General features: G+C 73.5%; 115 protein-coding genes, 2 tRNA genes and 1 riboswitch (2 of these 118 running past the window's edge). Of the genes, 76 read left to right on the forward strand and 41 right to left on the reverse strand.

Features of this window, described 5'->3' with window-relative positions; genetic code table 11:
• Nucleotides 1–541: the 3' end of a radical SAM family heme chaperone HemW gene (gene hemW / locus ACQUFX_RS00260; RefSeq protein WP_428964017.1), read on the forward strand. It extends 689 nt beyond the left edge of the window; the window shows 541 of its 1230 coding nt (coding positions 690–1230); the start codon falls outside the window, past its left edge; its stop codon occupies nt 539–541.
• Between the two features lie 18 nt (nt 542–559).
• Here hemW and ACQUFX_RS00265 read toward each other — a convergent pair whose 3' ends face one another.
• Nucleotides 560–1285 (reverse strand): DUF4870 domain-containing protein, encoded by a 726-nt coding sequence (locus tag ACQUFX_RS00265; RefSeq protein WP_428964018.1) that lies wholly within the window; start codon nt 1283–1285, stop codon nt 560–562.
• A gap of 277 nt (nt 1286–1562) precedes the next feature.
• Here ACQUFX_RS00265 and hrcA point away from each other — a divergent pair, with 277 nt between their 5' ends.
• Genes hrcA through ACQUFX_RS00280 form a run of 3 tightly spaced genes read left to right on the forward strand, consistent with a single transcriptional unit; the run spans nt 1563 to nt 4516 of the window.
• Complete coding sequence (hrcA, locus tag ACQUFX_RS00270) at nt 1563–2585, forward strand: heat-inducible transcriptional repressor HrcA (RefSeq protein WP_067359724.1); 1023 nt, start codon at nt 1563–1565, stop codon at nt 2583–2585.
• Nucleotides 2586–2640: 55 nt separating this feature from the next.
• A complete protein-coding gene (dnaJ, locus tag ACQUFX_RS00275; RefSeq protein WP_428966809.1) occupies nt 2641–3780 on the forward strand; it encodes a molecular chaperone DnaJ in 1140 nt (379 codons plus the stop codon).
• Between the two features lies 1 nt (nt 3781).
• The gene (locus tag ACQUFX_RS00280) at nt 3782–4516 is read left to right on the forward strand and encodes a 16S rRNA (uracil(1498)-N(3))-methyltransferase (RefSeq protein WP_428964019.1); all 735 of its coding nucleotides are present in this window, start codon (nt 3782–3784) and stop codon (nt 4514–4516) included.
• Nucleotides 4517–4591: 75 nt separating this feature from the next.
• On the opposite strand, the gene ppk2 is transcribed toward ACQUFX_RS00280, so the two are convergent.
• A complete protein-coding gene (ppk2, locus tag ACQUFX_RS00285) occupies nt 4592–5503 on the reverse strand; it encodes a polyphosphate kinase 2 (protein WP_428964020.1) in 912 nt (303 codons plus the stop codon).
• 153 nt (nt 5504–5656) lie between these two features.
• Nucleotides 5657–6418, reverse strand: a complete 762-nt coding sequence (locus tag ACQUFX_RS00290; RefSeq protein WP_428964021.1) for an SDR family NAD(P)-dependent oxidoreductase — start codon at nt 6416–6418, stop codon at nt 5657–5659.
• A gap of 103 nt (nt 6419–6521) precedes the next feature.
• On the opposite strand from ACQUFX_RS00290, the gene ACQUFX_RS00295 reads away from it, so the two are divergent.
• The 11 genes from ACQUFX_RS00295 (at nt 6522) to ACQUFX_RS00345 (ending at nt 16119) form a co-directional block, all read left to right on the forward strand.
• The gene (locus ACQUFX_RS00295) at nt 6522–6872 is read left to right on the forward strand and encodes a histidine triad nucleotide-binding protein (protein WP_067359719.1); all 351 of its coding nucleotides are present in this window, start codon (nt 6522–6524) and stop codon (nt 6870–6872) included.
• Nucleotides 6873–6889: 17 nt separating this feature from the next.
• Entirely contained in the window at nt 6890–8266 is a 1377-nt protein-coding gene (locus ACQUFX_RS00300; protein WP_428964022.1) for a serine hydrolase domain-containing protein, read from the forward strand.
• 192 nt (nt 8267–8458) lie between these two features.
• Nucleotides 8459–9517: a PhoH family protein gene (locus tag ACQUFX_RS00305; protein ID WP_428964023.1), complete on the forward strand. Its 1059-nt coding sequence runs from the start codon at nt 8459–8461 to the stop codon at nt 9515–9517.
• A gap of 14 nt (nt 9518–9531) precedes the next feature.
• On the forward strand, nt 9532–10005 hold the full coding sequence (gene ybeY, locus ACQUFX_RS00310; RefSeq protein WP_067359716.1) for an rRNA maturation RNase YbeY: 474 nt from the start codon (nt 9532–9534) through the stop codon (nt 10003–10005).
• On the forward strand, nt 9981–11396 hold the full coding sequence (locus ACQUFX_RS00315) for a hemolysin family protein (protein WP_428966810.1): 1416 nt from the start codon (nt 9981–9983) through the stop codon (nt 11394–11396). The genes ybeY and ACQUFX_RS00315 overlap by 25 nt, the downstream gene beginning before the upstream one ends.
• Nucleotides 11389–11775, forward strand: a complete 387-nt coding sequence (locus ACQUFX_RS00320; RefSeq protein WP_428964024.1) for a cytidine deaminase — start codon at nt 11389–11391, stop codon at nt 11773–11775. The genes ACQUFX_RS00315 and ACQUFX_RS00320 overlap by 8 nt, the downstream gene beginning before the upstream one ends.
• A gap of 37 nt (nt 11776–11812) precedes the next feature.
• Complete coding sequence (gene era / locus ACQUFX_RS00325) at nt 11813–12712, forward strand: GTPase Era (RefSeq protein WP_067359713.1); 900 nt, start codon at nt 11813–11815, stop codon at nt 12710–12712.
• Nucleotides 12713–12894: 182 nt separating this feature from the next.
• Nucleotides 12895–14097, forward strand: coding sequence for an acyltransferase family protein (locus tag ACQUFX_RS00330; RefSeq protein WP_428964025.1), 1203 nt, complete (start codon nt 12895–12897; stop codon nt 14095–14097).
• Between the two features lie 34 nt (nt 14098–14131).
• Nucleotides 14132–15004 (forward strand): DNA repair protein RecO, encoded by an 873-nt coding sequence (gene recO, locus ACQUFX_RS00335; protein WP_428964026.1) that lies wholly within the window; start codon nt 14132–14134, stop codon nt 15002–15004.
• A 32-nt stretch (nt 15005–15036) separates the two neighbouring features.
• Nucleotides 15037–15813, forward strand: coding sequence for an isoprenyl transferase (locus tag ACQUFX_RS00340; RefSeq protein WP_428966811.1), 777 nt, complete (start codon nt 15037–15039; stop codon nt 15811–15813).
• A gap of 120 nt (nt 15814–15933) precedes the next feature.
• Nucleotides 15934–16119 carry a hypothetical protein gene (locus ACQUFX_RS00345; RefSeq protein ID WP_067359709.1) on the forward strand — a complete coding sequence of 62 codons (186 nt, stop codon included), beginning with the start codon at nt 15934–15936 and terminating at the stop codon, nt 16117–16119.
• 195 nt (nt 16120–16314) lie between these two features.
• Here the strand turns inward: ACQUFX_RS00345 and gndA are convergent, their stop codons facing one another.
• Nucleotides 16315–17757, reverse strand: a complete 1443-nt coding sequence (gndA, locus tag ACQUFX_RS00350) for an NADP-dependent phosphogluconate dehydrogenase (protein ID WP_428964027.1) — start codon at nt 17755–17757, stop codon at nt 16315–16317.
• Nucleotides 17758–18196: 439 nt separating this feature from the next.
• Here gndA and ACQUFX_RS00355 point away from each other — a divergent pair, with 439 nt between their 5' ends.
• The gene (locus ACQUFX_RS00355) at nt 18197–18607 is read left to right on the forward strand and encodes a hypothetical protein (RefSeq protein ID WP_428964028.1); all 411 of its coding nucleotides are present in this window, start codon (nt 18197–18199) and stop codon (nt 18605–18607) included.
• Nucleotides 18608–18623: 16 nt separating this feature from the next.
• On the opposite strand, the gene ACQUFX_RS00360 is transcribed toward ACQUFX_RS00355, so the two are convergent.
• From ACQUFX_RS00360 to ACQUFX_RS00370, 3 genes are all read right to left on the reverse strand, one after another.
• Nucleotides 18624–19424: an energy-coupling factor transporter transmembrane component T family protein gene (locus ACQUFX_RS00360; RefSeq protein WP_067359706.1), complete on the reverse strand. Its 801-nt coding sequence runs from the start codon at nt 19422–19424 to the stop codon at nt 18624–18626.
• Nucleotides 19411–20886: an ABC transporter ATP-binding protein gene (locus ACQUFX_RS00365; RefSeq protein ID WP_428964029.1), complete on the reverse strand. Its 1476-nt coding sequence runs from the start codon at nt 20884–20886 to the stop codon at nt 19411–19413. The genes ACQUFX_RS00360 and ACQUFX_RS00365 overlap by 14 nt, the downstream gene beginning before the upstream one ends.
• 167 nt (nt 20887–21053) lie before the next feature.
• On the reverse strand, nt 21054–21644 hold the full coding sequence (locus tag ACQUFX_RS00370) for an ECF transporter S component (protein WP_428964030.1): 591 nt from the start codon (nt 21642–21644) through the stop codon (nt 21054–21056).
• Nucleotides 21645–21717: 73 nt separating this feature from the next.
• Nucleotides 21718–21824, reverse strand: a riboswitch (TPP riboswitch).
• A gap of 509 nt (nt 21825–22333) precedes the next feature.
• Here ACQUFX_RS00370 and ACQUFX_RS00375 point away from each other — a divergent pair.
• The 6 genes from ACQUFX_RS00375 to ACQUFX_RS00400 all read left to right on the forward strand — a co-directional run bounded on the left by ACQUFX_RS00375 (nt 22334) and on the right by ACQUFX_RS00400 (nt 28621).
• Nucleotides 22334–23323, forward strand: a complete 990-nt coding sequence (locus ACQUFX_RS00375; RefSeq protein WP_428964031.1) for a permease — start codon at nt 22334–22336, stop codon at nt 23321–23323.
• Complete coding sequence (locus ACQUFX_RS00380; RefSeq protein ID WP_428964032.1) at nt 23320–24081, forward strand: TIGR03943 family putative permease subunit; 762 nt, start codon at nt 23320–23322, stop codon at nt 24079–24081. Before ACQUFX_RS00375 ends, ACQUFX_RS00380 begins: the two co-directional genes overlap by 4 nt.
• Before the next feature lie 29 nt (nt 24082–24110).
• Entirely contained in the window at nt 24111–24941 is an 831-nt protein-coding gene (locus tag ACQUFX_RS00385) for an alpha/beta fold hydrolase (protein WP_428964033.1), read from the forward strand.
• 20 nt (nt 24942–24961) lie between these two features.
• The gene (locus ACQUFX_RS00390) at nt 24962–25711 is read left to right on the forward strand and encodes a sugar isomerase domain-containing protein (protein ID WP_428964034.1); all 750 of its coding nucleotides are present in this window, start codon (nt 24962–24964) and stop codon (nt 25709–25711) included.
• A gap of 135 nt (nt 25712–25846) precedes the next feature.
• A complete protein-coding gene (locus tag ACQUFX_RS00395; protein WP_428964035.1) occupies nt 25847–26335 on the forward strand; it encodes a DUF6328 family protein in 489 nt (162 codons plus the stop codon).
• A 234-nt stretch (nt 26336–26569) separates the two neighbouring features.
• Nucleotides 26570–28621, forward strand: coding sequence for an acyl-CoA dehydrogenase family protein (locus ACQUFX_RS00400; RefSeq protein WP_428966812.1), 2052 nt, complete (start codon nt 26570–26572; stop codon nt 28619–28621).
• Nucleotides 28622–28747: 126 nt separating this feature from the next.
• On the opposite strand, the gene ACQUFX_RS00405 is transcribed toward ACQUFX_RS00400, so the two are convergent.
• The 7 genes from ACQUFX_RS00405 to ACQUFX_RS00435 all read right to left on the reverse strand — a co-directional run bounded on the left by ACQUFX_RS00405 (nt 28748) and on the right by ACQUFX_RS00435 (nt 33221).
• Nucleotides 28748–29350 carry a hypothetical protein gene (locus ACQUFX_RS00405; protein ID WP_428964036.1) on the reverse strand — a complete coding sequence of 201 codons (603 nt, stop codon included), beginning with the start codon at nt 29348–29350 and terminating at the stop codon, nt 28748–28750.
• An 89-nt stretch (nt 29351–29439) separates the two neighbouring features.
• Complete coding sequence (locus ACQUFX_RS00410; protein ID WP_428964037.1) at nt 29440–29841, reverse strand: Fur family transcriptional regulator; 402 nt, start codon at nt 29839–29841, stop codon at nt 29440–29442.
• Nucleotides 29838–30137, reverse strand: a complete 300-nt coding sequence (locus ACQUFX_RS00415) for an ArsR/SmtB family transcription factor (protein ID WP_067359697.1) — start codon at nt 30135–30137, stop codon at nt 29838–29840. The genes ACQUFX_RS00410 and ACQUFX_RS00415 overlap by 4 nt, the downstream gene beginning before the upstream one ends.
• 43 nt (nt 30138–30180) lie before the next feature.
• Nucleotides 30181–31047 (reverse strand): metal ABC transporter permease, encoded by an 867-nt coding sequence (locus ACQUFX_RS00420; protein ID WP_428966813.1) that lies wholly within the window; start codon nt 31045–31047, stop codon nt 30181–30183.
• Nucleotides 31048–31049: 2 nt separating this feature from the next.
• Nucleotides 31050–31811: a metal ABC transporter ATP-binding protein gene (locus tag ACQUFX_RS00425; RefSeq protein WP_428964038.1), complete on the reverse strand. Its 762-nt coding sequence runs from the start codon at nt 31809–31811 to the stop codon at nt 31050–31052.
• Nucleotides 31808–32848, reverse strand: a complete 1041-nt coding sequence (locus ACQUFX_RS00430; protein ID WP_428964039.1) for a metal ABC transporter substrate-binding protein — start codon at nt 32846–32848, stop codon at nt 31808–31810. The genes ACQUFX_RS00425 and ACQUFX_RS00430 overlap by 4 nt, the downstream gene beginning before the upstream one ends.
• A gap of 115 nt (nt 32849–32963) precedes the next feature.
• A complete protein-coding gene (locus ACQUFX_RS00435) occupies nt 32964–33221 on the reverse strand; it encodes a DUF6703 family protein (RefSeq protein WP_428964040.1) in 258 nt (85 codons plus the stop codon).
• Between the two features lie 27 nt (nt 33222–33248).
• Here ACQUFX_RS00435 and ACQUFX_RS00440 point away from each other — a divergent pair, with 27 nt between their 5' ends.
• The 3 genes from ACQUFX_RS00440 to ACQUFX_RS00450 all read left to right on the forward strand — a co-directional run bounded on the left by ACQUFX_RS00440 (nt 33249) and on the right by ACQUFX_RS00450 (nt 35651).
• Nucleotides 33249–33590: an antibiotic biosynthesis monooxygenase family protein gene (locus ACQUFX_RS00440; RefSeq protein ID WP_067359693.1), complete on the forward strand. Its 342-nt coding sequence runs from the start codon at nt 33249–33251 to the stop codon at nt 33588–33590.
• A 23-nt stretch (nt 33591–33613) separates the two neighbouring features.
• Nucleotides 33614–34159: an Rv0361 family membrane protein gene (locus tag ACQUFX_RS00445; protein WP_428964041.1), complete on the forward strand. Its 546-nt coding sequence runs from the start codon at nt 33614–33616 to the stop codon at nt 34157–34159.
• Nucleotides 34160–34271: 112 nt separating this feature from the next.
• Nucleotides 34272–35651: a glycine--tRNA ligase gene (locus ACQUFX_RS00450; protein WP_428964042.1), complete on the forward strand. Its 1380-nt coding sequence runs from the start codon at nt 34272–34274 to the stop codon at nt 35649–35651.
• A gap of 53 nt (nt 35652–35704) precedes the next feature.
• Here ACQUFX_RS00450 and ACQUFX_RS00455 read toward each other — a convergent pair whose 3' ends face one another.
• Nucleotides 35705–36712, reverse strand: coding sequence for a type IV toxin-antitoxin system AbiEi family antitoxin domain-containing protein (locus tag ACQUFX_RS00455; protein ID WP_428964043.1), 1008 nt, complete (start codon nt 36710–36712; stop codon nt 35705–35707).
• Between the two features lie 215 nt (nt 36713–36927).
• Between ACQUFX_RS00455 and dusB the strand changes: the two genes are divergently transcribed.
• Both dusB and ACQUFX_RS00465 read left to right on the forward strand, forming a co-directional pair.
• On the forward strand, nt 36928–38082 hold the full coding sequence (gene dusB, locus ACQUFX_RS00460; protein ID WP_428964044.1) for a tRNA dihydrouridine synthase DusB: 1155 nt from the start codon (nt 36928–36930) through the stop codon (nt 38080–38082).
• A gap of 116 nt (nt 38083–38198) precedes the next feature.
• A complete protein-coding gene (locus ACQUFX_RS00465) occupies nt 38199–38762 on the forward strand; it encodes a GNAT family N-acetyltransferase (RefSeq protein ID WP_428964045.1) in 564 nt (187 codons plus the stop codon).
• Nucleotides 38763–38854: 92 nt separating this feature from the next.
• On the opposite strand, the gene ACQUFX_RS00470 is transcribed toward ACQUFX_RS00465, so the two are convergent.
• Nucleotides 38855–40636 carry a family 20 glycosylhydrolase gene (locus tag ACQUFX_RS00470; RefSeq protein WP_428966814.1) on the reverse strand — a complete coding sequence of 594 codons (1782 nt, stop codon included), beginning with the start codon at nt 40634–40636 and terminating at the stop codon, nt 38855–38857.
• A gap of 406 nt (nt 40637–41042) precedes the next feature.
• Between ACQUFX_RS00470 and ppdK the strand changes: the two genes are divergently transcribed.
• Complete coding sequence (gene ppdK, locus ACQUFX_RS00475; protein ID WP_428964046.1) at nt 41043–43871, forward strand: pyruvate, phosphate dikinase; 2829 nt, start codon at nt 41043–41045, stop codon at nt 43869–43871.
• Between the two features lie 35 nt (nt 43872–43906).
• Here the strand turns inward: ppdK and ACQUFX_RS00480 are convergent, their stop codons facing one another.
• Nucleotides 43907–44404, reverse strand: a complete 498-nt coding sequence (locus ACQUFX_RS00480) for a roadblock/LC7 domain-containing protein (protein WP_428964047.1) — start codon at nt 44402–44404, stop codon at nt 43907–43909.
• Between the two features lie 308 nt (nt 44405–44712).
• Here ACQUFX_RS00480 and ACQUFX_RS00485 point away from each other — a divergent pair, with 308 nt between their 5' ends.
• The 34 genes from ACQUFX_RS00485 (at nt 44713) to ACQUFX_RS00650 (ending at nt 87316) form a co-directional block, all read left to right on the forward strand.
• Nucleotides 44713–45063, forward strand: a complete 351-nt coding sequence (locus tag ACQUFX_RS00485; RefSeq protein ID WP_428964048.1) for a VOC family protein — start codon at nt 44713–44715, stop codon at nt 45061–45063.
• A gap of 786 nt (nt 45064–45849) precedes the next feature.
• Nucleotides 45850–46533, forward strand: coding sequence for a GntR family transcriptional regulator (locus tag ACQUFX_RS00490; RefSeq protein ID WP_428964049.1), 684 nt, complete (start codon nt 45850–45852; stop codon nt 46531–46533).
• On the forward strand, nt 46530–47495 hold the full coding sequence (locus tag ACQUFX_RS00495) for a tripartite tricarboxylate transporter substrate binding protein (RefSeq protein WP_428964050.1): 966 nt from the start codon (nt 46530–46532) through the stop codon (nt 47493–47495). The genes ACQUFX_RS00490 and ACQUFX_RS00495 overlap by 4 nt, the downstream gene beginning before the upstream one ends.
• On the forward strand, nt 47495–47989 hold the full coding sequence (locus ACQUFX_RS00500; protein WP_428964051.1) for a tripartite tricarboxylate transporter TctB family protein: 495 nt from the start codon (nt 47495–47497) through the stop codon (nt 47987–47989). Before ACQUFX_RS00495 ends, ACQUFX_RS00500 begins: the two co-directional genes overlap by 1 nt.
• Nucleotides 47986–49518: a tripartite tricarboxylate transporter permease gene (locus ACQUFX_RS00505; protein ID WP_428964052.1), complete on the forward strand. Its 1533-nt coding sequence runs from the start codon at nt 47986–47988 to the stop codon at nt 49516–49518. Before ACQUFX_RS00500 ends, ACQUFX_RS00505 begins: the two co-directional genes overlap by 4 nt.
• Nucleotides 49515–50531, forward strand: coding sequence for an exo-alpha-sialidase (locus ACQUFX_RS00510; RefSeq protein WP_428964053.1), 1017 nt, complete (start codon nt 49515–49517; stop codon nt 50529–50531). The genes ACQUFX_RS00505 and ACQUFX_RS00510 overlap by 4 nt, the downstream gene beginning before the upstream one ends.
• Entirely contained in the window at nt 50528–51406 is an 879-nt protein-coding gene (locus ACQUFX_RS00515; protein ID WP_428964054.1) for a dihydrodipicolinate synthase family protein, read from the forward strand. The genes ACQUFX_RS00510 and ACQUFX_RS00515 overlap by 4 nt, the downstream gene beginning before the upstream one ends.
• 31 nt (nt 51407–51437) lie before the next feature.
• Nucleotides 51438–53072 carry a fucose isomerase gene (locus ACQUFX_RS00520; RefSeq protein WP_428964055.1) on the forward strand — a complete coding sequence of 545 codons (1635 nt, stop codon included), beginning with the start codon at nt 51438–51440 and terminating at the stop codon, nt 53070–53072.
• Nucleotides 53072–54571, forward strand: coding sequence for an FGGY-family carbohydrate kinase (locus tag ACQUFX_RS00525; RefSeq protein WP_428964056.1), 1500 nt, complete (start codon nt 53072–53074; stop codon nt 54569–54571). Before ACQUFX_RS00520 ends, ACQUFX_RS00525 begins: the two co-directional genes overlap by 1 nt.
• 566 nt (nt 54572–55137) lie before the next feature.
• A complete protein-coding gene (locus ACQUFX_RS00530) occupies nt 55138–56415 on the forward strand; it encodes a deoxyguanosinetriphosphate triphosphohydrolase (protein WP_428966815.1) in 1278 nt (425 codons plus the stop codon).
• A 14-nt stretch (nt 56416–56429) separates the two neighbouring features.
• Nucleotides 56430–57263: a siderophore-interacting protein gene (locus ACQUFX_RS00535; protein WP_428964057.1), complete on the forward strand. Its 834-nt coding sequence runs from the start codon at nt 56430–56432 to the stop codon at nt 57261–57263.
• 101 nt (nt 57264–57364) lie between these two features.
• Nucleotides 57365–59029 carry a BCCT family transporter gene (locus tag ACQUFX_RS00540; RefSeq protein WP_428964058.1) on the forward strand — a complete coding sequence of 555 codons (1665 nt, stop codon included), beginning with the start codon at nt 57365–57367 and terminating at the stop codon, nt 59027–59029.
• A gap of 102 nt (nt 59030–59131) precedes the next feature.
• Nucleotides 59132–61036 (forward strand): DNA primase, encoded by a 1905-nt coding sequence (gene dnaG, locus ACQUFX_RS00545; protein WP_428964059.1) that lies wholly within the window; start codon nt 59132–59134, stop codon nt 61034–61036.
• A complete protein-coding gene (locus ACQUFX_RS00550) occupies nt 61036–61572 on the forward strand; it encodes a hypothetical protein (RefSeq protein ID WP_428964060.1) in 537 nt (178 codons plus the stop codon). Before dnaG ends, ACQUFX_RS00550 begins: the two co-directional genes overlap by 1 nt.
• A gap of 69 nt (nt 61573–61641) precedes the next feature.
• Nucleotides 61642–62574, forward strand: a complete 933-nt coding sequence (locus tag ACQUFX_RS00555) for an ABC transporter ATP-binding protein (protein ID WP_428964061.1) — start codon at nt 61642–61644, stop codon at nt 62572–62574.
• Between the two features lie 14 nt (nt 62575–62588).
• Nucleotides 62589–63389, forward strand: a complete 801-nt coding sequence (locus ACQUFX_RS00560) for an ABC transporter permease (protein WP_428964062.1) — start codon at nt 62589–62591, stop codon at nt 63387–63389.
• Nucleotides 63390–63398: 9 nt separating this feature from the next.
• Complete coding sequence (locus ACQUFX_RS00565) at nt 63399–64208, forward strand: ABC transporter permease (protein ID WP_428964063.1); 810 nt, start codon at nt 63399–63401, stop codon at nt 64206–64208.
• A gap of 64 nt (nt 64209–64272) precedes the next feature.
• Nucleotides 64273–65367, forward strand: a complete 1095-nt coding sequence (locus ACQUFX_RS00570; RefSeq protein ID WP_428964064.1) for a YihY/virulence factor BrkB family protein — start codon at nt 64273–64275, stop codon at nt 65365–65367.
• A 399-nt stretch (nt 65368–65766) separates the two neighbouring features.
• Nucleotides 65767–66945, forward strand: coding sequence for an ROK family protein (locus ACQUFX_RS00575; protein ID WP_428964065.1), 1179 nt, complete (start codon nt 65767–65769; stop codon nt 66943–66945).
• Complete coding sequence (locus ACQUFX_RS00580; RefSeq protein ID WP_428964066.1) at nt 66942–68510, forward strand: sugar ABC transporter ATP-binding protein; 1569 nt, start codon at nt 66942–66944, stop codon at nt 68508–68510. Before ACQUFX_RS00575 ends, ACQUFX_RS00580 begins: the two co-directional genes overlap by 4 nt.
• Nucleotides 68507–69631, forward strand: a complete 1125-nt coding sequence (locus ACQUFX_RS00585; RefSeq protein ID WP_428964067.1) for an ABC transporter permease — start codon at nt 68507–68509, stop codon at nt 69629–69631. Before ACQUFX_RS00580 ends, ACQUFX_RS00585 begins: the two co-directional genes overlap by 4 nt.
• Before the next feature lie 129 nt (nt 69632–69760).
• Nucleotides 69761–70804 (forward strand): substrate-binding domain-containing protein, encoded by a 1044-nt coding sequence (locus tag ACQUFX_RS00590; protein ID WP_428964068.1) that lies wholly within the window; start codon nt 69761–69763, stop codon nt 70802–70804.
• A 54-nt stretch (nt 70805–70858) separates the two neighbouring features.
• A complete protein-coding gene (locus ACQUFX_RS00595) occupies nt 70859–72034 on the forward strand; it encodes a Gfo/Idh/MocA family protein (protein ID WP_428966816.1) in 1176 nt (391 codons plus the stop codon).
• A 419-nt stretch (nt 72035–72453) separates the two neighbouring features.
• Nucleotides 72454–73620, forward strand: a complete 1167-nt coding sequence (locus ACQUFX_RS00600) for an inositol-3-phosphate synthase (RefSeq protein ID WP_428964069.1) — start codon at nt 72454–72456, stop codon at nt 73618–73620.
• Nucleotides 73604–74560, forward strand: coding sequence for an SCO3242 family prenyltransferase (locus tag ACQUFX_RS00605; protein ID WP_428964070.1), 957 nt, complete (start codon nt 73604–73606; stop codon nt 74558–74560). Before ACQUFX_RS00600 ends, ACQUFX_RS00605 begins: the two co-directional genes overlap by 17 nt.
• Nucleotides 74557–75483, forward strand: a complete 927-nt coding sequence (locus ACQUFX_RS00610; protein WP_428964071.1) for a sugar phosphate isomerase/epimerase family protein — start codon at nt 74557–74559, stop codon at nt 75481–75483. The genes ACQUFX_RS00605 and ACQUFX_RS00610 overlap by 4 nt, the downstream gene beginning before the upstream one ends.
• A 72-nt stretch (nt 75484–75555) precedes the next feature.
• On the forward strand, nt 75556–76155 hold the full coding sequence (locus tag ACQUFX_RS00615; RefSeq protein WP_428964072.1) for an EboA domain-containing protein: 600 nt from the start codon (nt 75556–75558) through the stop codon (nt 76153–76155).
• Nucleotides 76155–77006: a TatD family hydrolase gene (locus tag ACQUFX_RS00620; RefSeq protein ID WP_428964073.1), complete on the forward strand. Its 852-nt coding sequence runs from the start codon at nt 76155–76157 to the stop codon at nt 77004–77006. The genes ACQUFX_RS00615 and ACQUFX_RS00620 overlap by 1 nt, the downstream gene beginning before the upstream one ends.
• Entirely contained in the window at nt 77006–78193 is a 1188-nt protein-coding gene (gene eboE / locus ACQUFX_RS00625) for a metabolite traffic protein EboE (RefSeq protein ID WP_428964074.1), read from the forward strand. Before ACQUFX_RS00620 ends, eboE begins: the two co-directional genes overlap by 1 nt.
• Nucleotides 78190–79599, forward strand: coding sequence for an alkaline phosphatase family protein (locus ACQUFX_RS00630; protein WP_428964075.1), 1410 nt, complete (start codon nt 78190–78192; stop codon nt 79597–79599). Before eboE ends, ACQUFX_RS00630 begins: the two co-directional genes overlap by 4 nt.
• Entirely contained in the window at nt 79596–80666 is a 1071-nt protein-coding gene (locus ACQUFX_RS00635; protein ID WP_428964076.1) for a polyprenyl synthetase family protein, read from the forward strand. The genes ACQUFX_RS00630 and ACQUFX_RS00635 overlap by 4 nt, the downstream gene beginning before the upstream one ends.
• Nucleotides 80667–81013: 347 nt before the next feature.
• Nucleotides 81014–83884 (forward strand): PQQ-dependent sugar dehydrogenase, encoded by a 2871-nt coding sequence (locus ACQUFX_RS00640; RefSeq protein ID WP_428964077.1) that lies wholly within the window; start codon nt 81014–81016, stop codon nt 83882–83884.
• Between the two features lie 66 nt (nt 83885–83950).
• Nucleotides 83951–86068, forward strand: coding sequence for a ThuA domain-containing protein (locus tag ACQUFX_RS00645; RefSeq protein WP_428964078.1), 2118 nt, complete (start codon nt 83951–83953; stop codon nt 86066–86068).
• A gap of 237 nt (nt 86069–86305) precedes the next feature.
• Nucleotides 86306–87316, forward strand: a complete 1011-nt coding sequence (locus ACQUFX_RS00650) for a sugar phosphate isomerase/epimerase family protein (RefSeq protein WP_067367408.1) — start codon at nt 86306–86308, stop codon at nt 87314–87316.
• Between the two features lie 70 nt (nt 87317–87386).
• On the opposite strand, the gene ACQUFX_RS00655 is transcribed toward ACQUFX_RS00650, so the two are convergent.
• On the reverse strand, nt 87387–87791 hold the full coding sequence (locus ACQUFX_RS00655; RefSeq protein WP_428964079.1) for a hypothetical protein: 405 nt from the start codon (nt 87789–87791) through the stop codon (nt 87387–87389).
• Nucleotides 87792–88119: 328 nt separating this feature from the next.
• On the opposite strand from ACQUFX_RS00655, the gene ACQUFX_RS00660 reads away from it, so the two are divergent.
• From ACQUFX_RS00660 to ACQUFX_RS00670, 3 genes are all read left to right on the forward strand, one after another.
• Nucleotides 88120–88195, forward strand: a tRNA-Asn gene (locus ACQUFX_RS00660).
• 299 nt (nt 88196–88494) lie between these two features.
• Nucleotides 88495–89733, forward strand: coding sequence for an NAD(P)/FAD-dependent oxidoreductase (locus tag ACQUFX_RS00665; protein WP_428964080.1), 1239 nt, complete (start codon nt 88495–88497; stop codon nt 89731–89733).
• A 205-nt stretch (nt 89734–89938) separates the two neighbouring features.
• Nucleotides 89939–90012 (forward strand) — tRNA-Ile (locus tag ACQUFX_RS00670).
• An 89-nt stretch (nt 90013–90101) separates the two neighbouring features.
• Here ACQUFX_RS00670 and ACQUFX_RS00675 read toward each other — a convergent pair.
• Together ACQUFX_RS00675 and ACQUFX_RS00680 are read right to left on the reverse strand one after the other, a co-directional pair.
• Nucleotides 90102–90341 (reverse strand): hypothetical protein, encoded by a 240-nt coding sequence (locus ACQUFX_RS00675; RefSeq protein ID WP_428964081.1) that lies wholly within the window; start codon nt 90339–90341, stop codon nt 90102–90104.
• A gap of 450 nt (nt 90342–90791) precedes the next feature.
• Entirely contained in the window at nt 90792–91145 is a 354-nt protein-coding gene (locus tag ACQUFX_RS00680; RefSeq protein WP_428964082.1) for a GntR family transcriptional regulator, read from the reverse strand.
• Between the two features lie 150 nt (nt 91146–91295).
• On the opposite strand from ACQUFX_RS00680, the gene ACQUFX_RS00685 reads away from it, so the two are divergent.
• On the forward strand, nt 91296–91493 hold the full coding sequence (locus ACQUFX_RS00685) for a hypothetical protein (protein ID WP_428964083.1): 198 nt from the start codon (nt 91296–91298) through the stop codon (nt 91491–91493).
• Nucleotides 91490–91645 carry a hypothetical protein gene (locus ACQUFX_RS00690; protein WP_428964084.1) on the forward strand — a complete coding sequence of 52 codons (156 nt, stop codon included), beginning with the start codon at nt 91490–91492 and terminating at the stop codon, nt 91643–91645. The genes ACQUFX_RS00685 and ACQUFX_RS00690 overlap by 4 nt, the downstream gene beginning before the upstream one ends.
• A gap of 55 nt (nt 91646–91700) precedes the next feature.
• On the opposite strand, the gene ACQUFX_RS00695 is transcribed toward ACQUFX_RS00690, so the two are convergent.
• Entirely contained in the window at nt 91701–91916 is a 216-nt protein-coding gene (locus tag ACQUFX_RS00695; RefSeq protein ID WP_428964085.1) for a hypothetical protein, read from the reverse strand.
• A 132-nt stretch (nt 91917–92048) separates the two neighbouring features.
• Between ACQUFX_RS00695 and ACQUFX_RS00700 the strand changes: the two genes are divergently transcribed.
• The 6 genes from ACQUFX_RS00700 (at nt 92049) to ACQUFX_RS00725 (ending at nt 96334) form a co-directional block, all read left to right on the forward strand.
• On the forward strand, nt 92049–93224 hold the full coding sequence (locus tag ACQUFX_RS00700) for a helix-turn-helix domain-containing protein (protein ID WP_428964086.1): 1176 nt from the start codon (nt 92049–92051) through the stop codon (nt 93222–93224).
• A 14-nt stretch (nt 93225–93238) separates the two neighbouring features.
• Nucleotides 93239–93400, forward strand: coding sequence for a hypothetical protein (locus ACQUFX_RS00705; protein ID WP_428964087.1), 162 nt, complete (start codon nt 93239–93241; stop codon nt 93398–93400).
• 11 nt (nt 93401–93411) lie between these two features.
• Nucleotides 93412–93573, forward strand: a complete 162-nt coding sequence (locus ACQUFX_RS00710; protein ID WP_428964088.1) for a hypothetical protein — start codon at nt 93412–93414, stop codon at nt 93571–93573.
• 74 nt (nt 93574–93647) lie between these two features.
• On the forward strand, nt 93648–94019 hold the full coding sequence (locus ACQUFX_RS00715; RefSeq protein ID WP_428964089.1) for a hypothetical protein: 372 nt from the start codon (nt 93648–93650) through the stop codon (nt 94017–94019).
• Nucleotides 94020–94032: 13 nt separating this feature from the next.
• A complete protein-coding gene (locus ACQUFX_RS00720; RefSeq protein ID WP_428964090.1) occupies nt 94033–95967 on the forward strand; it encodes an FtsK/SpoIIIE domain-containing protein in 1935 nt (644 codons plus the stop codon).
• A gap of 148 nt (nt 95968–96115) precedes the next feature.
• A complete protein-coding gene (locus ACQUFX_RS00725) occupies nt 96116–96334 on the forward strand; it encodes a hypothetical protein (protein ID WP_428964091.1) in 219 nt (72 codons plus the stop codon).
• 66 nt (nt 96335–96400) lie between these two features.
• On the opposite strand, the gene ACQUFX_RS00730 is transcribed toward ACQUFX_RS00725, so the two are convergent.
• On the reverse strand, nt 96401–96598 hold the full coding sequence (locus tag ACQUFX_RS00730; RefSeq protein ID WP_428964092.1) for a hypothetical protein: 198 nt from the start codon (nt 96596–96598) through the stop codon (nt 96401–96403).
• A 124-nt stretch (nt 96599–96722) separates the two neighbouring features.
• Between ACQUFX_RS00730 and ACQUFX_RS00735 the strand changes: the two genes are divergently transcribed.
• Complete coding sequence (locus ACQUFX_RS00735) at nt 96723–96974, forward strand: hypothetical protein (protein WP_428964093.1); 252 nt, start codon at nt 96723–96725, stop codon at nt 96972–96974.
• A gap of 336 nt (nt 96975–97310) precedes the next feature.
• Nucleotides 97311–97523 (forward strand): hypothetical protein, encoded by a 213-nt coding sequence (locus ACQUFX_RS00740; RefSeq protein WP_428964094.1) that lies wholly within the window; start codon nt 97311–97313, stop codon nt 97521–97523.
• Nucleotides 97524–97596: 73 nt separating this feature from the next.
• On the opposite strand, the gene ACQUFX_RS00745 is transcribed toward ACQUFX_RS00740, so the two are convergent.
• Nucleotides 97597–97851, reverse strand: coding sequence for a hypothetical protein (locus ACQUFX_RS00745; RefSeq protein WP_428964095.1), 255 nt, complete (start codon nt 97849–97851; stop codon nt 97597–97599).
• A 23-nt stretch (nt 97852–97874) separates the two neighbouring features.
• On the opposite strand from ACQUFX_RS00745, the gene ACQUFX_RS00750 reads away from it, so the two are divergent.
• Complete coding sequence (locus tag ACQUFX_RS00750) at nt 97875–98063, forward strand: hypothetical protein (protein ID WP_428964096.1); 189 nt, start codon at nt 97875–97877, stop codon at nt 98061–98063.
• Nucleotides 98064–98127: 64 nt separating this feature from the next.
• Here the strand turns inward: ACQUFX_RS00750 and ACQUFX_RS00755 are convergent, their stop codons facing one another.
• The 18 genes from ACQUFX_RS00755 to ACQUFX_RS00840 form a co-directional block, all read right to left on the reverse strand.
• A complete protein-coding gene (locus tag ACQUFX_RS00755) occupies nt 98128–99201 on the reverse strand; it encodes a peptidoglycan recognition protein family protein (protein ID WP_428964097.1) in 1074 nt (357 codons plus the stop codon).
• A complete protein-coding gene (locus ACQUFX_RS00760; RefSeq protein ID WP_428964098.1) occupies nt 99198–99521 on the reverse strand; it encodes a hypothetical protein in 324 nt (107 codons plus the stop codon). The genes ACQUFX_RS00755 and ACQUFX_RS00760 overlap by 4 nt, the downstream gene beginning before the upstream one ends.
• A gap of 13 nt (nt 99522–99534) precedes the next feature.
• Nucleotides 99535–99888, reverse strand: a complete 354-nt coding sequence (locus ACQUFX_RS00765; RefSeq protein WP_428964099.1) for a hypothetical protein — start codon at nt 99886–99888, stop codon at nt 99535–99537.
• Nucleotides 99889–99944: 56 nt separating this feature from the next.
• Nucleotides 99945–102698, reverse strand: a complete 2754-nt coding sequence (locus ACQUFX_RS00770; RefSeq protein ID WP_428964100.1) for a hypothetical protein — start codon at nt 102696–102698, stop codon at nt 99945–99947.
• Nucleotides 102695–105910: a phage tail tape measure protein gene (locus ACQUFX_RS00775; RefSeq protein WP_428964101.1), complete on the reverse strand. Its 3216-nt coding sequence runs from the start codon at nt 105908–105910 to the stop codon at nt 102695–102697. The genes ACQUFX_RS00770 and ACQUFX_RS00775 overlap by 4 nt, the downstream gene beginning before the upstream one ends.
• A gap of 4 nt (nt 105911–105914) precedes the next feature.
• The gene (locus ACQUFX_RS00780; protein WP_428964102.1) at nt 105915–106181 is read right to left on the reverse strand and encodes a hypothetical protein; all 267 of its coding nucleotides are present in this window, start codon (nt 106179–106181) and stop codon (nt 105915–105917) included.
• Nucleotides 106182–106285: 104 nt separating this feature from the next.
• Nucleotides 106286–106870 (reverse strand): hypothetical protein, encoded by a 585-nt coding sequence (locus ACQUFX_RS00785; RefSeq protein ID WP_428964103.1) that lies wholly within the window; start codon nt 106868–106870, stop codon nt 106286–106288.
• 87 nt (nt 106871–106957) lie between these two features.
• A complete protein-coding gene (locus ACQUFX_RS00790) occupies nt 106958–107440 on the reverse strand; it encodes a phage tail tube protein (RefSeq protein WP_428964104.1) in 483 nt (160 codons plus the stop codon).
• Entirely contained in the window at nt 107433–107774 is a 342-nt protein-coding gene (locus ACQUFX_RS00795) for a hypothetical protein (protein WP_428964105.1), read from the reverse strand. The genes ACQUFX_RS00790 and ACQUFX_RS00795 overlap by 8 nt, the downstream gene beginning before the upstream one ends.
• A gap of 14 nt (nt 107775–107788) precedes the next feature.
• The gene (locus ACQUFX_RS00800; RefSeq protein ID WP_428964106.1) at nt 107789–108127 is read right to left on the reverse strand and encodes a hypothetical protein; all 339 of its coding nucleotides are present in this window, start codon (nt 108125–108127) and stop codon (nt 107789–107791) included.
• A gap of 185 nt (nt 108128–108312) precedes the next feature.
• Nucleotides 108313–108714: a tail completion protein gp17 gene (gene gp17, locus ACQUFX_RS00805; protein WP_428964107.1), complete on the reverse strand. Its 402-nt coding sequence runs from the start codon at nt 108712–108714 to the stop codon at nt 108313–108315.
• Entirely contained in the window at nt 108711–109121 is a 411-nt protein-coding gene (locus ACQUFX_RS00810; protein WP_428964108.1) for a hypothetical protein, read from the reverse strand. The genes gp17 and ACQUFX_RS00810 overlap by 4 nt, the downstream gene beginning before the upstream one ends.
• Entirely contained in the window at nt 109121–109528 is a 408-nt protein-coding gene (locus ACQUFX_RS00815) for a DUF6093 family protein (protein ID WP_428964109.1), read from the reverse strand. Before ACQUFX_RS00815 ends, ACQUFX_RS00810 begins: the two co-directional genes overlap by 1 nt.
• Before the next feature lie 16 nt (nt 109529–109544).
• Nucleotides 109545–109928: a hypothetical protein gene (locus ACQUFX_RS00820; RefSeq protein WP_428964110.1), complete on the reverse strand. Its 384-nt coding sequence runs from the start codon at nt 109926–109928 to the stop codon at nt 109545–109547.
• A gap of 3 nt (nt 109929–109931) precedes the next feature.
• On the reverse strand, nt 109932–110237 hold the full coding sequence (locus tag ACQUFX_RS00825; RefSeq protein ID WP_428964111.1) for a hypothetical protein: 306 nt from the start codon (nt 110235–110237) through the stop codon (nt 109932–109934).
• A complete protein-coding gene (locus tag ACQUFX_RS00830; protein WP_428964112.1) occupies nt 110237–111163 on the reverse strand; it encodes a phage major capsid protein in 927 nt (308 codons plus the stop codon). Before ACQUFX_RS00830 ends, ACQUFX_RS00825 begins: the two co-directional genes overlap by 1 nt.
• 21 nt (nt 111164–111184) lie before the next feature.
• Nucleotides 111185–111574, reverse strand: coding sequence for a capsid cement protein (locus tag ACQUFX_RS00835; protein ID WP_428964113.1), 390 nt, complete (start codon nt 111572–111574; stop codon nt 111185–111187).
• 2 nt (nt 111575–111576) lie between these two features.
• Nucleotides 111577–112186, reverse strand: partial view of a head maturation protease, ClpP-related gene (locus ACQUFX_RS00840; protein ID WP_428964114.1) — the final stretch only. 632 nt of this gene lie beyond the right edge of the window; the window shows 610 of its 1242 coding nt (coding positions 633–1242); the start codon falls outside the window, past its right edge; its stop codon occupies nt 111577–111579.

Here is a 112186-nt window from a genome sequence, read left to right on the forward strand (position 1 = left end):
GGACGGCACCCGGCTGGCCGCGCGGATGCGCCGGGGCGAGTTGCCGTACCCCTCCGACGACGTCGCGGCGGACCGTTACCTGGCCGCGGAGGCCGCCCTCGGCGCGGCCGGCTTCTCCTGGTACGAGGTCTCCAACTGGGCGCGGACGCCGGCCGCCCGGTGCCGGCACAACCTGCTCTACTGGACCGGCGGGGACTGGTGGGGCCTCGGCCCGGGGGCGCACAGCCACGTCGGTGGGGTGCGCTGGTGGAACGTCAAACACCCCACGGCGTACGCGGGCAGGCTGGCGCAGGGACGGTCCCCGGGGCAGGCCCGGGAGGTGCTCACCGCCGCCGAGGCGCACATGGAGGACGTGATGCTGCGGCTCCGGCTCGCCGAGGGGCTGCCGCTGGCGGTGCTCGACGAGCCGGGGCGGGCCGGTGCCGAGCAGGCCCTGGCCGCCGGGCTGCTCGATCCGGCCCGGTACGCCGACGGCTGGGCCGTGCTCACCCTCCGGGGCCGGCTGCTCGCCGACGCCGTGGTCCGCGACCTGCTGCCCTGAGCCCGCCCGGCGGCCGGCTCACTTCACGAAGTGGTACGTCATCGGGTAGCGGTACAGCACGCCCTCGTTGGCCTTGACACCACCGACGATGCCGAAGATCAACGGGACCAGGCCGACGAGGAACGGCACGAAGGCCAGGAGGCCGCAGGTGATGATGCCCAGCACGATGCTGGCGGCGAGCGCGATCACCCAGGTGAGCTGGAAGTTGAGCGCGGCGACCGCGTGTGCCCGCGCGGTGGGCGACTGCGGCCCCTTGACCGTCAGCGCGATCAGCGGCGCCACCCAGCCCAGCAGGCCGCCGCCGACGATCACGCCGAGCGCCCCGCCGAAGTGGGAGACGAGCGCCCAGGTCTTGTCGTCGGCGGTGGGGTACCCCGGCGGAGGCGGCCCGTACGGCCCGCCGCCGTATCCGCCGCCGCCCGGTCCCGCGCCGTACTGGCCGCCGTCCGGAGCCGCGCCGTAGCCGCCGCCGGTCGGGTACCCGACGCCCGGCGGGGGATATCCACCGGCCGGGGGATAGTTGCCGGGCGGGGGAGCGTCCGACGGGGGGTGGGCCCCGCCCGACACCGGCTGCTCCGGTGGCGGATATCCACCGGGTGGGGGGTAGCCGCCCGGGGTGGGCGTCCCGGACAGTGGGGCCGTGGGCGGTTCGTAGCCGGACGGGCCGGCGGGGGGCAGCGGCGAGGTCGGGTCCGGCGGGATGCCGGGGTCGCCCGATCCGGGTGGGCGAGGCGGTTCAGTCATGGAGGTCACGGTAGGTGCAGCCGGCAAGGCGGCACCAGAGCGACACCGGCTCGATCGGCCGGCACGATCGGCCGTCGTCACTCGCAGACATCGACGTGCGCGTGGTCCGTCACTGATCATCGCGCCGGTGGGGGCAGCCGACGTAGACTGGCACTCGCTACAGTCGAGTGCCAGGGCGCGGCCTCGACCCCGGCCGGCACGGCCGGGGCGGGTCGGTCCGGCCGTGCCGGCCCACGGGCGGGTGCGGCGTGGCCGACGTGCGACAGGAGGTGGGGAGATGGGTCTCGACGACCGCAAACTCGCCGTGCTGCGCGCGATCGTCGAGGACTACGTCGCCACCCAGGAGCCGGTCGGCAGCAAGGCGCTGGTCGAGCGGCACCAGCTCGGGGTCTCCCCGGCGACGGTCCGCAACGACATGGCGGTGCTGGAGGAGGAGGGCTACATCCGGCAGCCGCACACCAGCGCCGGCCGGGTGCCCACCGACCGGGGCTACCGCCTCTTCGTCGACCGGCTGTCCCGGGTGAAGCCGCTCAGCCCGGCCGAGCGCCGGGCCATCGAGCGGTTCCTGGTGGGGGCGGTCGACCTCGACGACGTGGTGCACCGCACGGTCCGGCTGCTGGCCCAACTCACCCGGCAGGTGGCCGTGGTGCAGTACCCCAGCCTGGCCCGGTCCTCGGTCCGCCACCTGGAGCTGGTGCCGATCTCCACCACCCGGCTGATGCTGGTCATGATCGCCGACACCGGTCGGGTCGAGCAGCGGCTGGTCGAGCTGCCCGCCCCGATCTGCGCCGACGACGTCACCGACCTGCGTCGGCTGATGAACGAGAAGCTCGTCGGTACCCGGCTGTCGGAGACCCCACCGCTGGTGCAGGCGCTGGTGGAGGAGGCCCCGGCGCAGGTGCGGCCGGCCATGACCACGCTCTCCACCGTGCTGCTGGAGACGCTTGTCGAACGGCACGAGGAGCGGATCGCGCTGGCCGGCACCGCCAACCTGACCCGGGGCGGCCTGCTCGACTTCCAGGGTTCGCTGCGGCCGATCCTGGAGGCGCTGGAGGAGGAGGTCGTGCTGCTCAAGCTGATCGGCGAGGCCGAGCCGAGCACGACCCGGGTGCTGATCGGCGACGAGAACGAGATCGACAACCTCCGGGCCGCGTCGGTGGTCAGCACCGGCTACGGCCCGGGTGCCACCATCGTGGGTGGCCTGGGTGTGCTGGGGCCGACCCGGATGGACTACCCCGGCACCATCGCCACGGTGCGAGCCGTGGCACGCTACGTGGGCGAGCTGCTGGCCCAGAACTGATCAGTCGGGCCGACGACCGGCGCAGAGCGAGACGAACATGAGGACACGGGACGCAGTGGCCAGGGACTACTATGGCATTCTCGGCGTGAGCCGGGAAGCCTCCGATGACGAGATCAAGCGCGCCTACCGCAAGCTGGCGCGGCAGTTCCATCCGGACGTGAATCCGGACCCGGAGGCCCAGGAGAAGTTCAAGGACATCAACGCCGCGTACGAGGTCCTCTCGGACGACCGGAAACGGCAGATCGTCGACCTGGGCGGGGACCCGCTGGCCCCCGGTGGCGGGGCGGCCGGTCCGGGCGGGCCGGGTGCGGGGCCGTTCGCCGGCTTCCAGGACATCATGGACGCGTTCTTCGGTGGTGCCGCCGGTGCCACCCGGGGGCCCCGTCCACGGACCCGCCCCGGGGCCGACGCGATCCTGCGGCTGGAGCTGGACCTGAACGAGACGGCGTTCGGGGTGGAGGCGCCGATCACCGTCGACACCGCCGTGCTCTGCACCACCTGTTCCGGGGCGGGCACCGCCGCCGGCACCCACCTGGCCACCTGCGAGGCGTGCCAGGGGCGGGGCGAGGTGCAGTCGGTGCAGCGCACCTTCCTCGGCCAGGTGGTCTCCGCCCGGCCCTGCACGGTCTGCCAGGGGTACGGCACCACGATCCCGCACCCCTGCCCGACCTGCGCCGGTGACGGCCGGGTCCGGACCCGCCGCTCGCTGACCGTCAAGATCCCCGCCGGGGTGGAGGACGGGATGCGGATCCGGCTGGCCCAGCAGGGCGAGGTGGGCCCGGGCGGCGGCACCCCCGGCGACCTGTACGTCGAGATCCACGAGCGCCCGCACGACGTCTACTCGCGCAAGGGCGACGACCTGCACTGCCGGGTCACCGTGCCGATGACCGCCGCCGCGCTGGGCACCCGGCTGACCATCAAGACGCTGGACAGCGAGGAGTCCGTCGACGTCAAGCCCGGCACCCAGCCGGGCAGCACGCTGCGGCTGCGCGCCCGGGGCGTACCGCACCTGCGCGGCACCGGCCGGGGTGACCTCTACGTCCACCTGGACGTGCGGACCCCGACCAAGCTCGACGCCGACCAGGAGCGGATGCTGCGCGACTTCGCCAAGACCCGGGGCGAGGAGGTCGCCGAGTTGAGCAAGCAGGGCGGCTTCTTCTCCCGGATGCGGGACGCCTTCAACGGGCACGCCTGAGGTGTCGGCGCCGCTGTTCCTGGTCGAGTCGCTGCCGACCGGGGACCAGCTCACCCTCGACGGCCCGGAGGGCCACCACGCGGCCACCGTGCAACGCCTGCGGGTCGGCGAGGAACTGCTCCTCGCCGACGGCCGGGGCGGCACCGCCGCCGCCGTGGTCACCGCCGTCGGCCGGGGCAACCTGGAGATCGAGGTCACCTCCCGGGGGTACGTCGACGCGTCCGTCCCCCGGCTGGTGGTGGTGCAGGGCATCGCCAAGGGCGACCGGGGCGAACTGGCCGTGCAGGCGATGACCGAGGTCGGGGTGGACGAGATCGTGCCCTGGGCGGCGTCCCGCTCGGTCGTGCAGTGGCGCGGTGACCGGGGCGTACGGGCCCGGCAGAAGTGGACGGCCACCGCCCGGGAGGCGGCCAAGCAGGCCCGGCGGGCGTGGCTGCCGGTGGTGGCCGGCGCACCGGACGAGCCGACCCCGACCGTGGCCCGCCGGCTCGCCGGGGCCGCCGCCGCGTTCGTGCTGCACGAGGGGGCGCGGGAGCGGCTGAGTACCGTCGAGCTGCCGACGGCCGGGGAGATCGTCCTGGTGGTCGGCCCGGAGGGCGGCGTCAGCGAGGCGGAGGTGGCGACCTTCACCGAGGCCGGTGCCCGCCCGGTCCGGCTCGGCCCGACGGTGCTGCGTACCTCCACCGCCGGGGTGGCCGCGCTCGCCGTCCTCGCCACCCGCCTCGCCCGCTGGTGAGTGTGTAAGGAAGGGCCCCCTGTTAACGCATCCGGTAGAGCAGGGGCCCCTTCTTAACGCCTTCGGGCGGCTCGCTCACAGCCGGGGGAAGATGTGCACCGGCTGGTCGTCGGGGCGCAGGTCCAGCCCGGCCGGCCCGACGATCAGCGGGTCCGGCGTCCCGACCACCTCGCGGTCGGCGTCGGCGTACCCGAAGCGGTTGAGCACGTGGCGCATGGCCTCCAGCCGGGCGCGCTTCTTGTCGTTGCTCTTCACCACGGTCCACGGCGCGTCCGCCGTGTCGGTGTAGAAGAACATCGCCTCCTTGGCCTCGGTGTACTCGTCCCACCTGTCGAGTGAGGCGATGTCCATCGGCGACAGCTTCCACTGCCGTACCGGGTCGACCTGCCGGACGGCGAACCGGGTGCGCTGCTCGTTGCGCGACACCGAGAACCAGAACTTGACCAGCCGGATGCCCGAGCGGGTCAGCATCCGTTCCAGCTCGGGGGCCTGGCGGAGGAACTCCAGGTACTCCTTGCGGGTGCAGAACCCCATCACCCGTTCCACCCCGGCCCGGTTGTACCAGGACCGGTCGAAGAGCACGATCTCCCCGGCCGCCGGCAGGTGGTTGATCCACCGCTGGAAGTACCACTGGGTGGACTCCCGCTCGTTCGGCTTCGTCAACGCCACCACCTTCGCCCCGCGCGGGTTCAGGTGTTCCATGAAGCGCTTGATCGTGCCGCCCTTGCCGGCCGCGTCCCGGCCCTCGAACATGATCACCAAACGCTCGCCGGACTCCTTGATCCAATCCTGGAGTTTGAGCAGTTCGATCTGGAGCAGCCGCTTCTGCCGGTCGTACTCGTCGCGCTCCATCCGGTGGTCGTACGGGTAGTCCTCGCGCCAGGTGTCCACCGGGCTGCCGTCGGGGCGGAGCAGGACGGGGTCGTCGTCGTGGCCGTCGGCCACCCGGTAGTCGTCGGCGAGGTCCAGCAGCGGGGTGTCGGCCATGTCGGTCTTCCTTACCCCGTGACGGCGCCAGCCATCCTGCCCGGCGCGATGCTGCGCGGCCGCTCCGGCACTCCGCGCTGCCTCGGTCGGAGAGGTGTTAAGAAGGGGCCCTTCCTCTACCGGAAGCGTTAACAGGGGGCCCTTCCTTGCAGCTCAGGAGCGGAGGTAGGAGGCGCCGTTGAGGTCGACGATGGTGCCGGAGGCCCACTGCGCCGCCGGAGAGGCCAGCCAGTGCACGGCGGCGGCGATCTCGGCCGGCTCGGCCACCCGGTTGAACGGGCTCTGCGCCCGCACCGCCGCGCCGCGCGGCGCCTTCAGGTGCTCGTTGGTCATGTCGGTGGCCACGAACCCGGGCGCGACCGTGGCCACCGCGATCCCGTACGGGGCCAGCGCCACCGCCAGGGACTGGCCCATGCTGTTCAGCCCCGCCTTGCTCGCCCCGTACGCCGGGTTGGTCGGCTCGCCCCGGAAGGCGCCCCGGGAGGAGACGTTGACGATCCGCCCGCCCCGGTCGCGCATGTGCTGGGCGGCGCACCAGGCCGCGTTGGCCGCGCCGAGCAGGTTGGTGTCGACGATCTCGCGCCACCGCTGCCGCCACTGGTCGTAGCCGGTCTCGAAGACCGGGTGCGGCGGGTCGGCCGGGCCGAACACCCCGGCGTTGTTGACCAGGACGTCGAGCCCACCGAGCAGGTCGGCGGCCCGGTCCACCATCGCCCGGACCGCGTCCGGGTCGGCCAGGTCGGCCTGCACCACCACGTGCCCGTCGCCGGGCAGCTCGGCGCGGAGCCGCTCGGCGAGGTCGGCCGAGTCGCGGTGGTGCACCGCCACCCGGTCGCCCCCGGCCGCGAACACCTCGGCCACCGCCCGGCCGATGCCGCGCGACGCCCCCGTCACCAGTACCGCTCGTGAAGTCACGCCGACATCATGCCGGCGCGTCCGCGACCAGGTCGGACCGCCCCCGTGGTGGCGACGCCCGGGAGGCGTACGGCGGGCCGGGCGGACCGCTTAGCATGCCCGGATGGAGAGCGACTGCCTGTTCTGCCGGATCGTGGCCGGCGAGATCCCCGCCACCATCGTCCGGGAGACCGACAAGACCCTGGCCTTCCGCGACATCACGCCCAAGGCGCCGGTGCACGTGCTGGTCATCCCGAAGGAGCACTACGCCGACGTGGCGACGCTCGGGCAGGGTGACCCGGCGCTGGCCGGCGAGGTGCTGGCCACGGCCGCCACGGTGGCCGAGGAGGAGGGGCTGCTCGGCGACGGCTTCCGGCTGATGTTCAACACCGGGGCGTACGGCGGCCAGGAGGTCTTCCACGTCCACGCGCACCTGCTCGGCGGCGCCCCGCTCGGCCCGATGCTGGCCCGCTGAGCGGCGGGGTACGCACGGTGACGGCGTCGAACGACCGCCTGGCGCGGCTGGTCCGGCAGGTGCAGGCGCGGGCCCGGGTGCCGGCGGTGGCGGCGGCGCTGCACCGGGCGGACCGCCCGGCGTGGAGCTGCACGGTCGGCGACCCGGGGGACGGTGTGGGGCTCGGCCCGGCGACCCGGTTCCGGATCGGCTCGGTGACCAAGACGTTCACCGCCGTCCTGGTGCTCCAGTGCCGCGACGACGGCCTGCTCGACCTCGACGACCGGGTGGGCCGCCACCTGGACCTGCCCGCGCACGGCGGGGCGACCGTCCGCCGGCTGCTGTCGCACACCGCCGGCCTGCAACGCGAGCCGTTCGGCGACGTCTGGGACACGCTGCGGACGCCGGACGTCGCGGGGCTCGTCGCCGACCTGGCCCGCGCCGAGCGGGTGCTGCCCCCGGCCCGCCGGTTCCACTACTCGAACCTGGGGTTGGCCGTCCTCGGTGAGCTGGTCGCCCGGCTGCGCGGCGGCACCTGGGACGAGGTGCTCGCGGAGCGGGTGCTGACGCCGCTCGGGTTGACCGCCACCGGACCGCAGCCGGGGCCGACGGCGGCCACCGGGTACCTGGTCGACGCGTACTCCGACGAGGCGCACCCGGAGCCCCCGACCGACCTCGGCGCGCTCGCCCCGGCGGCGCAGCTCTGGAGCACCGCCGCCGACATGGCCCGCTGGGCGGCGTTCCTCGCCGACCCGGCCACGGTCGACCCGACCGGCGCGGTGCTGGCCCCGGCCACCCTCGACGAGATGCGCTGGCCGGTGACCACCACCGACGAGGCCCACTGGGCGGCCGGGTTCGGGCTCGGGCTGATCCTGGTGCCGCAGCCGGACCGGGTGGTGCACGTCGGGCACGACGGGGCGATGCCCGGCTTCCTGGCCGGGGTGTACGGCCGCCGGGGCGGCGACGGCACCCCGGCCGCGATGGGGTGCGCGGTGCTGGGCTCCTCCGGTACCGCCGCCGAGCTGCTGGACCTGCCGCACCGGCTGCTCGCCGCCGCGGTCGAGGACGACCCGGCCGACGTCGAGCCGTGGCGACCCGGCCCGCCCGCGCCACCGCACCTGCGCGGCCTGCTCGGCCGCTGGTGGGGGGAGGGCTTCGAGTACGTCTTCTCCTGGCACGACGGCACCCTGCGGGCCCGGGGCGCGGACGACCCGGCCGGGAAGCCGCCGGCCGTCTTCGAGCCGGTGCCGCAGCGCCCGGACGTGTTCCGGACGGTCTCCGGCCGGGAGGTCGGGGAGCTGCTCCGGCTGACCCGGGACGAGCGGGGCGCGGTGGTCCGGATGCACTGGGCCACGTACCGCTTCACCCGGGGCCAGGAGGCCTTCGACCGGTACGACTTCCGCGCCGGGGACTGAACCCGCTCCCGCCGTCTCGGCCGGGTCGGCCGCCGGGGGCGGCGGGTCCCGGCCGGGGCCGCACCCGGCCGAAATGGGCGAGGTGCGGTCCCGGCGGACCCGATACCATGGAAGCAACGTTCGTACGCCGCGCGTCAGCAGGGCTGGCGCAGAGATCGAGAGCAGGTGGCGCAGGGCCCCTCGGCCCGACCTATGACCGGCACCCCACCTCCCGGCCCGCCCCGGGTGCAGACCAGGATCACGGTTCCCGACTCCAAGATCATGGTCAACCTGCTCGGCGCGCGGGACGAGATCCTGCGGCTCGTCGAGCGTTCGGTCGTCAGCGACGTGCACGTACGCGGCAACGAGATCACCATCACCGGTTCGCCGGCGGACAACGCCCTCGCCGAGCGGCTCTTCGGTGAGCTGCTCGAACTCATCGAGAAAGGCGAGACCCTGACCACTGACGCCGTCCGGCGTACCGTCGGCATGCTCGAGCAGGGCACCGCCGAGCGGCCCGCCGAGGTCCTGACGCTCAACATCCTCTCCCGGCGCGGTCGCACCATCCGTCCCAAGACCCTCGGGCAGAAGCGCTACGTCGACGCCATCGACGCGCACACGATCGTCTTCGGCATCGGCCCCGCCGGCACCGGCAAGACCTACCTGGCCATGGCGAAGGCCGTCCAGGCGCTCCAGGCCAAGCAGGTCAACCGGATCATCCTGACCCGCCCGGCGGTCGAGGCCGGCGAGCGGCTGGGGTTCCTGCCCGGCACGCTCAACGAGAAGATCGACCCGTACCTGCGGCCGCTCTACGACGCGCTGCACGACATGCTCGACCCCGAGTCGATCCCGAAGCTGATGGCCGCCGGCACCATCGAGGTCGCCCCGCTGGCATACATGCGCGGCAGGACGTTGAACGATGCGTTCATCATCCTGGACGAGGCGCAGAACACCACGCCCGAGCAGATGAAGATGTTCCTCACCCGGCTCGGCTTCGGTTCCAAGATCGTGGTCACCGGTGACGTCACCCAGGTCGACCTGCCCGGTGGGACGAAGAGCGGGCTGCGGGTCGTCCGGGAGATCCTGGAGGGCGTGGAGGACGTGCACTTCGCCCAGTTGTCCAGCGCCGACGTGGTACGGCACCGGCTGGTCGGTGAGATCGTGGACGCCTACGCCCGCTGGGACGCCGAGCAGGAGAACGAGCAGGCACAGAACGTGCGCGCGGTGCCCGGTCGGGCCGCCCAGGGTGGCCGGGCCGGCCGGCGTCGCTAGAGCAGGAGAGTCAGTTGTCCATCGAGATCGCGAACGAGTCCGGCGCCGAGGTCGACACCGACGCCGTCCTCGCCGTCGCCCGGCACGCCCTCGACGAGATGGGGGTCAACCCCCTCGCCGAGCTCTCCGTGCTGTTGATCGACATCGAGTACATGTCCGAGCTGAACCACCGCTGGATGGGCGGCGACGGGCCGACCGACGTGCTGGCGTTCCCGATGGACGAGGGGAGCGTCGACCACGGCCCGGGGGAGGCCAACGGCCCCGGCGGCGAGCCGGCGCTGCTCGGTGACATCGTGCTCTGCCCGGAGGTGGCGGCCAAGCAGGCGGCGACCGCCGGCCACACCCCCGCCGACGAGCTGCACCTGCTCACCGTGCACGGGGTGTTGCACCTGCTCGGCTACGACCACGCCGAGCCGGAGGAGGAGCGGGAGATGTTCGCCCTCCAGGCCCGGCTGCTGTCGAGCTGGCGGTCGACCCGGTCCCGGTGATGGACACCCCGACCCTCGCGGCAGCGACCGCCGCCGGCCTGCCCGACCTGCAACTGATCTTCTTCGCGGCGGGTCTGGTGGTGCTCGCCGGCCTGATCGCGATGACCGAGGCGGCGCTGACCGCGGTCTCCCCGGCCCGCGCCGCCGAGCTGGCCCGCGACGGGGCGCGCGGCGCGCGGACCCTCCAGGTGGTCGCCGGTGACGTGGTCCGGCACCTCAACCTGCTGCTCCTGCTCCGGCTGCTCGCCGAGCTGACCGCGACCACGCTGGTGGCGCTGGTCGCGGTGGACACCTTCGGGGCCGGCTGGCGGGCGGCGCTGATCACCGCCGGGGCGATGACCGTGGTCAGCTTCGTGGTGGTGGGCGTCGGCCCGCGTACCCTCGGCCGGCAGCACGCGTACCCGGTGGGTCGCGCGGCGGCGCCGCTGGTCCGCTGGCTGGGGCGGGTGCTGAACCCGCTCGCCTCGCTGCTGATCCTGATCGGCAACGCGGTGACCCCGGGGCGCGGCTTCCGCGAGGGGCCGTTCGCCACCCAGCTCGAACTGCGGGAGATGGTCGACCTGGCCGAGCAGCGCGGGGTGGTCGAGCACGGCGAGCGGCAGATGATCCAGTCGGTCTTCGCGCTCGGCGACACGATCGCCCGCGAGGTGATGGTGCCGCGCACCGAGATGGTCTGGATCGAGCAGGGCAAGACGCTCTCCCAGGCGCTGGCGCTCTTCCTGCGCTCCGGTTTCTCCCGGATCCCGGTGATCGGCGAGAACGTGGACGACGTGCTCGGCGTGCTCTACCTCAAGGACCTGGTCCGGCGCACCCAGGGTGGCGCCCCCGAGGACCTGCGCTGCCGGGTCTCCGAGCTGATGCGCCCGGCGACCTTCGTGCCGGAGTCCAAGCCGGTCGACGACCTGCTGTCGGAGATGCAGGCCGCCCGCAACCACCTGGTGATCGTCGTCGACGAGTACGGCGGCACCGGTGGGCTGGTCACCATCGAGGACATCCTGGAGGAGATCGTCGGGGAGATCACCGACGAGTACGATGTCGAACGTCCGCCGGTCGAGCACCTCGACGACGGGTCGGTCCGGGTCACCGCCCGGCTCCCGGTCGAGGATCTCGGCGAGCTGTTCGACACCGAACTGCCCACCGACGAGGTGGAGACGGTGGGTGGCCTGCTGGCCCAGGCCCTGGGCCGGGTTCCGATCCCCGGTGCCGAGGCCGAGGTGGCCGGGCTCCGGCTGGTCGCCGAGGGCACCACGGGCCGGCGGAACCGGATCGACACCCTGCTGGTCAGCCGGGTCGCGTCGACCGGTACGCAGGACGAGTCGGGGCAGGGCGCGCAGGCCGAGCCCCGGGACAACGAGAACCGATCCGAGGAGAGGCAACCCGCTGATGCCTGAGTCTTCCGCCGTACCCGCCAGCCGACCCACCCCGGCCGAAGCGGCCGAACTGGGCGCCGAGGACGCCAAGCTGGTCGTGCTGGCCCGGGGCGCGCGGGGCCGGGTGGGCGCGGTCGAGGGCGCGGCGGTCCGGGACCAGGACGGCCGGACGTACGCGGCGGCGAGCGTCTCGCTGCCCTCGCTGACCGTCACCGCCCTCCAGCTCGCCGTCGCCTCGGCGGTCGCCGCCGGTGCGACCCGGCTGGAGGCGGCGGTGGTGGTGACCGAGGCCTCGACCCTGGACGGCGCCGGGCACGCGGCGGTCCGTGACCTCGCCACCGACGCCCCGATCCACGTGGCCGCCCCGGACGGCTCGCTGCTCGGCACGGTGACCGGGTGACCGGGCGGGGCGACCGGCCGACCGGGCGGGGTGCGGCATGAGCGACGCGACGGCGCAGCGGCCGTACCGGGCCGGGTTCGCCTGCTTCGTGGGGCGGCCGAACGCGGGCAAGTCCACCCTGACCAACGCGATCGTCGGCCAGAAGATCGCGATCACCTCGAACAAGCCGCAGACCACCCGGCACGTCATCCGGGCCGTGCTGCACCGGCCGGACTCACAGCTCGTCCTGGTCGACACGCCCGGTCTGCACCGTCCCCGGACGCTGCTCGGCGAGCGCCTCAACGACCTGGTCCGCACCACCTGGAGCGAGGTGGACGTGATCGGCCTGTGCATCCCGGCGGACGAGCCGGTGGGGCGCGGCGACCGGTTCATCAGTGGTGAGCTGGCGGCGCTGAAGGCGACCGTGCTGGCGGTGGTGACCAAGACCGACCTGGTCGACAAGAAGCGGCTGGCCGAGCAGTTGCTGGCGGTCAGCGAGCTGGGCGAGTTCGCGGCCGTGGTGCCGGTCAGCGCGGTCTCCGGGCACCAGGTGGACACCCTGGTCGACGTGATGACCGGTTACCTCCCCCCGTCGCCGCAGCTCTATCCGGACGACATGCTCACCGACGACCCGGAGCAGGTGCTGGTCGCCGAGCTGATCCGGGAGGCCGCCCTGGAGGGGGTCCGCGACGAGCTGCCGCACTCCATCGCGGTGGTCGTCGAGGAGATGATCCCCGAGGGCCAGCTCATGAAGATCTACGCCGACGTGTACGTGGAGCGGTCCAGCCAGAAGGCGATCGTGATCGGTCACCGGGCCAGCCGCCTCAAGGAGGTGGGCACCACCGCCCGCCGGCAGATCGAGGAGCTGCTCGGTACCCGGGTCTATCTCGACCTGCACGTCCGGGTGGCGAAGGACTGGCAGCGGGACCCGAAGCAGCTCCGCAAGCTGGGCTTCTGAGCGGCATCCCGGCGTCACTTTCGGTGGTCGGACGATGTCCGTAGGTCACCGTCGTGGCCCGGCCGGTGGTCTTCGACTATGGGATGTCTCACGATTCGTCGGGTCGCGGCCGGTTTGCCGGGACGAGGGCGGAGGGTAGGGGACTGTCGTTCCCCGCCTCCCCCGGAGATAGACACAGGCTGATGCGAAACAGATACCTGGACCTGCTCCGATTCCTGGCCATCATCCGTGTGGTGGTGTATCACGTCACCGGGTGGGCGAGCCTGACCCTGATCTTCCCGGCGATGTCGGTCATGTTCGCCCTCGCCGGCTCGCTGATGGCGGCCTCGCTGACCCGGACCGGCCCGTCGGCGGTGGTCCGCCGGCTGCGCCGGTTGCTGCCGTCGCTGTGGGTGGTGGCGCTGATCTTCGTACCCGCCATGCTCTTCACCGGCCTGGAACCGACCTGGCGGGTGGTGCTCTGGCTCTTCCCGGTCGCCGACCCGCCGGCCAACCACTGGGGTGCGCTCGCGCTGAGCGTGATCTGGTACCTGCGGGACTACCTCTGGTTCGTGCTGGCCTCCCCGATCGCGCTCTGGCTGTTCCGCCGCGCGCCGCTGCCCACGCTCCTCGCCCCGTACCTGCTGCTGCTGGCGATCCAGGTGGGGGTGCTCGCCGACCCGTCCCTGGTGCTGCGCGAGTTCGGGCTCTACTTCGGAGCCTGGCTGCTGGGCTTCGCCCACCACGATGGACTGCTGCGCCGGCTCACCAACCGGGTGCTGGTCCCGACCGTGCTGGTCGTCGGGGGCACCGGTGCGGCGTGGGTCCTCACCCACCCCGGCAACCGGGGGTACGACCTCAACGACATCCCACTGGGCAACGCGCTCTGGTCGGCGGCGTTCATCCTGGTGGCGCTGGGCCGCGCGCCGGCCGGGGCGGCCTGGGTGGACCGCAACGCGGTGTTCGGCCGCGCGGTGACGGTGCTGAACCGGCGGGCGCTCACCGTCTACCTCTGGCACATGCCGTTCGTGGTCGCGCTCACCCCGCTGGTCGACGTCGTCGGCTGGTCCCACCAGGACCCGGTGGGCCTGGCCATCCGGGTGTTCCTGGTCTTCGCCCTGGTCGGGCTGGTGACGATGCTGGTCGGCTGGGTGGAGGACGTGGCCGCCGGACGCCCACCGGAGATGCTGCCCGGCGGGCGGCGCCCGGCCCCGGCCGGCGGGCCGCCGGCCGCGCCGGGTCACCCCGGGGGCGTCGACCCGCCGGGTCGTTCCGGGGCCGCCGGGTCGGCCTGGCGGCCGGCGGAAGCCGGGGCGGACGGGCCGGCGCGACGCCGGGCGCCGGTCCCGGGGGCCCGGGTCGCGGACGACGACGAGGAGGAGACCGTCCAGAGCCCCGCCCGGTGACCGGCGGCCCGGGGGTACGGGGGAGAATGCCCTGATGGCCGGGTACCGTCGACAGCTCTACCGCGACGACGCGGTGGTGCTGCGTGTGCAGAAACTCGGCGAGTCCGACCGGATCATCACCCTGCTGACCCGTCGGCACGGCCGGCTGCGCGCGGTCGCCCGGGGGGTCCGCCGCACCACCAGCAAGTTCGGCGCTCGGCTGGAGCCGTTCGGGCACATCGACCTGCAACTGGCCGGTGACCCGAAGGGCGAGCAGGGCAGCTCCCTGCACAGCGTCAGCCAGGTCGAGGGGATCGACCTGTACGGCAAGCGGTTCCTCGGCGACTACCCCCGGTACACGGCGGCCAGCGCGATCGCCGAGACCGCCGAACGGCTCACCCCGGTCGAGCGGGAGCCGTCGCTGCGGCTGTTCCAGCTCACCCTCGGCGCGCTGCGTGCGCTGGCGGTGGGGGAGCACGCCACCACCCTGGTGCTCGACGCGTACCTGCTGCGGGCGATGAGCCTCGCCGGCTGGGCCCCGGCGCTGACCGCCTGCGCCGTCTGCGGCACGCCCGGCCGGCACCGAGCGTTCTCGGTGCCCGCCGGGGGGAGCGTCTGCCCGGACTGCCGGCCACCCGGCGCGGCCCACCCGGCCCCGGCCACCGTCGACCTGATGTCCGCGCTGACCACCGGTGACTGGCGGATCGCCGACGCCACCGAGACCGGGGTACGCCGGGAGTGCAGCGGCCTGGTCGCGGCGCACCTGCAGTGGCACCTGGAGCGCGCGTTACGCTCGCTGCCGCTGGTCGACCGGGGCACCTCGGCGACCGGCCCGGCCCCGGCCCCGCGCGGTGGTGTGGCCGACCCGGTCCCGCCGCCCGGCGTCGGGGCCGGCGCGGAGGGCATGACCAGGGAGATGACCGAGTGATCCGATCGACGAGGACCGGCCGGCGCGAGCCGGTGCCGCCGACCCCGCACCCGTCCGGTGCCCGGCCCCCGGCGCTGCCGGCCGGGGCACTGCCGAAGCACGTGGCCATCGTGATGGACGGCAACGGCCGCTGGGCCAAGGAGCGTGGCCTGCCCCGCACCAAGGGTCACGAGCAGGGCGAGTACAGCCTCTTCGACACCGTCGAGGGCGCCATCGAGCTGGGCATCCCGTACCTGTCGGCGTACGCGTTCTCCACCGAGAACTGGCGGCGCTCGCCGGACGAGGTCCGGTTCCTGATGGGCTTCAACCGGGACGTCATCCGTCGCCGCCGGGACCAGCTCGTCGAGCTGGGCGTCCGGGTGGTCTGGTCGGGGCGGGCCGGGCGGCTGTGGAAGAGCGTCATCTCCGAGTTGCAGACCGCCGAGGAGATGTCGAGGGACAACAGCACCCTGACCCTCCAGTTCTGCGTCAACTACGGCGGGCAGGCGGAGATCGCCGACGCCGCCGCCCGGATCGCCGCCGAGGCCGCCGCCGGCCGGCTGGACCCGGCGAAGGTCACCGAGAAGACCGTGGCGAAGTACCTGTACCACCCCGAGGTGCCCGAGGTGGACCTCTTCCTGCGCCCCTCCGGGGAGCAGCGGATCTCCAACTTCCTGCTCTGGCAGACCGCCTACGCGGAGATGGTCTACCTGGACACCCTCTGGCCGGACTTCGACCGCCGGCACCTCTGGTACGCCTGCGAGCTGTACGCCCAGCGGGACCGCCGCTTCGGCGGCGCGCTGCCCAACCCGGTCGCCCCGCCGGTCTGAGGCCCGGTCACCCGGCTCAGGCGGCCGGAGGCCCGGTCAACGGCTCCGGCGGCCGGAGGCTTACCGGCGGACCCGGTTGGGTATCACCAGGTCAGGAGCGACTGACGGAGGTGAACCGAGATGATGCGCAAGCGGATCGGCCAGTACGCGGTGATGGCCGTGGCGGTGCCGCTGGCGGCGGCCGGTGCCCGCCGACTCAGCCACACCCTGGAGGCCCGGCGCGGCCCGACCGGGGTGAGCCGGCTGCTGACCAGGGGCGCCGACATGTTGCGCCCGCAGCGGGCCAGGCGCCGCCGGTTCTGGTGACCGTCGGCCGACGGAACGAGGGGATCGAGGGATGTGCGGGTGCCGCCCCGGCGGGGTGACCGGGGTGGCACCCGCGCGGGGACACCGGGTACGGCACGGGGCCGTCCGCTCCGACGCTCACCGCGTCGGAGCGGACGGCCCCGTCGTGTCGAGCCGTGCCGAGGGCCGGCGGTCACCGCCGGCCCGTGGCGACCGTCAGCCGGCGACCTCGGCGCGGCCGGCGGCCCAGAGGGTGTGGAAGCTGCCCTCGCGGTCCACCCGCTGGTAGGTGTGCGCCCCGAAGTTGTCCCGCAGGCCCTGGATCAGCGCGGCCGGCAGCCGGTCCGCCCGCAGCGCGTCGAAGTAGGACAGCGACGAGCCGAAGGCGGGCGCCGGGACGCCGGCCCGGGCCGCGTCGGCCACCACCCGTCGCCAGCTCGGCACACCGGCCGCCACCGCCTCGGCGAAGTACGGCGCCACCAGCAGGCTCGGCAGGTCCGGCTGCTGGTCGTACGCCTGCTTGATCCGGTCCAGGAAGCGGGCCCGGATGATGCAGCCGCCCCGCCAGATGGTGGCGGTGCTGCCCAGGTCGATGTTCCAGTCGTACTCGCTGCTGCCGGCCCGGATGTGGTCGAAGCCCTGCGCGTACGCGACGATCTTCGAGGCGAGCAGCGCCCGGCGGACGTCCTCGACGAACGCCTCCCGGTCACTGACCTGCCACTTCTCGCCCGCGTCCGGGAACGCCCGGCGGGCCGCCTCGCGTTGGCCGGCGTGCCCGGACAGCGACCGGGCGAAGGTCGCCTCGGCGATGCCGGTGATCGGGATGCCGAGGTCGAGCGCGCTCTGCACCGTCCACCGGCCGGTGCCTTTCTGCTCGGCCCGGTCCTGTACCACGTCGACGAAGGGCTTGCCGGTGTCGGCGTCGGTGTGCGCCAGCACGTCCGCGGTGATCTCGATGAGGAAGGACTCCAGCTCACCGGTGTTCCACTCGCGGAAGATCTCCGCGATCTCGGCGGGCGTCGCGTCCAGGCCGGCCCGCAGCAGGTCGTACGCCTCCGCGATGAGCTGCATGTCGGCGTACTCGATGCCGTTGTGCACCATCTTCACGAAGTGCCCGGCGCCGTCCGGCCCGACGTGGACGCAGCACGGGGTGCCCTCCACCTGGGCGGCGATCTTCTCGAAGATCGGGCCGAGCTTGGCGTACGACTCGGCGGAGCCGCCGGGCATGATGCTCGGGCCGAGCAGCGCGCCCTCCTCGCCACCGGAGACCCCGGTGCCGACGAAGTGCAGCCCGTGGGTGCGCAGCGCCTCCTCCCGGCGGCGGGTGTCGGCGAAGTGCGCGTTGCCGCAGTCGATGACGATGTCGCCCGCCTCCAGCAGGGGGATCAGCTCGTCGATGACCGCGTCGGTGGGCGCGCCGGCCTTGACCATGATGATGACCGCGCGTGGCCGCTCCAGTGCGGCCACGAAGTCGGCCAGGGACTCGGCGGGGACGAACGTGCCCTCGTCGCCGTGCTCGGCCACCAGCTTGCGGGTCCGCTCCGGGGACCGGTTGTGCACCGCCACCGTGAACCCGTTCCGGGCGAGGTTGCGGGCCAGGTTCCGGCCCATCACCGCCAGCCCGGTCACGCCGATCTGCGCCGTCGCCTGTTCAGTCATCCGTTCCGCCACCTTCCAGTCGGCCTGCTGATGCAGACGGTATCGCGGCCGGTCGCGGACCCGGCGGGGAGACCGAGACGGTGTCACCAGGTGGTCGCGCCGGCACCACCCGCAGGTGCGTCCGCGTGTCGCCACCTCCGGTCGCGGCGCACGGATCGGCCGGGCCCGGCGGGCCGTCGACGGTGGCCGGTAATTCGGGTGCGGGTCGGCGGGCGGGTCGGATACCGTCCGGTCATGCGCAACTGACGCCCCTGCCGAGCCCCGGGACCACCGCCGTCGCCGTGGTCCCCTGTGCCTGCGGGCGTCCGCATCCCGTCCACCGCCACGTGCGCTGTCGACGTCGGGCCGACCCCGGGGGCACCCCTTCTCCCCGCTCGCCCGACCGTGCCCGGCCGGCCCGGCCGGCCCGGACGGTCCCGTTCCCACGAGGAGCCACCAGATGCCTGCTGCCCGCAACCCGAAGAAGTCCCGTACCCCGTCGCCCGCACCGTCCCCGGTGGACGCGCCGCCGGCGACCCCGCCGGCCAGCCTGGTCCCGCCGGCCAGCCTGGTCCCGCCGGCTGGCCCGGTCCCGCCGGCTGGCCTGGTCCCGCCGGCGGGCGTGCCGGCCCGGCCCGCCGACCTGCCGGCCCGGCCCGCCGACCTGCCGGCCCGGCCCGCCGACCTGCCGGCCCGGCCCGCAGGGCTGGTGCCGTCGGCGTCGTCGGTCGAACCGGTGGTCCGGCCGGGCGGACCCGCCCCGTCGGCGACGCCGACGGCGGGACCGCGGCAGGACGGCCGGCGCGGGGCGATCTCCGGCCGTGGCCGCTCCGCCGGTCAGACCCGCCGGTACGCCTTCCGGCGGAGCTGAGCACCGCCGGGGAGGGTCAGCCGATCAGGGGGCGGAAGGTGCCGAGGGCGACGCTGACCGCCAGCGCGGCCCCGGCCAGCGCCGCCGCCCCGGCGACCAGCAGCCCGTCGGCGACGGTGAACCGTTGCCGGCGGGCGACGGTGCGCGGGGTGCCCGCGTCGAAGCCCCGGGCGTCCATCGCCACCGCCAGCCGGGTACCCCGGCGGATCGCGCCGACCAGCAGGGCGAACGCGGTCGAGGCGAACAGGCGCAGCCGGGCCACCGGGTTGCGCCCGGCGTCCACCCCGCGCGCCCGGCGGGCCATGCTGATCATCTGCCACTCCTCGGCGAGCAGCGGCACCAGCCGGAACGCGGCCAGCGCGCCGATGGCGAACCGGGCCGGCGCCCTCGCGTTCTGGATCAGCGCGTCGGCCAGGTCCGTCGGGTCGGTGGTGGCGAAGACGATCACCCCGGGCAGCGCCACCGCGAACATCCGCAGCACCAGCCCGAGCGCGGTCACCAGGACCCCCGAGGTGACCAGCACCGGACCCGCCGCGACCAGCGTCGTACCGGACCGGTCGGCGGCGAAGAGCACCAGCGTGACCAGGATGCCCACCGCGCCCACCAGCAGTGGTGCCGCCCGCCGGGCCAGCACCCGGTAGCGGACCCCGAACAGCGGGAGCAGCGCCAGTTCGACGGCGATGGCGATCGCCGGGGCCACCGGGTCCAGGGTGGCGATCAGCAGTACCGAGAAGACCAGCGCCGCCGCCAGCTTCGCCACCGGGTTGCGCCGGGCCAGCGGCGCGCCCGGCACGGCGACCGGCTCAACCTGGAGCATCGTCGCCCCCGACGGTCCGGTCGGCCGGGGCCGGGCCGGTGCCCCCGTCGGCCCGGGACAGGACGACGGTCCGGTCAGCGAGCGCGGCGACGAAGTCCGGGTCGTGGGTGACCGTGACGACGCCGTGCCCGGCGTCGCGCAGGTCGGCGAAGAGGTCCAGCAGCTCCAGCCAGGTCCGCCGGTCCTGCCCGAAGGTGGGCTCGTCGCAGATCAGCAGGCGGGGCGCGGTGGCCAGGGCGGTCGCCACGCTCAGCCGTCGCGCCTCGCCACCCGAGAGGGTGTACGGGTTGGCCCCGGCCAGCCGGGTCAGCCGCAGCCGCTCCAGCAGTTCGTCCACGGTGGCCCGGACCGCCTCCTCCGGTCGACCGGTACGGCGCGGGCCGAGGGCGAGTTCGTCGCGGACGGTGGCGGTGACGAACTGGTGCTCCGGGTCCTGGAACACCGACCCGATCCGGCGGGCCAGCGCCGGCGCCCGCCACCGGTGCGGGGGAGTACGGGCGTCCCGGCCGGCCAGGTCGGCCCCGGCGGTCACCCGGCCGGTGCCGGGGCGCAGCAGTCCACCGAGGAGCAGGGCCAGGGTGGACTTGCCGGCGCCGTTCGGCCCCCGCACGGCGAGCGCCTCCCCGGCCCGTACGGTCAGGTCGGTGGCGGCCAGCCGGGGCGGCAGGCCGAGCCGGTCGGCGGTGAGCAACGGGGCACCGGCCGGGGTGCGGGCGCGGCGCGACGGCACCGGCCGGCCCGGCACCCAGACCCCCTCGGCCGCCAGGGCGTCCCCGTGCGCGGCGAAGACGGTCTCCGGTGGCCCGTCCGCGCGCACCCCGCCGCCCGGTTCCAGCACCACCACCCGGTCGACCAGGGGCAGCGCCTCGGCGACCCGGTGCTCGACCAGGACCAGGGTGGTGTCCTCGTCGAGCGCGCCGGCGATCGCCGCGCGGACCAGGTCCGCCCCGGCCGGGTCGAGGTTCGCGGTCGGCTCGTCGAGCAGCAGCAGGCCGGGGCGCAGGGCGAGCGTCCCGGCCAGGGCGAGCCGCTGCTGCTCGCCGCCGGAGAGCGCGGCGGTGGGCCGGTCCCGGTGGTACGGGAAGCCGACCCGGCGCAGCGCCGCGTCGACCCGGGGCCAGATCTCGTCCGCCGGCACCCCCCGGTTCTCCAGGCCGAACGCGACGTCGTCGCCGCTGCGGGCCATCACGAGCTGGGTCTGCGGATCCTGGAAGACGATGCCGACCCGTTCCCGGTCCTTGCGCGGGTCGACCCCGTCGACCTCGACGCTGCCCTCCTGCTCACCGGAGTCCTCGGGCAACAGCCCGGCCAGCGCCGCCAGCAGGGTGCTCTTACCGGCCCCCGACGGCCCGAGCAGCAGCACCCGCTCGCCGCGCTCGACACGCAGGTCCACCCCGCGCACGGCCCACCGCCTCCGCCCCGCGTGCCGCCACCCGAACCCCCGCACCCACACCCCGCTCACGCCCCGCCCCCTCCCTGCCCCGTCGCCCCGCCCCCTTCCGGCCCGTCGCCCCGCCCCCTTCCGGCCCGTCGCCCCGCCCCTCCCCGGCCCGTCGATCATGGAGTTGACCGGCCGGCACGTCGTGTCGCGGGACGTCAACTCCATGATCGACACAGTGGGCGGCCGGGTCAGACCGGGGTGCGGTCGCGGGCGGCGGGGAAACGGTCGAGGACGCCGGTGCCGGCGAGGGCCCGGGTCAGGTAGTGCCCGCCGACCCCCGCGATCAGGGTCGCGCTCACCACGGTCAGCGCCGCGTAGGGCAGGCGGTAGGTGACGAGGTCGTACTCGGCGTTCCAGACGACGAAGTCGAACAGGGCGGCGCCGAGGCCGGTGAGCGCGCCGGCGAGCGCCGCGACCGGCAGCCGGAACGAGCGGTACCGGAAGGCGGCGAAGGCCAGTTCGGCGCCGAGCCCCTGGATCAGGCCCTGGACGATGGTGATCCCGCCCCACTCCGAGCCGAGCAGCGCCGAGATGGTGGCGGCCACCGCCTCGCAGAAGAGGGCGGCGCCGGGCTTGCGGATCACCAGCCCGCCGAGGACGGCCGGCACCAGCCAGACGCCGTACATGATGGCCTGGGTCGCCGGGGCGGCGGCGAAGGCCGGGTCGGCGGCCCGCCAGACCAGGCCCCAGGCCCAGAAGATCACGCCGAAGGAGACGGCGATCACGGCGGCGACCACGATGTCGATCGTCCGCCAGCGGTGCGTGTCGGTGCGGTTCACGTGATTGCTCCCAGTCCGGACTGCGAACCAGGAGAAGACGCACGCCGCGTCCGGTTGGCCGGACGACGGCGCGGCTGGAGGTCGACCGAACTCCCTGCGCTGGCATTACCCAGATCAGGTTCGAGGGTCTGCGGGCCCCGGCCCGCACTCTCAGCGCTGTGCGCTCCCCTGTCGGAGGTGAAGTTGTCTCATCGACGCTAACACCTCGGAAGATCGCCGGGCAAAGTGATCTTTTCGCTGCTCACCGCAGCGGGCGGAGTCGCCCAGGCGCGCTCCTGCCGGTGTCGCGGCGCGCTTGTCCCGATGGCTCGACGGGCTTCTCCCGGCGTCGCGACCCGCTACTTCAGGTGTCCCGACGCGGTGCGATGCGCCGATCCGGCGGCTTTTCCACAGGCCGCGTGGCACGCATCGACGCGGTCCCGTCGCGGGCAGTACTCTCAGGCGGCCGTCAGGGCCCCGGCGGCGGGGCGGGACGGCGTGACGATCGACGAGGCGGGCGGGTGTCACGGGTGGACGGCGGATCTGTCGAGGGCGGCGAGCGGGCCGCGACCGGGCAACCCGGTCGACTGGCCGCGCCGGCCCCGCCACCGGGCGCTCCCGACTCCCCACCAGATGCTTCCACCCCGCGCCCGGGCGCTTCCGACCCGTCGTCGCCGGGTGGGCCCACCGCGCCGCCGACGGGCGGGCCGGTGGGGGGCGGGAGGCCGGACGGGGGCCGCCGGCTGCTCGGCGACCGGATCGGGTCGGTGGAGGTGCTCGCCGCCCTGCTGGTCCTGCTGGTGATCTTCCGCGAGCCGGTGGCGGGGCTGCTCTCCACGCCCCGGTTGCAGACCTGGACCACCGTCTTCGTCTCGATCATGGTGCAGGCCGTGCCGTTCCTGGTCTTCGGGGTGCTGCTCTCGGCGGTGATCGCGGTCTACGTGCCCCGCTCGTTCTGGGCCCGGGCGCTGCCCCGGCGACCGGCGCTGGCCGTGCCGGTGGCCAGCGCGGCGGGGGTGGTGCTGCCCGGCTGCGAGTGCGGCGCGGTGCCGATCGCCGGGTCGCTGATGCGCCGGGGCGTCACCCCGGCCGCCGCGCTGGCCTTCCTGCTCGCCGCCCCGGCGATCAACCCGATCGTGCTGACCGCCACGGCGGTCGCCTTCCCCGGCAACCCGGAGATGGTCCTCGCCCGGGGCCTGGCCAGCCTGGTCGTGGCGATGATCATGGGATGGCTCTGGCTGCGGCTGGGCCGGACCGACTGGATCCGGCTCCCGCACCGCCCCGACCTGGACGGGCTCTCCCGCGGGGCGGCGTTCTGGTCGGCGGTCCGGCACGACGTGGTGCACGCCGGTGGCTTCCTGGTCCTCGGCGCGATGGCGGCGGCCAGCATCAACGTCCTGGTGCCGGAGCGCTGGTTGCAGACCCTCGCCGACAACCCGGTGCTCTCCGTGCTCGTCCTGGCCCTGCTCGCCGTGCTGCTCTCGCTCTGCTCCGAGGCGGACGCCTTCGTGGCGGCGTCGCTGTCCCAGTTCTCCCTCACGTCCCGGCTGGTCTTCCTGGTGGTGGGTCCGATGGTCGACCTCAAGCTCGTCGCGATGCAGTCCGGGGTCTTCGGCCGCCGGTTCGCGTACCGTTTCGCGCCGGCGACCTTCGTGGTCGCGGTGACGGTGGCGGTGGCCGTCGGGGCGGTGCTGCTGTGAACCGGCAGGCACAGGCGGTCGTCCTGCTCCTGCTCGGCGGGGCCGTGGTCCGGGCCAGCGTCACCGACCTCTACCTGCGGTACGTCAAGGAGGGGCTGCGCCCGTTCCTCGTCGCCGCCGGGATCGCGCTGATCGCCGCCGCGGTGATGACCCTCTGGTACGAGTTGCGCCCGCTCCTGCCCGGCCGGGGCGGCACGCCGAGCGGCCAGGGCGACCACGCCGAGCCCGGCGAGCCCGGCGACCACGGCGGGCACGGCCACCACGAGCCCCGGGTCGGGTGGCTGCTCCTGCTGCCGGTGCTCGGGCTGCTGCTGGTCGCCCCGCCCGCGCTCGGTTCGTACGCGGTCAGCCAGGCCGGCACCACGATCCCCGGTGACGGGTTGCCCGACTATCCCGCCCTGCCCGACGAGGATCCGGCGCGGATCACCGTGCTGGACTACGCCTCCCGGGCGCTGTTCGACGCGGGGGCGTCGCTCGGGGACCGCCGGGTCCACCTCACCGGCTTCATCGCCACCGGCCCGGACAAAAGGCCGATCCTGGCCCGGATGGTGCTCTCCTGCTGCGCCGCCGACGGGCGTCCGGTCAAGCTCGGCCTGACCGGTCAGGCGCCGGTCGGGCTGCCCGACGACACCTGGGTGGAGGTGGTCGGCCGCTACAGCGACCGGGTCGGCCGTGACCCGGTCAACGACGCGGAGATCCCCTACCTGGACGTGGAGACCTGGCGGGAGGTGCCCGCCCCGAAACGCCCGTACGAGTAGGACGCCCCGGAGTGGGTAGGCTCCCGATCATGCGGATCGACGCGCGCGGGCTCACCTTCGAGGTACGTTCCGGCGGGCCGGCGACGGGTGAGCCGGTGCTCCTGCTGCACGGCTTCCCTCAGCACGGCGGCGAGTTCGACGACGTGCTCCCGGCGCTGCACGCCGCCGGGCTGCGCACGTACGCGCCGGACCAGCGGGGCTACTCACCCGACGCCCGGCCACCCGAGGTCGCCGACTACCGGATCACCGAGTGCGTCGCCGACGCGCTCGCCCTGCTCGACGCCCTCGAAGCGCCCCGGGTGCACCTGGTCGGGCACGACTGGGGCGCGCTGGTCGCCTGGCACCTGGCCGCCGGGCACGCCGACCGGGTCCGCACGCTCACCGCCGTCTCCGTCCCGCACCCGGCCGCGATGGCGTACGCCCTGGGCACCGACCCGGAACAGCGGGACCGCTCGGCGTACATCGGGTTGTTCCGGCAGCCGGGGAAGGCGGAGGACGTCCTGCTCGCCGACGACGCGACGGCGCTGCGGGCGCTGCTCACCGGGGTCGGCGACGCCGACCGGGTGGACCGGTACGCCGCGCCGATGCGCGAGCCCGGGGCGCTCACCGCCGCGCTGAACTGGTACCGGGCGATGTCCCCGACCGACCTGGCCGAGGTCGCCCCGGCCCGGGTGCCGACGACGTTCGTCTGGAGCGACCAGGACCCGGCCGTCGGCCGGACCGCCGCCGAGGCGTGCGCCGCCCAGGTGACGGGGGAGTACCGCCTCGTCGAACTGACCGGGGTGAGCCACTGGATTCCCGACGAGGCCCCCGCCGCGCTCGCCGAGGCGATCCTGGCCCGGGTCGGTACGGCCCGGTGACCCCGACGGACGGAGGACGCATGACGGTGAGCGCGGACGCGTACCTGGCGGCGGTGACCGAGGCGATCGGGCGGGTCTCCGCCGGCCAGCGGGAGGCGGTGACCCGCGCGGCGGACCTGATCGCCGACGCGGTCCGCGCCGACGGGGTGGTGCACGCCTTCGGCACCGGTCACTCCGAGGCCCTGGCCATGGAGATCGCCGGCCGGGCCGGCGGGCTGGTGCCGACCAACCGGATCGCGCTGCGGGACGTGGTGCTGCGCGGCGGCGAGTCGCCGGACCTGCTCGGGCCGATGCTGGAACGCGATCCGGCGGTGGCGCACCGGCTGCTCGACCTCACCCCGGTCAGCCCGTCGGACGTCTTCGTGCTCGCCTCCAACTCCGGGGTCAACGGCGCGATGGTGGAGTTCGCCGCGCTGGTCAGGGAGCGCGGGCACGGCCTGGTCGTGATCACCTCCGCCGCGCACTCGGCGCGGATGACCTCCCGGCACCCCTCCGGGCGCAAGGTGGCCGACTTCGCCGACGTGGTGCTGGACAACGGCGCCCCGTACGGCGACGCGACCCTGCCGTTACCCGGCGGCGGTGCGGTGGGCGCGGTCTCCTCGATCACCGCCGCGTTGCTGGCGCAGCAGATCGTGGTCGAGGTGGTGGCCCGGCTGCTCGACGTCGGTGTGCCCGCGCCGGTGTACCTGTCGGCGAACATTCCCGACGGGGACGCGCACAACGCCGCCCTGGAGGCCCGGTACGCAGGGCGGATCCGCCGGGGGTCGTGACCCGCCGGTCGCCCCGGCCGACACCGGCCGCAGCGACGGACATGAGTTGGTTTCGTGGTGCCCGGTGCCGGGCACAGGCGTTGTCGCCAACCGGGGGTGGACCCCGTGGGCGGTACGTCTTCACGGAGGTTGCGCGTGTCGAAGGAAACCGAGAAGCAGCGCTGGCAGCGCAACTTCGCCGACCTGCTCCAGGAGTTGCGGGTCGCGCAGACCGGCGTGCAGATCCTCTTCGCCTTCCTGCTCACCCTGCCGTTCAGCGCCGGCTTCAGCGAGACCACGAACTTCCAACGGGACGTCTACATCGTCGCGCTGCTGGCCGCTGCCGCCGCCACCGCGATGATCATCTCGCCGGTCGCCTTCCACCGGGCGTTGTTCCGGCAGGGTCGCAAGCCGGAACTGGTCCGCTTCGCGCACCGGATGGCCAGCGGTGGTCTCGCCTTCATGCTGGTCGCGATGGTCAGCGCGGTCCTGCTGGTCACCGACTTCGTGTTGCCCTTCTGGGTGGCGCTGCTGCTCACCGGGTGCACCGGGGTCTGGTTCCTGACCTTCTGGGCGGCGCTGCCGTTCGCTCGACGCAACTGGGGCGAGGACGACCTCGACGACGACGAGGACACCCCGGCCTGACCCCTGGTCGCCGCCGATCCGCCCGGCCGGCTCGGACCGTTCGCCCACCTGGGCACAACGGTGACGGAACCGAGGGGCGCAACGGTGACGGAACCGACGCCGGGGCCCAGTGAGGGCCGGGCAGGTCCGAATAGAGGCGTACCGGACGCTACTCCTGGGTAACTACCCGGGAGTAGCGCTCGTTCGGAGCCACCGACCGTGCAGCCGGACCCGAGGAGGCAGCCCGTGACCACCATGCGCAACGACCGAACCGGGGCCGACGCGGACCCCGCGCCGGCCCCGGCGACGACGACCGAGCACCCCGTGCCGGCTCCGGCGGCTGGGCACGCCGCGTCGCCCGAGTCGGCCGGACCCGGTGACGGGGCGGGGCCGCTGCCCGGCGAGGCGGGGCAGGTCAGCGAGAAGGAGGCTCGGCAGGTCGCCGAGGCGGCCCGCGAGGCGGCCTGGGACCGGCCCAGCTTCGGCAAGGAACTCTTCCTCGGCCGGCTCCGCCTGGACCTGATCGACCCCTGGCCGCGCCCCGACCCGGCCGACAGCGCCCGCGCCGAGGAGTTCCTCGGGCGGCTGCGCGCGTACGTAACCAGCGAGGTGGACGGCGCGGCGATCGAACGGGACGCCCGCATCCCCGACGAGGTGTTCCACGGCCTGGCCGACCTCGGCGCGTTCGGCATGAAGATCGACCGAGAGTACGGCGGCCTCGGCCTGACCAACCTGCACTACTGCCGGGCGCTGATGCTGGCCGGGTCGGTCAGCCCGGCGATCGGCGCGCTGCTCTCGGCGCACCAGTCGATCGGGGTGCCGCAGCCGTTGAAGATGTTCGGCAGCGCCGAGCAGAAGCAGCGCTTCCTGCCCCGGCTCGCCGCCGGTGAGGTCTCCGCGTTCCTGCTCACCGAGCCGGACGTCGGCTCCGACCCGGCCCGGCTCGGCACCACCGCCGAGCCCACCGCCGACGGTACCGGGTACCGGCTCAACGGGGTGAAGCTCTGGGCGACCAACGGTACCGTCGCGACCCTGCTGGTGGTGATGGCGCGGGTGCCGGCCACCGAGGGGCGGCGCGGCGGGATCACCGCCTTCGTCGTCGAGGGGGACGCCGAGGGCATCACCGTCGAGCGACGCAACTCCTTCGTCGGGCTGCGCGGCCTGGAGAACAGCCTCACCCGCTTCCACGACGTCTTCGTCCCCAAGGAGAACGTCATCGGCGGCGAGGGCAAGGGGTTGAAGATCGCCCTCACCACGCTGAACACCGGCCGGCTGTCGCTGCCCGCGATGTGCGTCGGAGCCGGCAAGTGGTCGCTGAACGTGGCCCGGGAGTGGGCCGCCGACCGGGTCCAGTGGGGCCGGCCGGTCGGCGAGCACGAGGCGGTCGCCCAGAAGCTGGCCTTCATCGCCGCGACCACGTACGGCATGGAGACCATGCTCGACCTGTGCTGCCTGCTCGCCGACGACGACCGCAACGACATCCGGATCGAGGCGGCGCTGGTCAAGCTCTACGCCAGCGAGATGGCCTGGACCATCGCCGACGAGCTGGTCCAGATCCGGGGTGGTCGCGGGTACGAGACCGCCGACTCGCTCGCCGCCCGGGGCGAACGGCCGGCCGCCGTCGAGCAGATCCTGCGGGACCTGCGGATCAACCGGATCTTCGAGGGCTCCACCGAGATCATGCACCTGCTCATCGCCCGGGAGGCGGTCGACGCCCACCTCTCCGTCGCCGGGGACATCATCGACCCGGACGCCGGTCTCGGCCGCAAGGCGAAGGCCGGGGCGCGCGCCGGGGCGTTCTACGCGAAGTGGCTGCCCACCCTGGCCGTCGGCCGGGGCCAGTCGCCGACCGCGTACGCCGGGTTCGGCCCGCTCGCCGGGCACCTGCGCCAGGTCGAGCGGTACAGCCGCAAGCTGGCCCGGTCGACGTTCTACGCGATGTCCCGCTGGCAGGGCAAGATGGAGCGCAAGCAGGCGTTCCTCGGCCGGGTGGTGGACATCGGCGCGGAGCTGTTCGCGATGAGCGCGGTCTGCGTACGGGCGCACGCCGAGCGCGACGCCCACCCGGAGAACCTGGAACTGGCCGACCTGTTCTGCCGGCAGGCCCAGCTCCGCATCGACCAGCTCTTCACCGCACTGTGGTCGAACACCGACCGGGTCGACGTGGCCGCGGCGAAGCGGATCCTCGCCGGTCGGTACGCGGCGCTGGAGGAGGGGGTGGTGACGCCCCCCACCGACCAGCCCTGGGTGGCCCCCTGGACGCCCGGCCCCAGCACCACCGAGGACGTCCGCCGCCGCCTCCGCTGAGGCGCGCTGAGGTGTAAGGAAGGGCCCCCTGTTAACGCATACGGTAGAGAAGGGAACCCTTCTCACCCGCCACGTGTTAATAAGGGGCCCTTCCTTGCACCCCGGCACGGGCGGGGCGGGGGTGGGTCAGCGGCGGCGGACGCCGAGGCGGCGGAGTTCCAGCTCGGCCAGGGCGTCCACGGTGGCGTCGTCGCCGCGCCGCCACGCCTCGGCGACGTCGGGGGTGATCCGGGTCAGCCGCCGTACCGGCTGGTTGGCCAGGGCGCGCAGGGCCAGCAGGTCCCGGCCGGCGGGGACGCCGGCCAGCGCCGCCGCCGCGCCGGCCCGGCGCATCCAGCGCACCCGCAGCGGCAGCCAGCCGACCAGCACCAGCCCGAGCGGGAAGATCAGGACGGCCACCGCGAGGGCCAGGGCGAGCTGGTCGATCAGTTCCTGCTGGTCGCGGCCGGCCTCGGCCAGCGCCCGCGCGGCCCCGGCGGCCCGTTCGAAGGGCGCGGTCAGCTCGTCGCCGACCAGCGGTACCCGGCCGACCTTGCCGCCCGCGTCGGCCAGGTTGTCGGCCAGGCCACCGCCGGCCCCCTCCATCTTCTGCCCGGGTACGGCGAGCTTCTGCACCAGGTCGTGCAGCCACAGCGCGCCCCGGATCGAGGCGTACACCCAGGCGACGACGAGCAGGTCGGTGAGGAGCTGACGGAGGGCGACGGGGGAGCGGTCAGCGTAGATTTTCACGCCGGACAGCGTGTCACGCCCCCGCCCACCCGTCGATGCCCCGACCACCGGCCGGGGGACGCCGCGCAGGGCGCGGGCAGCGGGCGGGGTCAGGGCGCGCAGGCCGGGCAGGTGCCGAAGATCTCCAGCGTGTGGCTGACGTCGGAGTACCCGTGTTGCGCGGCGACCCGGTCGGCCCAGGACTCCACGGCCGGGCCGGCCACCTCGACGGTCCGCCCGCAGGAGCGGCAGACCAGGTGGTGGTGGTGCCCCTCGCTGCACCGGCGGTAGAGGTGCTCGCCGCCCGGCGGGCGCATGACGTCGATCTCGCCCGCGTCGGCGAGCCCCTGCAACGTCCGGTAGACCGTGGTCAGGCCGACCCGTTCGCCCCGCTCCCGCAGCATCGCGTGCAGATCCTGGGCGCTGTGGAAGCCCTCGACCTCGCCGAGCAGGGCGCTGACCGCGCTGCGCTGGCGGGTGTTGCGGACGGTGGTGCCGCTCTCCTCGGTCACGATCCCTCCCCGGCGTGATCGACCGCGTCGGCCACGATGTGCGCGACGTGCTCGTCGACCAGGGCGTAGGCGATCTCCCGGCCGCGCCGCGAGCCGCGTACCACCCCGGCACCGCGCAGCACCCGCAGGTGCTGGGAGACCAGCGGCTGGGTCGCGCCGAGCTTCTCCACCAGCTCGTGCACGCAGCGTTCGCCCTCGGCCAGTTCGCTGACGATGGCCAGCCGGATCGGTGCCGAGAGCGCCCGCAGCAACTCGCTCGCACCCTCGTACGAGTCGTAGCCGTTCGCGCTGGTCACCCTGCAACGGTAACCGTTACCAGCCGGCGGCCGGAAACCAGGATCAGCGCAGCACCACCTCGTGCGGCTCCGGGGCGGGCGCGGCGACCGGGGCCCGGCGGCGGCGCAGCACCCGCCAGGCCGCCCCGGCGACCGCCACGACCAGGAACGACGCGATCGCCAGCAGCACCACCGAGGCTCCCGGCGCGGTGTCGACGTTGGCGGCGACGAAGACCCCGCCCCCGGCGGCGAAGAGCCCGAGCGCCATCGCTGCCGTCATGGTGCTGCGGAATCCCCGGGTGACCTGCTGCGCGGTGGCCACCGGCACCACCATCAGCGCGCTGATCAGCAGCACCCCGACGGCCCGCATGGCGATCGTGACGGTCACCGCCGTGGTGACCGCGATCAGCAGGTTGAGGGTACGCACCGGCAGGCCGGAGACCCGGGCGTACTCCTCGTCGTGGCAGACCGCGAAGAGCGCCGGGCGCAGCGCCAGCATGACCACCGTGATCGCCGCGCCGAGCACCGCGATGGCGGTCAGGTCGGTCGACGAGATGGTGGTCAGCGAGCCGAACAGGTACGCGTTGAGGTTGGCGTTGGTGCTGTCGGAGAGCCCGACCAGCATCACGCCACCGGCTATGCCGCCGTAGAAGAGCAGCGCCAGGGCGAGGTCCCCGCTGGTCCGCCCCCGGGCCCGGACCAGTTCGATGGCGACCGCCCCGATGATCGCCGCGACCACCGCCACCAGCACCGGGGACCGGTTGAGCAGCAGCCCGGCGCCGACCCCGGTCAGCGCCACGTGCCCCACCCCGTCGCCGATCAGCGCCAGCCGGCGCTGCACCAGGTAGATGCCGAGCGCCGGTGCGGCCAGGCCGATCACCAGGGCGCCGATCAGGGCCCGCTGCATGTACGGGTACTGGAAGAGTTCGATGCTCATCTGCTCCACAGCCCCACGGGCTCGTCGGGACCGTGCGGGTGCACGTGGTCGTGGTCGGGCTCGGCGTGGTGCCCGGCCGGCTCCGGCACCGCGCCGTCGTGGGCGATGCCGCCCTGGTGCACCACCAGCGCCCGGCTGGTCACCGGACGCAGCGGGCCCAGCTCGTGGGCGACCAGGAGCACCGTCCCGCCGCCGACGACGAAGCCGCGCAGCGCCGTGGCGAAGGCCTCCTGGCTGGCCGCGTCGACCCCGGCGGTGGGCTCGTCGAGGACCAGCAGGTCCGGCTGCCCGGCCAGGGCCCGCGCGATCAGGGTGCGTTGCTGCTGGCCGCCGGAGAGGGTGGCGACCGGGTCGCGGGCCCGGTCGGCGAGGCCGACGGCCTCCAGCGCGGCGGCCACGGCGGCCCGGTCGGCGGCACCGGGGGGCCGCAGCACCCCCCGGCGGGCCAGCCGGCCGGAGGCGACGACCTCCCGGACGGTGGCCGGTACGCCGCTGCCGGCACCGAGGCGCTGCGGGACGTACCCGATCCGGTGCCACCGCCGGAACCGGCGCTGCGGGGTGCCGAACAGCTCGACGGAGCCGGCGGTGAGCGGGACCAGCCCGAGCACCGCGCGGATCAGGGTCGACTTGCCGGAGCCGTTGGCCCCGAGCACGGCGACCACCTCACCGGCGGTGACGGTGAACGAGACGTCCCGCAGCACGGGGCGGCCGTCGTAACCGACCGCCCCGTGCGTGACGGAGATGACAGGTGTGCTCACGAGCAGCTCAGAGCCGTTCGGAGAGCCTGGAGGTTGGCGCGCATCACCGAAAAATAGTCGCCGTCGCCCGTCGCGGACAGTCCCTCCAGCGGATCCAGCACGGCGGTCTTCGCGCCGACCTCGGCGGCGATGGTCTCGGCGACCTTCGGGCTGACCAGCGTCTCGAAGAAGATCGTGGTGGCCTTGTGCGCCCGAGCCTCCTCGGCGACCGCGGCGAGACGCTGGGGAGAGGGCTCGTTCTCCGGGGTCAGCCCGGTGATGCCGATCTGCTCCAGCTCGTACCGCTGGGTGAGGTAGCCGAAGGCGGTGTGGCTGACCACGATCTCCCGGCGCTGGCAGGTCTCCAGCCCCTTGCTGAACTCGCCGTCGAGCTGCTCCAGCTCGGTACGGAACTGCTGGGCGCGGGTGGTGAAGTCGGCGGCCCGCTCCGGGGCGAGCTGCCCGAGCCGCTCGGCGAGCTTGTCGCCGATGGTCGCCAGGCGGGTCGGGTCGAGCCAGACGTGCGGGTCCTTGGCCCCGTCGCCCTCCGCGTGCTGCTCCTCGGCCGCCGGCTTCTCGTCGGCGTGCTTCTCCTCGCCCTCGTGGTCGTGATCGTGGTCGTGCCCGTCCTCGCCCTCGTGGTCGTCCCCGTCGCCGTGGTCGTGGCTGTGCCCGCCGGCGGCGGCGTCCAGCAACGGCTGCACGGTGGCCACGTCGAAGGCCCGGTCCTCGGCGTTCTGCTCGACGGCGGTGTCCACCGCGGGCTGGAAGCCGTCCAGGAAGACCACCAGCTCGGCCTGGCTGATCTGGCCCACCTGGCTCGGGCTCAGCTCCATGTCGTGCGGATGGGATCCCGGCTTGGCCAGGTTGGTGACGGTCACCGCGTCCCCACCGACCCGCTCGGTGACGAACTGCAACGGGTAGAAGCCGGCGACCACGTCGATGCGGTCCGGGGAGCTGCCGGCAGTCTCGTCGGTGCCGCACGCCGCCGCGCCGCCCAGGGCGAGCAGGGCGGTGGTGACGGCGGCCAGGGTGCGGGGAGTGGAGCGGCTGTTCATGCCCCCACTCTCCGCCCTAACGAAATTGATTGTCAAAGCCGCATGATTGCATGAGCCCTGCTCGGGACCGGTGCGGAGTGCCGGCGTGCCCGGCCGGCGCGGCGGATCGGCGGGATCACAGGATCCTGGCCAGGGCCAGCCCGACCAGCGCCGTGATCACGATCAGCCGGATCGCCCGGTTCGCCGGGGTCTGCACCGGCCAGGTGGTCACCGACAGGGCGACCAGACCCCCCGCGAGCAGCAGCAACAACATTCCGCCCAACGGGCCCGGCGCGAAGAGCGCCACCAGGATCAGCGCCAGGGTGGCCAGGAACACCGCCGTCGGATTCAGCCGGGCCAGTCGGGCCGGCAGGGACCGCTGCGTACGCTGCATGCCACAGACTCTACGAGGAGGACCCGGGTGCTGGTCACCAACCGGTTCGTGGTGGAACCCGACGCCGCCGACACCTTCACCGAGCGGGCGCACGCCGCCCTCACCGCTCTCGCCGCCCGCCCCGGGTACCTGCGCGGGCAGTTGCTGCGGGCGCTGGACGACCCGCGCCACTGGAGCCTGCTCACCGAGTGGGAGTCGGTCGGCACGTACCGGCGGGCGCTCGGCGACTTCGACGTCAAGATCCACGCCACGCCGCTGCTCGCCGAGTCGATCGACGAGCCCTCCGCGTACGAGGCGCTGGCCAGCGCCGCAGCCGGGGGCGCGGTGGTGGTGGCCGCCAGTGATCGGGCGGCTGAACCGTACCGCTGAACTCTGGGCACTACCCTGCACGTATGACCGATCCCGGACCGGCCACCCCGCAGCCGTACCCGGTGCCGCCCGGACCGGCGACGGACGGGCCGCCACCGCCACCGCCGCCGCCGGGGCCGGGGGTGGCCCCACCCTTCGCCGCGCCCCCGACCGAGGGCGGGCAGAAGCGGCTCTGGCTCGGGCTCGGCGTCGGGGCGCTGGCGGTGCTGCTCTGCTGCGGTGGCGGCGGCGCGGCGGTGGTCGGCCTGGCGGTGACCAACGTGCGCGCCCTCGACGAGCAGGGGCGGGCGGTCACCGACGACTACTACCGGGCGCTGGTGGAGAAGAAGTACGGCGAGGCGTACGACATGCTCTGCCCCGCCGAGCGGCGCCGCGAGACGAAGCCGGACTTCGAGCGGCGGACCGCCGCCGAGCCGGAGATCTCCTCGTTCCGGGTGCAGAACGTCGACGAGGTCAACCTCACCGTGACGGTGGACGTCAGCTACGCCGACGGGGACCGGGGCACCCAGCGGGTCACCCTGGCACCGGACACCCAGAGCGGCGGCCTGGAGGTCTGCGGGGTCGACTGACCGTCACCGGTAATGTGCGGGGGTCGGGACCGTGGTGGTCGTACCGTTGTCCCGACCGTACGTACCGTCCACCTCACGTCCCCGCCGACCGCCAGTCGGCGTAGGAGGAAACATGCCAGCCGACCGTATCGACGCCGTCGTCAGCCTCGCCAAGCGCCGGGGTTTCGTCTTCCCCTCCAGTGAGATCTACGGAGGCACCCGGTCGGCGTGGGACTACGGTCCGCTCGGCGTGGAGTTGAAGGAGAACGTCCGCCGGCAGTGGTGGCGGACGATGGTCCAGCAGCGCGACGACGTCGTCGGCCTGGACTCGGCGGTCATCCTGGCCCGCAAGGTCTGGGAGGCCAGCGGCCACATCGCCGAGTTCGTCGACCCGCTCACCGAGTGCCAGTCCTGCCACAAGCGGTTCCGCGCCGACCACCTCGAAGAGGCGTACGAGGCCAAGCACGGCAAGCCGCTGACCTCGCTGACCGAGCTGAACTGCCCCAACTGCGGCAACAAGGGGACCTTCACCGAGCCGAAGATGTTCAACGGCCTGATGAAGACCTACCTCGGCCCGGTGGAGAGCGACGAGGGGCTGCACTACCTGCGGCCCGAGACCGCCCAGGGCATCTTCGTCAACTACCGCAACGTCGAGACGGTGGCCCGGAAGAAGCCGCCGTTCGGCATCGCGCAGACCGGCAAGTCGTTCCGCAACGAGATCACCCCGGGCAACTTCATCTTCCGGACCCGCGAGTTCGAGCAGATGGAGATGGAGTTCTTCGTCGAGCCGGGCACCGACGAGACCTGGCACGAGTACTGGTTGCAGGAGCGCTGGAACTGGTACGTCGACCTGGGGCTGACCGAGGGGAACCTGCGCTTCTACGAGCACCCCAAGGAGAAGCTCTCCCACTACTCGAAGCGCACCGTCGACATCGAGTACAAGTTCCAGTTCGGCGGCAGCGAGTTCGCCGAGCTGGAGGGGATCGCCAACCGGACCGACTTCGACCTCGCCACGCACAGCAAGCACTCCGGCGTCGACCTGTCGTACTTCGACCAGACCAAGGGCGAGCGCTGGATCCCGTACGTGATCGAGCCGGCCGCCGGCCTGACCCGGGCGGTGCTGGCCTTCCTGCTGGAGGCGTACGACGAGGACGAGGCCCCGAACACCAAGGGCGGGGTGGACAAGCGCACCGTCATGCGGTTCGACCCCCGGCTCGCCCCGGTCAAGGTGGCCGTGCTGCCGCTGTCGCGCAACGAGGCGCTCTCCCCGAAGGCCAAGGGGCTCGCCGCCGACCTGCGCAAGCGCTGGGTGGTCGAGTTCGACGACTCGCAGGCCATCGGCCGCCGGTACCGCCGCCAGGACGAGATCGGCACCCCGTTCTGCGTCACCGTCGACTTCGACACCCTGGACGACAACGCGGTGACCGTCCGCAACCGGGACACCATGACCCAGGAGCGGATCTCCCTCGACCAGGTCGAGCGGTACCTGATCGAGCGCCTCCCCGGCTGCTGACGGTGTAAGGAAGGGCCCCTTCTTAACCTCTACGGTCGAGAAGGGGCCCCTTCTCACACCCCCTCCCGAGGGGCCGTCGCCCCGGGCGGCGCGTCGTGGGGTGCCCCGGCGAGAGGTTCGGCGTGGACTCCGGTGGTGGCGCCGAGCCCGCGCCGGGACTCGTACGCCTCCTCGACGGTGCGGCGTACCCGGGCCGGCTCCCGCCGGACCTGCGCCGGGGTGAAGTGCAGGATCAGCACGCCGTACCGGCTCAGCTCGTTGTGCCGGTCGAGCGTCCGGGCCCAGTCGCCGGGGCTGAAGTGGAACTCCTGCGAGTCCACCTCCACCGCCACCGCCGCGTCGGCCAGGTACCCGTCCGGGGTGGGCAACGGCGTCCCGGTCGCGCTCGACAGGCGCGGGTTCCACAGGACATCCGGCAGCACCCGGCTGCCGGCCAGGCACTCCCGCAGCTCCGCCTCCGGCGCGGACCGGGTACCGGCCAGGACCTCGGCGAACGCCTTGCGCACCAGCGCCGTGCGGCTGCGCCGGGCCCGGCGGATCTCCGCGTCCAGCGCGCCCAGGTCGGCGTACCCCCGTTGCACGGCCTCCGCGACGACGGCCCGGACCGGCCGGAGCTGGCGCAGGTCGCGGGCTGCGTCGACCACCGCGCGGGCCGGCGAACAGACCGGGTAGAGCGCCGTGTGCCGGGCCCGGCCGTCGAGCGCGAGCGCCCGGGAGATCGTCGCGTACCCCGACGACCGGCGCCGGGCGTGGTGCGGCACGACGAGCTGGACGGCGTCGCTGCGCGGGCTGTACCGGAAGCCGTACCAGCCCAGCGCGGCCAGCCCGGTGAGCTGCGCGTCCGGGCCGGCGTAGAGGGCGGCCGAGATGCGCCGCTGCTCGTCGGTGAGGGCGCCGGTGAACAGGGCGTACGTCGCCGGGAGGACCCGCTGCCACCGTCCGCGTCGGGTCTGCCGGTACAGGTGCATGTCGTCGAGGCCGGCGGACAGGAGCTGGGCCCGGGTGACGATCTGCTGCTGGCGCTCCGCCGTGCGCTCCAGCTCGGGTGGGTGTTCAACCATGCCGCGCAGCCTGCCGGGCCGCCCCGGTCGCCGTCCGCCCCGTCGGCTCCGCCTGTGGACGACGCCGCGCCCTGGGGACGACGCCCCACCGACCGGCCCGCTGTGCTATGCGCCCTCCGCCCCGCAGGCCGGCCCGCCTGCGGTGTGCCGGTGTTAACAGGGGGCCCCTGCTATGCAGAAAGCGTTAAGAGGGGGCCCTTCCTTACACTGGGTGGGTGAGTGAGCGTGGGCTGGTCCTGGGGCGGCACGAGGTGTGGCCGCCGGTGGTGCTCGCCCCGATGGCCGGGATCACCAATGTCGGGTTCCGGCAGCTCTGCCGGGAGCAGGGCGGCGGGATCTACGTCTGCGAGATGATCACGACGGTCGCGCTGGTCGAGCGGAACCCGAAGACGCTGCGCATGATCGCCTTCGGGGACGCCGAGCGCCCGCGCAGCCTCCAGCTCTACGGGACCGACCCGGAGACCACCGCGCAGGCGGTCCGGATCGTGGTGGAGAAGGACCTCGCCGACCACATCGACCTCAACTTCGGCTGCCCGGTGCCGAAGGTCACCCGGCGCGGCGGCGGGGCGGCCCTGCCGTGGCGCCGCCGGCTCTTCGCCCGGCTGGTCACGGCCGCGGTGGACGCCGCCGCACCCGCCGGGGTGCCGGTCACGGTGAAGATGCGCAAGGGCATCGACGACGACCACCTGACGTACGTCGAGGCGGGGCTGGCCGCCCAGGAGGCCGGGGTCGCCTGGGTCGCCCTGCACGGGCGTACCGCCGCGCAGCGCTACTCGGGCACCGCCGACTGGGACGCCATCGCCACCCTGAAGCAGGCGCTGGACGTGCCGGTGCTCGGCAACGGTGACATCTGGGAGGCCGACGACGCGCTAAGGATGGTGGCGCACACCGGCGTGGACGGGGTGGTGGTCGGCCGGGGCTGCCTGGGCCGACCGTGGCTCTTCGCCGACCTGGAGGCGGCCTTCGCCGGCCGCCCCGAGCGGCGGCTGCCCACCCTGGGCGAGGTGACCCGGACCATGCGCCGGCACGCCGAGCTGCTGGTCGACCAGTTCACCGCCGGAGCCCGCAACCCGGCCCGGGGCGAGCGGGACGGCTGCACCGACTTCCGCAAGCACGTCGCCTGGTACCTCAAGGGCTTTCCGATCGGCAGCGAGCTGCGCCGGGCCCTCGCCATGATCGACAGCCTGGCCGAGCTGGACGACCTGCTCGGCAAGCTCGACCCGGACGCGCCGTTCCCGGTGGAGACGCTGGGCCAGCCGCGCGGTCGGACCAACTCGCCGGGCAAGGTCTTCCTGCCCGACGGCTGGCTGGCCAGCCGGGACGACGACACCGCCCCGGAGGGCGCCGAGCTGGCCGACTCCGGCGGCTGAACCACCGGCGCGGTGACCGCGCCACGGAGGTCAGGGGCGCGACGACGGTCCTGCCACGCCGGGGCCGGGCGTGGGAGGATCCCCGCGCGACGACACGCCGGACGGGGAGGCTGATCATGTTCGCGGTGCCGCTGGGCGACGACGCGGAGCTGCGCCCGCTGGAGCCGTGGCGGGCCGGGGAGTTCCTGGCCCACCTGGACCGGGGCCGCGAGTACATCGGCCGGTACGTGGGGCTCACCGACGTGGTCACCGACCTGGCGTCGAGCCGGGCGTTCCTGCGGTCGTACGCGGAGAAGACCGCCGCCGACACCGGCCGGATCTACGGCATCTGGCTCGGGGGTCACCTGGTCGGCGGGGTGCTCTTCCGGACGATGGACCTGGTCAACGGTGCCGCCGAGGCGGGCTGCTGGCTGGAGCCGGCGGCGGTGGGCCGGGGCCTGGTCACCCGGGCCTGCCGCGTGATCATCGACTGGGCGGTCGAGGAGCGGAGCATCCACCGGATCGAGTGGCGTGTCTCGTCGGCGAACGCGGCCAGCATCGCGGTGGCCCGGCGGCTCGGCATGAGCCGGGACGGGGTGCTGCGGGAGAGCTACCTGTACCGGGGCCAGCGGCAGGACATCGAGGTCTGGTCGGTGCTGGCCCCACAGTGGCGGGCCGCCCGCCCGGCACCGAACAGCTGAGCCGACGACCTACGGCCGCGCAGCTACGGCAGTGACCCCGCCGGCTGGGCACCGCTGCGGCGGGAGCCTGCGGCTGCGCCCCGGCCAGCGGGTCAGTCAGGTACGGGGTGGGCCGGCTCCCGGGGCGTGGGCAGGGTCGGCGTGGGCGGCCAGGGCACCTCGGGGGCGCGGTGGTAGGTGATCCCGGCGGCCGTCCAGCGGGGGCCGTGCCCGGCCAGCCGGTCCCGGAACCCGGCCCAGTCGTGTGTCGACCGGGGTGACCAGCCCAGTTCGGCGATCGCGGGCAGCCGGGGGAAGAGCATGAACTCGATCTCGGCCAGCGAGGTCACCGACTCCGTCCACAGGGGTGCCTCGACGCCGAGGACCGCCGCCGCCGGTACCCCGGCCAGGTGCGCGCCCGGGTCCCAGGCGTACGCCCGGTGCACGTCGAGCAGGCCGGCCCAGTCGTGCCCGATCGGGGTCTCCGGGGCGTACTTCATGTCCAGGTAGGCGTGGTTGGCGGGGGAGAGGATCAGGCGGGCGCCCCGGCGGACCGCCTCGGCGGTGCCCGGGTCGTCGCCGTCGGTGCCCCACCACTGGACGACCCGCCCGTCGACGTGCGCGGCCGGGGCGATCTGGTGCCAGCCGACGACCGTCCGGCCCAGGCCGGCGACGATCCGCTGCACCCGCTCGACGAACCCGGCGTACGCGGCGGTTGGCACCTTGAACGCCTCGTCCCCGCCGACGTGCAGGTACGGGCCCGGGGTGTCGGCGGCCAGCTCGGCCAGCACGTCGGCGACGAAGGCGTACGTCCGCTCGCTGGCCGGGTCGACGTAGCTGAACCCGACCTCGGTGCCGGTGTACGGCGGCGGCGCGACCCGGTCCGGCGCCAGCTCCGGGTACGCGGTCAGCGCCGCGTTGGTGTGGCCGGGCAGGTCGATCTCGGGGACCACGGTGACGTGCCGCCGGGCCGCGTACGCCACGATCCGCCGGTAGTCGTCGCGGGTGTAGTGGCCGCCGGGGCCGCCGCCGACCTCGGACGCCCCGCCGACCGTGGCCAGCCGGGGCCACGAGTCGACCGCGAGCCGCCAGCCCTGGTCGTCGGTGAGGTGCAGGTGCAGGTGGTTGAGCTTGTACCGGGCCAGGTGGTCGACCACCCGGAGCACGTCGGACACGCCGAAGAAGTGCCGGGCCACGTCGAGCATCGCGCCCCGGTACCCGAACCGGGGGCGGTCGACGATCGTCCCGCCCGGCAGCACCCAGGGGCCGGCGACCGGTGTGCCGCTCTCGACCGTGGCCGGGAGGAGCTGGCGCAGGGTCTGCACGCCGTGGAACAGCCCGGCCGCGCTACCGGCGCTGATCCGGACCCCGTCGGCGGTGACGTCGAGCCGGTACCCCTCCGGGCCGAGCCCCGGTCCGTCGCCGCCACGGTCGCCGCCACAGTCGCCGTCGCCGTCGCCGTCGCCGTCGCCGTCGCCGTCGCCGTCGCCGTCGCCGTCGCCGTCGCCGTGGCCGTCGGCGGTCCGGGGAGCGGGGACCCGGCCGGCGGGCCGGGGGGCGGGGTCGGGCGCCGGGGCGAGCAGCAGCGGGTCGAGCACCAGCGCGATGCCGCCGCGTGGCTGCGGGTCGGTCGTGTCGGCCACCGGAAGCGGGTACCCGGTCGCCGGGCGGAGCAGGTCGGCGAGCTGCTCGGCGACGTCCCGGGCGGCCGGGTCGGTGGTGACCCGGAGCACGGCCGTCTCCGGCAGCAGGAAGTCGGCGTCCGGGTCGGGCTGCACCCGCTCCGGCGCCGGTACCACGTCGGCGAGCCGGACGGCGGGCGCGGCGAGCCGGGCCTCGGCGACCCGCGCGGCGGCCTGTGCCAGCTCACCGAGGCCCGGCTGGCCGGTGGGCAACGCGGACGGGTCGAGGACCTGCCCGACGGCCGGCTCGCCACCGGACGGGTCGGGGGTGGCGGGGGGCGGCGGGGTGGGGGCGGACGGCACGGGGACACCTCCGGCGGGGTGTATTCGCGGCGAATATGGCAAACACGAATTTTGACGTTGGGTGCTGCCAAGGATACGAGGAGCCGTGGCATTGCGTAATCGTGCGCGTGGGATCGTTCCCAGATACCCGTACGAACGCGGATAGTCGTGATGTCTGTGCGGATGGTCACCGAATGGTCCCCAAGGCAGGCGAAGTTCGCGTAACCTTCGCCCACTCCCATTGGCGTCGATTCCCGGGATTCCGGGGTTGGCGTCGGTGCGAGTGGAAACTGAACCTTCGTTAAGTGTCGGGTCGGCGCGTGTGGGAGGGCTCGGGATGGCGGCACAGCAGAAGGCGCACCAGCACCCGGCGGGACAGCCGGGACAACCAGGGCGGCCGGACCAGGCGGGGCACAAGTACGTCTACGACTTCGCCGAGGGCAACAAGGACCTGAAGGACCTGCTCGGCGGCAAGGGGGCCAACCTGGCCGAGATGACCAACCTCGGCCTGCCGGTGCCGCCCGGCTTCACCATCACCACCGAGGCGTGCCAGGCGTACCTGGCCACCGGTCGGGAGCCGGACGGCCTGGCCGCGCAGATCGCCGACCACCTCGCCGCGCTGGAGCGGGCCATGGGCCGGCGGCTGGGCGACCCGCAGGACCCGCTGCTGGTCTCGGTCCGCTCGGGGGCGAAGTTCTCCATGCCCGGGATGATGGAGACCGTCCTCAACGTCGGCCTGAACGACCGCAGCGTCGTCGGCCTCGCCGCGCAGGCGGGCGCCGGAGCCGCCGGCCGGGACGGGGGCGGAGCCGCCGCCGGCGGGGGGCCGGACGGGGCCGCCTCCGGCGGGGGTGAACGGTTCGCGTGGGACTCGTACCGCCGGCTGATCCAGATGTTCGGCAAGACCGTCTGCGAGGTGCCGGGGGAGGAGTTCGAGCACGCCCTCGACGCGGCGAAGCGGGCCAAGGGGGCCGCCAGCGACCTGGACCTGACCGCCGACGACCTGCGCGAGCTGGTCGGGGCCTACAAGAAGGTCTTCGCCACGCACACCGGCCGGGAGTTCCCACAGGACCCGCGCGAGCAGCTCGACCTGGCGATCCGGGCGGTCTTCGGGTCGTGGAACGCCGAGCGGGCGGTGCTCTACCGCCGCCAGGAGCGGATCCCCGCCGACCTCGGCACCGCGGTCAACGTGGTGGCGATGGTCTTCGGCAACCTCGGCCCGGACTCCGGCACCGGGGTCGCCTTCACCCGCGACCCGGCCACCGGCAACCAGGGCATCTACGGCGACTACCTGGCCAACGCCCAGGGCGAGGACGTGGTCGCCGGCATCCGCAACACGGTGCCCCTCCAGGAGTTGGCGCGCATCGACCAGCGCTCCTACGACCAACTGCTCGACTTCATGGCCCGGCTGGAACGGCACTACCGGGACCTGTGCGACATCGAGTTCACCATCGAGCGCGGCAAGCTCTGGATGCTCCAGACCCGGGTCGGCAAGCGGACCGCCGCCGCCGCGTTCGTCATCGCCGGTCAGCTCGTCGACGAGGGCCTGATCGACCTCGACGAGGCGCTGCACCGGGTCACCGGCGCGCAACTGGCGCAGCTCATGTTCCCCCGGTTCCAGCTCGACCACGGCATCGAGCCGGTCGCCACCGGCGTCGGGGCGTCCCCCGGAGCGGCCTGCGGGAAGGTGGTCTTCACCTCGGCCCGCGCCGTCGAACTGGCCGGCGAGGGCGAGGCGGTGATCCTGGTCCGCCGGGAGACCAACCCGGACGACCTCAACGGCATGATCGCCGCCCGGGGCATCCTCACCTCACGCGGCGGCAAGACCAGCCACGCCGCGGTGGTGGCCCGGGGCATGGGCAAGACCTGCGTCTCCGGTGCCGACGAGATCGACGTGAACGTCCCGCAGCGGCGGTTCACCGTCGCCGGGCGGACCGTGACGGAGGGCGACGTCGTCTCCGTCGACGGCACCACCGGCAAGGTGTACCTGGGTGAGGTGCCGGTGATGCCCTCCGAGGTGGTCCGGTACTTCGAGGGGGACGTCGACCCGGAGCGCAGCGACGACGCGCTGGTCCGCGCCGTACACCGGATCATGACGCACGCGGACGCCCGACGGCGGCTGGCGGTCCGGACGAACGCCGACACCGGCGCGGACGCCGCGCGGGCCCGGCGCTTCGGCGCCGAGGGCATCGGCCTGTGCCGGACCGAGCACATGTTCCTCGGGGACCGGCGGGAACTGGTGGAACGGCTGATCCTGGCCCGCACGGACACCGAGCGCGCGGACGCGCTGGCCGCGTTGCTGCCGTTGCAGCGCGCCGACTTCGAAGAGATCTTCCGCGAGATGGCCGGGCAGCCGGTGACGGTCCGGCTGATCGACCCGCCGTTGCACGAGTTCCTGCCCCCGCTGGAGCAACTCGCGGTGGACGTCGCGGTGGCCCAGGAGCGCGGCGAGGACGTGGCCCGGGAGGAGGCGCTGCTCGCCGCCGTCCGGCGGATGCACGAGGAGAACCCCATGCTCGGCCTGCGCGGGGTCCGGCTCGGCCTGGTCATCCCCGGCCTCTTCGCGATGCAGGTCCGGGCGATCACCGAGGCCGCCGTCACGGTCACCCGGGCCGGGTCGGTGGCCCGGCCCGAGATCATGGTCCCGCTGGTCGGCGCGGTCCAGGAGCTGGAGACGGTACGGGCCGAGGCCGAGAAGATCATCGCGGAGGTGGTCGGGGAGAGCGGGGTGGAGGTGCTGATCGGCACGATGATCGAGGTACCCCGGGCGGCGCTGACCGCCGGGCAGATCGCCGAGGCGGCGCAGTTCTTCTCCTTCGGCACCAACGACCTGACCCAGATGGGCTGGGGGTTCTCCCGCGACGACGTCGAGGGCGCGTTCTTCTGGCGCTACCTGGAGTTGGGCATCTTCGGCATCTCCCCGTTCGAGTCGATCGACCGGGACGGGGTCGGGCGGCTGGTCCGGATCGCCGCCGAGGAGGGCCGGGCGGCCCGGCCGGACCTGAAGCTCGGGATCTGCGGCGAGCACGGTGGCGACCCCGACTCGGTGCACTTCTTCCACGACGTCGGGCTGGACTACGTCTCCTGCTCGCCGTTCCGGGTGCCGGTCGCCCGGCTGGAGGCGGGCCGGGCGGTGGTGAGCAGCGAGGGCTCGGACAGCCGCTGAGTCGGCAGTGGCCCGACGGGCGGGCCGGTCGCCGGTCAGACGGGCGGGCGGCGCCAGGCCGGGGGTCGGGTGCGGCGCAACTGCGCCGGCAGGGTGGCCATCGGGGTACGGACCGCCAGCGGCGCGTGCCCCTGGGTCAACTGGATGCTCTCCACGCCGGTGCGCTGGACCTCGAAGCGGGCCCCGGCCCGCGCCGCCACCTCCCGGGCCTCCCCGCGCAGCGCCGCCAGATCGGTGGTCGGGCCGATGACCAGGGTGAGCAGGGCGTGCAACCCGGCCGGGCAGACCACCACCGTGCCGGTCGAGGTGTTCAGCACGAAGTCGTGGAACTCGCTGCGGTCGATGGTGTCCGCCATCCGCTGGCCGAGCCCGAAGCTCGCGGCGGAGAGCGCCGCCAGGTGGGTGGCGTCGGTGGTCGGCAGGTCGCTGGCGATGAGCAGGCCGTCCGTACCGGCCAGCACGCCCCCGGTCACCTCCGGCCGGCGGTGGCGCAGCGCCCGCAACTCCGTCACCATCACCGCGTCTGCGTCCACGATCGGCTCTCCTCGAGGTCGTGCTTCAGGCGTACCGGTCCACTGGTCACGTTCTGCTGCCAAAACGCTACCGGTGGCTGTGCGTACGACGCGATCCCCGAGGGGTTGACGATCGGTCCACAAAGGTTGCCTGATCGGAGGTTGCCAGTGTGTCCACACTCGATTCCCGCCGCGCCGGGCGGCCCGGTCCGGCGTAACCTGAGCGGGCTCGAACTGTCGGATCCGGGAGCGAGGGGTGGCCAGATGATCGAGGCCAGCGGTCGGCGCGGGGCGGTCGGTGCCGGGATCGGCCGGCGGGAGGTCCGGGCGTGAGCAGCACGTGGGCCCAGGTGACCGTGGACGCCCGGGACCCGGCCCGGCTCGCCCACTGGTGGGCCGAGGCACTCGGGTACCGGGTCGTCACCGAGACGCCCGACGAGGTGGAGATCCGGCCCTCCCTGGCCGGCGCACCGGGTCTCGTCTTCGTGCCGGTACCCGACGACAAGAAGGTCAAGAACCGTCTCCACCTCGACCTGCGCCCCAGCGACCAGGAGGCCGAGGTCGAGCGCCTGGTCGACATGGGTGCCCGGCACGTGGACGTGGGCCAGGACGAGGAGGTCGGCTGGGTGGTGCTGGCCGACCCGGAGGGCAACGAGTTCTGCGTCCTGCCGGCGGCGTGAGTCACCTCTGTCCGGGGGCACGGGGTCGTCCCGGGGAGGTGCTGCCACGGCTGCCCGGTCCACCGGTCGACATCGTGCGTCCCGGCACCCGGGCATCCGTTTCCACCCCGCAGCGCACGAAGGGGTCGGAACGCCGCGACTGAGCACCGACGGTGCCGCCGGTGACGTGGCCGCCCTCGCCGTACCGCCGGCACGCCGGAGGCCGGACGGAGCACGGGGCGGATCCCGGCCACCCGTGCCCCGACGAGCCCCGCCACCCGTGCGCCCACCGGTGCCGGGCCCGGCCCCCCGCGCCTGCTGCCGTGGGCACGTCCGTCCCCCCGGCCGCTGTTCGCCCTCGGTCCGCCCCGGTCGCTGTACCCCGTCGGTCCGCCCGGCTGCTGTACCCCGTCGGTCCGCCCCGGCTGCTGCACCCCGTCGGTCCGCCCCGGTCGCTGTTCGCCGCCGTGGCCCGCCGCGCCGTCGTGCAGTCGGGCCCGCTGCCGGGGCGGGGCGGCTCCGCCGGCAGCGTTGCTTGCCCGCCCGAGGCCCGGCCCCCACCCGGCGGGGCGTCCCGCCGTCCACCCGGCCGGGCCTCCCGCCGTCCACGCGGCGCGGGGTGTGAGAAGGGAGCCCTTCTCTACCGCAGGCGTTAAGAAGGGGCCCTTCCTTCCCCCCGGTCGGAGTCGGACATGGGCTGTCACCAGGCATGACGCAGGCAGGAAACAACGAGAAACTCGCTCGTATCCCCCGTTGACGCTCGGTGAAACCGAGTGTTAACTGTTAACAGTTACCAGGAGGACAATCGTGTTGGACGTCAGGCCGATCAGGGCGGAGTCCCTCGGCGAGAAGCTGGCCACCGAGCTGCGCCGCCGCATCATCGTGGGCGACGTACCCTCGGGGACCCGGCTCGTCGAGGAGGAGCTGGCTGATTCCTTCCGGGTCAGCCGGGGTCCGGTCCGGGACGCCATCCGCATCCTGCGGGCGGAGGGACTGGTCACCGGCTCCGGCCGCAACGCGGTCACCCGCTCGCTGAGCGACGCCGACATCGAGGAGCTGATGGCTCTCCGGGAGGCGTTCGAACTGCTGGCGGTGGAGCGGGCCATCACCGTCCGGCGCGAGGTCCTCGCCCACCAGTTACAGGCGGCCCTGGTCGACATGGACGCGGCCCTGGCCGACCGTGACGCCACCGCCTTCACCACCGCGGACGTCCGGTTCCACAGCGCCTTCTTCGAGGTCGCCGGGCTGACCCGGCTCAGCGTCCTGTGGAACCAGTTCCGCCCCACCATCGAGGGCCTGCTGCACGCCTCCGGCAAGCGGCTGGCCGATCTCGCGCCCTCGGCGCGGGAGCACCACGACCTCGCCGACCTGATCGCGGCCGGCAAGGTGCTCGAAGTCAAGGCCGAGCTGCACCGCCACCTGCAGACGACCTGTTCGCGACTGCGGTCCGCGATTCCCCCGACCCCCGTCCAGAGAGAGACCGATCAATGAGATCACGCATGCTGCGGTTCGCCGCTGTCGCCCTCGCCGGCACCTTGGTCATGACCGGTTGCGCCAACCGGGGCGGTAGCGACTCCGGCGACGCCGAGAACTTCCCCGCGAAGGACTTCACCCTCGTCGTGCACGCCGGCGCCGGCGGTGGTTCCGACCTGACCGCCCGTACCCTGGCCAAGGAGCTGGAGGCGGACCTCGGCCGGTCGATCGTGGTCGAGAACCGCACCGGCGGCGGTGGCCGGGTCGGCCTGACCTACCTCAAGGACCGCCCCGCCGACGGGTACTCCATCGGGTTCATCCCGGTGGAGGTGTCGATGCTGGGCCACCAGGGCGCCGACATCAAGCCGGAGCAGTACACCATCCTCGGGCAGGTCATGAACGCCCCGGCGACCCTCTCGGTGCCGACGAACAGCCCGTACCAGACCCTCGACGAGCTGCTCGCCGCGGCGAAGCAGAACCCGGGCACGATCACCGTGTCGAACTCGGGCGCCGGGGCGATCTGGGAGGCCGCCACCCTGGCCCTCGGTGAGGCGGCCGGGGCGACCTTCAAGCCGGTGCCGTACGACGGTGGTGCCCCCGCGGTGGCCGCCGCGGTCTCCGGCGAGGTCCAGGCCGTGATGGCCGGGGTCAGCGAGTCCGCCTCCGCGGCCGCCAACAACCAGCTCCGGGTCCTCGGCGTGCTGGCGCCGGAGCGGGTCAGCTCGCTGCCGGACGTGGCCACCGCCAAGGAGCAGGGCATCGACGTGGTCATCGGTGGCTGGGGCCTGATGGGTGCCCCCGCCGGGCTGCCGGACGCGGTCAAGGAGCGGCTGGCCGCCGCCGTGCAGAAGGCCGCCTCGTCGCAGACCTTCCAGGACGTGATGACCAAGGCCGGCAACACCCCGCTGGCGACCTCGCCCGACGAGGCCACCCAGTTCGCCCAGTCCGAGTTCGAGCGCTTCGGGGAGATCTACGGGTAATGGCTACCGTCCACCCGCCGACCCAGGGTGACTCCGGTGCCGCCTCGCGTTGGCGCGAGGCGGCACTGGGGGCGATCTGCCTGGTGCTGGGCGCCGCGCTGCTCTGGATGGCCCGCTCGATCGAGCTGCCGGCCCGGGCGATGGCGGTGAGCCCCCGGATCTGGCCCGAGGCCCTGGCCTACGGGATCATGGGCCTCTCGGTCCTCCAGATCGTCTCGTCCTTCGTCAGCACGCCGAAGGTCGATGACGACGACGAGGAGGAGGGCCCCGTCGTCCGCTCGGGGATCGTGCGGGTGGTCGGCTTCGTCCTGGCCACGGTCGCCTTCGGCTTCCTCTGGTACTTCGTGCACTTCCTGGTCTCCGGGCTGGTCTTCGTCGCCGCCCTGACCTGGATCGCCGGGGGCCGGGGGCTCAAGGACCTGGTTCTCTTCCCCGCCGGGGTGACGGTCTTGATCTACGTCCTCTTCGGCCTGCTGCTGAGGGTCCCGCTATGAACCCACTGGTCGAGGGCTTCGGTGCCCTCCTCTCCCTGGAGATGCTGCTCTGCGTCCTCGCGGGCGCGGCGATCGGCATGCTGGTCGGCGCCTTCCCCGGGGTCACCGCCACCATGGCGGTCGCCCTGGCCAGCGCCTTCACCCTGACCATGGATCCGCTGCCCGGCCTGGCCGTGCTGCTGACCATCCTGATCGGGGCCCAGTTCGGTGACCGGGTACCGGCCATTCTGATCAACACCCCGGGTACCCCCGCGTCGATCGCCACCACCTTCGACGGGTACGCGATGGCCAAGCAGGGCAAGGCCGGCCTCGCGCTGACCGCCTCGGCCTTCGCCTCGGCGATCGGTGGCTTCGTCGGCATCGCGGTGCTGATGGTCGCGGCGATCCCGCTGAGCACGGTGGCCATGCGGTTCGGGTCCCCGGAGATGTTCGCCCTGGTGATCTTCGGTCTGACCATGATGGTCGAGGTCTCCGGCAAGCAGCTCGTCAAGGGCCTCATCGCCGGTCTCTTCGGCCTGGCCCTGGGCGCCATCGGCCGGGACCCGATGGACGGCTCCGACCGGTTCACCTTCGGCATCCCGCAGCTGGTGGAGGGGGTCCCCTTCATCGCGGTGATCATCGGCCTCTTCGGCATCGCCGAGGTGTTCAGCCAGATGATCTCCAAGAAGCACGCCTCCCAGAAGCCGATCACCAACTTCGGCCGCTGGTGGCCGAACAAGCGGGAGACCCGGCAGTTGGTCAAGCCGATCGCCGTCGGCTCGGGCGTCGGCACCGTGGTCGGGGTCCTGCCCGCCGTCGGCGGGGACATCGGCGGCATCGTCGCCTGGAACCAGGCCAAGCGGGTCTCCAAGGAGCCCGAGAAGTTCGGCAAGGGCTCGATCGAGGGTGTCGCCGCCGCCGACGGCTCCTCCAACGCCGGGGTCGGTGGGTCGGTGCTGACCACCCTCGCCCTCGGGGTGCCGGGTGACTCGGTGATGGCGGTCATGCTCGGCTCGATGATCATCTGGGGCATCCAGCCCGGTCCGGGCCTCTTCAGTAACCAGCCGGACCTGGTCTACTCCATCGCCGGCATCATGTTCTTCGCCACCGTGCTGACCCTGGGGCTGAGCCTGCTGCGCATGCGCGGGGTCGCCAAGCTCCTCGAACTGCCCAACCGGTTCCTCTGGACGGTCATCCTGACCTTCTGCGTCGTCGGCACGTACGCGGTGAACACCAGCGTCTTCGACGTCGGGGTCATGCTCGTGTTCGGCGTGCTCGGGCTGCTGCTGCGCCGGTACGGCTTCCCGGCCGGCCCGATCGTCCTCGGCCTGATCCTCGGCCCGCTGGCCGAGCGGAACTTCCGCCGGTCGATGGAGCTGGGCGGGCTGGAGACCATCTACACCAGCCCGATCGCGGTGGGTCTGCTGCTGCTGGGCGTGGCGGCCGTCGCGCTGCCCCGGGTCCGCGCCCGGATCAAGGCCCGCCGGCAGCGCCCCGAGGACAGCGACACCCCGACCGACCCGCCGGTCCCCGCCGGGGCGAGCCGGTGACGGCGAAGCACGCCGTCGTCCGGGACGTCCCCGGTCAGTGTCACGGCAGCACCGTCTGCCCGGTCGACGGATCCCTCGTGGTCGCCTGGTTCGCCGGTGACCACGAGGGGGCGGCCAACTCCCGGATCTGGCTCGCCACCGGGGCCGGTGCCGACTGGTCGGCACCGGTGGTCGTCAGCGGGGACCTGGCCCCCTGCTGGAACCCGGTGCTGCACCGGCGGACCGACGGCGATCTGGTCTGCTGGTTCAAGGTCGGCACGACCATCTCGGCCTGGGTGACGTACGAGGTGACCTCGGCCGACGGGGGCCGGACCTGGTCGACCCCGCGACGGGTGGGGGAGCCCGGCGGCCGGGGCCCGGTCCGTACCCCGCCGCTGCGGCTGCGCTCCGGCCGGCTGCTCGCCGGGGCCTCCACCGAGACCTGGGGGGAGCGCCCCCGCTGGGACTGCTTCGTCGACCTCAGCGACGACGACGGCCGGACCTGGCGGCGGCGGCCGGACATCGCCCTCGACCACGACACGTTCCCCGGCGCCGGCGCCATCCAGCCGGCCCTCTGGCAGACCCCGGGCGGCACGGTGCGGCTGCTGGCCCGCAGCACCGCCGGCCGGCTGGTCGCCGCGAGCAGCGACGACGAGGGCGAGACCTGGTCGCCGGGGACGCTCAGCGGGGTGCCGAACAACAACTCCGGCGTCGCCGTCGCCCGCCTCGGTGACACCGTGTACCTGGCCCACAACCCGACGGTGGGGGACTGGGCCAGCCGCGCCCCCCTGGTCGTCTCCACCTCCACCGACGAGGGAAAGACCTTCCAGCCCTGGCTGACCCTGGAGGAGTCCCTCGGCGAGACGGCGGGCGAGGGCTACCGGCCCGCCGACTCCGGGGTGCAGACCACCGGGGACAACGAGTTCTCGTACCCCTGCCTGGTCCCCGTCGGGGACCGGCTCGTCGTGACCTACACCTGGCAGCGGCGCGGCATCGTGCTCGCCCTGCTCGACCCCTCGGAGCGCACCCCATGACGGCCCATCCCGCCGCGAACCTGATCAGTGCCCTGCCGATCCTCTTCGAGTCCGACGGCGCGGTCGACCTGAAGGCCACCCGGGCCGCCTACGACCAGCTCGCCCCGCAGCCGCTGGACGGGGTCTTCGTGGCCGGCACCACCGGGGAGTTCACCACCCTCACCGACGACGAGCGGCTGGCCGTCTGCGTCGAGGCGGGCGAGGCGTTCGGCCCGGAGCGGACCTACTGGCACGTCGGGCACGCCTCCACCCACCAGGCGGTCGCGCTGACCCGGGCCGCCGTCGACCGGGGGGCCCGTTGGTTCGCTGCGCTGACCCCGCACTACTTCCCGGCCACCGAGGCGGCCCTGCTGGGCTACTACGAGGCCGTGGTGGCCGCCGCCGCCGGGCGGCCGGTGTACGGGTACCTCTTCGCGGCCCGGACCACCACCACGGTCTCCCCGGCCCTGCTGGCCCGGCTGGCCGGCACCGGACTGGCCGGCGTGAAGATCAGCGGTGAGCCGACCGACGTGCTGGGCGGGTACCTCGCCGCGCTGGCCGACCCGGCGGTGCCGGTCTACTCCGGCGCCGACGCCGAGTTCACCGAGGTCGTCGATGCCGGTGGGGCCGGGGTGGTGTCCGGGGTCAGCTCGGTGCTGCCCGGCCCGTTCCTGGCCGTCCGGGACGCCCTGCGCAGCGGGGACGCCGCCGCCCTGACGGTGGCCCGGGAACGGTCCCTGCGCGCGGTGGCCGCCACCCGGCAGGGCAACCTCGCCCACCTCAAGGCCGTGCTCGAACTGCGCGGCCTGCCGGCCAGCGGGCTGCGGGCCCCGCTCGACCCGATCTCGCCGGCCGACCGTCGCGCCCTCGAAGCCGACGTCGCCGACCTGCTCTGACCCTGTCCGCACCCGTCCCAAGGAGCCCTTCGTGAGCAGCTACGCCTTTCCCGCGTCGACCGAACAGCCCCAGGCCGAGCCGGGGGTCGTCTACACCGTCGCCAGTGGTGACCAGCGGCTGAGCGCCAACGTCACCTGCTGGCCCACGCAGCGGCAGTTCGAGGCCGACCTGGAGCGGGCGGTCACCGCCCTCGGCCACCGGGTCCAGCGGGCCCACCCGTACGACGCCGACGCCGGGCACGGCTTCATCGCCAGCCAGCGGCAGGGCATCGAGGTGTTCAGGTCGATCCCGCCGGACGCCCCGCTGATCGTCGCCGAGGCGGTCTGGCAGTTCAGCCACCACGTGCTGGCCGGGCTGCGGACCCACCGGGGACCGATCCTGGTGGTGGCGAACTGGAACGGCGAGTTCCCCGGCCTGGTCGGCCTGCTCGGGCTGACCGCCAGCCTGACCAAGGCGGGGGTGGCGCACTCCGTCCTGTGGAGCGAGAAGTTCACCGACGACTGGGCGGTGGACGGGCTGCGGACCTGGCTGGAGACCGGCACGCTGGAGCACGACCTGAGCCACGTGCGGGACCTGCCGGCGCTGCCGGAGACCGAGGAGGTCCGGCTCGGCCGGGCGCTGGCCGAGCAGCTCCGCAGGGACAAGGCCATCATCGGCGTCTTCGATGAGGGCTGCATGGGCATGTACAACGCCGTCATCGACGACGAGCTGCTCAACCCGCTCGGCATCTACAAGGAGCGGCTGTCGCAGAGCGCCCTGGTGGCCGAGATGGGCAAGGTCACCGACGCCGAGGCCCAGGCCGTGCGGGACTGGCTCGACGCCGCCGGGCTGACCTTCCACACCGGCACCGACGAGGCCACCGAGCTGACCGACGCCCAGCTCCACAGCCAGTTCAAGATGTACGTCGCCGCGCTGCGCATCTCCGACGACTTCGGCCTGGACGCGGTGGGCATCCAGTACCAGCTCGGCCTCAAGGACGTCGTGCCGGCCAGCGACCTGGTCGAGGGGCTGCTCAACAACGTCTCCCGGCCCCCGGTGCGCAGCCGCGACGACGCCCGCGAGCTGTACGCCGGCGCGCCGCTGCCGCACTTCAACGAGGTCGACGAGGGGGTGGCCGTGGACTCCCTGGTCACCAACCGGATCTGGACCGCGATGGGGCTGGACCCGGCGACCACCCTGCACGACATCCGGTGGGGCGAGGAGTACGACGGCCGGTTCGTCTGGGTGATGGAGATCTCCGGCTCGGTGCCCGCCTCGCACAACGGCGGGTACGACAAGAGCTGGAGCATGCGGCAGCCGCCGATGTTCTTCCCGCTGGGCGGTGGCACCCTCAGCGGCGTCTCCAAGCCCGGGGAGATCGTCTGGTCGCGGGTGTTCATCATGGACGGCGTCCTCCACGTCGACCTGGGCCGGGGCAGCGCGGTCGAGCTGCCGGCGGAGGAGACCCAGCGCCGGCTGAACGCCACCAACCCGCAGTGGCCGATCATGCACGCGGTGCTGCACGGCGTCGGCCGGGACCAGCTCATGGCCCGGCACAAGGCCAACCACCTCAACGTGGTGTACGCCCCGGACGCCGCCACCGCCGACAAGGCCCTGGCCGCCAAGGCGGCGATGTTCGCCGAGCTGGGCCTGGTGGTGCACGTCTGCGGCGACGTGAGTCTCTGATGGACCCGCTGCTGATCGGCATCGACCTGGGGACGGGGAGCAGCAAGGGGGTGCTCACCGACGCGCAGGGGCGGGTGGTGGCCACCGCCGTGCGGCCCCGCCCCCGGTCGATGTCCCTGCCCCGACCGGGCTGGGCGGAGGTGGACCCCGAGGGGGTCTGGTGGGCCGACGTGGTCTCCATCGCCGCCGAGCTGACCGCCGCCGCCCAGGGGGCCTCGATCGCGGCGGTCTGCGTCAGCGGGGTCGGCCCCTGCCTGGTCCTCTGCGACGAGCAGGACAGCCCGGTCCGCCCGGCCATCCTGTACGGCATCGACATGCGGGCCACCGCCGAGATCGCCGAACTGACCGGGCGGTACGGGGCGGAGCAGGTGCTGACCCGGGCCGGTACCCCGCTGACCACCCAGGCGGTCGGGCCGAAGGCCGAGTGGGTACGCCGGCACGAGCCGCAGGTCTGGCAGGCCGCCCGCCGCTGGTACAACTCCAGCTCGTACGTGGTGCGGAAGCTGACCGGCGAGTATGTCCTGGACCACCACACCGCCAGCCAGTCGGTGCCGCTGTACGACATCGAGGCGCGGGACTGGCACCAGCCCTGGTACGCCGAGATCATGGGGCACCTGCCCCCGCCCCGGTTGGCCTGGTCGGCGGAGATCGTCGGCGGGGTGACCCGGGCGGCGGCGGAGGCCACCGGCCTGCCGGAGGGAACCCCGGTCTGCGCCGGCACGGTGGACGCCTGGGCGGAGTCGGTCAGCGTCGGGGTACGCCGCCCCGGTGACCTGATGCTGATGTACGGCTCCACCATGTTCTTCGTGCAGCAGCTCCAAGGGATCGCCCGGCATCCGCAGCTCTGGAACACCGCCGGGGTGGCCCCGGGCCAGCACTGCCTGGCCGCCGGGATGGCCACCTCGGGGAGCCTGACGAGCTGGGTACGGGACCTGGTCGGGGAGGTGCCCTTCGAGACCCTGGTCGCCGAGGCGGCCCGGGTGCCGGCGGGCTCCGACGGGCTGCTGCTGCTGCCGTACTTCGCTGGGGAACGCACCCCGATCTTCGACCCGGACGCCCGGGGGGTGATCGCCGGGCTGACCCTGCGGCACGGCCGGGGCCACCTGTTCCGGGCCGTGTACGAGGGCATCGCCTTCGGCATCCGGCAGATCCTGGAGCTGCTGGACACCCCGGCCAACCCGGTGCGCCGGCTGGTCGCGGTGGGCGGGGGGACCCAGGGCGGGCTCTGGACCCGGATCGTCAGCGACGTCACCGGCCGGGAGCAGGAGGTACCGGAGGTGACCATCGGGGCCAGCTACGGCGACGCCCTGCTGGCCGCGACCGGGGCCGGGCTGGTCGCCCCGGACACCGACTGGACCCGGCCGGGCGAGATCGTCCGTCCCGACCCGGCGGTGCGGGGCACCTACGACACCCTCTACGCCGGGTACACCAGCCTCTACACCGACACCCGGGCCCAGGTGCACACCCTCGCCGCCCTCCAGGGCGGCACTCCCGCCTGAACCACCCGGGCCGGGTCTTCGCCCTGCTCGTGGGCGGCCGTGGCGGCCAGCGGGTTCCCCGGGGTCAGGCGGGTGACGTCTCGCCCCGGGCTTGTCGGTGGGATGGCCTCGACTTCCTGTGGAACTGCCCGCACAGACGGGGCAGGGCGCGGTACGCCGGTGCGGGTGGAGAGCGTGTGACGTCTGCGTGCGCCGACGCTGACCCGGCACTCAGTGCCGGCCGCAGCTCGCCGTCGTCGGATCCGTGTGGGCGTGGTCTGACAGGTGGGGCAGCTCGAAAGGATCGGGCTCGTGGACACTGTGCCGGCCGTACTCGGCCCGGCCGTCGCGTCGTCGCCGTCGTCGGGTTCCCCGGTCGACGCACCGCTCCCTGATCGTGAAACGCCCATGCTGCGCCGCCTGGCCGGATGGCCGGATGGACGATCCTGAGTCGTGGTTGAGTGCTCGGGGTAGGGGTACCGTGCAGGCGACCGCGCCCCCGGCGGCGCGACCGAGGTCGAGGGGTGATCAGCGTGGGTTCTCCGGCGCGGCCGACCGCCCCCGGTCTCCCGGACCCGGCCGACCCGGTGGTGCCCGAGGAGGCCCGGCGGCGGGTGCCCGAGCCCGCGAAGGACAGCGGGTACGGGCGCTCCGCGTACGAACGGGACCGGGCCCGGGTGCTGCACTCGGCCGCGTTCCGCCGGCTGGCCGCCAAGACCCAGGTGCACACCGCCGGCACCGACGACTTCCTGCGGACCCGGCTGACCCACTCGCTGGAGGTGGCGCAGATCGCCCGCGAGATGGGCGCCCGGCTGGGCTGCGACCCGGACGTGGTGGACACCGCCGGGCTCGCCCACGACCTCGGTCACCCGCCCTTCGGGCACAACGGCGAGGCCGCCCTGGACCTGCTGGCCGGCGGCTGCGGCGGGTTCGAGGGCAACGCCCAGACGCTGCGGGTGCTGACCCGGCTGGAGGCGAAGGTGCTCGCCCCGGACGGCACCTCGGCCGGGCTCAACCTGACCCGGGCCGCGCTCGACGCCACCGGCAAGTACCCCTGGCCGCGCCGCCCCGGCCAGCGCAAGTTCGGGGTGTACGCCGACGACCGGCCGGTCTTCGACTGGCTGCGGGCGGGCGCCCCCGCCGACGGGCGGCGCTGCCTGGAGGCGCAGGTGATGGACTGGGCCGACGACGTGGCGTACTCGGTGCACGACGTGGAGGACGGTGTGCACTCCGGGTACGTCGCGCTGCGTCCGCTGCTGGTCGACCCGGCCGAGCGGGCCGCGCTCTGCGCGGACGTCGCCGCCACGTACTCCGGGGAGTCCGCCACCGACCTGGCGGCGGTGCTGGTGGACCTGCTCGCCGAGCCGGCGCTGGCCGGGCTGGCCGACTACGACGGCAGTCACCGGGCGCAGGCCGGGCTGAAGGCCACCACCAGCCTGCTGACCGGCCGGTTCGTCGCGGCGGCGGTGGCCGCCACGCAGGCCCGGTACGGCCCCGGCCCGCACCGGCGGTACGCCGCCGACCTGGTCGTCCCGCGTCGGATCCGGGCGCAGTGCGCGCTGCTCAAGGGGATCGCCCTGCGGTACGTGATGCGCCGGCCCGGCGCCGAGGCCCGGTACGCCCGCCAGCGGGAGGTGCTCGCCGAACTGGTGGCGGCGCTGGTGCGCCGGGCGCCGGAGGGGCTGGACCCGGTCTTCGCGCCGCTGTGGCGGGCCGCCGACAGCGACCCGGCCCGGCTGCGGGTGGTGATCGACCAGGTCGCCTCGCTCACCGATCCGGCCGCCGTCGCCTGGCACCACCGGCTCACCGGTCGGCCGGGGGCGGGTCCCGCTGTCGGTCACCCGCTGGACACCGACCGTACTTAGGATAGCCTAACCGCATGACGGAGCGCCCGAAGAAGGTCACGTCCACCCGGGTGGTGCGCACCGAGCGGCCCACCCCGCACCTGGTCCGGCTGGTGCTCGGCGGTGAGGACCTGGTCGGCCTGCCGGTGGGCGAGTACACCGACCACTACATCAAGCTGGTCTTCCCGGTGCCCGGGGTGACGTACCCGACCCCGCTGGACCTCGCCGAGATCAAGCGTGACCTGCCCCGGGAGCACTGGCCCCGGCTGCGGGCGTACACCGTGCGGGCCTTCGACCCGGTGACCGCCGAGCTGACCGTCGACGTGGTGCACCACGGCGACGAGGGGCTGGCCGGCCCGTGGGCGGCCGGGTTGCGCCCCGGCGACCCGGTGCACTTCGTCGGCCCGGGTGGGGCGTACGCGCCCAGCCCGGCGGCCGACTGGCACCTGCTCGTCGGCGACGAGAGCGCGCTGCCGGCGATCGGCGCGGCCCTGAAACGGCTGCCGGCCGGCGCCCCGGCCCGGGTCTTCGTCGAGATCGCCGACGCGGCCGAGGAACAGCCGCTGGACAGCCCCGGGGCGGTGGAGCTGACCTGGCTGCACCGGGGCGACCGCCCGGTCGGCGAGGCGCTGGTCGCGGCGGTGCGGGCACTGGACTTCCCGCCCGGCACGGTGCACGCCTTCGTGCACGGCGAGGCGACCTTCGTCAAGGACCTGCGCCGGCTGCTGCGCGTCGAGCGGGGCGTCCCCCGGGAGTGGCTGTCCATCTCCGGCTACTGGCGGCGGGGCATGGACGACGAGGGCTGGCGCTCCACCAAGGCCGCCTGGAACCAGCAGGTCGAGGCGGAGGAGGCCGCCGTCGTCGGCTGATCCGGGCGGTAAACGGAGATCAACAATGGATTTCGTCACCGCGACCGTCTGAGGCTCGATCACCATGGGTATGGGCCCCGCCAAGAGTGAGACGAGCGAAGATGGCTGACACGACAGACCCGGTGACGGAGACGGCGCCGCAGCCGCGACCGGAGGTGGACCGGCGGCCGGACCCGGTGCTGCTGGCGTTGAGCATCGGCGGGGTGCTGGCCGTGGTGGCCTGGGGCTTCCTCGGCCGGGACTCGCTGGCCAGCTTCGGCGAGGCCGGGCTGAGCTGGGTGATCGACACCTTCGGCTGGTTCTTCGTGGTCGCGGCGAACATCTTCGTGGTGCTGGCCGTGCTGGTCGCGGCCTCCCGGTTCGGCCGGATCCGGCTCGGCCGCGACACCGACGAGCCCGAGTTCAACACGCTCGCCTGGACCTCGATGATGTTCGCCGCCGGGATGGGGATCGGCCTGGTCTTCTTCGCGGTCGCCGAGCCGATCCAGCACTACGCCACGCCACCCCCGGCGACCGGGGTGCAACCGGAGACCGGGGCCGCCGCCTCGGCGGCGATGCAGTACACCCTCTTCCACTGGACCCTGCACCCGTGGGCGATCTACGCGGTGGTGGGGCTGGCCCTGGCCTACTCGACGTTCCGCAGGGGGCGGGACAACCGGATCTCCTCGGCGCTGCACCCGCTGCTCGGGGAGCGGGCGGACGGGCCGATCGGCAAGGGCGTCGACCTGCTCGCCGTCTTCGCCACCGTCTTCGGTACCGCCACCAGCCTCGGCCTGGGTGCCCTCCAGATCGCCGCGGGACTGAACCTGGTCGCCGGGGTGCAGGAGAGCGCCGCCGTCGAACTGGTGATCATCGCCGCGCTCACCCTGGCCTTCGTGCTCTCCGCCTTCTCCGGGCTGCACCGGGGCATCAAGTGGCTCTCCACCACGAACATCCTGCTCGCCGTCGGGCTGATGGTCTTCGTCTTCGTGGTCGGGCCGACGGTCTACATCCTGGAGGTGCTGCCGGCCAGCGTCGGCGACTACCTGAGCAACCTGCTGACCATGTCCACCCGGACCGGGGCCTTCTCCGACCACGCCTGGCTCGGCAGTTGGACGATCTTCTACTGGGCGTGGTGGATCTCCTGGGCGCCCTTCGTCGGCACCTTCATCGCCCGGATCTCCCGGGGACGGACGGTGCGCCAGTTCGTCGTCGGCGTCCTGCTGGTGCCCAGCGGGGCGAGCGCGGTCTGGTTCGCGGTGCTGGGCGGCAGCGCCCTGCGCACCCAGGCCACCGGCACCCGGGACCTGGTCGCCGACGCGGCGGCCGGCTCCGAGCAGGCGCTGTTCGGGCTGCTGGAGGCGCTGCCCCTGGCCGGGATCACCAGCGTGCTGGCGATGGTGCTGATCGGGCTGTACTTCGTCACCAGCGCCGACTCGGCCTCGCTGGTGGTCGGCTCGCTGACCTCCCGGGGGGCGCTACGCCCGCACCGGGTCGTGGTGGTCGTCTGGGGGGTGCTGATCGGCGCGGTGGCGGCGGCGCTGCTGGTCGCCGGCGGGCTGGACGCCCTCCAGCAGGCCACGATCATGGTGGCGCTGCCCTTCGTGCTGGCGATGCTCTGCGTCGCCGCCGCCATGCTGCGGGACATGTCCCGCGACCCGGCGGTGAACCCGCCCCCCTCCGGGGTCCGTCGTCGCGGCGTGGCCGAGGCGCTGCGCACCGCCCGCTCCTATGACGAGGAGGACGCCCCGCCGGTCCGCCGCTACCTGCGTCGCCGCGACCGGTGACCGGCCGCCCGCCGGTGCTCCGGCCGGCCCCGGGTCCGGGTCACCGACGGGCGGGCGGCGCGGGCGTACCCGGCGGTACCACGATCACCGGCGCAGGGCAGGATGGAGGGCCGAGGGGGTGGGGCGATGGCTGGGCGGATCCGGGACGAGGACATCGCACTGGTCCGGGAGCGCACCGCGATCGACGACGTGATCTCCGAGACGGTGACCCTCCGGTCGGCGGGTGGCGGCAACCTCAAGGGGCTCTGCCCGTTCCACGACGAGAAGAGCCCCTCGTTCAACGTCTCGCCCGCCCGCAACGTCTGGTACTGCTTCGGCTGCGGGGCCGGCGGGGACGCGATCAAGTTCCTGATGGACGCCGAGCACCTCAGCTTCGTCGAGGCGGTGGAGCGGCTCGCCGCCCGCGCCGGCATCCAGCTCCGCTACGTCGAGACCGAGACGGGCAGCCCCCGGCCCCGTGCCCCGCAGGGGCAGCGGCAGCGCCTGGTCGCCGCGCACGCCGCCGCCGTGGAGTTCTACCAGGCCCAGCTCGGCACCGCCGGGGCCCGGCCGGCGCGGGAGTTCCTGGCGCAGCGGGGCTTCGACCGGGCCGCCGCCCAGCGGTACGGCTGCGGGTTCGCCCCGGACGCCTGGGACCTGCTCACCAAGCACCTGCGCCAGCAGGGTTTCAGCCACGACGAGCTGGTCACCGCCGGGCTGTCCCGGCCGGCCCGCTCCGGCTCGCTGATCGACCGGTTCCGCCGCCGGCTGCTCTGGCCGATCCGGGACCTGACCGGCGACGTGGTCGGCTTCGGCGCGCGCAAGCTCTTCGCCGACGACGACGGCCCGAAGTACCTGAACACCCCGGAGACCCCGATCTACAAGAAGTCGCACGTGCTGTACGGCGTCGACCAGGCCAAGCGGGAGATCGCCAAGCAGGGCCGGGTGGTGGTGGTCGAGGGGTACACCGACGTGATGGCCTGCCACCTGGCCGGGGTGCCGACGGCGGTGGCGACCTGCGGGACGTCCTTCGGGGCCGACCACATCGGGGTGCTGCGCCGGCTGCTGCTGGACACCGACGACGTGGCCGGCGAGATCATCTTCACCTTCGACGGGGACGCCGCCGGGCAGAAGGCCGCGCTGCGCGCCTTCGAGGAGGACCAGCGCTTCGTCGGCCGGACCTTCATCGCGGTCAGCCCGGACAGCATGGACCCGTGCGACCTGCGGCTGGCCAAGGGTGACCTGGCCGTGCGCGACCTGATCGCCCGGCGGGAGCCGCTCGTCGACTTCGCGCTGCGGCACGTGATCGACCGGTTCGACCTGGACACCGTCGACGGCCGGGTGGAGGCGATGCGCCGGGCCGCCCCGCTGGTCGCCAAGATCAAGGACCGGGAGAAGCGCCCGGAGTACGTCCGCAAGCTCGCCGGGGACCTCGGCATGGAGATCGAGCCGGTGCAGCGGGCCGTGCTCGCCGCCACCGACGGCCGGGACGCGGCGTCGGCCCCGGGCCGCCCCACCCGTGCCGCGCGGGTCGAGCCGGCGGTGGACAGCCCGCAGTCGATGGTCGAGCGGGAGGCGCTCAAGCTCGCCCTCCAGGTGCCGGTGCTCGCCGGGCCGATGTTCGACGCGGTCGAGGCGGCGGCGTACCGGCACCCGGTGCACGCGGTGGTCCGGACGGCGGTCGCCGAGGCCGGCGGCGCGGCGGGGGAGACGGCGGCGGCCGGCGGCGCGGTCTGGATCTCCTCGGTCCGCGACGCCTGCGCCGACCTGGCGGCCCAGGCGCTGGTCGGGGAGTTGGCGGTGGAGCCGCTGCGGATCGACGGCGAGCCGGACCCCCGGTACGTCTCGATCACCATGGCCCAGTTGCAGTGGGGCTCGGTCACCGCCCGGATCAGGGACCTGAAGTCCCGCATCCAGCGGATCAACCCGGTGGCCAACAAGGACGAGTACTTCGCGCTCTTCGGGGAGCTGCTCTCCCTGGAGCAGCACGCGCGGGCGCTGCGCGAGCAGGCCGCGGGAGGGCTGTGATGGGACTGTTCCGACGCCGACCGAAACTGCCACCGGCCGACCGGCCGCCGCTGGAGACCGACGAGCGGGTGCTGGCCTGGGCGGCGGCCGGCACCGGCGAGGGCGACGGGGTGCTGGTCGCCACCAACCGGGGGCTCTGGCTGCCCGGCCGGGCGCAGCGGCTGGGCTGGCACGAGATCCTCAAGGCCACCTGGTCGGGGAAGGAGCTGGGCGTCACCCCGGCGGAGCAGGTCGCCGAGCGGAACGGGTACCTGGTGGTGGCGGACCTGCCGGTGCAGACGTACCCGCTCGTCGACCCGGGTGACCTGCCGTACCAGGTGCGGACCCGGGTGACCAAGTCGGTGGCGTACACCCAGCACCACCCGGTGCCCGGCGGCGCCGGCCGGATCGCGGCCCGGCGGGTGTCCGGGGTGGACGGCCTGACCTGGACGGTGCGTTTCGACCCGGGGACGCCGGTGGCGGACGAGGCGGTGCTGACCGAGACCGACCTGCTGGTCGCCGCCGCCCGCGCCGCCACCGCACCGGCCGACCTGTGACCGGTCCCGCCGCCCGGCCGACACGGAGCGGGGCGGCGGGATCGCGCTGCGGCGACTAGGGTCGGGGCGGTGACCGGCGCGCGACCCCTCATTCACGCCCGGGGCCTGGTGAAGCGGTTCGGCGACTTCACCGCGGTGGACGGCATCGACGTCGACGTCCGCGCGGGTGAGGCGTTCGGCTTCCTGGGCCCCAACGGGGCCGGCAAGACGTCGACCATGCGGATGGTCGGCTGCATCTCCCCACCCAGCGAGGGCGAGCTGCGCATCCTCGGGCTGGACCCGGTCCGCGACGGCGCGGCGATCCGGGCCCGGCTGGGCGTCTGCCCCCAGGTGGACAGCCTCGACCCGGAGCTGACCGTCCGGGAGAACCTGGTCGTCTACGCCCGGTACTTCGGCATCCCCCGCCGGGTGGCCCGCCAACGGGCCGCCGAGCTGCTCGACTTCGTGCAGCTCACCGAGCGCGCCGACAGCAAGGTCGAGCCGCTGTCCGGGGGCATGCGGCGCCGGCTCACCATCGCCCGCGCGCTGGTCAACGAGCCGGACATCGTGCTGCTCGACGAGCCCACCACCGGGCTGGACCCGCAGGCCCGGCACCTGGTCTGGGAACGGCTGTTCCGGCTCAAGCAGCAGGGCGTCACGCTGGTGCTGACCACCCACTACATGGACGAGGCCGAGCAGCTCTGCGACCGGCTGGTGGTGATGGACGGCGGCCGGATCGTCGCCGAGGGGGCACCCCGGGCGCTGATCGAGCGGTACTCCACCCGGGAGGTGGTGGAGCTGCGCTTCGCCGCCGAGTCGCAGGAGAAGTACGCGGGCATGGTGGCCGGCCTCGGGGAACGGGTCGAGGTGCTGCCCGACCGGGTCCTGCTCTACGTCGCCGACGGGGACGCGGCCGTCGCCGAGGTGCACGGGCGGGGGATGGCCCCGGCGAACGTCCTGGTCCGGCGCAGCAGTCTGGAGGACGTCTTCCTGCTGCTCACCGGCCGGACCCTGGTCGAGTAGAGGGGGCGGGCGCAGTGGACGGGACCGACCTGGCGGGCCGGCCGGTGACCCGGCCCCGGGTGCCGGCGTGGCCGGTGCTCGGCTACTACCTGACCAGCTACCGGCGCACCTGGCGGTCCGGCGTCTTCACGTCGTTCCTGCTGCCGCTGCTCACCGTCCTCGGCTTCGGGGTGGGCGTCGGGGCGTACGTGGAGCAGGGCGTCGGCGGGGTCGACTACCTGGACTGGGTGGTGCCCGGCCTGATCGCCTCCACCGCACTCCAGGTGGCGGTGCTGGAGTCGACCTACCCGGTGTACAGCGGCTTCCACTGGTCGCGGGTCTACTCCGGGCAGCAGGCGGCGCCGCTGCGGGTCGGCGACATCCTCACCGGGCACCTGGCCTTCGTGCTCCTGCGGGTGCTCCTCTCCACCACGGCGTTCCTGCTGGTGGCCGCCGTGTTCGGGGTGCTGCGCCCGGGCTGGGCGCTGGCCGTGCCGCCGGTGGTCGCCCTGCTCGGGCTGGCTGTGGCCGCGCCGGTCTTCGCGGTCAGCGCGGTGGTGCCCACGGACAACCACCTGACCATCCTGTTCCGCTTCGCGGTGCTGCCGATGACCCTCTTCGCCGGGGTGTTCTTCCCGGTCGAGTCGCTGCCGGTGGGGCTGCGCGGGCTGGCGTACCTCTCCCCGCTCTGGCACGGCGTCGAGCTGTGCCGGGCGGCGACGCTGGGGGTCGCCCCGCCCTGGCCGACACCGGGGCACCTGCTCTACCTCGCCGGCTGGGCGCTGGTGGGGTGCCTGCTCGCGCTGCGGGTGTTCCGCCGCCGGCTGGTCGTCTAGGGAGGCGTGATGGTCGCTCTGGTGCTGCCCCGGCTGGTCGCCGCCGCCGGCACGGCCCGCCGCTCGGCCCGGGTCGCCGGGCGCAACGTGACGGCGATGAAGCTGTCCTACTGGCTGCTGCTGGTCTCCGGTCTCCTGGAGCCGCTGCTGTACCTGCTCGCCATCGGCGTCGGGGTCGGCGCCCTGGTCGGCGACCTCACCCTGCCGGGCGGGCAGGTGGTGTCGTACGCCACCTTCGTCGCCCCGGCGATGCTGGCCTCCGCGGCGATGACCGGGGCGCTGGCGGAGACCACCTTCAACTTCTTCGGCAAGTTCAAGCAGCTCAAGCTCTACGACGGGATGATCGCCACCCCGCTGCGGCCGATCGAGATCGCCCTCGGCGAGCTGGGCTGGGCGATGGTGCGGGGCAGTGCCTACTCGGTGGCCTTCGTGGTGGTGCTGGTGGCGATGGACCTGACCACCCTGTCCCGGGGGCTGGTCGTGGTGCCGGCCGCGGTGCTGGTCGGGTTCGCCTTCGGCGCGGCCGGGCTGGCGCTGGCGACGTTCATGCGCAGTTGGCAGGATCTGGACCTGCTCGGGTCGGTCCAGTTCACGCTGTTCCTCTTCTCCGGCACCTTCGTGCCGGCCGAGGCGTACCCGCAGGTGCTGCGCTGGCTGGTGGAGGTGACCCCGCTCTACCGCGCGGTGCACCTGATCCGGGGCGTCTGCGTCGGCGCCGACGGGTGGGGCTGGCTGCCCGACGTGGCGTACCTGCTGGTGCTGACGGTGCTCGGCCTGGTGGTCGCGGCCCGCCGGATGGCCACCCTGCTCTACCGGTAGGGGGTTACCGCCGCAGGTCCCGGGGCATGTCGGAGGAGCACACCACCGACCCCCGGGAGGACCGATGGCCGCCGACAAGTCGTCCCGCGACGTTCACGACATTCCCGACACCCCGGCCGACCGCCGCGAGCGCCCGGCCGACGAGGGCGCGGCGGCGCGGGGGTCCGGCGGTGACCGGCCCACGGGGCGGCGGCCGGTGGGCCCGGACGAGGGGCCGTCCAGCCCCACCCGGCTCTCCGGTGGCGAGTGGGTGGCCACGCTGCGCCGCACGGTCCGGGAGTTCTCCGCGGACGGGCTCACCGACTGGGCGGCGGCGCTGACCTACTACGGGGTGCTCTCCGTCTTCCCCGGGATGCTGGTGCTGGTCTCGCTGCTCGGTCTGCTCGGCCCGGACGCGACCCAGGGGGTCCGGGACACGGTGCGCGACCTGGTGCCGGAGGAGAACATCCGGCAGATCATCGACACCGCGATCAGTCAGGCCCAGCAGAACGGCGGGCTGGCCGGGTTCGCGGCCGTCATCGGTCTGCTGGGCGCGTTCTGGTCCGCCTCCGGGTACGTCGCGGCCTTCATCCGCGCGTCCAACGCCATCCACGACGTGCCGGAGGGGCGGCCGATCTGGAAGACCCTGCCGCTGCGGGTCGGCGTCACCGCGGTCATCGGGGTGCTGCTGCTGGCCAGCGCCGTGATCGTGGTCTTCACCGGGCGTCTCGCCGAGCAGGTCGGCTCGGCGATCGGGCTCGGCTCGACCGCCGTGACGGTCTGGAACGTCGCCAAGTGGCCGGTGCTCCTGCTGCTGGTCAGTCTGGTGTTCGCGATCCTCTACCGGGCCTCGCCGAACGCCCGGCAGGGCGGGTTCCGCTGGGTCAGCCCGGGTGGCCTGCTGGCGGTGCTGATCTGGGTGCTGATCTCGGGGCTTTTCGCCCTGTACGTGGGCAACTTCGGGTCGTACAACAAGACCTACGGCGCGCTGGCCGGTGTGATCATCTTCCTGGTCTGGCTCTGGTTGAGCAACGTCGCCGTCCTGCTCGGCGCCGAGTTCGACGCGGAGTTGGAGCGCAGCCGGGCGGTCGCGGCCGGGCACGCCCCCGACGTCGAACCGTACGTGGAGCTGCGGGACGACCGGAAGCTGCGCAAGAAGCGCAATTCGCGCGGTCGCTGACGGCCCGCCGGCCCGGCTCCGTCGGGTGGCGCGGGAACCCGTCACCGGGTCACCGCGAACCGGGTCGATCCGGGCCGACCAATCCCGCCACATGTCACAAACCGCACCGGTCGCCGGTGCCCCGTCGTGGGGGTGCCGGCGACCGGTGTCTTGACAGCCGGTGTCCGGGTCCTCGACGCTCCGGGGGCGTGGCCGCCGGTCCGGTACGGCCCGCGCCGGTGACCTGACCGCCCGCGACCCTTTCCTTGATCCACTCATAGCTTTTGCTCGGAAGGACAAAAGTTTGGATCAAAATGGTTGAAGCTCTGGACAGGGCTCACCGAAGGCTCCTACTGTGTCGAGCACAACAACTCGACGTTTCGTCGATGTGACCAACTCGCTGCTGTGGAGGTGAGCCCTGTGCGGTCCGAGGACCCCCTGCACGTGCGGCTACTGCGGTTGCTTCGCGACGAAGGGGCGGTGTCCCGGGCCGAGCTGGGCGACCGGCTGGAGATGCCCCGTCCCCGCCTGCTGGCCGAGCTGGAACGACTGGTCGCGCTCGGCTACGTGGCCGAGGCCGGGCTGGCCGCCTCCCGGGGCGGGCGGCGCTCCACCCTCGTCGAGCTGAACCCCAACCTGCGCTTCGCGGCCGTGGACATGGGTGCCAGCTCGATCGACGTCGAGGTGGTCAACGGTCGGCTGGAGCCGGTCGCGGCCTACGCCGAGGCGGCCGAGATCCGCTCCGGGCCGAAGGTGACCCTCCAGCGGGTCAACGAACTGCTGCACAAGGCCCGGATCGACGGCGTGTACGAGCGGTTGCACGCGGTCGGCATCGGGGTGCCGGGGCCGGTCAGCTTCCGCGACGGCGTCCCGGTCTCTCCGCCGATCATGCCCGGGTGGGACCGGTTCCCGGTCCGGGAGCTGCTGACCCGGGAGCACGGCTGCCCGGCGGTGGTCGACAACGACGTCAACATCATGGCCATCGGGGAGCGGCACGGCGGGGTGGCCCACTCCGTCGACGACTTCCTCTTCGTGAAGATCGGCACCGGAATAGGGTGTGGGATCTTCCTCAGCGGCGACGTCTACCGGGGCACCGACGGGTGCGCCGGGGACATCGGCCACATCCAGGTCGACTCGCACGGCCCGACCTGCTCCTGCGGCAACATCGGCTGCCTGGAGGCGCTGTTCAGCGGCGCGGCGCTGGCCAAGGACGCGACGGTGGCCGCCCGCAGCGGCGCGTCCCCCGCGCTCGCCGAGCGGTTCGCGGCCCGGGGGGTGGTGACCGCCACGGACGTCGCCGAGGGCGCGGTCGAGGGGGACGTCACCTGCATCAACCTGATCCGCGACGGCGGCCGACGGGTCGGTGGCGTGCTCGCCGGCCTGGTCAGCTTCGTCAACCCGTCGATGATCGTGATCGGCGGTGGCCTCGCCCAGCTCGGCCACATCCTGCTGGCCGAGATCCGCAGCGTGGTCTACCGCCGCTCGCTGCCCCTGGCCACCGGCAACCTGCCGGTGGTCCTGTCCGAACTCGGCCCAAGGGCCGGTGTCGCCGGAGCAGCGGTGCTCGCCAGCGACGTCGCCTTCGGGGAGGCATCATGAGTGAACCGACCGAATCCCTGGTCGAGGCCCCCGCCGACGCCGTCGCCGGCGAGGTGGTCCTGCGACTGACCGACGTGGTCAAGACCTTCCCCGGCGTCCGCGCGCTCGACGGCGTGCAACTGGAGGTACGGGCCGGCGAGGTGCACTGCCTGCTCGGGCAGAACGGCGCCGGCAAGTCCACCCTGATCAAGGTGCTCGCCGGGGTGCACAAGCCGGACTCCGGGCAGGTCGAGTGGCGCGGCGAGCCGGCGAGCTTCGCCAACCCGCAGGCCGCCATGCGCGCCGGCATCGCCACCATCTACCAGGAACTCGACCTGGTCGAGGACCTGTCGGTCGCGGAGAACGCCTTCCTCGGCCACGAGCCGAAGGTGGCCGGCTTCGTCCGCCGGGGCCACATGGCCCGGCGGACCCGGGCGATCCTCGGTCGGCTCGGGCACGCGGAGATCCCGCCGGGCCGGATGGTCCGGGCGCTGCCGGCCGCCGGCAAGCAGGTGGTCAGCATGGCGCGGGCGCTCTCCCACGAGGCCCGACTGATCATCATGGACGAGCCGAGCGCGGTGCTCGCCCACGACGAGGTCGGCAACCTGTTCCGGATCATCCGGGAGCTGACCGCGCAGGGCATCGCCGTCATCTACATCTCCCACCGGATGGAGGAGATCCGCGAGATCGGCGACCGGGTCACGGTGCTCAAGGACGGCCGGACCACGGCGGCGAACCTGCCCGCCCGGGACACCCCCACCAAGGATCTGGTGAGCCGGATGACCGGCCGCACCATCGAGTACGTCTTCCCCGACCGCCCGGCCGGCGGGCCGGCGGCCGACGAGCTGCTCGTGGTGGACGGGCTGACCCGCGAGGGCGAGTTCCAGGACGTCTCGCTGACCGTCCGCCCGGGGGAGATCGTCGGCATCGCCGGGCTCGTCGGCTCCGGCCGGTCCGAGCTGATGGAGACGATCTACGGCGCCCGCCGGCCGGACGCCGGCACGGTCCGGATGAGCGGCCGGGCCCTGCGTCCGGGCAGTGTCGACGCGGCGGTGAAGGCCGGCATGGGGATGGCGCCGGAGGAGCGCAAGAGCCAGGCGCTGCTGCTCGGTGAGCCCATCTACCGCAACGTCACGCTCGCCACCTTCAGCCGGTACGCCCGCCTGGGCTTCACCGACAACGGCAAGGAGAAGGCGGAGGCCAGGCGGATCGCGGACAGCCTGGAGCTGCGGCCCCGGGAGGTGCTGCGCGCGGTGCGCACCCTCTCCGGCGGCAACCAGCAGAAGGTGGTGGTCGGGCGCTGGCTGCTCGGCGACACCAAACTGCTGCTGCTCGACGAGCCCACCCGGGGCGTGGACGTCGGCGCCCGCGCCGAGCTGTACCAGGTCATCCGTGACCTGGCCACCCAGGGCGTCGGGGTGCTGTTGGTCTCCAGCGAGGTGCCCGAGGTGCTGGGGCTGGCCGATCGGGTGCTGGTCATGCGGGAGGGCCGGATGGTCCGCGAGGCCCCGGCCGGCGAGTTGGACGAAGACACCGTGCTCGACCTCGTCATGGCGGGGTCCCTGATGGAAGGCGCACCAGCATGAGCGAGGACGCTCCCACATCCACCGCGACCTCGGAGCGTTCGGCAGGGCTGCCGGCGCAGTCCCCGCCGGTGGACCCGGCCGTGACCCACGCGGCGGCGGGCAAGACGGCCGCGCCCCGGCTCTCCTGGTGGAGCGGGGACGGTGGCGAGGGCGCCAAGCGTAACCTCGGCCTGATCGCGGTGCTGGTGGCGCTGGTCGTCATCGGTATCGCCACCCGACCCGACCTCTACTCCGACTCGAGCTGGGTGTGGGGGAACTTCCTCACCATCCTCAAGCTCGCCTCGGTGGTCGGCGTGGTCACCGTGGGCATGACCTTCGTGATCATCGGCGGTGGCATCGACCTCTCGGTCGGCGCGATCATCGCCATCGCCGGGGTCTGGTCCACCACGGTCGCCACCCAGAACTTCGGCGCCGGTGGCATGATCTTCACCGCGCTGGTGGTCGGTCTCTCGGTCGGTCTGATCAACGGCCTGCTGATCTCGTACGGCAAGCTGGTCCCGTTCATCGCGACGCTGGCCATGCTGGTCGCCGCCCGGGGCCTGGCCGCCGAGATCTCCAACAAGCAGACCCAGGTGTCGGACAACGACTTCATCAACGGCATCGCCGCCAACAGCCTGCTCGGCATCCCGCTGCTGGTCTACATCCTGGCCGCGGTGGTCATCGGTGGCTGGGTCCTGCTCAACCGCACCACCTTCGGTCGCCGTACCGTGGCGGTCGGCGGCAACCCGGAGGCGGCCCGGCTCGCCGGCATCAACGTCAAGCGGCACACCGTCCTGCTCTACGCCCTCTCCGGGCTCTGCTGCGGCATCGCCGCCATCATGCTCACCTCGCAGGCCACCTCCGCCCAGGCGGCCATGGCCAACCTCTACGAACTCGACGCGATCGCCGCGGCGATCATCGGCGGCACGCTGCTCAGCGGCGGCCGGGGCACCATCGTCGGCTCGCTGCTCGGCGTGCTGATCTTCTCCACCATCACCAACCTGTTCGCCATCAACGGGCTCTCCACGGAGGCCCAGAACATGGTGAAGGGCGGGATCATCGTCGCCGCCGTGCTGATCCAGCAGGTTCAGTTCGGCAGCCTCGGCAAGTTCCTGCGCCGAAACCGCGCCACCACCGCCTGATTCCCCTACCCTCCCGAATTCCCCCTCCGCAAACCCGGTCCCACCCGCAGCACCCGGCGGGCCACCCGTGTCGGTGGCCGGGCCAGCTACACCCTTCTTCACCCCCACCACGTCATTCTGGAGGTCGTCATGACCCAGCACAGTCGTCGTCGGCTGCTCTTCGGTGGTGCCGCCATCGGCGCCGGTGTCCTGCTCGCCGGCTGCACCAGCAACGAGGAGTCCTCCAACGAGGCGCAGATCAACACCAACAGCGGCGGCAACGCCAACGCCGAGCCGGGCCAGGCGGTGACCATCGGCTTCTCCGCCCCGGCCGCCGACCACGGCTGGCTCGCCGCCATCACCACGAACGCCCAGGCCCAGGCCAAGGCGTACTCGGACGTGACCTTCAACATGGTGGAGGCCGGCGCGGACGCGGCGGCCCAGCGGGCGGCCCTGTCCACGCTGATCTCCCAGAAGCCCACCGTCATCGTGATGCTCCCGCACGACGGCAAGGAGCTCAACGCCGCCGGCCTGGAGGCCATGCAGGCCGGTATCCCGGTGGTCAACCTCGACCGGGCCTTCCCGGACGACAAGGCCTACCGCACCCAGATCCTGGGTGACAACTACGGCATGGGCGTCTCCGCCGCCAACTTCATCATCGCCCAGATGAAGGCCAAGGGCGTCAGCTCCCCGATCATCGGTGAGATCGCCGGCATGGACGAGCTGGAGCTGACCCAGGAGCGGTCCCGGGGCTTCAGCGAGACCCTGGCCCAGGCCGGCTTCCGGGTGGCCAACCGCCGGGCCGCGCGGTTCACCGCCGACTCCGGCCAGCAGGAGGCGACCGGCCTGTTCCAGGCCGTGCCGAAGCTGGACGCGGTCTGGAACCACGACGACGACCAGGGCATCGGCGTGATGGCCGCGATCAACCAGGCCAGCCGCACCGAGTTCATCATGGTCGGTGGCGCCGGTTCCAAGAAGGCCATGGAGGACATCCAGGCGGACAACACGCCGCTGAAGGCCACCGTGACCTACAGCCCTTCGATGGCCTCGTCGGCCGTCTCGCTGGCCCGGCTGATCGGCCAGAACCGGGGCATGTCCGACCTGGTCGAGCTGCAGGTGCCCAAGTCGATCGTGCTCGCCTCGGAGACGATCACCAAGGAGAACGCGAGCAACTACCTCAAGCTCGGGTTCTGACACACCGGACGGAGACCCACCTTGTCCACGACAGACAGAGAACTGCGGGTCGGCATGGTCGGCTACGCGTTCATGGGCGCCGCGCACTCACAGGCGTGGCGCACCGTGAACCGTGTCTACGACCTGCCGGCGCGGGTCCGGATGGCAGCGATCTGCGGCCGGGACGCCGGGAAGGTGGCCGACGCCGCCGACCGGCTCGGCTGGGAGACGTACACGACAGACTGGCGGGAGTTGATCGCGCGCGACGACATCGACATCGTCGACGTCTGCACACCGGGAGACAGCCACGCGGAGATCACCCTCGCCGCGCTGGCCGCCGGTAAGCACGTGCTCTGTGAGAAGCCGCTGGCCAACTCGGTGGCCGAGGCTCGGGCGATGACCGCTGCGGCGGCCACCGCCCAGGCCGCCGGGATCCGGTCGATGTGCGGCTTCAACTACCGCCGGGTACCCGCGGTGACCATGATGCAGCAGATGGTGGCTGCCGGGCGGCTGGGCACGATCCGGCACGTGCGTGCGGTGTACCTCCAGGACTGGATCGTGGATCCGCAGTTCCCGCTGGTCTGGCGGTTGCAGAAGGACAAGGCGGGTTCCGGTGCGCTCGGCGACATCGGGGCGCACATCATCGACCTGACCCAGTTCGTCACCGGACAGCGGATCAGCGGCGTCAGCGCGGTCACCGAGACCTTCGTCAAGGAGCGGCCGCTGCCGACCGGGTCGAGCGGCCTGGCCGCCACCGTGGACGGCAGCGGTCCGGCCACCGGGCAGGTCACCGTGGACGACGCGGCGATCTTCCTGGCCCGGCTGGACGGGGGAGGGTTGGCCACGTACGAGGCGAGCCGGTTCGCCACCGGGCGCAAGAACGCCCTGCGGGTCGAGATCAACGGCTCGCTGGGCACCCTGGTGTTCGACCTGGAGCGCCTGAACGAACTGGAGTTCTACGACGCCACGCGGCCCGCCGCGGAGCAGGGCTTCAGCCGGATCCTGGTCACCGAGGGCGACCACCCGTACATGTCGGCCTGGTGGCCGCCGGGGCACATCATCGGGTACGAGCACTCGTTCACGCACCAGATGCGGGACCTGGTCGAGGCGGTCGCCACCGGCGCCGACCCGGCACCCTCCTTCGCCGACGCCCTCCAGGTCCAGCTCGTGCTGGACGCGGTGGAACGGTCGGCGCGGCTCGGTTCCGCGTGGACCGAGGTGGAGCCGGCGTTGGCCCAGGTGGCCGTCTGACCCGACGCGGTGGCGGCCTGGCACCGCCGCCACCGCCTGCGGAAAGTCCGGACCGACCGGCGAGGGTCCGGCCACGGTTGCGCCCCGTGGCCGGGACGAGGCTCGGACCGGACGGGCGGGACACCGGGGCCACCACGGCCCGGTCCCGCCCACCGGATGGTCGTCCGGTACGGCCGGAAACGGGATTCCCCGGCCGTACCGGAGGGCCGCTATTGTGCCAGACGTCCGGTCGACCAAGACCGGGCGGATGCGGGGGAGGCAGGGACGAGACGCCGACCGGCCCTGCCTGCCAGCCCCGTCCGTCGCCACCCCCGGGGACACCCCGGCCGGTGTCGGAGCCGCCGACTCCGACACCGACCGGTCCCCGGGGCCGTGGTCGATGGACGGGGCCCATCCGCACTGACTGGGGGAGGAGCACCATGCGTACTGGTGTCTGGCTGGTGGGGGCGCGCGGTTCCGTCGCGACCACCAGCATCGTCGGGGCGCTCGCCCTGCGGAGTGGGCTCACCGCGCCGATCGGCTGCGTGACCGAGCTGCCGCAGGTGCGTGGCCCCGCCCTGCCGTCCTTCTCCGACCTGGTCTTCGGCGGGCACGATCCGGTGCTCACGCCGCTGGCCAAGCGGGCCGAGGCCCTGGCCGCCGCGGGTGTGGTGCCCGGCCGGCTGGTCGCCGCGCTCGCCGACGACCTGGCCGTGGTGGAGGACGACATCCGTCCCGCGCCCAGCGGTGGGACGCCCGCCGAGCGGGTGGCCCGGGTGGTGGCCGACCTCGCCGACTTCCGTCGCCGGCACGACCTGGACCGGGTCGTGGTGGTCAACGTCTCCGCGACCGAGCCGGTGGTCACGCCGCACCCGGCGCACGCCGACCCGGCCGCGCTCGCCGCCGCCCTCGACGGGCCGGACGAGGTGCTGCCACCCAGCTCGCTGTACGCGTACGCGGCGTTCACCGCCGACTGCCCCTACGTGGACTTCACCCCGTCGACCGGAGCGCGGCTGCCGGCCCTGGCCGCGCTCGCGACGCATCGGGGCCTGCCGTACGCCGGGCACGACGGCAAGACCGGGGAGACCCTGGTCAAGTCGGTGCTCGCCCCGATGTTCGCGATGCGCAACCTCCAGGTGCGCTCCTGGTCCGGGATCAACCTGCTCGGCGGCGGCGACGGGGCCACCCTCGCCGACCCGGCCGCCAACGCGGCCAAGGTGGAGAGCAAGCAGCGGGTCCTCGGCGAGACGCTCGGCTACCACCCGCAGGGCGACACCCGGATCGACTACGTCGAGGAGCTGGGCGACTTCAAGACCGCCTGGGACCTGGTCACCTTCGCCGGTTTCCTGGGCACCGGGATGCGGCTGGAGTTCACCTGGCACGGCTGCGACTCGGCGTTGGCCGCCCCGCTGGTGCTCGACCTGGCCCGGATCACCGCCGCCGCGCACGCCGCCGGAGCCAGCGGCCCCCTCGCCGACCTGGCCTTCTTCTTCAAGGACCCGCTGGACGCGGCCACCCACTCGCTCGGCGAGCAGTGGACCCGGCTGTGCGGGTTCGTCGCGGGCCTGCACGCCGCCGCCGGAGGTACCGATGCCCAGGCTGGCTGACGTCGCGGAGCTGGTCCGGGCCCCGGCCGCGCTCTCCGTCCCCGGGGACGTGGTGGCCGGCGCCGCGGCGGCCGGCACGCTCGGTCCCCGCACGCCGGCCCTGGCCGGCGCCTCCGTCCTGCTCTACTGGGCCGGCATGGCCGCCAACGACTGGGCCGACCGGGACCTGGACGCGGTGGAGCGGCCGGAACGCCCGATCCCCAGCGGCCGGGTCAGCCCGACCGCCGCCCTCGGGCTCGCCGCCGGCCTGACCGCCGCCGGGGTCGCGCTGGCCGGCGCCGCCGGGGGCCGGCGGGCCGTGGCCGTCGCGGTGCCGCTGGCCGCCGCCGTCTGGGGGTACGACCTCAGGGCCAAGAACAGCGCCGCCGGGCCGCCGGTGATGGCGCTGTGCCGGGGCCTGGACGTGCTGCTCGGCGCGTCCGGCGGGCGGCCCGTGCGGGCGCTGCCGGCGGCGCTGACCGTGGCCGCGCACACCTGGACGGTCACCGCCCTGTCCCGCCGTGAGGTCAGCGGCGCGGACGCCGCGCTGCCGCTGGGCACCCTGGCCGGCACCGCGCTGGTCGCCGCCGCCGCCGGGCTGCCCCCGCGCGCCGCCGACCGGGCCACGGTGCCCGGGGCCGCCACCGCGTCCACGGTGGACGGTCAGGGGGCGTCGGGCCGGCGGCCGGGGCGCGGGAACGACCCGCTGGCGGTGGCCCGCACCGTGCTGCCGGCGGCGCTGGCCGCCTGGTACACCGCCCGGTACGGCACCGCCCAGGCCCGGGTGGTGGCCGAGCCCACCGCCGGCCGGGTGCGCGCGGCCGTGGGAGCCGGGATCACCGGGCTGCCCGCGTTGCAGGGGGCGCTGACCGCCCGCGCCGGAGCCGGCCTGCTCGGGGTGGCGGTGGCCGCCGCCGCGCCGCTGGCCCGCCGACTGGCCCGGAAGGTCTCCCCGACATGAGCGGGCCGGCGGGCGGACCCCCTACCCCCGGCGAGGCCGCCGGGCCCGACCCGGCCGGGCTGCGGTTCGGGTACGGGACCAACGGCTTCGCCAACCACCGGCTCGACGACGCGCTCGCCGTCCTGGCCGACCTCGGGTACCAGGGGGTCGCGCTCACCCTGGACCACGACCACCTCGACCCGTTCGCCCCCGGGCTGGCCGGGCGGGTGGCCGCCGTCCGGCGGCGGCTGGCCGACCTCGGCCTGGCCGTGGTGATCGAGACCGGCGCCCGGTACCTGCTGGACCCGTGGCACAAGCACGCGCCGACGCTGCTGCACGACGACCCGGCGCGGCGGATCGAGTTCCTGCGCCGGGCCGTGCGGGTCGGGGCCGACCTGGGCGCCGAGGCGGTCTCCTTCTGGGCCGGGGTGCGCCCGGCCGGGGTGGACCCGCAGGTCGCCTGGGACCGGCTGGTCGCCGGCTGCGCGGTCGCCGTCGAGGCCGCCGAGGCGGCCGGGGTGCCGCTCGGCTTCGAGCCGGAGCCGGGGATGCTGGTGGAGGACATCGCCGGCTGGCGGCGGCTGCGGGCGGCGCTGGGCGAGCCGGCGGCCTTCGGCCTCACCCTCGACATCGGGCACTGCCGCTGCCTGGAGCCGGTGTCCGTGCCGCAGTGCGTGTACGACGTCGGGCCGCACCTGGTCAACGTGCAGATCGACGACATGCGGCGGGGGGTGCACGAGCACCTGGAGTTCGGCACCGGCGAGATCGACTTTCCGCCCGTGCTGCGGGCCCTGGCCGACGTGGGCTACCGGGGCCTCGTCGCGGTGGAACTGCCCCGGCACTCGCACGCCGCCCCGAGCGTCGCGGCGACGTCGCTGGACTTCCTGCGCGCCGCCGAGCGTGCCGGCGCGGCGGCGGGCGGGGAGCCGACCCGGGCCCGCTGAGGCGGCGCGGGGACCTGAGCGGAACACCCCGGTTCGGCCACCGGCCGACCGGTACGAGGGGAGGACAGGCGGATGACACCGGACCGGCTGCGGGCCGCGTTGCGCGACGTACCCGATCCCGACTGGCTGGACGCGGCGCTGCGCCGGGTCGCGGACGAGCCGGCGAGCATCGACCGGTTCTTCCCGGCCGCCGGGCGGCGGTGCGGGCGTGGCCCGCTGCCCGACCTGCCCGGCTGGACGGCCGACGAGGCGGCCCGCGCGCTGCTGCTGACCGCGTTGCCCCGGGGGCACGCCGAGTACGCCGAGGCGCTCTACCGGCACGGTGACGCGGCCGAGAAGCGGGCCGTGCTGCGGGCCCTGCCGCTGCTGCCGATCGGCGCCGCCGGGGTGCCGCTGCTGCACGACGCGATCCGGACCAACGACACCCGGCTGGTGGCCGCCGCCCTCGGCCCGTACGCCGGGCACCTGGACCCGCCGTCCTGGCGGCAGGCGGTGCTCAAGTGCGTCTTCATGGACGTGCCCCTGGCCGAGGTGGCCGACCTCGACGACCGGGCGGACGGCGAGTTGGCGGCGATGCTCGCCGGGCTGGCCGCCGAGCGGCACGCCGCCGGTCGGCGGATGCCCGCCGACGCCACCGACCTGCTCGACCAGCTCACCGCCCGGGAGGCGTGATGCGCATCTTCGACCCGCACATCCACATGACCTCGCGCACCACCGACGATTACGAGCGGATGGCCGCCGCCGGGGTCCGCGCGGTGGTGGAGCCCGCCTTCTGGCTGGGGCAGCCCCGCACCAGCCCCGCCTCCTTCGCCGACTACTTCGACTCGCTGATCGGCTGGGAGCCGTTCCGGGCCGGGCAGTTCGGGGTGCGGCACCACGCCACCATCGCGCTGAACCCGAAGGAGGCCAACGACCCGCGCTGCCGGCCGGTGCTCGACCTGCTGCCCCGGTACCTCGACAAGGACGGGGTGGTGGCGGTCGGCGAGATCGGGTACGACTCGATGACCCCGGAGGAGGACGCCGCGTTCGCCGGGCAGCTCGCCCTGGCCGTCGCGTACGACCTGCCGGCGCTGGTGCACACCCCGCACCGGGACAAGGTCAAGGGCGTGGAGCGTACCCTGGCGGTGGTCGCCGAGTCCGGCATCGCAGCGGGCCGGGTGGTGGTGGACCACCTCAACGAGGTGACCGTGAAGCTGGTCCGGGACACCGGCTGCTGGCTGGGCTTTTCCATCTACCCGGACACCAAGATGTCCCCGCCCCGGATGGTGGAGCTGCTCAGGACGTACGGCACCGAGCGGATGCTGGTCAACTCGGCGGCCGACTGGGGGCGCTCCGACCCGCTGCTGACCCGGGCGACCGGGGAGGCGATGCTGCAGGCCGGCTTCACCGAGGACGACGTCGACCAGGTGCTCTGGCGCAACCCGGTCGAGTTCTACGGCCAGTCCGGGCGGCTGGACCTCAGCGACCTGGACGCCCCCGCCCCCACCTTCGAGGGCAACTCCATCCTGCGCGGCGGTAGCTGATGCGCCTGCGGCACGCCGACGGCAGCACCGTGCACCTCGGCTACTGCACCAACGTGCACCCGGCCGAGGACCTGCCCGGCATCCTGGGGCAGCTCGACACGTACGCGGTGCCGGTCCGCGAGCGCCTCGGCGGCGACCTGCTGGGGCTGGGGCTCTGGCTGGCCGCCCCGGTCGCCGCCGAGCTGGCCGCCGACGCGGGGCTGCGCCGCCGGCTGCGTACCGAGCTGACCGTCCGGGGGCTGGAGGTCGTCACCCTCAACGGCTTCCCGTACGCCGCGTTCCAGGCCCCGGTGGTCAAGGGCGCGGTGTACCACCCGGACTGGAGCACCGCCGAGCGCACCCGGTACACCCTGGACCTGGCCCGGGTCCTGGCCGACCTGCTGCCCGACGACGCCGGCCGGGGCTCGGTCTCCACCCTGCCGCTGGCCTGGCGGACGCCGTGGGACGCGGAGCGGGCCGACGCCGCCCGCCGCCGCCTCGACGAGCTGGCCGACGGGCTCGCCGCCGTGCAGCGGGAGACCGGCCGGGTGGTCCGGGTCGGCTTCGAGCCGGAGCCGGGCTGCGTGGTGGAGTCCACCGACCAGGCCGCCCGGCTGCTGTCCGGGCTGGACCCGCAGCGGCTGGGGATCTGCCTGGACCTGGCCCACCTGGCGTGCGCCTGGGAGGAGCCGGCCGCCGCCCTGGCCCGGCTGCGCGCGGCCCACCTCTCGGTGGTGAAGGTGCAGGTCTCCGCCGCCCTGGAGGCGGCCGACCCGACCGGTGGGGCGGACCCGCTGCGGCCCTGGGTGGAGCCCCGCTTCCTGCACCAGACCCGGGGCCCCGGCTGCGCCCACGCCGCCGACCCGGCCGACCCGGCGTACGCCGCCGACGACCTCGACGCCGCCCTGGACGCCCGGCTGCCCGGCCCGTGGCGGGTGCACTACCACGTGCCGCTGCACGCCCCGCCGGAGCCGCCGCTGACCTCCACCCTGCCGGTGCTGCGCGCCGCGCTGCGGGAGCTGTTCGCCGGCCCCACGGCCGGCTGCGACCACCTGGACGTCGAGACGTACACCTGGGGGGTGCTGCCGGCGGCGCGGCGGCCGGGCACCGACGCGGAGCTGGCCGGCGGGATCGCCGCCGAGCTGGCCTTCGCCCGCGACGAACTGGCCGCGATCGGCCTGGAGACTGCGTTGGAGGTAGGCACGTGAGCCGGAAACTGGTGGTGCTGGACGTGGTCGGGCTGACGCCCCGGCTGCTGGCGCACATGCCGAAGCTGCGGGCGGTCGCCGACGGCGGGTTCACCGCCCAGCTCGGCACGGTGCTGCCCGCGGTGACCTGCACCGTGCAGTCCACGTTCCTCACCGGGCAACTGCCCCGGGAGCACGGCATCGTCGCCAACGGCTGGTACTTCCGGGACCTGGGCGAGGTGTTCCTCTGGCGGCAGCACAACGCGCTGGTCCAGGGGGAGAAGCTGTGGCACACCGCCCGCCGCGCCCGCCCCGACTACACAGTGGCGAACGTCTGCTGGTGGTACGCGATGGGCGCGGACGTGAACTGGACGGTGACCCCGCGCCCGATCTACCGGGCCGACGGGCGCAAGGAGCCGGACTGCTACACCGACCCGCCGGAGCTGCACGACGCGCTCACCGACAAGCTGGGCACCTTCCCGCTGTTCAGCTACTGGGGGGCGAACGCCGGCATCCCCTCGTCGCGGTGGATCTGCCGGGCCGCCGAGCAGATCCTCGCCGAGCACTCGCCGGACCTGACCCTGGTCTACGTCCCGCACCTCGACTACGACCTGCAACGCTTCGGGGCCACCTCGCTCCAGGCCGCGGTCGCCGCCAAGGAGCTGGACGACGTGCTCGCGCCGCTGCTGGACGCGGCCCGCGCGGCGGACGCGACGGTGGTGGCGCTCTCCGAGTACGGCATCACCGACGCCTCCCGGCCGGTCGACGTCAACCGGCTGCTGCGCGCCGAGGGGCTGCTGCGGGTGTACACCCAGGACGGCATGGAGTACCTCGACCCGTGGACCTCCCGCGCCTTCGCGGTCGCCGACCACCAGGTCGCCCACGTCTACGTCAAGGACCCGGCCGACGTGCCGGCGGTGGCGAAGCTGCTGGAGGGGCTGCCCGGGGTGGCCGAGGTGCTGGACGCCGAGGGCAAGGCCGCGTACGGGCTGGACCACCCCCGCTCGGGCGAGCTGGTGCTGGTCGCCGAGCCGGACGCCTGGTTCACCTACTACTACTGGTTGGACGACGCCCACGCCCCGGACTTCGCCCGGCTGGTGGACATCCACCGCAAGCCCGGTTACGACCCGGCGGAGCTGTTCTTCGACCCGGCCAACCCGGGCGCGGCGAAGCTGCGGGCCGGGGTCGCCCTGGCCCGCAAGAAGGCGGGGATGCGGTACCTGATGAGCGTCGTCGGGCTGGACGCCGGGGCGCGGGCGGTGCGCGGCTCGCACGGCCGGCTGCCCGCCGATCCGGCCGACGGCCCGGTGCTGCTCTGCTCCGACCCGTCGGCCGCCCGGGAGTCGCTGGCGGCCACCGAGGTCAAGGGGCTGCTGCTGGAGCTGGCCGGGCTGGCGGGGGACGGGACACCCCGGGAGACGCCATGACCGTCACCGCGCCCCCACCCCTGGACGCCGGGCGGCTCCGGGCCCGGGTCGACGCCGAGCTGGCCGCGTTCCTGGACCGGCAGGGACCCGAGTGGCCCGACGGCGCGCCCCGGGGGGTCTTCACCGCCCTGCACCGGTTCGTCCTGGCCGGCGGCAAGCGGATCCGTCCCCTTTTCTGCTACTGGGGCTGGCGCGGGGCCGGTGGCGAGGACGGCGACGAGATCGTGGTGGCCGCCGCGGCGCTGGAGCTGTTCCACGCCTTCGCCCTGATCCACGACGACATCCTGGACGGCAGCGACCGGCGGCGCGGTGAGCCGTCGGTGCACCGGCTCTTCGCCGACCTGCACGCCCGCTCCGCCTGGCGGGGCGACCCGGAGGCGTACGGGCGCAACACCGCGCTGCTCTGCGGGGACCTCTGCGCCGCCTGGTCCGACCAGATGTTCCACGAGTGCGGGCTGACCATCGAGCAGGTGCACCGGGGGTACGCCGTCTTCGCCCTGATGCGGACCGAGGTGATCGCCGGCGAGTACCTGGACCTGGTCTCCGGGGTCGGCGACGGCTCGGTGGCCAGCGCGCTGACGGTGATCCGGATGAAGGCGGCCCGGTACACGGTGACCCGGCCGTTGCAGATCGGGGCGACCCTGGCCGGCGCGACGCCGGAGCTGGTGACGGCGCTGGCCGATTTCGGCGACCCGCTGGGCGACGCCTTCCAGCTCCGCGACGACGTGCTCGGGGTCTTCGGCGACCCGACCGTGACCGGCAAGTCGGTCCTGGACGACCTGCGCGAGGGCAAGCCGACGGTGATGATGGCGCTGGCCCGCAGCTCCGCCGACCGGTCGCAGAGCGCCCGGCTGCGGGAGCTGTTCGGCAACCCGGACCTCGACGCCGACGGGGCGACCGAGCTGCGGGAGATCATCGAGGCCACCGGCGCCCGGGAGAGGATCGAGCAGATGATCCGGGTCCGCACCGAGGCGGCGCTCGGGGTGCTGGACACCGCGCCGATCCACGGGGAGGCGCGCGCGGCGCTGGCCGCCCTGGCCGGGCACGTGGTCGACCGGCAGAACTGACCTGCTCCGCGCCGCCGGCCGGCGAACGTCGGGTCGGGTACCGGCCGGACGACGGTCTCGGGACTTTTGGCTGAGTCAGCGAAAGTCCGCGGCGACACATCGAAAGGTGTGGACATATCGATGGAAGGCATTTAGTGTCGTCGCTGTCACGCACCTGTTTCGTCGAGGTGAACCGGCGGCGCGGTAACCCATCGACCGGTGACCACCGAGCCTGCGGACCCCCTCCGTCGGTGGTCACGGCCCCCCGGGCGGCACCCGGTACGGGCCACGGGTCATCCGCAACGGCTTCCGGCGCGACGGCGCGCGCCCCGCCCTGGCACGTCAGGTCAGGAAGGGACAGCAGGACGATGTCCACCCCCACCCCCACCCCCACCACCCGAGCCCGCCGCTGGGCCGCCACCGGTGCCGCGCTGCTCCTCGCGGCCACCGCCGGCCCCCTCGCCCTGAGTGTCGCCCCCGCCCCGCTCGGCGGGGCGACGACCGCCTCGGCCCACCCGATCGCCGCCACCGACTTCCAGCAGGTCGAACTGGCCCGGGGCGTCGCCGAGGTCGGCGAACCGATGTCCCTGGCCGTGCTGCCCGACCGGTCGGTCCTGCACACCGCCCGCAACGGCACCGTCCGCCGCACCGACGCGGCCGGCACCACCACCGTCATCGGCACCGTGCCGGTCTACACCCACGACGAGGAGGGCCTGCAGGGCATCGGGGTCGACCCGAACTTCACCACCAACCGGCACGTCTACCTGTACTACGCCCCGCCGCTGGCCACCCCCACCGGGGACGCCCCGGCCACCGGCACCGACTTCTCCGCCTGGCAGGGCGTCAACCGGCTCTCCCGGTTCACCCTCGGCGCCGACTTCAGCCTCAACCAGGCCAGCCGGGTCGACGTGCTGGACGTCCCCGCCGACCGGGGCATGTGCTGCCACGTCGGCGGGGACATCGACTTCGACGCCGCCGGCAACCTCTACCTCTCCACCGGCGACGACACCAACCCGTTCGACTCCGCCGGGTACGCCCCGATCGACGAGCGGACCAACCGCAACCCGGCGTACGACGCGCAGCGCAGCTCCGCCAACACCAACGACCTGCGCGGCAAGATCCTGCGGATCAGGGTGAACGCGAACGGGTCGTACTCGATCCCGGCCGGCAACCTCTTCCCGCCCGGCACCGCCCGGACCCGGCCCGAGATCTACGCCATGGGGTTCCGCAACCCGTTCCGGATGAGCGTGGACAAGGCCACCGGCCACGTCTACGTCGGCGACTACGGGCCGGACGCCGGCACCACCAGCGCCACCCGGGGACCGGCCGGGCAGGTCGAGTTTAACCGGATCACCGCGCCCGGCAACTACGGCTGGCCGTACTGCACCGGCAGCAACACCGCCACCGAGACCTACACCGAGTGGGACTTCGCCGCCGGCACCGGCGGCGCGCGGTACGCCTGCGCCACCGGCCCCACCAACAACTCGTTCCGCAACACCGGCCTGAGCACCCTGCCCGCCGCCCGACCCGCCTGGATCCGGTACGGCGGCGACGCCGGCTCGCCACCGGAGTTCGGCGGCGGCTCCGAGTCCCCCATGGCCGGCCCGGTCTACCGGTACGACGCGGCCAACCCGTCGACCACGAAGTTCCCGCCGTCCTTCGACGGGCAGTTCTTCGCCACCGAACTCGGCCGGGGCTGGGTCAAGCCGATCCACCTCACCGCCGACGGCGCACCCGGCGTCATCGACGCCTTCCCCTGGGTGGGCAAGCAGGTGATGGACTCGGCCTTCGGCCCGGACGGGGCGTACTACCTGCTCGACTACGGCACCGGCTACTTCAACGGGGACCACAACTCGGCGCTGTACCGCTTCGACCACGTCGGTGGGGGCAACCGCGCGCCGACCGCCGTGGCCACCGCCGACCGGACCTCCGGGGCCGCCCCGCTCACCGTCGTCTTCTCCTCGGCCGGCTCGACCGACCCCGACGGCGGCGCGTTGACGTACTCCTGGGCCTTTGGCGACGGCACCACCTCGACGGCCGCCAACCCGACCAAGACGTACTCCGCCAACGGGCGGTACACCGCGACGCTGACCGTCCGGGACCCGCAGGGCGCGACCGGCACCAGCAGCGTGCAGATCACCGTCGGCAACACCGCCCCGACGGTCCGGATCGACGCCCCGGGCGAGGGCCGGCTCTTCTCCTTCGGCGACACGGTGCCGTTCCGGATCACCGTCACCGACCCGGAGGACGGCCCGGTCGACTGCGCCAAGGTCACGATGACCTACATCCTCGGCCACGACCAGCACGGCCACCAGATCACCGCGAAGAACGGCTGCACCGGGGAGATCACCGTCCCGGTCGACGGCGAGCACGACACGGCGGCGAACATCTTCGCCGTCTTCGACGCCGAGTACACCGACTCCGGCGGGCTGACCACGCACACCCAGCACATCCTCCAGCCCCGCCACCGGCAGGCCGAGCACTTCCGGACCGCCTCCGGGGTGAACGTCTTCGACAAGCCCACCGCCGAGGGCGGCCGGACCGTCGGCGACATCCAGAACGGGGACTGGATCTCCTTCCAGCCGTACCACCTGGGCGACGCCACCTCGTTCAGCGCCCGGGTCTCCTCCGCCGGGGCGGGCGGCACCCTCCAGGTCCGGGCCGGCTCCGCCACCGGGGCCGTCCTCGGGTCGGCGACCGTGCCGGTCACCGGCGGCTGGGACGTCTTCACCACGGTCACCGGGACGCTCGCCGGCGCACCCGCCGGCACCACCACCCTGTACCTCACCTTCGCCGGCGGGGCCGGCGCCCTGTACGACCTGGACTCGTTCACCTTCGCCACCAGCCCGAGCGGCAACCGGACCGGACCGGTGGTCGGGCTCGGCGGCCTGTGCCTGGACGTCCGCGGGGCGGGCACCGCCGACGGCACCCAGGTGCAGGTGCACACCTGCAACGGCACCGCCGCGCAGACCTGGACGGTGACCCCCGGCGGGCCGGTCCGGGCGCTGGGCAAGTGCCTGGACGTCTCCGGCGGCGGCGCGGCCGACGGGACGAAGATCCAACTCTGGACGTGCAACGGCACCGGCGCGCAGAACTGGTCGGCCCAGCCCGACCGCACCCTGCGCAACTCGGCCGCCGCCAAGTGCCTGGACGTGTCGAACAACAGCGCCACCAGCGGGCAGGCCGTGCACCTGTGGACCTGCCACGCCAACGCCAACCAGCAGTGGACCCTGCCCTGACGTGAAAGGAAGGGCCCCCTGTTAACGCATGTGGTTAAGAAGGGGCCCTTCCTTACACTGAGACCGATGGGAGAGCGACAGATGCGTCGACGTACCCGATCCCTGCTCGGTGTGGCCCTCGCCGGCCTCGCCGCCATCGCCTGCACCACCCCCGCCACCCCGGCCAGCGCCGCCGACGAGCCCTTCGACGTGCTGGTCTTCTCCCGCACGGCCGGCTTCCGGCACGACTCCATCCCGGTCGGCACGCAGACCATCCGGGACCTCGGCGCGGCCAACAACTTCACGGTCACCGCCACCGAGGACCCGACCACGTTCACCACCGGCACCCTGTCCCGGTACGAGGCGGTGGTCTTCCTCAACACCACCGGGGACGTGCTCAACGACAGCCAGCAGGCCGCCTTCGAGGCGTACATCGGCGCGGGCGGCGGCTTCGTCGGGGTGCACGCCGCCGCCGACACCGAGTACGGCTGGTCCTTCTACGGCAACCTGGTCGGGGCGTACTTCGCCGCGCACCCGGCGATCCAGCCGGCCACCGTGACCGTGCAGGACCGGGCCCACCCGGCCACCGCCCACCTGCCGCGCGCCTGGAACCGCACCGACGAGTGGTACGACTACCAGACCAACGCCCGCTCCACCGCCCGGGTGCTGGCCACGCTGGACGAGTCGTCGTACTCGGGCGGCCGGATGGGCGCGGACCACCCGCACGCCTGGTGCAAGACGTACAGCGGGGGCCGGTCCTTCTACACCGGCGGCGGGCACACCCAGGCGTCGTACGCCGAGCCGGCGTTCCGGGCGCACCTGCTCGGCGGCATCCGGTACGCGGCCGGCCGGGCCAAGGCCGACTGCCGCCCGGAGACCGGCTACACCCCCCTCTACGACGGCGCCACCACCGGCTGGTCGCAGGCCGGTCCGGGCGGCTTCACCAACGCCGACGCCACCCTCACCTCCACCGGCGGGATGGGGCTGTACTGGTACAGCGCGAAGCAGTTCACCAACTACTCGCTCAAGCTGGACTGGCGGATGGCCGGGGACGACAACTCGGGTGTCTTCATCGGCTTCCCGCCCTCGTCGGACCCCTGGTCGGCGGTGAACAACGGGTACGAGATCCAGATCGACGCCACCGACGCCGCCGACCGGACCACCGGCGCGGTCTACACGTTCAAGTCCGCCGACCTGGCGGCCCGCGACGCGGCGCTGAACCCGCCCGGCGAGTGGAACACCTACGAACTGCTGGTCGAGGGGGAGCGGCTGCAGATCCTCCTCAACGGTGTGAAGATCAACGACTTCACCAACACCGACCCGGCCCGCTCGCTCGCCGGCCACGTCGGCCTGCAGAACCACGGCGCGGACGACGAGGTGTCGTTCCGCAACGTCCGGATCAGGGAACTGGGCGCGCCGGGTGGGAACACCACCGTCCAGGCCGAGGCGTTCAGCACCGCCCAGGGCGTCTCCCCGTACGCCAAGGCCGGGGCCAACGGCGGACAGACCCTGGGGCACGTCGACCCGGGCGACTGGGCCGGCTACGCCGGGCTCGACCTGACCGGGGTGACCGCGCTGCGGGCCCGGGTGGTCTCCGGCGGGGCGGGCGGCACCATCGGGGTCCGGACCGGCTCACCCACCGGCCCCCTGCTGGGGCAGGTGGCGGTGCCGAACACGGGCGGCTGGAACACCTTCGCCGACGTCACCACCACCCTCACCGGGGTGCCGTCGGGCCCCCGCGACCTGTACCTGACCTTCACCGGGTCCGGCTCGGGGCTGTTCGACGTGGACGACGTCACCCTGGTCCGGGGCGGCGGCACCGGCGGCTCGGGCCCGGTGCGCGGCCTCGCCGGCAAGTGTCTCGACGTGCGCGGCGGGGCCACCGCCGACGGTACCCAGATCCAGCTCTGGACCTGCACCGGCGCCGCCGCCCAGACCTGGACGGTGACCCCGAACGGGCCGGTCCGGGCGCTGGGCAAGTGCCTGGACGTCTCCGGCGGCGGCGCGGCCGACGGGACGAAGATCCAGCTCTGGACGTGCAACGGCAGCGGCGCCCAGACCTGGTCCGCGCAGCCGGACCAGACGCTGCGCAACCCGCAGTCGGGCAAGTGCCTGGACGTGTCGGCGAACAGCTCCGCCGACGGCCAGCCGGTGCACCTGTGGACCTGTCACACCGGGGCGAACCAGCGCTGGACCCTGCCCTGACCGGCGGTCCACCCGGGGCGGGCTGGCCTTCCGCAACGGGCGGTGGTGGTCCTAGAGTGGAAGCGGCGACCGTCGAGGTGGCCGGTGACCCGGCGGGAGGCGCAACCCGCTGGGCCCAGGTGCGGACCGTCGCACCCACCGGTGCTCCGAGGCGGCAGCCGCCCACACCGGCCCGTCCCGGTCACCCTCGCCCCGGTCCGTACAGGAATCCCCCACACCCATAGGGGAGAAGGACACATGGCGCGACCCATCACGCTCTTCACCGGCCAGTGGGCCGACCTGCCGTTCGAGGAGGTCTGCCGGCTCGCCTCCGAGTGGGGCTACGACGGCCTGGAGATCGCCTGTTGGGGTGACCACTTCGAGGTCGACAAGGCACTCGCCGACGACTCGTACGTCGACCGGAAGCGGGAGACCCTGGCCAAGTACAACCTCCAGGTCTGGACGATCTCCAACCACCTGGTCGGCCAGGCGGTCTGCGACCACCCGATCGACGAGCGCCACCAGGACATCCTGCCGGCCGACATCTGGGGCGACGGCGAGCCCGAGGGCGTCCGCCAGCGGGCCGCCGAGCGGATCAAGGACACCGCGCGGGCCGCCGCGAAGCTCGGGGTGAAGACGGTCGTCGGCTTCACCGGCTCGTCGATCTGGCACACCCTGGCGATGTTCCCGCCGGTGCCGCCGGCCATGATCGAGCGGGGCTACCAGGACTTCGCCGACCGGTGGAACCCGATCCTGGACGTCTTCGACGAGGTGGGGGTCCGCTTCGCCCACGAGGTGCACCCCAGCGAGATCGCCTACGACTACTGGACCACCAAGCGGACGCTGGAGGCGATCGGGCACCGGCCGGCGTTCGGGCTGAACTGGGACCCGTCGCACTTCGTGTGGCAGGAACTGGACCCGGTGAACTTCATCTTCGACTTCGCCGACCGGATCTACCACGTCGACTGCAAGGACGCGAAGGTCCGTACGGGTGACGGCCGGCGCGGCCGGCTCGCCTCCCACCTGCCCTGGGCGGACCTGCGCCGGGGCTGGGACTTCGTCTCCACCGGCCACGGCGACGTGCCGTGGGAGGACTCCTTCCGGGCGCTGAACGCGATCGGCTACACCGGCCCGATCTCCATCGAGTGGGAGGACGCCGGCATGGACCGCCTCGTCGGCGCGCCCGAGGCGCTCCAGTTCGTCCGCCGGCTCGCCTTCGACGCCCCGTCGGCGGCGTTCGACGCCGCGTTCAGCAGCAACCGGGACTGAGTAGACCGACGGGCCGGACACCGCGAGGTGTCCGGCCCGTCGACACGTCGTGCCCGCCGCGTGGGGTCGGTCAGGGCGCGGTGCCGTTGGCGCCCGTCCCGGACGGCCTGGTCCGGGCGGTACCGCTGCCCGACGTCGACCCGGTGGACGTCGACCCGGTGGAACTGGCCGGGCTGTTCGCCTTCGCGCCGACGGTGGCCGGGGTGCCGGCGTGGGCGCTGTCGGCGGCGGTCAACTGCCCGCTGCCGTTGCTGGACAGCTTCTCGCCGAGCTTGGAGTGGTTGAGCCGGTCCTTGCCCTCGCTGTAGAGCCGGGTCGCCTGGGCCTGCGCGACCCCCGCCGCCTCCTGCACGGTGGGGTGGTCCAGCACCTTGCGGCCCCGGACGACCAGCTCTTCGTACTTCTCCCGGCCGGCACGGGCGCCCAGGACGAATCCCGCAGCCAGCCCGCCAAGGAACAAGATCTTTCCGCGCATGGCGGCTCCTTTCGTACCTGACGCACCGGTCGCCCGGCCGGGTACCCCGGCGGGAGCGACCATTTCGCGCCTACGTCCTCTGTCGGCAGCTAACTACCCATCCTTCTCCGCCGTCATACCTCCAGGCGCCAGGATGGCGATTTGTCCCGTTCTCCGGGCGCGGCGACCATGATCGGGAGCGGTCGGCCGTGGCTCCCCGGCAGCTCGTGGCAGTTCGCGGCCCCCAACCACGGTCGACCGGTAACCCCCTGGACCGAAACCCGGGGAAGTCCTGTACTCTTGTGCCGTCGCACGGTGCCGGAGAGATCCGGGGCCGAGCGGACAGCGGTCCCCCGTAGCTCAATTGGCAGAGCAGCCGGCTGTTAACCGGCAGGTTTTTGGTTCGAGTCCAAACGGGGGAGCCATCCCACCACATGCCCGTCGGCCCCGCCGACGGGCATCGTCGTCTCCCACCACAGCCGCCCCACCCCTCGCCCGCCTTGCCCGCCCGCGTGGTGGCCGGCGTGGCCGTCGTGCCCGAGGTGGCGGGCCTGCTGGGATGTTTGACCGGTTCCAGGTCCTTACCGTCGCCAGAATGAGTACGTAACGGAGTCGCCACTCGGCGATCTTGCAGGTGCGGCCCCCGGGATGCGGCTTCTGCGGCATATGCGGGGGCCGTACGTGCAAGATCGCGCGGGGCAGGGGGCGCGGGGCTAGGGGGCGGGTGGGTGTGGAGACGGATGTGGTGATCGTGGGTGGGGGGTTGGCTGGGCTGGCCGCTGCTCGGCGGTTGCATCGGGCCGGTGTGCCGTGGCGGTTGCTGGAGGCCGCCGATCGGCTGGGTGGTCGGGTCGCGACCGACGCGGTGGACGGGTACCTGCTGGATCGGGGGTTCCAGGTGCTCAACACCGCGTACCCGAGGCTGGGCGGCCTGCTGGACACGGGGCGGTTGGGGCTGGGCTGGTTCACCTCGGGTGTGGCGGTGCGCCGGGGGGAGCGGCTGCACCGGCTGGTCAACCCGGTCCGCGAGCCGGCCGGGGCGGTGCCCGGTGTGCTGGACGGGGTCGGCTCGCTGGCCGACCGGCTCCGGTTCGCCGCGCTCGCCGCCGGCTGCGCCACCCTGCCGGCCGACCGGCTGCTCACCGCCCCGGAGACCAGCACCGACCAGGCGCTGCGCCGGGCCGGCCTCTCCGCGGCGTTCGTCGAGGAACTGCTCCGGCCGTTCCTCTCCGGTGTGCTGGTCGACCGGGAACTGGAGACCTCCAGCCGGGTACTGGCCATGGTGTTGCGCTCGTTCGCGCGGGGCCGGGTCGGCGTGCCGGCCGAGGGGATGGGGGCGCTGCCCCGGGCCGTCGCCGGCCCGCTCCCCGCCGACCTGATCGAGACGAACACGCCGGTCGCCGAGGTCGCGCCCGGCCGGGTCCGCACCCAGGCCGGCGACCTCCGCTGCCGGGCCGTCCTGGTCGCGGTCGACCCACCGACGGTCCGTACCCTGCTGCCGGCCCTGCCGACGGTACGCATGCACGGGTACACGACGTACTACCACAGCACCGACGAGGCACCGCTTGACGAGCCGATCCTGCTGCTCGACGGCGACCGTCGGGAACTCGTCGCCAACACGGTGGTGGTCAGTCGGGCCGCGCCCACGTACGCCCCGGCGGGGCGGCACCTGGTGGCCACCTCGGTGGTCGGCCCCTCGGCGCCACCCGAGTCGACCGTACGGTCGGAACTGGCCCGGCTCTACGGCCGGTCCACGGCTGGCTGGACCCACCTGCGTACCGTCTCGATCCCCGCCGCGCTGCCCGCCACGCCACCCCCGCAGGGCCGGCTGCGCAAGCCGGTCTCCCTCGGCGACGGCCGGTACGTCGCCGGCGACCATCGGGACAGCCCCTCCATCCAAGGGGCCCTGGCCAGCGGCTGGCGGGCGGCGGGGGCGATCCTCGCCGACCTGCGGGCCGGCTGACACCGTCGGACCGGCCGCCGAGCCGGGCGCACCGGTCATCCCGGTACGGATGCGCACTGTTATCCTCGCGTTGCCCACCGTGCGGATCGTCGCGGGTGTCGCGCTGGACGGCGCGTCCCTGGTCGCGCGTGGGCGAGGGCTCGTCCGCCCCCTAAGGCGGTGGCTGTGATCGACTGGCCGGGTTAGGATCCGGCGCACGAAACAGGGGGCGGTAGCTCAGCGGGTTAGAGCAGGGGACTCATAATCCCTCGGTCGCGGGTTCGAGTCCCGCCCGCCCCACCGCGTTCTACAAGGAAAAACGGCCCCTCGGACATCGATCCGAGGGGCCGCTGCTCATCGTGTGGGGACATCCTGGGGACAGATGGGCCTTAGTGGCCAGGCTCCCGGAGGGCCGCCGCGAGCGTGTCGATGGTCCGCTGGACCCCCGACACGCGACCTGCGGTCCAGACGCCGACCTGGATCAGGGCCAGACCGACAACGGCCGGAACGAGGAGCTTGGGCGTCACGGTGTGGATGAGGAAGGCGGCGACCGTGAAGGTGGCGATGAGCAGCGCGCCGAGGGTGATGAGGGTGGTGGCGACGGCCATTGGGCCGAAGCGGCGGTGCATGTGCGTCTCCGATCGGTAGAGCGAACGAGTGATCGGAGGTCGGCTCGCGGGTCCGGCCTCCCGGGCCCGGCGCCGTCGCGGGCGGTCGGCCGGGCCTTACGGGGTGGTGCATCGACGATCAGTACGGTGGGCGGGACTGTCCCTTGGTACCTCTGCCCTGCCCGCGGGGGTGATTAGGAGATCACTGTACGAGATTCGTGCATCTCTCGCGGACCACTTACCCTGACCGATTGGTCAGGCTGATCACGAGACGTGAGGGGTTCGATCTATGCCGTAGTCATGCATAGACGGCGCACTATGCAGAGTAGGGCCGAATCGGTCAATTCGACCGTCGTACGTGTGTACGATATGCGGATGCGCCCAAAACGGGCATTCATGATGAGCGGATCGTGACGGGACGGGCGTGTCGGGCAGATCAGGACCCGATCAAGATCGACGATCTTGGGATGCTCAGGCGGACGTGAACCTGGTCCGGTCCGCGCGGTAGATCCTTGACCGGCCCCCGATGGACACCTCGGCCACCGCGACCACCATCGACAGCGGCAGCCCCAGGTCGTATCGGTCCTGCTCAGTGGCCTGGCGGATGTCCAGTGTCGCCCCCCGGGGCAGCCGGACGGTCTCGATCTCGCCGCCGTCGTCGCGCTCCAGCACGACCGGACCGTAGCCCTGACGTACGACGATCCAACCCTCCCCGACCAGCACGTCCAGGGCGCGGCGGGCGGTGATCCGGTTGATACCGAACTCCTGGCTGATGTGCAGGGTGGACGGTACGCCCTGACCTGCGCGGATGCGCTCTTTCAGCACGTCAGCGACCTGCCGGTAAACGGGGCGGTCAGCGCCCGGGTTGATCACTAGTAGACGGTAGGTCGCGCGACTCACCGAGGGAGTTAGGTAGTCATGTAGGCATGCAGGCCTACGCTGCGGGGAGTGACTACCCCTACGCAGGGAGGCACCATGCGCGAGCGCCCCACCGACGGCCCCTGCCCCGGCGCGCACCCGGTCCCCGGTGGCCCGCCGCCCCTCCCCGACGGCCAGGGCGTGCCCATCCCGCCCCGCCCGACCTCCCCGCCGGTCACCCGCTGGCAGTACGCCTACGGCGTGCTCTGCGCCGTCGTGGTCCTGGTCCTGCTCGTGGTCGGCGTCGTCTGGTGACCCGGATGGACGTGGTGCTCAGCCCCGAGGTGGTCCGGTCCGCCGTCCGCCTCACCCTGGCCGCGCACCGGGGCGGTCGCCGGTGCCGGCACTGCACGGCGTCCGCCTGCGAGCAGCTCGCCTGGGCGCGGTCGGAGGCGGGGCGGCCCTGACCCTGGACGCGAGACAGCCCCCGGCCGGCGTGGTCGGGGGCTGCGGTGTCTGGGGCTACTGCTCCGGCCGGCCGGCTTTCCGTTCCACCACCGACCGCCGGAGCTGGTATAGGCCCCGGGTCGACAGCGGCTTGTGCCGCCAGCCCTCACCCTCGGCACCCCACTCCCGGGCGCGCTGCTCCTCGTCCTGGAGGGAGCGCTGAACGGTGCGCTCGGAGACCTCCAGCAGCTCGGCCGCCTCTCGTGGGCTGATCCATACGCTGCTGTTCACCCTGCGCTCCCCGATTCGACGACGTCTCCTTCGGGATGATCTCACGCCAGTCGCGCCACTGATAGCCACGCCGACACGCTACGTCAGTCACGACACTTGCGCCAGAAGCGACAGACACGCCATGATGGCGGCATGAAGACGACCGAGACCGCCGAGCAGCTCGCCGAGCGCCTCGCCGAAGAGCGGGCCGTCATCGACGTGCAGCGCACCGACCAGCGCGAGCGCCGCCGCCTCGACGCCGAGCACCGCGACGCCCTCGCCGACCTCGACGAGACCTCCACCAGCCGCCGGCGTGCCCGCCGTGAGCGCGACCGCGACGAGACCGAGGGCGCGGAGCTGGCCGCCCTGTACCGGCGGGCCGCCCGGTCCGGCACCCGCGCCCGCATCCGCGCCGACATCCAGCGGTCCGCGGAGGTGCGGGCGCTGCGGGTCGCCGGGGTCCGCCGGTACGCGCTGCTGGCCGGCCTGCCCCTGGTGGCCGGGTTCGCCGCCTACTCCACGCCCGGTGTGCAGCGGGGCATGGTGACGCTGCTGGGCCTGGAGAAGCACTCGGCCGGCTGGTGGGCCGCGTGGGCGGTGGAGCCGCTGCTGATCGCGGTGGCCGTCGGGATCATCCTCGCCGGGTCGGTGCTGCGGATGTCCGGCGGGCAGACTGACTGGCGGGCGGGGGTGGCCAAGTGGGGCGCGCTGAGCTTCTCGGTGCTGCTGAACCTGCTCGGCGGGTGGACCGGCCAGCACGACCGGGTCGCGGCCGTCGGCGAAGCCCTGGCGCACTCGGTGGGGGCGATCGGCGCGGCCGTGGTCGCCTGGCTGATCGGGGTCCTCGTCGACTACGCCAGCAAGGCGAAGCCGTGGGCTGACGCGCCCCGGATCGCCGACCTGGACCTCACCGCGCCGCTCGTGACGCACCCCGCGCCGGCCGCCGCTGACGCGCTCCCGGCCCTGCCGGTGACGCAGCCGGCAGGGCCGGTTGACGCGCCCGTGACGCAGCCCGGTGACGCACCGGTCGAGCAGCCCGCGTCACCCGCCCTGCCTGCGGTGACGCACCCCGTGACGCAGCCAGCAGCGCGCACCCTGACGCGCCTCGACGCGGGGGCCCGACGCACCCGCGAGGTGGTGATGCGGCGCCCAGTGAGCGCCCCGCCTGCCGACCGTGACGCGGCCCTGGCGCAGGCCGCCGACGCGGTGCTGACGCGGCGGGTGTCGATCCGTGGCGCGGCCCGTGACGCGGACGTGCCAGAGGCGACGCTGCGCCGCCACGTCAAGCAGCTCACCGAGACCAAGCCCGTCAACGGCCACACCCACTGACCCGAGGAGTCCTGATGACCGAGCCCAAGCGCTGCCTCCAGGGCGGCTGTGAGGTCGAGCTGCCCGACGTGCCCGCCGACCCGAACTGGCCGGAGCACTGCGCCCAGCACGCCGCCAGCAAGGGGCCGGGAGCCGCGGCGATCCGGTCCCTCCTCCGCCGCTCGATCGGCCGCTGAGGAGGCCCGCCATGACCCGCTACCTGATCACCGGCACCGTGCCGGCCGGCTCCCCGGCCACCGCGCTGACCGGCCGCACCGTCACCCTGCCCGCCACCAGCCTCGGCGACGTGGCCGCCCGGCTCGCCGAGGCCACCCGCGCCGGCATCCGCGCCCGGATCACCACCCAGTAGACCGCGGTGCCCGGCCAGCACCTCCTACAGCCCGGCCGGGCCCCGCACCACCTCACCAAGGAGGCACCACCAGCATGACGCAACCCCAGCAGCCCGGCGGCAACCGCTACTTCGTGTCCGCCGACGCGATCACCGACAACGTCGCCCTCCTGGAGTGGTGCGAGAACACCCGCAGGGTCATCCACGCGGGCGCCCTGGAGCTCGGGATCGTCGCCAGCGAGATCGACGCCCGACTCCGCGCCGTCAACCCGGGCTTGGTCGGCGGCATGTCCGGCCGGGCCCGCGCCCGGCAGGTCGCCCGCCCGATCCAGCAGGCGTCCGAGTCCCTGGTCATCGCGTCCCGGTACATCGTCACCGCCGCCACCCGCTTCCAGGCCGTGTACCTGCCGGAGCTGGAGGCCGCCGGCCACAAGCCGCGCCGCAACGACTTCCGCTTCAAGGCCTGACGAGGAGCCAGCCATGGGTAAGACCACGACCCGGATGCCCCGCAACGCCGGCTACGACGGCGTCTCCACCAGCGCCCACACGGTGCGGATCCCGCTGTGGCCGTACCTGGTCACCCCGGCCGGGGCCGCCGGCCTGTGGCTGGCCTCGGCCGGTGCGCACGCCTACTGGGCCGACAGCGCCCCCGTCGCCGGAGCCGCCGCCGCCGGGCTCACCCTCGCCGGCACCGCGCTGACCGGGTTGACCTGGCGGGCCGCCGCCGCCCGGGGCATCGTCCGGCAGGCCGTGTCCACGCTGACCTGCGTGGCCGCCAGCACCTGGACGATCGGGGCGATGCTGTCCGGGCCGTGGTCCCGCCCGTGGCTGGACATGTGGCTGATCGGGGCCCCCACCGCCAGCATCGCCATGGCCGCGATCCGGGTGCTGCGGTCCGGGCAGAGCGGCGAGCAGCAAACCGAGCAGGGCGGTGGCCTGGCCGAGGCGGTCAAGACTCTGCGCGGCGCCCGCCTCGGCCGCACCCAGATCGTCGGGGCCAAGGCGAGCATGCCGGTGCGAATGGAGCCGGGCACGCCGATCAGCGAGCTGGCCGGCGACCGGGAATCCCTCGCGTCGGCCCTGGACGTGGCCCCCACGGCGGTGCGGGTCATCGCCGACCCCGACTCGGCCCAGCGCGGCCGGGTCGAGGTCGTGCCCGTCGACCAGCTCCGCACCGCCAAGCCGTGGCCGGGCCTGTCCGCACCGAACGAGTCGATCGCCGCGCCGATCGAGCTGGGCGTGATGGAGGACGGAGAGCCGCTGCTGATCTGGCTGCCCGGGGACCACGCCGCCAGCCGCAACGCCGCCCACTACCTGGTCGTCGGCATGTCCGGAGCCGGGAAGACGGAACTGCTGCTCACCCTCGCCGCCGAGGTGCTCTCTCGGCACGACGCAGAACTGTGGTTCGGGGACCCCCGCAAGGGGGCCCAGTTGCCGGAGTGGCTGCGGCGCGGCGCCACCCGGGTCGCCACCACCGAGGACGAGGTCGAGGACATGCTCGACGCCCTCCACCAGGACGTGGCGCGGCGGGCGAAGTGGCTCGGCGACCGGAAGTTCAAGCAGTGGACGCCGGAGGCCGGGCGGCAGGGCCTGCGCTACCGGGTGGCGGTGGTCGACGAGGCCGCGCAGGTGTCCGCCGGGAACAGGGCCATCACCGACCTGACCGAGGAGTGCCGGTCGGTGGGCATCAGCCTGCTGTTCGGCCTGCAAAGGGCCTCGTACGACCGGTTCCCGACCAGCGCCCGCGCGAACATCGGCGGGTCGCTGTGCCTGGGCGTCGAGTCCGCCGACGACGCGGATATGGCCCTGGCCGAGCGGACGCTGCGGGCCGGGGCTGCGCCGTGGGAGTGGAAGGCCGACCGGCCGGGCTGCCTCTACGCCGAGGTGCCCGGCACCGACCCGACCCGCTGGGTGCTGCCCGGACGCACCTACCTGGTCGACGAGGACGACCGGGCCTCGGCGGTGGCCGCCTGCCGCACCGTCCCGCCGGTCGCGCCGGCTACCACCCCCCGCCCCGAGGAGCCGCCCGTGGTCCAGCAGCCCGCCGACGACGAGGCCCAGGAGGAGCGCCAGCTCAACCGGGCGCTCAACCTCGCCGAGCCGCCGGACGACATCGACCCGACCCAGCCCATCGACATCCCCGCCGACATGCCCCGGCTGGCCTTCGGACAGCTCCGCACCCCGCCCATGAAGACCGAAGAGGCCCGGGCATGGATGCGGGACTACCTGCTCCGGCTGCACGCCGCCGGCACCGACACCATCGCCCCGTCCGAGCTGGGCGACGTCATGGAGGCCACCGGCCTCACCAGTAGCTGGATCCAGTCCGAGCTACGCCGACTGTGCAGCGGCCCGGACGCCCTGCTCCAGAAGCCGTCACGGGGCGTCTACAAGATCCGCGTACCCCAACCGGCGTGACAACCAGTGACCACAGCCCCGATCGTGCGGACGGTACGGACGCTCCGCACGATCGGGGCCGGGTCCAGATAGAGGGGCGTACGGACGGCGTACGCACGCCCGGTGTACGGACGGTCCGTACGCCACCAGGAGACACGGAGAGTGAGACATGAGGGCCATGGTCATCGCCTACGGGGCGGGGATCGCGACGGGCGCGCTGGTCACCTGGGAGGCCGCGCGGCGGTGGGAGCGGGCGGCCTGGGCGTGGTCCTGGGCCGCCGGCTGGCTCGGCGAGGCGATGTGGCTCGCCCGGGAGGCCGCCGGCTGGATCGTGGTCGTGCTGGTGGTGCTCGGCGGTGCCGGTGCGCTGGTGTGGCTGGCGCTCTGACCCAGGTACGACGAAGCGGCCCCGCCCCCGGTGAGGGGAGCGGGGCCGCAGTGCGTTTGGGCGGGGCTACGCGGGGTCGATCCCGGCGGCGCGGCAGATCTGCCTGACGCGCTCCCGGGTGTACCCGCTCGCCTTGACGATGTCGCCCTGCTTGCGGCCGGCTCGGGCGGCGGCGACGACCAGTTCGGCGAGGCGGGCGCGGGTGGCCTCGTACGCGGCCTTGGCGGCGGCGTGCTCGCGGCCGGCGGTCTCCAGTTCGTCCATGCGTCGAGTGTGACACAACCGACTTGGCAAAACAAGTTGGCCTAGCCCCTTGCGTGATGCCAAGTGGCTATGCCAAACTTGTTGGCAGAGGGGCAAGCGAGACAGCGAGCGAGGGAGACACGAGATGGCCACCACCACCCGGACCCGGATGACCTACAGCGAGATCGAGACCGAGATCCAGGCCATGAGCGTCGAGCAGGTCCTCTCCACCCGCTGCCGCCACTGCCGCAACACCGGCTGGATCGTGTGCCCGGACCACTGCGCCGAGGGCAACTACACCACCGACCCCGAGACCGGCTACCGGTGGTGCCACACCTGCGACACCGCCGAGGAGCGGGCCCCGAAGACGAGCTGCCCCTGCGCCAACCTGGACTGACCGGGCGGGGGCCGGGGAGACCCGGCCCCACCGGCACGCCCGGTCAGACCAGCCGGAAACCGCTTTCCCCCGCCCGCCCTACCACGCCGCCCGCATGATCAGGCGTCTGTCCACAGCCCGGCCGTCATCCACAGCCCGCCCCGCCCGCGGTTGCTCCCCGCCCCGCCGCCCCGGCACGCTGGCCCCGTCGGCGCGGCCACCCTCGAGCCGACCTTCTCTCATCAACTGGAGCCGTCGCGTGACCATACCACTACCTAGCGTGGCCTCCGTGTCGGCGCGGTGACCGACGCACAGGCTGTCCGACCAGCGCGGGGCAGGCGGCGGCACCCTGCACCCATGACCCCCACCGAGTCCATGGCCCACGGCGTCGCCCTCCTCACTCTCGTGCAGCAGGGCGAGATCGACGCCTTCAACGGTCTGGTCGCCCGCGAGCCGGAGGCCGCCATCCCCGGTCTGGTCGCCGTCGCGCTGGCCCTGCTGGAGACGACCGCCCTGCACACCGCCCGGACGCCCGAGCGGGTGCCTGCCCGGTGCCCGGCTGCCGGGTGATGGGCCGGCAGTGGCGGTGCCGCCGGCAGGGATGCGGGCTGGTCACCCAGGACCGGCACCGGTGCGAGCCCCGTCAGGCCGGGCAGTCGTAGAGCCGACGCAGGTAGCGGATCTGCTCCGCGATCTCCCTGCCCGCCGGGGTCTGCGGCGGTGCCTGCCGGTAGGCGCTGTCGAACGCGATGACCAGGGCACACGAGCGGGCCTGCGCCTCCGCCCGCGCCTCCTCGGCAGCCCGCAGCGCCCGGCCCGCGACGGCCACCGCCACGCCGAGCGCCACCACGGCGGTCACGAGCACCACCAGCAGCACCCGCCAGCCGCGCTCCGTCACCGCACTCACCCGCCCCGGATCAGGTGGCTGGCGACGATGAGGACGGCGGCGACGGCGAGGGCTGCGACGGTGAGCCAGACCCGCTGGACGTGCTCTCGCCCGTCTCCCGCCGCAGCCCCAGGACGCCGCCCACCGCCGGGCCGGTCAGCAGCGTGACGGCCGCCAGCAGCAGCGCCTCGGACGGGACCGCCGCGACCCACGTCTGGTGGTAGATCACGCTCAGGCCAGCCACGACGCAGCCGATATCCCTGAGCCCCCGTGAGATCCGCTCCAGCCTCACTCACGTGCCGTGCCCGAGCTGGCGGTGAGCAGCTCGCCGATGCGGCGGACCACCTCGTCGGCGGCGAGCTGCCCGGTCTGGCCGGCGCGGACCAGCTCGACGAGAGCGGCGTCCCGCGATGCTGCCTCGGCGGCGGCCTGGTCGATGCGCGCCAGCACCGCCTTCGTGTCGAGCCCTTCCACCGCCGCGAGTACCGCTGCCTGCCCGGCGCGCACCGCGCGGACCTCGGCGAGGGCCGCCCGGGCCGCCTCCACCCCGGCCTGCAGGGCGTACCCGACCGTCCACTCCTTGTTGCCCTGGGTGGCCTTGGCCGGGTCGCCGTAGTCGCTGTTCTGGTACGGCGGACGGGCCGCCGGCACCGTGTCGGACCGGGTCACCTGCTTGCCGAGCGCGTTGGCCCCGTCGGGCTTGAGCAGCGCGTCGAGGCTCCCGGCGAGGGTGCGGCCGTCCGGTGTCTTGTACTGCTCCATCAGGTACTTGCCGACTTCGGCAGCAGTGGGCATGTCGTCGTCCTCTCCGGCCAGCAGCGCGGTCACCCGCGCCCGGAACTGGCGCATGTCGAAGGTCGGGTCGCTCTTCGTGCTGGTCTTCCCGGCCGGCGGCGGGTACGGCTGGTGTTCCTTGTGGCCGGCGACCCGGTCGGCCTTCCAGCCCATGCGTCGGCAGATCGCCGCCACGCCGCGCTGGTAGGCGTTGAGCTGCGCGGCCGGCCAGGGTTCGCCGCGGTTGTCGTTCGCGGCCTCGACGCCGATCAGGTTGGTGTTGCCGAGGCCCTTGAGCGGGCCCGCCCAGCCGGCGAGGGCGTGGTTGCAACGGCCGGACGCGATGACGTGCCAGTGCCCGTTGCGGCCCACGTAGAGCTGCGCGATCGGCGGCGGCGCGCTGGTCGACCCGGTCAGCAGGACCCGGATCTCGCCAGCGTCGGTGCTCGACCGGGAGCCGGCGGTGGCGTGGCAGATCAGGCCGCGCGGGGTGAAGCTGTCGGAGCCCCGGCTGCGCCAGCCGTCGACCTCGTGCACGGTGAGGCCAGCCGCGCGGAGCGTCTGCGGCAGCCAGGTCAGGCGGGTCATGCCGGTGCCCCCTCCGGCTCGGGCTCCGGTTCGGGCGGCGGAGGCGGGGCCGTCACCGTCCCCGGATGCACCGCGTACTTCATCCGGAACAGATCGTCGGGCAGCAGCTCAGCGACGCGCGGCGGGTCGGCCAGGGACGCGATGACCCAGTTGTTGTAGCCGATCCACACCTTCTCCACGTCCCGCATCCACCACACCTCGATGGCGGTCGGGATCGTGTCGGTGATCTCGGTCTGGAGCCAGTCGAGCAGCTCCTGGGTGTTGGTGCCGTCGAAGTACAACGCCTGGAAGGTGGGTACGACGTGGACCGGGGTAGCCATGGTGCTCCTCGGGTCAGAGCGAGTAGGACGCGCGGATGCGGATGTTGGAGGGGGCGGCGATGTTGACGGTCGCCGACCGCAGCACGACCGCGCCGGTGGGCTCCACCACGCCCTCGCCGTGGTTGACCCCGTTGCCCCAGCCGCAGCTCGAGAAGTCGGGTGGGGCGACGCTGGCCGGCACGGTGAAGCAGGTCGTGTCGGTGATGTTGGCGCCGGCCAGGATGTTGATCGCGACGTCGTTACGGACGTAGATCCACAGGGTGACCTCGCCCGACGACGGCCGGACTCTCGCCCGCCACCCCAGCAGGGTGAACCCGGCCCCCACCGTGTGGCCGGTGGTGATGTCTTCGTACCAGGACCCATTCATCCTGGCGGGGGTGATCCTCATCCCCGACGCGAACTGGACCGGCATGGTGCTCCTCTCTACAGCGGGACGACGGCCGGGTACCAGACGTCGACCTCGGTGCCGGCCGGCCACGCCCTCTGGATGCCGTTGCCGCCCCGAGCGGTCAGGCTGACTACCTGCGGCTCTCTGAGCGCGAGGTTGTCCACCCTGACCGTCGGGCCGGGGGTCGTGTTGGTGTTGCCGGAGGCGGCCCGGCCGATGATCCCGACGCCGGTGCCGGTGGTCAGGTCCGTGTCGGTGACCACCAGCGGCCACGGCGCCCACTGGGGCTCCGGTTCGTTCGCCGGGTGGACCTTCGCCCGGATGACCGAGCCGTCGACCCGGGCGATGAGCACCCGGGCGATCGCGGTCGATCCGCCGACCGGGGCCGGCATCGTGGCCACCTGCGTGATCATGCCGCCGACCCGCTTGACCAGCCGCAGCGTCAGCGCGCCGGACGTCTCGTACTGGAGGTCGATCCAGTAGTAGTTGCTGGCGTCCTGCCGGCGCAGCAGCGCGCCCGCGTTGATGGGGGCGCCGGTCGGCACCACCGGCACCGTCAGGTGCACCCGCAGCTCCTGGGTGGCCGCCGACCCGCAGTCGACCACGATCCGCCGCTCCGCCGACCCGACCAGCGAGATCACACCCACCCCGCCCGAGACGGAGTAGTCCGCGCCGCTCCCCGAGTCGATCGTCCAGGAGTGCCCGGAGTCCGCGACGCCCCAGCCCGACGCCACCGAGCGGCTGTACGAGTCGCGCACCGCCGACGCGATCGCCGACGCGACGACGCTCTCTCCGACGCCTGCCCCGATCCGCAGGTCCACCGGGAAGTCCTGCGCATCCGTCGTCCAGGACCCGTTGTCCACCGTCGACCGGATCAGCATCTGGCTCGCGCCGGCCGGCAGGTCAGCCGCCAGCACCGTGCCGTCCGCCGCGACCCGGTCCTCACCGTCGACCACAGCGATCCGCCACGGTGCCGCCGGCGAGGTGGACAGCGCCACCGTCCACTCGGTGGCGTCCAGCCGCTCGGTGTAGCCCTCGATGACCTGGTCGAGCAGTCCGGCCGGGGACAGGCCGGCGGGCACCCCGGAGACGGTGACCCGGCCGCCGATACCCGTGGCCAGCCACGCCGGGATGACGGCCTCGAGACCGGACCGGGCGAAGTTCAGGCTGATCGCCGGGTAGCGCAGCTCGTCGCGGGTGCCGTGATGCACCCGCCAGCCGGCCTGGTTGGGGAGGTCGTCGTCGGTCGCGGTGTTGACCTGAACCGACGCCTCGTACCTGCCGCGCCTGGCAACGTGCTGCTCGTCGGACACCTGCGCCTGGCCGCCGCCCGGCCGCGTCGCCGTCCAGTCGTTGCGGACGTGCTGGTCGGAGCGGGCCGGAGCCAGCGGCGGGGCGAGCTGCCCGTAGGTCAGCGCCAGCGCCACCGTGGGGTTGTACCGGGCGACCCGGGCCAGGTAGGCCAGCCTGCCGTCGAAAGCCTCGTAGAGGATGCCGCCGTCGGTCTGCTCGACCTCCCGGGCCAGCTCGATCAGCGTGCCGGCGGTCTGCGCACCCATCGGCGTCTCGGTCGTGGCGACCGGGGCGAGGGGAACCTCCTGCTCGGCGCACAGCCGGACGAGGCGGGCTCCGGCTTCCTCGCCGACGTAGCCCGACGCCGCCCAGGCGGTGCCGGGCAGGTCGACGCTGTCGTTGAGGACGTGCAGGTGGGAGTAAGACGTGCCGACAACGCCGGCCGCGAGCAGGGTCACCTGCGTCATGCCGCCGAGGCTGCCCGTCGAGATCCCGGTCGACGTCGAGGTGGTGATGGTCGTGCTGCCCACCGGGTACGTCCTGATCCGGATCAGCACCGTCGGGGCCAGCGTCGGGCGTTCCAGGACGACCTGGACGCCCACCCAGCCGGCGCGGGGGTCCGCCCCGGTCGGCCACGCCCGCACCACCGTGTCGAGCTGGACGTCATCCCGGTCGTATGCGGTGACGCGCAGGCCACTGGGATTGGCGCGGACGATCAGCCGGTCGATGACCAGCGAGGCGACCGCGATCCGCGCCAGATCCTGCTCGGTGTCCAGCGACGGGCTGGTCATGAAGAAGCCGACCGTGCTGACGATTCGGCTCGCCACCGTGCCGGCACCGACCGAGCCGACCGTCATGTTGATGGTGCTGGTGGTGGCGTCCATGCGCACCACCCGGGCCGCGCCCGGGATGTCGCCGTCCACCACCCCGTACGTCACCAGCGTGGCGCTGGCCCGCGGCTGGCCCGGCACCCGCACCTCCGGCCGGGCCACCCCAGGGCCGTCCTCCAGCGGCAGCCACCCGTCCAGGGGCAGCTCACCCAGGAGCCGCAGCAGCGGGCTACGGACGGCGCTGCCCTGCCCCACCCGCCGCAGCAGACCGCTTGCCAGCACCCCCACCTCGAACGGCGCGGACGGCGAATCCTTGCCCACCGCCCGGTCCGGCAGCGTCGGCTCGATCTCCGCCACCAGACCCGTGTAGCGGGTATACCACTGGCCCGCCCACCACACCTGCACCCGCAGCGGACACCCCACATCCCAGCCCGGATACTCCGGCGACAGCGGATGCCCCGGCATCCACCGGCCCGCCGGCGACCGGAGGGTCAGCGAGCAGGAGCCCGGCTGGGTGGTCGCCGTGTCGTCGGCCCGGCCCCGGGTGATCCGCACCCCGGCCCGGACCCACGGGGTGATGTCCCGCCACGGCCAGCCGCCCGGGTTGGTGGCGAGGTCCGCGCCGGGCGCGATCAGCACCCGGACGCGCAGCGGGAAGATCGTCACAGGGTCCTCCGATCGCCCAGGACAACCCGGGGGTCACCGCCGCCGAGCTGGATGGTCTTGCTGATGTGCCGCATCACCCCGGTGCCCTCGATGACGAGGGTGTGGCGATGCTCGACGACCTGCCGGGACGTGCTGGCCATCGCGCCGACCCCGGGGACCACGGTCTCCGGGCCGCGCTCGGCGAAGCTGTACGAGGCGCCCGAGTAGACGCCACGGCCTATCACCGGCTCCCGGATCACCCCGCCGTCGGCCATGGCGAAGTGGTTGTGGGCGTTGCCGTAGCCGAAGGCGTGCTGCCGCCACACCGCACCCGTGTAGCGGTGTGACCTGCCGTTATGCACGTTGTACTCGTGCCACGGGGTGATCGCTTCCTTGAGCCGGGCCTTGTAGTTGCGGTACATCCACGCGGCCAGGTCCCGGTCCGGCGGGTAGTCGACCGCCCGGTTCCTCGCGTGGTACGACAGGTTCCCGGACAGCGTCCGCGACCCAGGCCGGTACCCGGAGATCAGCCGCAGGTCAGGGAATGCTGCCCGGATCGCTGCCACCATCTGCGGTGCCGTCGCCCCGCCGCCGATCCCCGGCACCACGGCCCGTGACACCTCACCCCACGACGGGATCCGGGTGTGCCGGGCCGTCACCGGGTACGGCCACCGCACGGGCCCGCCGTCGGCCAGCATCAGCGCCTGGAGGTCCTCGGCCGGGATCCGGCGGTGCTGGATGGCCTCCATCACCTGGTCGCCGTAGTACCGGGCCGACGCCACCGGGTGCACCCACTCGTCGGCGGTCAGCCACGCCGGAATGTTGTCGGCCCGGGTGTTCGGCGACCAGCCTTGCACCCGGCCGCCGGCCGCGTACCCGCCCGGAGCGTTGTTCTCCGCCGACTTGTACTTGCGGTACTCGTGGGCCGGGGTGGTGCCATTCTTCAGGGCCATCTGCCGGTAGAACAGGTCGTTCAGCTTCTCCTTCGCGGCCTTGTCGCCGACCACCTTGACGCTGGTCTCGGCCTCCTCCGGTAGCTGGCGATACGCGCCGGTCAGCTCCTCGATCTGCTTCTTCGTGAACCCGGCCTGCTTCATGCTCCTGCGCAGGCCGTCGATGTCCTTGACGTACTTCTTGTTCGCCTCGTCGAGGGTCATGCCGTGGGCCAGCCGCGCCTGCCGCTCCGCCTGGATCGACTCGATGCGCTCCAGGATCGCGGTCCGGTTCGCCCGGCCCTGCTCGGTGTTCAGCCGCGTCTCGGTGCCGTTCTTCTTGATCGATGCGCTGAGCCGGTCGATCGCCTCCGCGCCCTTGATCGCGGCCTGGTCGGCGGACATCTGCGCGTCGAAGAGCTTGTCGAACTCCTCGGTGAGTTTCCGGATCTCCTCCTTGGCCGCCGCCGCCTCGGCCGACAGCTCACCCGTGGAGGTGGCCGTCTGCTGGGCTGCCGACGACGCCGAGTCGAGCGCGGACACGTACTGCGGCATCGCCCGCCGCAGCTCGTCCACGGACACCCCGGACTTCTGCGCCTCGGCGGCGAGCCGCTCGAACGCCCGCTTCGCTTCCTCGCCGCGCCCGGACTGGACCAGTTCCGCTAGCGCCCCGTCGAGCGCCGAGATCCGCTCCCGGGCCTTGGTGAGGGACTGGTCGGCGGTGTTCCCGAGACCGGTCATGCCCTCCACGAAGCCGGCGACGCCGTTGCCCAGGTCGGTCCAGAAACCCGAGTCGAGGGTGCCCAGGTCGTACCGCAGGTTCTCCAGGTCGTCACCGAACAGGCGGGACGCCTCCCCGGCGGCCTCGGCGCCTTCCCCGTACTTGGCGAGGTCGTTGGCGAGCACCGGAATCCGGGCGTTGGTGCTGTCGCCCAGCAGGGCGGTCGCGGTCTGCATCGCGGCGATCGCCACGGCCGCCCGGCCCGCCCACTGCGCGGCCCGCTCCAGGCCCTTCGCGGCCCGCTGCCCGCCGCTGCCCATCTCCGACAGCTCGGCGGTCGCGGTCGCGGTCGCGGCGCGCATCTTCGCCGCCCCGGCCGCCGCGAGCAGCGCCGCACCGGCCACACCGGCGATGACGATGGTCGCCGACTGGACCGGCGCGGGGATCGCGGTCACGCTGTTGACGAGCCGGTCGGCTGCCTGCACCACGGTCCGCAGGCCGGACGTGGCACCGGTGGACGACTCGATCGCCAGGGTCTGGAGGCTGCCGGTCAACCTTTCGATGTCGCCCGCGAGGTTGTCCGTCTTCATCGCGGCGGTGGTCGCCGCGTACCCCTGGTCGTTGACCTTGTCGATCCACCGCTGGATGCCCTCTTCGCCCTGCTCGTACAGGATGGAAGCGCCCCGGACGGCGTCGGCGCCGAAGATGGTCGCCATCGCGCTGGCCCGCGCCTCGGGCGTCAGCGACGACAGGCTCTCCCGCAGCTCGCCGGCGAACTGCGCGAGGCCCTTTGCGTTGCCGGAGGTGTCGTACAGGCTGATGCCCAGATCGGTCATCAGCTCGGCGGTCGAGTCCGCCGGTGCCTGGAGCATCAGGAGCATCTGCTTGAAGCTGGTGCCGGCGTCGGAGCCGGTCAGGCCAGCCGAGGCGAACGCCGCCAGACCGCCCGTGGTCTCCTCGATGCTCAGTCCGGTCTGCGCGGCGACGAGGCCGGCCTGGTTGAGCGCCATCCCCATGTCGTGCACGGAACCCTGGGCTTTTCCGGCGGCGGCGGCGAGCAGGTCGGCGATGTGCGGGACGTCGCTGCCGGACAGCTTGAACTGGGTCATGGCCGACGCGGCGGTCTCGGCCGCCTCGGCCACGTCCAGGCCGCCCGCCGCCGCCAGGTCGAGCGCGCCTTTCAGGCCGCCGGACAGGATGGCGGACGTCTCCACCCCGGCCTTGGCCAACTCCTCGATACCCTGGGCGGCCTCCGTGGCGCTGTACTGGGTGTCCGCCCCGGCCTGCAGGGCGGCATCCCGCAGCTGCTCCAGATCACCCGCGCTGGCCTTGGTCGCGGCCTGCACGCTGGACATTTGCTTCTCGAAGTCCATGCCGAACTTCACGGCCATGCCGCCGGCAGCCAGCAGGCCCACGCCCATCCCGGCGGCCTGGGTGGCGACCGCGTCGAGGTGACCGGCCCGCGCGGCGCGGTCCATCTCGCCGGCGAAGCCCTTCGTGGCGGTGCCGGCCTGCCGCAGGCTGGCCATGTACCCGGACACGTCGGCTTGGAGCTTCACCCCGACGGTACGCAGTGCCACCAGGTCACCTCCCCACCATGCGGACGAGCCACAGCCGGGAGCCGGCGATGGCGGGATCAGACGTCTCAGCGGCCTGCTGCGCCTCCATCAGCGCCAGCCGGGCCCGGCACACCACCCGCTCGGCCGCAAACCGCGGGCCGGTGGCCTCCGGGCTGGTCGTGTCCGCATACCGGTGCCCGCACCCGCACGGGCACAACTCCCGCCGGTACAAGGCCAGCGCGAGGACCTCGGCGCGGTCCTGCTCCGTCCACTCCGGCTCCCGAGTCGTCACAGACCGAACCAGCCGGCCCCGCCGGTTGTAGTAGTGCCGGGTCGTCGAGGACGGCTCCCGGCCGTCGAACCTGCTCGGCGGGATTCGCAGCCGGTCGGCCGCCTCTACTCGGTCCCGGAACCCCGGGTCATCCGCGAGGCGGCGGGCGAGAAAGGGACATCGATGTCCCGCCGGTTCAGCCCCCACGCAGCGTCGGCGAGGTCGTCGAACTGCCGGGAGGTGAGCCGGGCCTCGACCGCCAACGTCTTGCCCTGCTCGTCCTGGACCTCCCCGCCTAGCAGGTACGCCCAGTCCTCCTCGTCCAGCGCCGGGTCGACCACCGACTCCCGGATCAGCGCGGTGTAGAAAGTCTCGGTGTTGACGCCGACGACGCGGTCTCGGTCGTCGATTCCGCCCTCGTCGTCCTTGCGGGGCGGGTGCTCACCCACGAACGCCCGCCAGCGGGGCTTCGGCATCGCCCGTAGCCGGAACGGGGTGGTCTCCGCCTGCATCTGCTGGCGCAGGTCCTCCATCCGCTCCGCGATCGGCCCCGACCCGTCGCCCTCCAGCGACGTGCTCGGGGCGCGGAGCGCTTCGGTGAGCTGCCGGTCGAGTTCCTCCCATTCGGCGACCAGGTCGCCGCGCAGGCAGATCGGGACGGTGCGCTCCGGCAGGCGGGCCGCCTTCAGCCGGTCCTTGAAGCTGGTCATGATGTCCTGGCCCTTCCGTCCTGGCCCGAGACGTGCAGCGGGGACGGACCGGGCCAGGTGGTCCGTCCCCGCCGATCAGGAAAGAGGTCAGGCGACGGTGACCCGCAGAGCGGGGGGCATCCGCATCTTCAGCGGCACCTCGTACCGCTCTACGACGTTCGGCTCCGGGTCCAGCCAGGCCGTCTCGCCGCAGATCACCGGGTAGATGCCCTGCAGGTGCTGACCCGGGGCGTACGCGGTGGCTGCGGTGATCGACCGGCGGACCGCGATGAAGCCCTCCACGTCGGGCAGCAGCGTCAGGTAGGCGGCGTCGGAACCGGTCTGCTTCTTGATCCGCAGCAGAGTGCCCGAGAAGCTGCGACGACCGTTCGTGGCCGTGTCGAAGTTGTCCTCGATGCCGCTGGTCGGGACGTCCGCCGTCTCCGGACGGAGGCCGACCGCGCCGTCAGCGGTCATCCACTGGCTGACCCGGAGCCCGGAGTTCAGCTCGGATGCCAGCGGGTTGTAGATGTTCGCGACGGCCGGAAGCCAGTCGAGGCGGAACTTGCCGTCGCCCGGGATGTCACCCATCCTGCTTCTCCCTGCTCTTCGTCGATGGGGCCGGCGGCGCCGGCTCGGACACCGGCGCGACGACGTCGGCCGGAACCTCAGCGGTGAACGGGTCACCCACCGGCGGCGGGCCGCACTCCGACCAGCCGCGGGGCCGCCACAGCTCCACCGACGCCAGCGGGAACTTCGCCCGCCCTCCGTGCTCGGCGTGCCGCATCCACACCTGCTGGTCGGGTGCCGGCGGCTCGGAGTCCGCCCAGCCCAGCGGGATCAGCCGGTCCCGCTCCTCGGCCCCCTCGACCAGGGCCACCGCGCCCTGCCCGTCGGCCATCCAGTACGTCTTCTTGCTCGTCATCTCCGCCTGCTCTCTCAGCCCCGCACCAGCTCGGCGGTGACCGAGGTGGTGCCGGAGTAGGTGACCGTGGCGACCCCGGTCGACCGGTTGACGTGGCCGGGCAGGATCCGCAGCCACCGCCGGGCCCCCGCCGGGACGCTCTGCGCCACCGTGGTGCCGGCGTTCCCCACGGCCGTCACGCCGGGGTCGGTGATCGTCACGGTGATGGACGACCCGCCGCCGTTGTTGACGACCAGTAGCGCCCCGTACATGCCCACGTCGGAGGCGGCGATGGTGTCGGTCGAGTTGACAGCCACCGGGGCGACGTTGACCGCCGTACCGCCGGGGACCGAGTTCGCGGTGAGCAGCGCCATCGGCACGCCCCTTTCTGTCGTGATCCCGTCTCCGGGCAAGATCGCTCTGCCGGGCCCGCTACGGTGCCCGGCATGGGTGCTCTGAAGCCGTGGCACATCGCCACGCTGTGCTGTCTGCTGTCCGTCATCCCGCTCATCGGCGGGGCCGTCTGGCTCGCCGTCAGGCCAGCCACCAAGAAGCGGCGCTAGGCCGGGACGGACTCCAGTCGGTACACGTCCACCTGGTCCATCACCAGGACGCCGGTGGACTCGTCCCGGTCCGGCGGGTCGCCGTCCTCCCGGCGGATCGGCCAGCAGTCGCGGCCCGCCACCACCGGCACCACCCCGAGCAGCGCCGACCGCACCCGGGTAGCCACCGCCCGTGCAGCGTCCGCGTTCCCGCCGACGTTGTGGCAGTACACCCACAGCACGTACCGGTCCTGCCGGTCCTCCAGCGATCGGTCCTCCGGGTCGTTGTCGGCGAAGTACACCAGCACGTACGGCGGCACCCGGCCCGCCGGCACATGCCCGTCGAGTGCCACCAGCGGAGTCGTCCCCGGTGCGCCCTGCAGCAGCGCCAGGACCGCCGCTGTGTGCTCCCGGATCACCGGTCCTCCAGCAGCTTCGCCGCCAGGTCCTCCAGGGCGGCGGCGAACTTCGGTGCCTCCCGCTCACCGGCCGGGCGCATGTGCGGCATCGGCGCGCTGGTCAGCGACCCGTTCTCCGCGATCGCGCCGAGCGTGCCCTGCAGCCGGGTGCGCGTCTTGTCCGGGCCGATCTCCGCCGCCGGGCCCCGCAGCCCCTGATAGACGTCGTAGCCGATGGAGTACGGGTAGCGGCGCAGGTGAGAGCGCCGGCCGGACAGCTTGCCCTTGATGATGCGCTGCGCGTCCTTCTTGATGTTCAGAGCGCCCCGGGCCACCACCCGCGCGGTCTCCTCCGGGGCCTTCGCGAGCGCGCTCTCGATGGACTGCCGCCACTCGTCCCAGTCGCCGTGGTCGATGCGGATCGGCATCAGCTCGTCCTCTCCTCCACCTGCAGCCGCCGCATCGTCGCCTGCGAGGCGTTGTGCAGCCCGGACACCACGAACTCCCTGCCGACCGCGTCCGGGTCGTGCCGGGACGCGGTCACGGTGACCACGTCGTCGGCCTGCACCCCGACCGCCGAGACCGGAAGCTGCAACTCACGGCGCAGCATCAGCACCGTGGCCTCCCCGGCCTCGTCGGGGCGCGGTATCCCGGTCGGCTGCCGCAGCCGGCACCGCCCTACCCCCTCGGGCGGCGGGTACACGGTCTGCCAGGTGGGGGTGATGTTGCCGTCGTCGTCGGTGGCCTCACCCGTCTTGCGGCGGACGACGCACCGGTCGACCATCAGACGCTCGGCGGCCCGGCGGCCCCGAGCCAGCGCAGCACCCACGACCACCGGTCACACCTCCAGGTCAGCAGCGGGGCGCGGTCTCCCACGACCAGTCCGGGGCGGGAAACGACCACTGCGGGCCGGACCCCGTCGGGGCCGCAGACGGGTAGGCCGCCCGGGCCGCGGCGAGGATCTGCTCACGGCGCTGCGCGTCGTTGACGACCTTGTAGTCGTCGATCTGCTCGCTCTGCGCCCCGTCGGGGTTGTTGTAGGCGATCGCGGCCAGCTCGATCGCCCACGACCACAGCCGCTCCGGGGCCGGGTCGGGCCACACCGTCAGGCCGGTGGCGTCGGACAGCCACCCCCCGGCCTGACGGCGCGCGATCCCTGCGGCGGGGGTGTCGAACTCGTCAGGCGCCAGGCGGAGCAGCTTCCGCAGGTCCTCCAGCTCGAACAGCTCCGCCACCGGTCAACCCGAGCGTCGGGTACGCCGACCCTCGTCGGCGGCGGGCCCCGATCGCGTCTGGCCCTCCGTGGAGGGGTTCGGCGGCTCCCCGGGCTTGGGGGTGCCGGCCGGCACGGCGAGCAACCCGGCCTCCCGGCTGCCCTCCTCGGCCACCAGGTTCTTGCGGACGTGCCGGTCGAGGTCGTCCTGGTTGACGCCCTCCGGGACGGTCGCGCCCTGGTGGAAGCCCTGCAGAACCTCCTGCCCCAGTCCGTCGGCGACCCGCAGGGTCACGTACGCCGAGATCACCTTGTACGTCTTGCCGCTCATCAGGACACCACCCCGCTGATCTCCTCGACCGCGCCGGACTCCTGCACGATCGGCACCGTCTTGCGGCGGCCCTGCAGGTCCCAGGCGTCCTGGTCGTCCTTGCGGATCGCCTTGACCTGCACGGCCAGGTCCGACACGGCGTAGCCGGGCGCCCCGTCGGTCTCGTCCGCCATCCCGCCGAGCTGCTGGGAGTCCAGCACCAGCGCACCGGTGCCCAGCGACGGGGTCTTGATGACCGTCAGGCCGGCCACCGTCTCGATCTCCCCGGTGTAGACCGGATTGTCGGTCGACTCCCGCTGCCGCAACTGCGCGATCGCGTCGTTGAGCATCAGGTAGGTGTAGGCCTTCGGCGACACCACCAGGGTGTCCGGGCGGTAGCCCTGGTTGCGGTCCTCGATCCGCTGCACCGCCAGCAGGATGTCCTCCAGCGGCTTGCGGTTCGCGGCGGTCGCGTTGTCCCACGACCCGGCGGTGGCCGTGTCGGCCGCCGCGGACTGGATCGCCGACATGGCGATCGCGTCGACCTGCTTGATGATCGAGTTGACGACCTTGCGCATCGACCGGTCGATGGCCGACCCGGCGTAGGCGTTGCGGGCGATCTCCTCGTCGGTCAGCAGGACCTTCTGGCCCCACTTCGAGATCGCGGCGACCGCGGCGGTGCCGGTGGCCAGGTTGGCGTACGGGTACACCGACCCGGCGCCGACGGCCTCGACGGCCCGGTCGGTCAGGAACGGCTCCGACTGCTCGTACAGCACGGCCCCGCCCTGCGACCGGAACCGCTGGGTGAGTAGCTGGTCGGAAACGAACCGCAGGTCACGGTAGTCACGCAGGCGGCGCTGGATCAGCGCCGGGTTCTGCAGGAAACGCGAGATGGTCAGCGAGTCACCCGAAAGGGTCGGTGCCGCTGCCGGGAAGGTCCCAGGCACTTTCTATCTCCTCTCGGTGTCTCAGCCGCGGCCGATGAAGCGCACCTTGTTGGGCGCGGTCGCGGTGGTCGTGGCGGTGCCGATGAGCGTTCCCGCCGCGGCGGCGGTGGCGACCGTGGCGGTGGCGGCGGTCCCGGCCGCGCCGGTCACCACACCGTCCCCGGCGGTCACGGTGCCGGCGGCGACGACGGTCACCTCGTGCTCGACGTTGGTCAGGGGCCACACGGTGACGCGGGCGCCGTTGGCCGCGTCGTGGGCGGCGACGCCGACCACAGTGGTGGCGGCGGCGCCGGCCGGGGCGACCGTGCTGACGCCCGAGGCGGCGACGATCTGTCCACCGGTGATGGTGGCGCTGGCCGTCTTGGTGATCGGCTGGGCGCCGCCGGCGTAGACCGGGCTGTAGTCGGCCATGGTCAGTTTCCCTTCCGGTTCGGCGGGAACAGCCCGGCGAACTCCAGGTCGAAGTCGACGTCCGCGCCGTCACCGGCGTAGCCCAGCGCGGTGACCGGCACGACGTTCTTGGCGAGCCCGGCGATCAGGTCGCGGGCGCCCTCCGGGTCGGCGTCCCAGACCCGCTCGTAGTGCTGCTTGCGCGACGGCGGGAACTTCCCGTCCGACACGGCCTGCGCGATGACGCTGTCGCGCTCCTCGCGGCGGCGGCGCGCCTCGGCGGCCTCCAGCCGGCGGATCGTCTCCTGCTGGGCGTCCCACGCCGCCTGGTCGATGACCATCTGCCCACCGCCGGCCGAGGGTCGCGGTGAGGTGGGCTGCGGGGCGGGGTCGTCCGGCGACGGGCTCGGGGCCGGCGGGGCGGGCTGGCTGTTCTCGACGAGACCAGCGGACCCCAGGGCCGCCTTCACCTCGTCGTCGGAGGCACCGGGAGCCAGTCCCAGCGCCTCTCGGATCTTCGCCGGATCCATGCGGCCGGCTCCCTTCTGCTGTACGTCCCCCGCCTGGTTGGCGGTGGTGGTCTTCCGTGCCGCGGCGTGGATACGCCGGGCAGCCTCCGCGGCGGTCACCCGC

This window comes from Micromonospora fluostatini, assembly GCF_050410825.1.
Classification (GTDB): domain Bacteria; phylum Actinomycetota; class Actinomycetes; order Mycobacteriales; family Micromonosporaceae; genus Micromonospora; species Micromonospora rosaria.

Excerpts from the sequence above, each read along its gene's own strand:
- ACQUFX_RS00265 (WP_428964018.1), bottom strand. The coding sequence starts at position 1,285 with ATGACTGAACCGCCTCGCCCACCCGGATCGGGCGACCCCGGCATCCCG.
- ACQUFX_RS00540 (WP_428964058.1), top strand. The coding sequence starts at position 57,365 with ATGGCTGACACGACAGACCCGGTGACGGAGACGGCGCCGCAGCCGCGA.
- dnaG (WP_428964059.1), top strand. The coding sequence starts at position 59,132 with ATGGAGGGCCGAGGGGGTGGGGCGATGGCTGGGCGGATCCGGGACGAG.
- ACQUFX_RS00600 (WP_428964069.1), top strand. The coding sequence starts at position 72,454 with ATGCGTACTGGTGTCTGGCTGGTGGGGGCGCGCGGTTCCGTCGCGACC.
- ACQUFX_RS00565 (WP_428964063.1), top strand. The coding sequence starts at position 63,399 with ATGGTCGCTCTGGTGCTGCCCCGGCTGGTCGCCGCCGCCGGCACGGCC.
- gndA (WP_428964027.1), bottom strand. The coding sequence starts at position 17,757 with ATGACTGAACAGGCGACGGCGCAGATCGGCGTGACCGGGCTGGCGGTG.
- ACQUFX_RS00355 (WP_428964028.1), top strand. The coding sequence starts at position 18,197 with ATGCCTGCTGCCCGCAACCCGAAGAAGTCCCGTACCCCGTCGCCCGCA.
- ACQUFX_RS00715 (WP_428964089.1), top strand. The coding sequence starts at position 93,648 with ATGACGCAACCCCAGCAGCCCGGCGGCAACCGCTACTTCGTGTCCGCC.
- ACQUFX_RS00755 (WP_428964097.1), bottom strand. The coding sequence starts at position 99,201 with ATGACCCGCCTGACCTGGCTGCCGCAGACGCTCCGCGCGGCTGGCCTC.
- ACQUFX_RS00615 (WP_428964072.1), top strand. The coding sequence starts at position 75,556 with ATGACACCGGACCGGCTGCGGGCCGCGTTGCGCGACGTACCCGATCCC.
- ACQUFX_RS00585 (WP_428964067.1), top strand. The coding sequence starts at position 68,507 with ATGAGCGAGGACGCTCCCACATCCACCGCGACCTCGGAGCGTTCGGCA.
- ACQUFX_RS00725 (WP_428964091.1), top strand. The coding sequence starts at position 96,116 with ATGAGGGCCATGGTCATCGCCTACGGGGCGGGGATCGCGACGGGCGCG.
- ACQUFX_RS00320 (WP_428964024.1), top strand. The coding sequence starts at position 11,389 with ATGCCTGAGTCTTCCGCCGTACCCGCCAGCCGACCCACCCCGGCCGAA.
- ACQUFX_RS00705 (WP_428964087.1), top strand. The coding sequence starts at position 93,239 with ATGACCGAGCCCAAGCGCTGCCTCCAGGGCGGCTGTGAGGTCGAGCTG.
- ACQUFX_RS00640 (WP_428964077.1), top strand. The coding sequence starts at position 81,014 with ATGTCCACCCCCACCCCCACCCCCACCACCCGAGCCCGCCGCTGGGCC.
- eboE (WP_428964074.1), top strand. The coding sequence starts at position 77,006 with ATGCGCCTGCGGCACGCCGACGGCAGCACCGTGCACCTCGGCTACTGC.
- ACQUFX_RS00445 (WP_428964041.1), top strand. The coding sequence starts at position 33,614 with ATGACCGATCCCGGACCGGCCACCCCGCAGCCGTACCCGGTGCCGCCC.
- ACQUFX_RS00450 (WP_428964042.1), top strand. The coding sequence starts at position 34,272 with ATGCCAGCCGACCGTATCGACGCCGTCGTCAGCCTCGCCAAGCGCCGG.
- ACQUFX_RS00495 (WP_428964050.1), top strand. The coding sequence starts at position 46,530 with ATGAGATCACGCATGCTGCGGTTCGCCGCTGTCGCCCTCGCCGGCACC.
- ACQUFX_RS00765 (WP_428964099.1), bottom strand. The coding sequence starts at position 99,888 with ATGAATGGGTCCTGGTACGAAGACATCACCACCGGCCACACGGTGGGG.
- ACQUFX_RS00700 (WP_428964086.1), top strand. The coding sequence starts at position 92,049 with ATGAAGACGACCGAGACCGCCGAGCAGCTCGCCGAGCGCCTCGCCGAA.
- ACQUFX_RS00295 (WP_067359719.1), top strand. The coding sequence starts at position 6,522 with ATGGAGAGCGACTGCCTGTTCTGCCGGATCGTGGCCGGCGAGATCCCC.
- ACQUFX_RS00795 (WP_428964105.1), bottom strand. The coding sequence starts at position 107,774 with ATGACGAGCAAGAAGACGTACTGGATGGCCGACGGGCAGGGCGCGGTG.
- ACQUFX_RS00730 (WP_428964092.1), bottom strand. The coding sequence starts at position 96,598 with ATGGACGAACTGGAGACCGCCGGCCGCGAGCACGCCGCCGCCAAGGCC.
- ACQUFX_RS00500 (WP_428964051.1), top strand. The coding sequence starts at position 47,495 with ATGGCTACCGTCCACCCGCCGACCCAGGGTGACTCCGGTGCCGCCTCG.
- ACQUFX_RS00835 (WP_428964113.1), bottom strand. The coding sequence starts at position 111,574 with ATGGCCGACTACAGCCCGGTCTACGCCGGCGGCGCCCAGCCGATCACC.
- ACQUFX_RS00570 (WP_428964064.1), top strand. The coding sequence starts at position 64,273 with ATGGCCGCCGACAAGTCGTCCCGCGACGTTCACGACATTCCCGACACC.
- ACQUFX_RS00430 (WP_428964039.1), bottom strand. The coding sequence starts at position 32,848 with ATGAACAGCCGCTCCACTCCCCGCACCCTGGCCGCCGTCACCACCGCC.
- ACQUFX_RS00790 (WP_428964104.1), bottom strand. The coding sequence starts at position 107,440 with ATGGGTGACATCCCGGGCGACGGCAAGTTCCGCCTCGACTGGCTTCCG.
- era (WP_067359713.1), top strand. The coding sequence starts at position 11,813 with ATGAGCGACGCGACGGCGCAGCGGCCGTACCGGGCCGGGTTCGCCTGC.
- ACQUFX_RS00595 (WP_428966816.1), top strand. The coding sequence starts at position 70,859 with ATGGTCGGCTACGCGTTCATGGGCGCCGCGCACTCACAGGCGTGGCGC.
- ACQUFX_RS00735 (WP_428964093.1), top strand. The coding sequence starts at position 96,723 with ATGGCCACCACCACCCGGACCCGGATGACCTACAGCGAGATCGAGACC.
- ACQUFX_RS00675 (WP_428964081.1), bottom strand. The coding sequence starts at position 90,341 with ATGCACCGCCGCTTCGGCCCAATGGCCGTCGCCACCACCCTCATCACC.
- ACQUFX_RS00610 (WP_428964071.1), top strand. The coding sequence starts at position 74,557 with ATGAGCGGGCCGGCGGGCGGACCCCCTACCCCCGGCGAGGCCGCCGGG.
- ACQUFX_RS00645 (WP_428964078.1), top strand. The coding sequence starts at position 83,951 with ATGGGAGAGCGACAGATGCGTCGACGTACCCGATCCCTGCTCGGTGTG.
- ACQUFX_RS00515 (WP_428964054.1), top strand. The coding sequence starts at position 50,528 with ATGACGGCCCATCCCGCCGCGAACCTGATCAGTGCCCTGCCGATCCTC.
- ACQUFX_RS00345 (WP_067359709.1), top strand. The coding sequence starts at position 15,934 with ATGATGCGCAAGCGGATCGGCCAGTACGCGGTGATGGCCGTGGCGGTG.
- ACQUFX_RS00550 (WP_428964060.1), top strand. The coding sequence starts at position 61,036 with ATGGGACTGTTCCGACGCCGACCGAAACTGCCACCGGCCGACCGGCCG.
- ACQUFX_RS00455 (WP_428964043.1), bottom strand. The coding sequence starts at position 36,712 with ATGGTTGAACACCCACCCGAGCTGGAGCGCACGGCGGAGCGCCAGCAG.
- hrcA (WP_067359724.1), top strand. The coding sequence starts at position 1,563 with ATGGGTCTCGACGACCGCAAACTCGCCGTGCTGCGCGCGATCGTCGAG.
- ACQUFX_RS00435 (WP_428964040.1), bottom strand. The coding sequence starts at position 33,221 with ATGCAGCGTACGCAGCGGTCCCTGCCGGCCCGACTGGCCCGGCTGAAT.
- ACQUFX_RS00800 (WP_428964106.1), bottom strand. The coding sequence starts at position 108,127 with ATGGCGCTGCTCACCGCGAACTCGGTCCCCGGCGGTACGGCGGTCAAC.
- ACQUFX_RS00590 (WP_428964068.1), top strand. The coding sequence starts at position 69,761 with ATGACCCAGCACAGTCGTCGTCGGCTGCTCTTCGGTGGTGCCGCCATC.
- ACQUFX_RS00385 (WP_428964033.1), top strand. The coding sequence starts at position 24,111 with ATGCGGATCGACGCGCGCGGGCTCACCTTCGAGGTACGTTCCGGCGGG.
- ACQUFX_RS00580 (WP_428964066.1), top strand. The coding sequence starts at position 66,942 with ATGAGTGAACCGACCGAATCCCTGGTCGAGGCCCCCGCCGACGCCGTC.
- ACQUFX_RS00305 (WP_428964023.1), top strand. The coding sequence starts at position 8,459 with ATGACCGGCACCCCACCTCCCGGCCCGCCCCGGGTGCAGACCAGGATC.
- ACQUFX_RS00360 (WP_067359706.1), bottom strand. The coding sequence starts at position 19,424 with ATGCTCCAGGTTGAGCCGGTCGCCGTGCCGGGCGCGCCGCTGGCCCGG.
- ACQUFX_RS00810 (WP_428964108.1), bottom strand. The coding sequence starts at position 109,121 with ATGCCGATCCGCATCGACCACGGCGACTGGGACGAGTGGCGGCAGTCC.
- ACQUFX_RS00720 (WP_428964090.1), top strand. The coding sequence starts at position 94,033 with ATGGGTAAGACCACGACCCGGATGCCCCGCAACGCCGGCTACGACGGC.
- ppk2 (WP_428964020.1), bottom strand. The coding sequence starts at position 5,503 with ATGGCCGACACCCCGCTGCTGGACCTCGCCGACGACTACCGGGTGGCC.
- ACQUFX_RS00525 (WP_428964056.1), top strand. The coding sequence starts at position 53,072 with ATGGACCCGCTGCTGATCGGCATCGACCTGGGGACGGGGAGCAGCAAG.
- ACQUFX_RS00605 (WP_428964070.1), top strand. The coding sequence starts at position 73,604 with ATGCCCAGGCTGGCTGACGTCGCGGAGCTGGTCCGGGCCCCGGCCGCG.
- ACQUFX_RS00655 (WP_428964079.1), bottom strand. The coding sequence starts at position 87,791 with ATGCGCGGAAAGATCTTGTTCCTTGGCGGGCTGGCTGCGGGATTCGTC.
- ACQUFX_RS00400 (WP_428966812.1), top strand. The coding sequence starts at position 26,570 with ATGCGCAACGACCGAACCGGGGCCGACGCGGACCCCGCGCCGGCCCCG.
- ACQUFX_RS00760 (WP_428964098.1), bottom strand. The coding sequence starts at position 99,521 with ATGGCTACCCCGGTCCACGTCGTACCCACCTTCCAGGCGTTGTACTTC.
- ACQUFX_RS00785 (WP_428964103.1), bottom strand. The coding sequence starts at position 106,870 with ATGACCAGCTTCAAGGACCGGCTGAAGGCGGCCCGCCTGCCGGAGCGC.
- ppdK (WP_428964046.1), top strand. The coding sequence starts at position 41,043 with ATGGCGGCACAGCAGAAGGCGCACCAGCACCCGGCGGGACAGCCGGGA.
- ACQUFX_RS00620 (WP_428964073.1), top strand. The coding sequence starts at position 76,155 with ATGCGCATCTTCGACCCGCACATCCACATGACCTCGCGCACCACCGAC.
- ACQUFX_RS00685 (WP_428964083.1), top strand. The coding sequence starts at position 91,296 with ATGCGCGAGCGCCCCACCGACGGCCCCTGCCCCGGCGCGCACCCGGTC.
- ACQUFX_RS00710 (WP_428964088.1), top strand. The coding sequence starts at position 93,412 with ATGACCCGCTACCTGATCACCGGCACCGTGCCGGCCGGCTCCCCGGCC.
- ACQUFX_RS00535 (WP_428964057.1), top strand. The coding sequence starts at position 56,430 with ATGACGGAGCGCCCGAAGAAGGTCACGTCCACCCGGGTGGTGCGCACC.
- recO (WP_428964026.1), top strand. The coding sequence starts at position 14,132 with ATGGCCGGGTACCGTCGACAGCTCTACCGCGACGACGCGGTGGTGCTG.
- ACQUFX_RS00635 (WP_428964076.1), top strand. The coding sequence starts at position 79,596 with ATGACCGTCACCGCGCCCCCACCCCTGGACGCCGGGCGGCTCCGGGCC.
- ACQUFX_RS00330 (WP_428964025.1), top strand. The coding sequence starts at position 12,895 with ATGCGAAACAGATACCTGGACCTGCTCCGATTCCTGGCCATCATCCGT.
- ACQUFX_RS00505 (WP_428964052.1), top strand. The coding sequence starts at position 47,986 with ATGAACCCACTGGTCGAGGGCTTCGGTGCCCTCCTCTCCCTGGAGATG.
- ACQUFX_RS00390 (WP_428964034.1), top strand. The coding sequence starts at position 24,962 with ATGACGGTGAGCGCGGACGCGTACCTGGCGGCGGTGACCGAGGCGATC.
- ACQUFX_RS00825 (WP_428964111.1), bottom strand. The coding sequence starts at position 110,237 with ATGAGCGGCAAGACGTACAAGGTGATCTCGGCGTACGTGACCCTGCGG.
- ACQUFX_RS00465 (WP_428964045.1), top strand. The coding sequence starts at position 38,199 with ATGTTCGCGGTGCCGCTGGGCGACGACGCGGAGCTGCGCCCGCTGGAG.
- ACQUFX_RS00650 (WP_067367408.1), top strand. The coding sequence starts at position 86,306 with ATGGCGCGACCCATCACGCTCTTCACCGGCCAGTGGGCCGACCTGCCG.
- ACQUFX_RS00740 (WP_428964094.1), top strand. The coding sequence starts at position 97,311 with ATGACCCCCACCGAGTCCATGGCCCACGGCGTCGCCCTCCTCACTCTC.